The sequence below is a fragment of the Streptomyces sp. WY228 genome, from assembly GCF_019287315.1.
In the GTDB taxonomy this organism is placed as follows: domain Bacteria; phylum Actinomycetota; class Actinomycetes; order Streptomycetales; family Streptomycetaceae; genus Streptomyces; species Streptomyces caviscabies.
Genome location: NZ_CP079114.1, coordinates 5,692,016 through 5,805,985, shown reverse-complemented (window position 1 = coordinate 5,805,985; position 113,970 = coordinate 5,692,016). Strand labels below are relative to the sequence as shown.

Genomic DNA, 113,970 nt, shown 5'->3' with positions numbered 1-113,970 from the left:
CTGGATCGCGGACGAACCGTCCCCGGTGAACGTCATGGTGTCGCCGACCACCTGCCAGGTGCCGGTGGCCTGCCGGTGCTCGTCGCCGTCGTACGCGTAGCAGTGGCTGGCCTCGGTGAGCTGCGGGCGCAGCGCGGTGTACGGCGCCACCGCGTCCGCGTCGAAGCGCGGGGCGGTGGTGGGGCTCACCGTGCCCGTGAGGCCCTGCGCGTGTGCCACGCGGCCGGAGTGCGAGCCCTCCTCGGCGACGAGGCGCTCGCCGTCGGCGATGCTGATGTCCCCGCCGGCCGTCAGATAGTCGGAACCGTCCGGCGGCGGCACCCGTGAACCGACGCCCGCGATACCGACGTTGTAGATCTGCGAGACCCCGTCCCGCTTGTCCATGTCGAACCGGCCGAGGGTGACGACCTTGCCCTCCGCCTCGGCCGCCGCCTCCCGGACCAGGAAGTCCCCGCCGACGAAGACGTTGATGTTGCTGTCGAAGTATTCGACCGGATCATTGCTGGGGTCGTTCCAGCTGGGCGGGCAGGAGCTGCCGAGGCAGGGTCCCAGTCCACCCGGCAGCGGATCGGCACCCGCGGCCGGGGCCAGCACGCCCACCATCGCCGCGGCCGTGGCCACTGTCACTGCTGCCCGGATTGCGTTGCCGCGCCTGCGCGCCTTCTGTTCCATGCCGCGCAATATGCATGGTCATCACTTAGTCATTTTGTATGACACGCCGCTCTTGCTCCCTTGTGTAGGCCTATAGGAGGGTTCTTCGCCGCGACACGCACACGGAAGCGGTGTGTCAGGCGGTGCGTCAGAGGGCCAGCAGCTTCGCCTCCAGATGAGGGTCGAGGCCGACGGCCGGGCGGTCGGGGCGCCGGGGCGCGACGCCGCCCAGCGTGCGCAGCCAGGTCCAGGTGTCCGCGACGGTCTCCCCGACCGGACGGCAGCGCAGCCCCGCGGCGTACGCCTTGGTGTGGTCGCCCCGGTGGAGCGTGTCGTACAGCTCGCCCGGCGGCAGCCAGACCGGCAGGTCGCTCCAGGGCTCGACCCCGGCGGCCAGCAGAACCTCCGGATCGGTCCAGCGCAGCTCGGCGTCGGAACCGGTGGCGCGGACACAGTCCGTCAGCAGCTCGCCCATGGTGGCGTGGCCGGGGCGGCTGACCGTGTTGTACGCGCCGTGCAGCCCGCCCGCCGCCGCGTCCAGGAGCCACTCGGCCAGGTCCCGGGCGTCGATGTACTGGAGCTCCGTTCCGGGCGGGCCGGGGGCGATCACCGGTCCGCCCCGGGCGATCCGCGACAGCCACCAGGGCAGCCGGCCGATGTTCTCCCCGGGCCCGATGATCAGCCCGGCCCGGGCCAGCAGCGCCCGGTCCCCGAAGGCGTCGAGGGCGGCCAGCTCACCGCCGCGCTTGGCCCGGTCGTACGGCACGTCCCCGCCGTCGTCGGGCGAGGCGCCGGCCACCAGCGGGCCTTCCTCGTCGAGCCCGGCGGCGGCCGGGTAGGCGTACACCGAGCGGCTGGAGACGTAACTGAAGTGCCCGGCGCGGCCGCACAGCAGCCGGGCGGCGTCCCGGACGGCGGACGGCGCACCGCTCCAGGTGTCGACGACCAGGTCCCAGTCCGGCCCGCCCTCCGTGAGGGCCGCGAGTCCGGCAGGACCCGCGGTCCGGTCCCCGGTCAGCGCTCTCACGCCGGGCGGCGGCGCGTGACGGCCGCGGTGGAACACCGTGACGTCCCAGCCCCTCGCGAGCGCCGCATCGGTGACGGCCCGCCCGACGAACTCCGTACCACCCAGCATCAGTAGCCTCATGGGACGACCCTGCCCACCGGACGGGGGCGGGGGAACACGACCACGCTGTCAGCGGAACGGGGAACTTCCCGGCCGGGTAGGCGGAGCGGCCAGAAGCCAGAAGCCAGAAGCCAGAGGTCAGGGGGCAGCGGCCAGAAGCCAGAGGTCAGGGCGTGCAGGCCAGCGGGGAGCGGTGGCGCAGCAACCACTCGTGGTAGCCGCTCGCCCGGCGCGCCGCGTCCCGGTAGGCGTCCTCCAACTGCGCGTACACCACCTCGACGTCCGTGCCGGGCCGCGAGACCAGGAGCAGCCGCACCGCGAGCGGGTCGCCCAGCAGCGGGCGGATCACCATGTCGTCGCGCGGGCCCGACGTCGGCTGGCAGGGGGCGACGGCCTCGCCGAGCACGACGAGGGAGGCGGCGGTGAGGTAATCGCCGTGCAGGACCGGCGGGTTCAGTCCGGCGGCGCCGAGCACCCGGCGCACCCCGTCCCACTCGCCGTCCACCGTCGGGTCGACCATCCACGGGTCGCCCGCCAGGTCGCCGAGCTCCACCACCCGGCGGCGGGCGGCGGGATGGTCCCGCGAGAGCGAGATGAACTGCGGTTCCCGGTCCACGAGTACGCGCTGCTCCAGGCCGTCCGGCACGGCGAGCGGGCAGCCCTCCACCTCGTGCACGAAGGCGACGTCCAGACGGCCCGCCTCGACCGAGCGCAGCAGTGCGTGGGCGGAGACGTCGACCCGCAGGGAGATGTCGGCGCCGGGCAGCGCGACCCGCAGTCGGCGCAGCCAGCCGCCGATGACCCGGCTCGCGGTGGAGCCGATGCGCAGCCGGGAGCCGCGGGGCCGGGCGGCCTCGGCCTCCGCCAGCGCCTCGGCGACCAGTTCGCTCATGCCGTCGACGAGGGGCCGGGCCCGGCCGAGGACGGCCCGGCCCAGGGAGGTCGGCCGGCAGCCGGTGCGTTCACGGCGGAAGAGTTCGGCGCCGAGCACGTTCTCGATCCGGCGGAGTTGGGTGGTCAGGGAGGGCTGGCTCACGCCGAGGCGACGGGCCGCCTGATGCAGGCTGCCCGCGTCGGCGATGGCGACCAGCGCCCTGAGGTGCCTCACCTCCAGCTCCATGCAGCGGAGACTATGACCGCCGGCCACCGCGCACCAGACGTCCCAACCCCACCAAACAGCGGCAATTCAGGGAGTGTTGGGCCCGGAGTCCTGTGACGAATCCGTGCGGATGACGTGCCCATGGCATGTTGACGAGCCGCTGACGTGCGTGAAGAGCGGGGCGGGGTGGCGATAGAGCGGCGTTATCGCCGTTCGGCATCATCCCCGGCGACTGTGCGCTGCACCACACTCTTCCCCGTACCGCCCCACGCCTTGTCCGTTCAGCGGACACCCCCACGGCGTGGGTTCGTTCGGACAGGTAGGAGAAATCCCCCCATGAGACACCTCAAGAACGCCGTCGCCACCGCCGCCGCCGGCCTCGGTCTCGTCGCCGCGCTGGGCACCGCACCGGTCGCCGTCGCCGCTCCGGCCCCTGCCGCCCCTTCCGCCTCCTCCACCATCGCCGCGTACAACGGCTCCGGCGAGAACGCCGAGGCGAACCGCGCCTTCCTCGACGCGGTCATGAAGTCCGTCGCCGAGAAGCGCGCCGCCAACCCGGGCATCAAGGCCGTCACGGTGACCTACAGCGCGTCGAGCGCACCCTCCTTCCGCAGCCAGATAGCCAACAGCACGCGGATCTGGAACAGCTCGGTCTCCAACGTCCAGCTCCAGGAAGGCTCCAACGCGGACTTCACGTACCGCGAGGGCAACGACCCGCGCGGCTCCTACGCGAGCACCGACGGGCACGGCCGCGGCTACATCTTCCTGGACTACGCCCAGAACCAGCAGTACGACTCGACCCGCGTCACCACGCACGAGACCGGCCATGTGCTCGGTCTGCCGGACAACTACTCCGGCCCGTGCAGCGAGTTGATGTCCGGTGGCGGCCCCGGCCCGTCCTGCACCAACGCCCAGCCGGACGCCAACGAGCGGGCACGGGTGAACCAGCTCTGGCAGAACGGCCTGGCCGCACTCGCCCGCTCCGCCTCCTGACACCGGGGCGTACGCACCGGCGGCAACGGCAGCAACCAGCGGCTGTGGCCGGCCGGTCCCGTATCCCGGGACCGGCCGGCACCCCACGACAGAGGACCGTTCCGCTCGCGGAACGGTCCTCTGCGCGGCACGCCCCGCCGAACCCCGTCAGGCGTCGAGTTCACCGCGGACGAGGGCCAGCAGCTCGTCCTCGGTCATGCCCAGGTCCCGGGCGTCCGCGACCGCCTCGCGGACCCGCTCCAGCAGCCGGGCCCGCTGCGGCGACGCACCCGCGGTGATCGCCGCGCCCCGGCCGCGCCGCAGCTCGATCAGCCCTTCCTCGCGCAGCCGCTGGTAGCCGCGCAGCACGGTGTGGACGTTCACGCCGAGGGACTCGGCGAGCACCCGGGCGGCGGGCAGCCGCTCGCCCGGGGTCACCGCACCCTCGGCGACAGCGCGCCGGACCGAGGCGGCGATCTGGTCCCCGAGCGGCACGGTGGAGGTCGGGTCGACCCGGAAGAGCATGGTCAGCGCCCCGCCCGCTGCCGGTCGAGCAGCGTGTTGAGGAGCGCCGCGCCGGTGGCCGAGTCGTCGACGGTGACGGCGAACTCACGGCCGCTCGTCAGGCTGACGACGATGGCCTCGCCCGAGCGGGTGATGACCCCGCTGCGCTCGGGGCGGATGCGGTAGCCCCATCCGCCGTACTCCGCGAGGGCGTTGACGCGGCGGCTCTCGGCCCCCGCCATCCGCTCCAGCGACACCCGCACCCGGGGCCGGGGCAGCAGACCGGAGACGGTGATGCCGCGCCGGTCCACGGTGACGTGGGGGCGGCAGAAGGTGGCCATCACCAGGGCCAGAAGGATCAGCGGCACCCCGACGAACCAGTTCAGCTCGCGGCCGACGGTGACACCGGCCGCCAGGAGCAGCAGCACGGCGATCGGCGCCCACCACGCGCCGATCCCGCGCGCCCAGCCGGCCACCTCGCCGTCGGCGAGCGTCAGCCGCTCGCGGACCGCCGGTTCCCCGTCGCGCGGGTCGTCGGGTACGGGGACGAGCCGGGCCAGCAGCAGACCGAGGGCTCCGGCGGCGACGGCCGCCCCGAGGGCCACGGCGATGTGCCACAGAGGGAAGCCGTCGGGAGAGCCGCCTTCCGGGGCGTCCACGTTGACGTACAGGACGGCGATCTGCAGATAGCCGAGGAACGCGGCGACGGCGAAGCCTCCGCCGGCGTACCAGTGGTGGAAGCGGCCGTAGAGCCTGCCGGCGACCGCGATGAGGGCCCACACGGCGCCGAGCACGAGCAGCGACGAGACCGTGTAGAGGAGATACGCGGTGGAGCTCAGGTGCCCGTTGGCGGTGCCGCCGGCGTCGAAGTGGACGGCCAGCCGGTCGGGCAGACGGTCCGCGATGGCGGCGTAGAGGATGAGATCGACGAGAAGAGCGAGGACAAAGGGCAGGGCGGCGAACGTTACGCGGCCAAGGTTCTTGCGTGTCATGGAAAACCTCCGTTGTTCGCATGCTAGTAGAACAATGAGGAAGCGGCAACGGGGTAACGCGTCCGCCCCGTACCGGAGTGCGGTACGGGGCGGAGGCTGATGCGGTACGGGGCAGAGGCTGGTGAGCGGTGGGGCGGCGGGCGGGGCGGATCAGGCGTGTTCCAGCGGGAAGGCTCCCCGGTGGCCGGTGCCCGCGCCGTCGGCCGGGCGCAGCTCGAACTCGCGGCAGCTCCAGATCTCCTGGACGAACCCGGACCGCCGGTCCCACAGCCCCAGGACATCGCCTTCTCCCGCCGAGCCCCGGTAGGCGTCCTTGGCGCCGCGGAAGCAGGCGAGACCTCCGGAGAGGCCGCGGCCGGGGGCCGGGAAGTAGTCGGAGAAGGCGCAGGCGATACAGGTCTGGATCCGGACGCCGTCCGGAAGGATCCGCTGGACGGCCGCCAGGGCCACGGCGAAGTCGCGTTCGGCGCGGGCCGATTCGTACACCGCACCGTCCAGATGGAGGGCGAGATGGAGGTCCGGGTCGGTCCGGCGCAGGGAGAGCAGACAGCTGAGCGTGGCGTGGCGGAGCGTGCCCGCGACGAGGACGGGCAGCGGCAGGTCCCACTCCAGTACGCAGTCGGTGAGCGCGCCGTCCGCGAGGGCGAACGTCCCGCTCTCCGGAGGTGTGCCGGCGACCGGCCCCAGGCCGTCGAAGCTCTCGCCCTCGAAGTCGACGCCTCGGATCCGGATCCGGAGCTGCTGTCCGTCCGTGGTGAGAACGACGGCGTCGGAACCCTTGGCGTCCCGGTACCAGCCGGACCACGACTCATCTGTCATGAGCAGGGACTGTAGCCCCTGCCCGGGGCGGCCTCCGTACCACCCTCCGCGGTGGCTCAACCAGCGTGCGGTTCACGCCACATGGGGTACATCGGCGGGCCGTCCGGCAGCTCGACGGAGCGGCCGAGGAAGCGGAATCCGAGCCGCTCGTAGAGCGTCCGGCTCCGGGCGCTGCTGGCCTCCAGATAGGCAGGCAGCCCTTCCCGGTCGCAGCGCTCCAGCTCCGCCCCGATCAGCTCCGCCCCGATGCCCTCGCCCTGACGGTCGGGGGTGACGCCGATCATCAGCAGGTAGGCGTGCGCACGGTCGTGCGGGTGGATCGCTCCGGTGAGCCTGCCCACCAGTTCGCAGCGCTCGTTGTCGGGGTCGGCCGTCCGCCGCATCAGGGCGGGCGTCGGGTCCTCCTCCTCGGGGGCGCCGGCGGGCACCGGCAGCCACAGGGCCACCGCGGCCCCGTCCTCGGCGATGTCGATACGGCCTTCGGCGAGGGCCACGTCGACGAAGACGCCGAGGAACCTTCCGTGCACCGCGCGCCGGTGCTCCTCGTCGGGGAACACCCAGCTGCTGACCGGGTCGTGGTGGAACGCCTCTTCCATGACCGAGACGACCAGCCCCCGGTCCCGCTGCTCCGCCCGCTGAATCCGTATGCCCATGACCGGCCGCCGCCTCTCTGCTGCTTTCCTGTCAACCAACCTCCGGAATACTAGAGTTGAGAGGTCGGAGCCGGTCACGCGAGGTGGCTCAGCTGGTCCTGCGGGTGACGAACTCGGCCAGCGCCAGCAGGTCGCCCGCCGCGCTCGGGTCGGGAACCGCCCGGGAGAGGTGGTGGACCGCGCGGGCCATCCGGTCGGCCGCGCAGACCTGCGCCCAGTCCCGGCCGCCGGCCCGGTCCACCGCGTCGGCCGCCCGGCTCACCTCGGCGGCGCTGTTCATGGGGCCCCGGTAGAGCGCGGCGAGCTCCGCGGCGGCCGGGGTGCCCGAGGTGAGGGCGGCGACCACGGGCAGCGACTTCTTGTGGGCGGCCAGGTCGGCCCCGACGGGCTTGCCGGTGCGGTCCGGGTCGCCCCAGATGCCGATCAGGTCGTCGATGAGCTGGAAGGAGAGCCCGGCCTCCCGCCCGAACCCGTCCATCGCGCGGACCGCCCGGTCCTCCGCCCCGGCGTAGAGGGCTCCCAGCGCACAGGCGCAGCCGAGCAGGGCGCCGGTCTTGGCGGTCGCCATGGCGAGGCATTCGTCGAGCGTGACCTCGTCGGGGCCGCGTTCCTCGAAGGCGCAGTCCGCCTGCTGGCCCGCGCAGAGCTCGATGACGCAGGAGGAGAGGCGGGCGGCGGCGCGGGCGGCGGCCGGGTGGGCGTCCTCGGCGAGCAGGCGCTGAGCGAGGGCGAGCATGGCGTCGCCGGTGATGATGGCGTCCGGGATGCCGAAGACCGCCCAGGCGGTGGGCCGGTGCCTGCGGGTGGTGTCCTCGTCGATGACATCGTCGTGGAGCAGGGTGAAGTTGTGGGCGAGTTCGACGGCGACGGCGGCCCGGACCGCGCGCTCCGGATCGCCGCCCAGCGCACGGGCGGCGGCCAGCACGAGGGCCGGCCTGATGGCCTTGCCCGCCTGGCCGGCGGCGGGGGTTCCGTCGGCGTTCTCCCAGCCGAAGTGGTACATCGCGATCCGGCGTATGCCGCCGGGCAACGACTCCACGGCCGATCGCAGATGGGGGTCGACGACGGCACGGGTGCGCTCCAGGAGCGCCGCGGCCTCGTGCCCTTCCGTCGCTGCGTCCGTACTGGTCATGGTCACGGTCACTCCCTGGGGCGAGGCGATGGGTGCGGGACCCCCGGGGTGACTCGGGATCAGCGCCAGCGGCTGACCTCGACGTTCTCCAGCACTCCGAGGGCGTCCGGTACCAGGATGGCCGCGGAGTAGTACGCCGTCACCAGGTAGGAGATGATCGCCTGCTCGTCGATCCCCATGAAGCGGACCGAGAGGCTCGGCTCGATCTCGTCGGGGATGCCGGTCTGCTGGAGGCCGATGACGCCCTGCTCGGCCTCTCCGGTCCTCATGCAGATGATGGAGGTGGTGCGGGCGTCGGTGACCGGGATCTTGTTGGACGGGAAGATCGGCACCCCGCGCCAGGCGGGCACATGGTGGCCGCCGATGTCGACGCTCTCCGGGACGAGTCCGCGCCGGTTGCACTCGCGGCCGAAGGCGGCGATGGCCTTCGGGTGGGCGAGGAAGAGCTTCGATCCGCGGCGGCGCGAGAGCAGTTCGTCCATGTCGTCCGGGCCGGGCACCCCGTCGTGCGGCTGGAGCCGCTGCCCGTAGTCGCAGTTGTTGAGCAGTCCGAACTCCCTGTTGTTGATCAGCTCGTGCTCCTGGCGCTCGCGCAGCGCCTCGACCGTGAGCCGCAACTGCTGCTCGGTCTGGTTCATCGGCTGGTTGTAGAGGTCGGCGACCCGGCTGTGCACCTTCAGCACCGTCTGGGCGACGCTCAGTTCGTACTCGCGGGGCGCCGCGTCGTAGTCGACGAAGGTGTGCGGGACGACCGCCTCGCCGACATGGCCGGCGGAGAGGTCGATCGCCGCCTCGCCGTAGTGGTTGGTCCGCTGCTCGGGGATCGAGAGCAGTCCGGCGAGGTGGCCGCGGAGCGAATCGGCGCGCTCCGCGAGGTTGTACACGTCCGCCCGGCTCAGGGTGAGGAGCGTGCACGGGGTGAGCGTGCGGGCGGTGTACTCCCAGACGGCGTCGCCGTCGACCAGGCTCTGGTCACCGAAGTACGCGCCGTCGGCGAGGACCCCGAGCTCCGTCTCGTCCCCGTAGAGGCCGGATCCGACCTTCTCGATCTTGCCGTGCGCCAGCAGATAGACGCGGTCCGCCGCGTCCCCCGAGGCGGCGAGCACCTCCCCCGCGGCCACGTCCCGCTGCTCGCACCTGCGGGCGAGCTCGGCGAGGACCTCCTCGTCCCCAAAATTACGCAGAGCGGGCAGTTCTCCCAGCTCGGCGGGGATCACGGCCACCCGGTCCCCGGTCTGGACGAACGTCACCCGGCCGTCACCGACCGAATAGCTGAGCCGACGGTTCACCCGGTACGTACCGCCCTGTACCTGCACCCACGGCAGCATCTTCAGCAGCCACCGCGAGGTGATCTCCTGCATCTGCGGCGCGGATTTGGTGGTCGTCGCGAGGTTCCGCGCAGCTGCCGTCCCCAGACTCTGCTGCGGCGGCGCCTGCGTGTCGCGAACCTCTTCACCAACGGACATCTGACGTCCTTTCGATCATGGGCTGACCTGCGTACAGAAGCCTTTCAGCAGGAGAGGCGGCCCGCCATTACACAAAAGAGTGCGACTAATCCGCCTTCGGGCGGGGCACGTTGATCCCCGTCGCCGGGCGGGCCGCTTAATTTGCATCTCAGATGCCACTTACCTAATCTGGATCCATGCGGTTGACGAGATTCACCGACGTGGCCCTCCGCGTCCTCATGCGACTGGCGGTCGCCGAGGGCCAGGAGCCGCCGACCACCCGCGAGGTGGCGGCGACCATGCGGGTCCCGTACACGCACACCGCGAAGGTCGTCGCCCGCCTCCAGCACCTCGGCCTCCTCGACGCCCGGCGCGGCCGCGGCGGCGGGCTCACCCTGACCCCCGCCGGCCGCTCCGCGTCGATCGGCCCGCTGGTGCGGGAGCTGGAGGGGCCGGAGGAGGTCGTCGAGTGCGAGGGCGACACCCCGTGCCCGCTCCGCTCCGCCTGCCGGCTGCGCGGGGCCCTGCGGGAAGCCCAGGAAGCGTTCTACGCGGCGCTGGACCCGATCACCGTCACCGACCTCGTCGCCTCGCCCACCGGCCCGCTCCTGCTGGGCATCGGCAGCGGACCCCCGCCCGACTGACACCGGCCCCGACGCCGACCCGACGCCGGCCCCTCAAGCGCTCCCACCCGCCGGGGCGGTTTTCCCTGCCCTTAAATATGCATCCACCATTCCAATAATAAGGAGCCCCATGCTCTCCGACCGGTCCACCGCCACCGTCCGCGCCACGCTTCCCGTCGTCGGCGCGGCCATCGGGGACATCGCCGACCTCTTCTACGAGAAGCTGTTCGCCGCCCACCCCGAGCTGCTGCGGGACCTGTTCAACCGGGGCAACCAGGCCTCCGGCGATCAGCGCAGGGCTCTGGCCGGGTCCATCGCCGCGTTCGCGACCGCGCTGGTCGAGCGGCCCGGCACCCGGCCGGACGTGATGCTGGACCGGATCGCCCACAAGCACGCCTCGCTCGGGGTGACCCCGGAGCAGTACGAGGTGGTGCACACCCATCTGTTCGCGGCCATCGCCGACGTCCTGGGCGACGCGGTCACCCCGGAGGTCGCCGCCGCCTGGGACGAGGTCTACTGGCTGATGGCCAACGCCCTCGTCGCCGTCGAGAAGCGCCTCTACGCCCAGCAGGGCGTCGTGGCGGGAGACGTGTGGCGGGAATGGGAGGTCGCCGCCCGGGTCGAGGAGACCGAGGACGTCGCCACCTTCCTGCTGCGCCCCGCCCAGGACACGCCCCCGCCCGCCTTCCGGCCCGGCCAGTACGTCTCCGTCCAGGTCGAACTCCCGGACGGGGCCCGCCAGATACGCCAGTACAGCCTCTCCTGCGCCCCCGGCTCCCGGCTGCGGTCGATCACCGTGAAACACGTACGCGGCCAGGCCACGCCCGACGGCGAGGTCTCCCGGCATCTGCACGAGCACACCCGCGCGGGCGACCTGCTGCGCGTCTCCGTCCCCTACGGGGACCTGGTGCTCGACCACCTGGACGCGCCTCTGCTGCTGGCCTCCGCCGGCATCGGCTGCACCCCGATGCTGTCGATGCTGGAGCACCTGGCGCAGGAGGGCCACCAGGGGCCGGTCACCGTCGTGCACGGCGACCGCTCACCGGCCGACCACGCCCTGCGCAACGACCACGTCCGGCTGACGGAGAAGCTCCCGGACGCCGAGGCGCACTTCTGGTACGAGACCCCGGAGGCCGGGCACCCCGTGAACCGCACCGGCCTCGTCGACCTGGGCGGCATCACCGTACGGCCGGGCACGCACGCCTACCTCTGCGGCCCGCTCCCGTTCATGCGGGCCGTCCGCGCCCGGCTGCTGGAGGCGGGGGTCCGGCCGGCCGACGTGCACTACGAGGTGTTCGGCCCGGACCTCTGGCTGGCCGCGCCCTGAAACGCCGCCGGCGCGACGGGCGGACGACAATGGGCGGGTGAACAGCCCGCCCGACCGCCCGTCCCGCCTCGAAGCCCTCCTGCGGCCCCGGGTGCCCTCACCGCTGCCGGCCGTTCAGGACGAGCGTTTCGCGCGCCACGGGGTGACCCTGCTCCTCAAGCGGGACGACCTGATCCACCCTGACCTGCCGGGCAACAAGTGGCGCAAACTCGTCCTCAACCTGGAAGCCGCCGCCGGGCGGCCCGTGCTCACGTTCGGCGGCGCGTACTCCAACCATCTCCGGGCCACCGCGGCGGCCGGCCGGCTGCTCGGGTTCCCCACCATCGGCGTCGTCCGCGGCGACGAGCTGGCCCACCGCCCGCTCAACCCGTCGCTCGCCCGATGCGCGGCCGACGGTATGCGGCTGCACTTCGTGGACCGTACGACGTACCGCGCGAAGGCCTCCCCCGAGGTCCTGGCGGGGCTGCTGAGCCGGTACGGGGACGTGGAGGTCATCCCGGAGGGCGGCAGCAACGCCCTGGCCGCACAGGGCTGTACGGCGCTGGGGCGCGAGCTGGCCGGAGAGGCCGACGTGGCGGCCGTGGCCTGCGGTACGGGCGGCACCCTGGCCGGGCTCGCCGCCGGCCTGGCCCCCGGGCAGCGGGCCCTGGGCGTGCCGGTGGTCGGCGGCGGCTTCCTGGCCGGGGAGGTGGAACGGCTCCAGCGCGAGGCGTTCGGCGGCCCGGCCGGCAGCTGGACGCTGGACGAGCGCTTCGCCTTCGGCGGCTACGCCCGCTCCACCCCGGAGCTGGCGGCCTTCGCCGCGGACTTCGAGGACCGGCACGGGCTGCCCGTGGAACGCGTCTACGTCGCCAAGCTGCTGTTCGCGCTGACCGTGCTGGCCGAGGAGGGTGCGTTCGCGCCGGGCTCCCGGGTGGCCGCGGTGATCACCGGCGCCCCCGCGCCGCTTCAGGAGTCGTCCGTCTCCCGGTAGGCGGCCGCCTCCTCCAGATCCAGCCGGCGCAGCAGCGTACGCATCATCTCGTCGTCGATCCGCCGCTCGTCGCGGAGCCGCACGAAGACCTCGCGTTCGGCCTCGATCATCTCCCGCGACAGCCGCCGGTAGGTGTCGTCCGCCGACTCCCCGGTGACCGGGTCGGCCGCGCCCAGGCGCTCCCACACGGCGTTGCGGCGGCGCTCCAGCACACTGCGCAACCGGTCGGCCAGCGGTGGCGGCAGGCTGCTGTGCGGGTCGGCGAGCAGTGCGTCCAGGCGGGCCTCGGCGGCCGCGGACGCCTCGCTCTGGGCCTGCGCCTCGACCAGCGTGACGGTCTGCGGATCGGGGCCGGGCAGCTTCAGTACGCGGACGAGGACGGGCAGCGTCAGCCCCTGGATCACCAGCGTTCCGATGACGGTGGTGAAGGTCAGGAACAGCACCAGGTTGCGGGCCGGGAACGGTTCGCCGTCCTGCATGACCAGCGGGATCGAGAACGCGACGGCGAGCGAAACGACCCCGCGCATCCCGGCCCAGCCCACGATCAGCGGCGCGGTCCAGTCGGTGCCCGGCTCGCGTTCCCGGACGCGGCGCGAGAGCCACCGGGGCAGATAGGTGGCCGGGTAGACCCAGACGAAGCGGACCACGACGACGACCAGGAAGACGATGACCGCGTAACCGAGCGCCTGCCACACCCCGAACGAGCCGAGCCCCTTCAGGACGAACGGCAGCTGGAGCCCGATCAGGGCGAACACCGTCGACTCCAGGATGAACGCCACCATCTTCCAGACGGCCGCCTCCTGAAGACGGGTGGCGAAGTCGACCTGCCAGGAGCGGTGGCCCAGATAGAGGGCGACGACGACCACGGCGAGGACGCCGGAGGCGTGCACCCGTTCGGCCGCCGCGTACGCCACGAAGGGGATCAGGAGGGAGAGTGTGTTCTGGAGGAGCGCTTCCTTGAGATGCGTACGGAGCCAGTGCAGCGGCACCATCAGCAGCAGCCCGACGCCGACCCCGCCGACCGCCGCCAGCAGGAACTCGCCGATCCCGGCGGCCCAGCTCATCCCCTCCCCCACCGCGGCGGCCAGCGCGACCCGGAACGCGGTGATCGCCGTGGCGTCGTTCACCAACGACTCGCCCTGGAGGATCGTGGTCACCCGGGCGGGCAGCCCGACCCGGCGGGCGATGGCGGCGGCCGTCACGGCGTCCGGCGGGGCGACGACGGCCCCCAGGACCAGGGCGGCGGTCAGCGGCAGGTCCGGGATGATCCGGTAGGCGAGCCAGCCGACCGCGACGGTCGCGAAGAGGGTGTAGCCCACCGAGAGCAGGGCGACCGGCCGGATGTTGGCCCGCAGGTCCAGGTAGGAGCTGTCCACGGCCGCTGTGTAGAGCAGGGGCGGCAGCAGCAGCGGGAGCACGACGTGCGCGTCCAGGTGGTACGTGGGGACGCCCGGCAGATAGCCGGCCACCAGCCCCACGGCGACCAGCACGAGCGGGGCGGGCACCGGGGTGCGGCGGGCCGCTCCGGCGACCGCGGCACTCGCCGCGACCAGGGCCACCAGCGGCAGCGCGTCCATCCCACCGTCCTCGGATCCGTCGTAACCTGCCCATCATGAGCGAGTGTGCGCATGTAGCGGAACTGCCACGCCCCGAGCCCGTGCCGCTCGGCGACACCTGCCCCGAGTGCCTGGAGGCGGGCACCCACCCCGTGCAGCTGCGGCTCTGTCTGACCTGTGGGCACGTCGGCTGCTGCGATTCGTCGCCGCTGCGGCACGCCACCGGACACTTCCGGGCGACCGGTCACCCCGTGATGCGGAGCTTCGAGACGGGCGAGAGCTGGCGCTGGTGCTTCGAGGACGGTTCGATCGTCTGACGCCTGGGTACGTCAATGCGGCGCTGGTTCTTCGCAATTGGACGCCGCAGACCCCTAGCCACTGTGCGTACCCATGGGCTTACCATGAGTGACGGTCGGGGTATGGGGTCCGTACGACACGGCATCATGGATCCGATAACGTCGCCGAGCCGAAGAACCGTCGACGGACCGCATGGCTCCGGGCCACCCTTCCCGGAACCTCGAAAGAGTTTGTGCCACCTTGGAGGTGAGGGTGTCCCAGATCGCAGGCGAGCCCGGGAATCAGGACTTCGTGGAAGTCCGGCTGCCCGCTGCGGGTGCCTACCTGTCGGTGCTGCGAACGGCCACGGCCGGTCTCGCAGCGCGTTTGGACTTCACTCTCGACGAGATCGAGGATCTTCGCATCGCGGTCGACGAGGCCTGCGCGATCCTGCTCCAGCAGGCCGTGCCGGGCTCCGTCCTCAGCTGCGTCTTCCGTCTCGTCGACGATTCCCTCGAAGTGACGGTGTCGGCGCCCACCACGGACGGCCGGGCGCCCGAGCGCGACACCTTCGCCTGGACGGTGCTCTCCGCGCTGGCCGGCAAGGTCGACTCCACGGTCGCCGACGACCGTACGGTCAGCATCAGCCTCTACAAACAGCGCGGCGCGGGCCCCGGGCCGGCGTGAGCGACGGGAACGGGGACGGTCCTGTGCGGGACGAGACGATCCGATCCGGGGTGGTGCGCCCAGCAGGCATCCCGGAGCAGCAGGCCCGGCCGCATCCGGTGGACGGAGCGGACGGGTCCGAGGGCTTCGACGTCGCGGTGGAGCAGCAGTCGCAGGCAGAGCGGGCGGGCCAGATGAGCGAGCACGGGCACCACGATCCACACGACCGCAGCGGGGCCCGGGCCCTCTTCTTCGAGCTGCGGGAACTGCCCGACGGTTCGGCGGAGAAGGCCGAGCTGCGCAACCGGCTGGTGCGGATGCACCTGCCGCTGGTGGAGCATCTGGCGCGCCGCTTCCGCAACCGCGGCGAGCCGCTGGACGACCTGACCCAGGTCGCCACGATCGGGCTGATCAAGTCCGTGGACCGGTTCGACCCGGACCGGGGGGTGGAGTTCTCGACGTACGCCACCCCCACGGTGGTCGGCGAGATCAAGCGCCACTTCCGGGACAAGGGCTGGGCGGTGCGGGTGCCGCGCCGCCTCCAGGAGCTGCGGCTTTCGCTGACCACGGCCACCGCGGAGCTCTCCCAGCAGCACGGCCGCTCGCCTACGGTGCACGAGCTGGCCGAGCGGCTGGGCATCTCCGAGGAGGAGGTGCTGGAGGGTCTGGAGTCGGCCAACGCGTACAGCACGCTCTCGCTGGACGTGCCGGACACCGACGACGAGTCGCCGGCGGTCGCGGACACGCTGGGCTCGGAGGACGAGGCGCTGGAGGGCGTGGAGTACCGGGAGTCGCTCAAGCCGCTCCTGGAGGACCTGCCGCCGCGCGAGAAGCGCATCCTGCTGCTGCGCTTCTTCGGGAACATGACCCAGTCGCAGATCGCCCAGGAGGTCGGCATCTCGCAGATGCACGTCTCGCGGCTGCTGGCCCGCACCCTGGCGCAGCTCCGCGAGCGGCTGCTCGTCGAGGAGTGACGAGGAGGGCCGGGAGGCTCAGGCGTCGGGGGTCGTCCTCGGCCCCCGGCGGATGCCCAGGTCCTGGGTGGTCGCCGGGTTCAGGACGAGCACGAGGCCGGTGACGGCGACCACCGCCAGGACGATCCCGGTGGGGATCAGGGCGCCCTGCGAGCGCAGCAGCGTCCAGGCCACCGGCAGCGCCATGATCTGGGTGATCAGCGCGGGCCCCCGGCTCCAGCTGCGCAGCAGCAGCAGTCCGCGGGCGGCGATCAGCGGGATCGCGCCGAGCGCGACCAGCGTGATCCCGGCCGTCTCGGCCTGCTGTGTGCTCTCCAGCTTCCCGAGCAGCCCCATGACGAGCATGTAGACACCGCCGAGGGCGAGCGCCAGGCCTTCGAGGGCGTTGACCCCGGCGAGGACGGTGATCCTGGTCGGGCGCTCCGCCGCGGAGGGCGACGGCGTGGAGGGGGTCGCTTCAGTACTCACGCCCTTCAGGTTGGCATCCCGGCGGCCCGGAAGTGAAGCCGGGGTGCGGGCGAGCCTCACCCGTCCGGGCGCACGGCACGGCGTCCGGTCACGTTCCGTCACCGGTTCCGAGCGCAGCGAACGGGGACTACGGACCCGAACCGCCCGGTAGGTAGGCTGGCCGTCATGCGCGCACTCCTCGTGGTCAACCCAGCTGCTACCACCACCAGTGCCCGCACCCGTGATGTGCTCATCCACGCGCTGGCCAGCGAGATGAAGCTGGAGGCGGTGACCACGGAGTACCGGGGGCACGCGCGCGATCTGGGGCGGCGGGCGGCGGACAGCGACGACATCGATCTGGTGGTCGCCCTCGGCGGCGACGGCACGGTGAACGAGGTCGTGAACGGGCTGCTGCACCGGGGCCCGGACGTGGACGGCCTCCCGAAGCTCGCCGTGGTCCCCGGCGGGTCCACCAATGTCTTCGCGCGCGCCCTCGGGCTGCCGAACGACGCGGTGGAGGCGACCGGCGCGATTCTGGACGCGCTGGAGAACCGGACCGAACGCACGGTTGGTCTGGGCCTGGCCGCCGGCACCCCGGGAACCGAGGACGAGTCCGTTCCCGAACGCTGGTTCACTTTCTGTGCCGGGCTCGGATTCGACGCCGGAGTCGTCGGCCGGGTCGAACAGAAACGCGAGGGCGGCAAGCGTTCGACGCACGCCCTGTACGTACGCCAGGTGATGCGGCAGTTCCTCAACGAGACCCATCGCCGGCACGGGACGATCACGCTCGACGTGCCCGGCCAGGAGCCGGTGACCGACCTCGCGCTCTCCATAATCTGCAACACCGCCCCCTGGACCTACCTGGGCAATCGCCCGGTCTACGCCTCGCCGAAGGCCTCCTTCGACACCGCGCTGGACGTCCTCGGACTGAAGCGTCTGTCCACCCCGGCGGTGGCCCTCTACGGCACCCAGCTGCTCACTTCGAGCCCCGAGAAGGGGCCCCGCGGGAAGCACGCCGTTTCACGGCATGACCTCACGGACTTCACCTTGCATTCAAAGGTCCCACTGCCCTTCCAGATGGACGGTGACCACCTGGGACTGCGTACGAGCGTGACGTTCACAGGCGTACGCCGTGCACTGCGTGTGATTGTGTGAGTGGAAGGGCCGAAAGTCCTTTAACTCGAACGTTTGGACTGGGTCCCACCCCTAAGAAGTGCGCCTGTGACCTAGTCGACACCGAGGAATCAAAAAAAACTTTCCAGAAGGGGTTGTATCCGTCGCCGAGGTTTGGGAATCTCTTCATGGCGATCGGGACGGCCCGCAACACCGGCCTCCACTGAGAGCCAGAACCCCTCCTCACCATCACAGACCACACCCAGTCCATCTGGGGGTCGGCCCGTCATCTGCGGGGGGATTCGTGAAAGCGTTCACATTCACAAGCAACAAGCGTGTAATACCAAGGAGAGGTAGCAGCCATGGACTGGCGTCACAACGCCGTTTGTCGTGAGGAAGACCCCGAGCTGTTCTTCCCCATCGGCAACACCGGTCCTGCGCTGCTGCAGATCGAGGAAGCCAAGGCTGTCTGCCGCCGCTGCCCCGTCATGGAGCAGTGCCTGCAGTGGGCGCTCGAGTCCGGCCAGGACTCCGGCGTCTGGGGTGGCCTCAGCGAGGACGAGCGCCGCGCGATGAAGCGCCGCGCCGCTCGCAACCGGGCGCGCAACGCAAGCGCCTGAGCGAGAACCGCACCAAGCCTCAGCCCGGCGGCGCGTACAGAGCGTACGCACAGCCCCGCCTTCGAGTCGCAGCGCGCAGTACCCCGGAGCGCATCGCAACGTGAGCATCACGGAGCGGGCCCGGACCGTCACCACGGTCCGGGCCCGCTCTGCTGTGTGCTGCCGCTCTTCCTACTTGTCGGCGCGGACCGGGAGGTCCAGCACCACCTGGGTGCCGCGCTCGGGGGCCGGGACCATGCCGAACGTGCCGCCCAGCTCCCCCTCCACCAGGGTCCGTACGATCTGGAGTCCGAGGTTGCCGGCCTGCTTCGGGTCGAACCCCTCGGGCAGCCCGCGTCCGTCGTCGGTGACGGTGATCAGCAGCCGGCCGTCGGCGGGCGATCCGCCGCGCACGGCGGAGACCTCCACCGTCCCGTGGTCGGCGACGGCGAAGGCGTGCTCCAGGGCGTTCTGCAGAACCTCCGTCAGCACCATGGAGAGCGGAGTGGCGACCTCCGCGTCGAGGATGCCGAAGCGTCCGGTGCGCCGGCAGGTCACCTTGCCCGGGGAGATCTCCGAGACCATCGCGATCACCCGGTCGGCGATCTCGTCGAACTCGACCCGCTCATCCAGATTCTGGGACAGCGTCTCATGGACGATGGCGATCGAACCGACGCGCCGGACCGCCTCGTTGAGCGCCTCGCGGCCCTGCTCGGAGTCCATCCGGCGGGACTGGAGGCGCAACAGGGCAGCCACCGTCTGGAGGTTGTTCTTCACCCGGTGGTGGATCTCCCGGATGGTCGCGTCCTTGGTGATCAACTCGCGTTCGCGGCGGCGCAGTTCGGTGACGTCCCGGAGCAGGACGAGCGAGCCGATGCGGACGCCCTTGGGCTTGAGCGGAATGGCCCGCAGCTGGATCACCCCGCCCGCGCACTCGACCTCGAACTCCCGGGGCGCGTAACCGCTGGCCACCTTGACCAGGGCCTCGTCCACCGGACCCCGGGACGGGGCCAGTTCGGCGGTGGTGGTGCCGAGGTGGTGGCCGACCAGGTCGGAGGCGAGGCCGAGGCGGTGGTAGGCGGAGAGGCCGTTGGGGCTGGCGTACTGCACGATCCCGTCGGCGTCGAGCCGGATCAGGCCGTCGCCCACCCGCGGGGAGGCGTCCATGTCGACCTGCTGGCCGGGGAAGGGGAAGGACCCGGCGGCGATCATCTGGGCCAGGTCGGAGGCGGACTGGAGGTAGGTGAGCTCCAGCCGGGAGGGGGTGCGCACGGTGAGCAGGTTGGTGTTGCGGGCGATGACGCCGAGCACCCGGCCGTCACGGCGTACGGGGATGGACTCGACCCGTACGGGCACCTCCTCGCGCCACTCCGGGTCGCCCTCGCGCACGATCCGGCCCTCGTCCAGGGCCGCGTCCAGCAGCGGGCGGCGGCCGCGCGGCACCAGGTGGCCGACCATGTCGTCCTGGTAGGAGGTGGGCCCGGTGTTGGGGCGCATCTGGGCGACGGAGACGTACCGCGTGCCGTCGCGGGTCGGGACCCACAGCACGAGGTCGGCGAAGGACAGGTCGGAGAGCAGCTGCCACTCCGAGACCAGCAGATGGAGCCACTCGAGGTCGGTGTCGCTCAGAGCGGTGTGCTGGCGGACGAGGTCGTTCATGGAGGGCACGTGTGGAGCGTACCTGGGGTTACCGGAAGCGTTCGAACCACTGGGACCGATGAGCCGTGCAGGTGTACGGAGGTACGACGATGGACAGGCGCGGCGGTCGGCCCGAGAATGTCGTGCACGTGGATGGACACAGGTATTGGTCTAGTCCACAATGTTCATCAAGACCTCCGCTCTCCCCGCACAGGAGAGCGGACCGAGGCACCCGGCGCTCTCTGCCCTGACCGCGCCGGTGCCTCCAGTGGCCGGGGGCACCGCACACCGCCGGCCAGGTAGCTCCGGGCTGCGGTGCCGGGCGGGCTGAGGGTCCCGCTCTGGCGCCGCGGCCCGCGGGTGTTTCCGGGGCCCATTACCGCCCCGGCCTCAGCGGGTCTCGGTGACCTTCGCCAGCGCGCGGGGCGCGTCCGGGTCCTGTCCCCGGGCGATCGTCACCTCGTACGCCAGCATCTGCAGCGGCAGGATCTCCAGGATCGGCTGCAACTCCTCCGGGACGCCCGCCGTGGGCAGCGAGAAGCCGGCCGAGGCCGCCTCCACCTGGACCTTGGGGCCGACCACGAAGAGATCCGCGCCGCGTCCGCGCAAGCGGTCCAGCACCGGCTGGAGCGCCTCGCCGCCCCGGCCGTCGGTGACCACGGCGATCACCGGGGAGATGTTGTCGACCATCGCCAGCGGGCCGTGCAGCAGATCGGCGCCGGAGTAGGAGAGAGCCGGGATGTAGCTGGTCTCCATGAGCTTCAGGGCCGCTTCCTTGGCCGTCGGGTAGCCGTAGCCGCGCGAGGTGATCACCATGCGCTCGGCGAAGCGGTAGCGGGAGGCCAGCGCCTTGACCTCGGCCCGGCGGCCCAGGATCGCGCCCGCGAGGTCGGGCAGGCCGGCGGCGGCCTCGGTGCCGTCGCCGCCGCCCAGGCCCACCACGAAGAGGTAGAGGGAGAGCAGGGAGGCGGTGTACGTCTTGGTGGCCGGCAGCGCCTTCTCCGGGCCCGCCAGGATGTCGATGTGGTACTCGGAGACGGCGGCGAGCGCGGAGTCCGGGTTGTTGGTGACGGCGAGCGTGACGGCCCCGGCCTCCCGGGCGGCCCGGGTGGAGGCCACCAGGTCCGGCGAGCCGCCCGACTGGCTGACGGTGATCACCAGGACGTCCCGCAGATCGGGCTTGGCCCCGTAGGCCGTGGTGGTGGACATCGAGGCCAGTCCGCAGGGCAGCCCGAGGCGGATCTCCAGCAGGTACTTCGCGTAGAGCGCCGCGTTGTCCGACGTACCCCGGGCGGTGAGCAGCACGAACCGGGGCTTCCGGGCGGCGATCTCGGCGGCGACCTCGTTGATGCGGGGCGCGCCCTGTTCCAGGATGCGGCGCAGCATCGCGGGCTGCTCGGCCATTTCGCCGGACATGATGCGGCCGGGCTCGTCGCCCTGGCCGCTCCGGTCGGCCGGAGGGGTGGCGGACATGTGGGGGGCCTCCCTGGGCTGTCGGCATCGGCGTACGGGACGGCGCGTGCGCGGGTACGCGATCGGCGCCGTACCGGACAAGTCGACCAGGCAATGCGGTGGCCCGCCAGCGGGCCGGGGCGTGCGGGGCCGGAGGTGCGGACCGGGTGCGGCCGAAGGGCGGACTGTTCACCGTACGGCTGCTCGATTCTGCTAAATTGGGAACTTGATTGGTCTATACCACCGGCTCCCCTAGTCAGATCGGCAGGCACAGCGTGGAAGTTGTCATCGTCCCGGACGCCACGGCAGGCGGCGAACTGATCGCGGAGGCCATCGCCGCACTGCTCGGCCGCAAGCCCGACGCCCTGCTCGGCGTTGCCACCGGCTCGACCCCGCTGCCCATCTACCGCGCGCTGGCGGCCATGGTCGCCTCCGGGGCCGTCGACGCCTCGCGCGCCCGGATCTGCCAGCTCGACGAGTACGTCGGCCTGCCCGCCGATCGTGCGCCGTCGAGGGCTACGCTCGGCCGAGGACTCCAGGCGTACGACCGGGCGCTGGCGGAGGCGGGCGGTGTCGACCTCCAGCTCCTGGGCATCGGCACGGACGGGCACATCGGCTTCAACGAGCCCTGCTCCTCGCTCGCCTCGCGCACCCGGATCAAGACGCTGACGCAGCAGACCCGGGTCGACAACGCGCGCTTCTTCGACGACGACATCGAGCAGGTGCCGCACCACGTGATCACGCAGGGCATCGGGACGATCCTGGACTCCCGCCACCCGATCCTGCTGGCCACCGGCGAGGGCAAGGCGGAGGCCATCGCCCAGACGGTGGAGGGGCCGGTCGCCTCGATCGTGCCGGCCTCGGCGCTCCAGCTGCATCCGCACGCGACCGTGGTGGTGGACGAGGCGGCGGCGTCGAAGCTGAAGCTGGGGGATTACTTCCGGGCCACGTATGCGGCGAAGCCTCAGTGGCAGGGGCTGTAGGGCTCTCCCTCTTCCCTGTACGGCCGAGGGCCGGGACGCCTTGGTGGTGTCCCGGCCCTTTGCCGTGCGGTGGGGTGCTGAGCTGAATGGTGCGGCCCGTCCGGCGGGAGGCTTTGTCCTCAATCGCCGGACGGGCTTGATCAGTCGGCCCGAGCGTTCGTCCTCAGTCGCGGACGGGCGTGAATCAGTCGGCCCGGACGTTCGTCCTCAATCGCCGGACGGGCTTGAATCAGCTGCTCGTCAGCGCTTCCGCCGCCGCTGTGCCGCAGACCCGTGCCGCGCCGTGGGTGGCTATGTACAGCGCGCCCCTCGGGTCCGACTGGGGCAGGCCCATCTCGACCACGATCGTGTCCGGGCGGGCCGCCAGCAGGGCGTCGAGCGCCGCGCCCATCCAGGCGTGCCGGTGCTCGTCGCGGACCACGGCGACGATGCGCCGCTCCCCCGCCGCCGCCAGGATCGCGTCCGCGACGGCCGCGGTCTCCTCGGTGTAGGTGTCCGTGCCGGTGCCGGGCAGGATCCTGTCCAGCTCGGCGGCGATGCCCCACGGGGTCTCGTCGCCGACCGCGATGTTCGCCACCGCGCTGAACGAGGCGACGTACGCCGCCTCCGTCAGCCGGTCGCCGGAGCCGGTCACCCGGACCGCGCGGCGGGCGGCCACCAGGCCGATGTCGGAGCTGACACCGGTGCCGGGCGCGGTCCCCTCCTGCACTGCCGCGCCCGGCTCCGGGACATCCCCCCGGGCCCTCTGCGTCCAGGACGCGAGGGCTCGTACACGGGCGGCCGCGTCGGCGAGCCGCTCCTCGGTCAGTTCCCCGCTGCGCACGGCCGCGACGAGGGCGTCGCGCAGCCGCAGCACCGTCTCCTCGTCGGCCAGGCCGCCGCCCACACAGATGGCGTCGGCGCCCGCCGCGAGGGCGAGGACGGACCCGCGCTCGATGCCGTACGTACCGGCAATGGCGTCCATCTCCACGGCGTCGGTGACGATCAGGCCGTCGTAGCCCAGCTCCTGGCGCAGCAGACCGGTGAGGATCTGCGGGCTCAGGGTCGCCGGGCGGTCCGGGTCGAGTGCGGGAAGAAGGATATGCGCGCTCATCACCGATTTGGAACCCGCGGCGATGGCCGCCCGGAAGGGCACCAGCTCACGGGCGTGCAGGGTGTCGAGGTCCACATCGATGCGCGGCAGCGCGAGGTGCGAGTCGACCGCGGTGTCGCCGTGCCCGGGGAAGTGCTTGGTGCAGGCGGCGACGCCGGCGGCCTGGAGCCCCTCGATGTACGCGGCGGTGTGCCGGGCGGCCAGGCGGGTGTCGGCGCCGAAGGAGCGCACGCCGATGACCGGGTTGCCCGGGTTGGAGTTGACGTCGGCGGACGGCGCCCAGTTGAGGTTGACGCCGCACTCGGCGAGCCGGCGGCCGAGCTCCTGGGCGACGGCCCGGGTGAGGTGGACGTCGTCCACCGAGCCGAGGGCGAAGTTGCCGGGGAAGGAGGAGCCGTGCGTGACCTCCAGGCGGGTCACGTCGCCGCCCTCCTCGTCGATGGCGACGAGGACGTCGTCCCGCTCGGAGCGCAGCCGTCCGGTGAGGGCGGTGAGCTGCTCGGGCGAGGTGATGTTGCGCCCGAACAGACCGACGGAGGCGAGGCCTTCACCGACGCGGCGGAGCAGCCAGTCCGGTGCGGTGGTTCCGGTGAACCCGGGCTGGAGCACAGCGAGCGCGTCGCGCGTCACGGTGTCCGTGGTGGAAACGAGGGTGGTCATGAGCCCGCACTATCCCTTCACGGCGCCGGAAGTGAGGCCTGCGGCCATCTTCTTCTGAATGATCATGAAGAACACGACGACCGGGATGGCGATCATGGTCGATGCCGCCATGAGGGCGCCGTAGTCCGTTCCGCGCTCGGTCGTGAACGTCATCAGCCAGACGTTCAGCGTGTACTTGGAGTTGTCGTTGATCAGGATGTACGCGAAGAGGTACTCGTTCCACGCGTTCACCAGGGCGAAGATCGACGCGGCGGCGAGCCCGGGGGCGAGCAGCGGGAAGATCACCCGCCGGAAGGCCTGGAAGCGGGTGCAGCCGTCCACCATCGCGGACTCCTCCAGCTCCACCGGGATGTTCACGACGAAGCCGCGGATCATGATGGTGGCGAAGGGCAGCGTGGAGACCAGATAGACGACGATCAGGCCCCAGTACTCGTCGATCCCGCCCATGGCGTTGAGCTGGGCGTAGATCGGGATGAGCATCGCCGTGGGCGGCAGCATCTGGACCAGGATCATGATCAGGACCAGGGCCTTGCGGCCGAAGAACCGGAACCGGCCGATGGCCAGGGCCGCCAGGGTCGCGATGATCATGCCGCCGACCACCGCGGTGACCGCGACGATCAGGCTGGACTGGATGGCGGTGCCGAAGTTCGGCTGCTCGGTGGCCCGGACGAAGTTGTCGAAGGTGATCGACGTGGGCCACAGGGTCTGGTCGTAGCTGCGGATCTCCCGGTTGGGCCGCAGGGCGCTGATGACCAGCCAGTAGACCGGGAAGACCATGACCAGGGCGACGCCGAGGCCGATGAGGTCGAAGTGCAGCCGGCTCTTCTTGCGGTCGGGGCGCAGTACCTGCGGCTGGACCTGTGTCTGGGTCGAGCTGCTCATTCGACCTCTCCCGTCTTCATGAGCTGGCGCAGGTAGTACACGGCCACGCCGGACAGCAGCAGCACCGTGATCAGGGCGATCGCGGTGCCCTGGCTGAAGGAGGTGGACTCGAACGCCTTGGAGTAGGAGTAGAGGCCGAGGGTCTCGTACTCCGGCTCGGGCTTGTTGCCGCGCAGCAGCCAGATCTGGCCGAAGACGTTGAAGTCCCAGATCACCGAGAGGGTGGCGACCATGGTGAAGACCGGCTTGATGACCGGCCAGGTGACGAACTTGTAGATGCCGTAGGCGCTGGCGCCGTCGAGGGCGGCGGCCTCCTCCAGTTCCTGGGGAACCTGGGTGAGGGCGGCGTACAGGGTGACGACGACGAACGGGATGGCGCCCCAGACGACCAGCAGGGTGATGATGCCGAAGCCCTGGATCGGGTTGAGGTACCAGTTGTGTCCGAGCCAGTCCTCGCCGACGACCTTGGCGATCAGGGTGTTGATCAGGCCGTAGTCGGAGTCGGCCATGAAGCGGAAGATCGAGGCGGCCACCATCAGCGGCATCGACCAGGCGGCGATGAGGCAGGCGGTGAGCACGAGCCGGACCCAGGTGGTGAGCTTGCGCATCAGCAGGGCGACCAGCAGCCCGATCCCCATGGTCAGCGTCACGCAGATGGCCATGAAGACGACCGTGCGGAAGGTGACCCACCAGAACTCGGAGTCGCCGAGGATGTTGGTGAACTGCTCGAAGCCGACCCATGGCGCCGGTTCTCCGGACCACAGCTCACGCCGGCCCATGTCCTGGAAGGACATGATGACCGTCTTGCCGAGCGGGTAGAGGTAGACGGCGGCGATCGCCACGATCGCCGGGAGAATCAGGAAGTAGGGGAGCAGTTCCCCCTTCTTCCGCTTTCTCTTCTGCACCCGGGGCGCGTCGTCGTCGAAGGACGACTTCCCCGTCGCCTGCGGGTCGGGTGGTACGGGGACCGGCGGCCCGGCGGCCTTGGTATCAGCGGCAGACACGTGGCTGACCTTCCATCGCGGGTCCGGGGCGGGCCCCGGAATTCACGGCATTCACTTGCGGGAAAGGAGCGGGGGCCCGGCGTTGACGCCGGGCCCCGCCTGGCGATCGGAAGGTCAGGATTCCTTGTTGATCAGCGCGTTGATCTTGTCGTCGGCCTTCTTGGTGGCGTCGGCGACGGAGGAGCCCTTGACGATCTCCAGGAGCATGTTCTGGAGGATCTCCTCCTTCTCGATGGAGGCCCAGCCCGGCGCGATCGGCGTGAACCAGGCGTCCGGCACCGCGTTGGCGATGGCGGCGGTCTCCGGCTTGGCCTTCAGCGGCTCAAGCTGCTTCTCGTTGTTGGGGAGGATGTTCTTCGACGCGAGGACCTCCATGGACTTCGCGTTGGTGAAGAGGGAGATCCACTCCTCGCCGAGGTCCTGGACCTTGGACTTGGAGATCGTCGCGAGGTCCGAGCCGCCGATGAAGGACGGGAGGGCCTTGCCCTCGGGGCCGGGCATACCGGCCGTGGCGATCTTGCCCTCGAGCTTCGGGTTGCCGTTCTCGCCCGTGGTGACGCTGCCGGCCTCCCAGGCCTGGCCGTAGATGACCGCGGCCTTCTCGTTGGCCATGACGTTGGCGTGGTCCTGCTCGTCCTTCGTCACGTCGGCCTTGTTGTACTTCTTGACCAGGTCGACGAAGTGCTGGATGCCCTTCTGGGCCTCCGGGGTGGAGAGCGCGGCCTTCCACTCCTTGCCGCCCTCGTCGTACGTGGCTATCTGGCCACCGAAGGCGGCGACGTAGGACATCGCGGCGTACCAGTAGCGGCCCGGGAAGTAGAGGGAGGAGGCGCGCTTGTCCTTCTTGCCCAGCTCGGCGTCGACCTTGTCCATCGCGGCGAGGAACTCGTCCTCGGTCTGCGGGAGGGCGTCACTGCCGGTGCCGGCCTTCAGCATGTCCTTGTTGTACACGGCCAGACGGGCGCTCGCGTAGTAGGGGACGCAGTAGGTCTTGCCCTCGAAGGAGCACGTGTCCTTCAGACCCTTGATCCAGGTGTCCGAGTTCTCGTACTTCTTGGGGTCGATTTCTCCGAGCGCACCATTGAGGATGTACTGCATGGTCTCGGTATTGCCGAGTTCCACGACGTCCGGGAATTTGTCGCCACCGAGGGAGGTGTCCAGCTTCTTGACCTTGTCGGCCCACTGCTGGTACTGAACCTTGACCGTGACGCCCGGGTACTTCTTGTTGAACTCGGCGTTGACGTCCTTGACCAGCTCGGGCCAGGTGGACTGAGCCTCGCCCATGAGCCAGACGGTCAGGGTTTCCTTGCGGTCCTTCGGGTCGGCGGACGAATTCTTGTCATCCGAACCACACGCCGCGACCGAAACCAACATGCCCGCGACACCGATAGCCGCGATGAGCTTGCGCTTCACGTCAAACCCTCCTCAGGGATGCTGCAACCCCACCCACCGCGAAGACATTCGACGAGTTCTGCTGGGGCTGGACCTGGTCTTTAATGGTTTAGACCAGTACCGGGAGCTTGGCCTAGACCTTTAGGGGTGTCAAGGGTGTATAAGAAGTGCACTCGCGTCCGTTATAGGACCGACACCTAAGGGAGGGCGACGACCCGTGACCGGACCGTGCCACCATGTGAGCCGCGACAGACGGAGGAGCCGGTGACGGCAGCAACGCAGCAGTCGGGAAGGCGGGCCATGGGTGCCGACGGGGGCAGTACGGGGAGCGAGACCGGTGCCGGTACGCGCACGGCGCGCGTACCGAAGTACTACCGGCTCAAGCGCCATCTCCTCGACATGACCGACACCTTGCCGCCCGGCACCCCGGTGCCGCCCGAACGCACCCTGGCGGCCGAATTCGACACCTCGCGCACCACCGTGCGCCAGGCGCTCCAGGAGCTGGTCGTCGAGGGCCGCCTCGAACGCATCCAGGGCAAGGGCACCTTCGTCGCCAAGCCGAAGGTCTCCCAGGCCCTCCAGCTCACCTCGTACACCGAGGACATGCGCGCCCAGGGACTGGAGCCGACGTCCCAACTGCTGGACATCGGCTATGTCACGGCGGACGACACGCTCGCCGGCCTGCTGGACATCTCGACGGGCGGCCGGGTGCTGCGCATCGAGCGGCTCCGGCTCGCCAGCGGGGAGCCGATGGCGATCGAGACCACCCACCTTTCGGCCAAACGCTTCCCGGCGCTGCGCCGTTCGCTGGTGAAGTACACCTCGCTCTACACCGCGCTCGCCGAGGTGTACGACGTCCGCCTCGCCGAGGCGGAGGAGACCATCGAGACCTCGCTCGCCACCCCGCGCGAGGCCGGCCTGCTGGGCACCGACGTGGGCCTGCCGATGCTCATGCTGTCCCGTCATTCCGTGGACGGACAGGGCGAACCGGTGGAGTGGGTGCGCTCGGTCTACCGGGGCGACCGCTACAAGTTCGTGGCCCGTCTCAAGCGTCCGACGGACTGAGAACCAGCAGCGCGCGAACAGGCGGTGGCCCGGGGATCCCCTTCCCCGGGCCACCGCCTGTTTTCGGTCATCCCGAGGGAAGCGGGCATCGCGTGAACCGATCCCCTCTCCCGCCCGTGTCATGACTGCGGAGCTTCGGTGGAGACATCGGCGAAACACGACCGGTATGCGGACAGGGGTTCCGGAGAGCGGCCGCACCACCTAGATTTCGCGCACGTTACGACAGTGATCGCGCGAGGGGACGGATCGATATGCCGGAAACGCCCACATCAGCACCACCGGTTCCACCCGCACCCGGACGGCGGGCACCGACCCCGAAGTCCATAGTCGTCTGGAGCCTGGTGGCCCTGGCCGGCGCCATCGGCTGGGCCACCCTCGCGCTCTCGCGGGGTGAAGAGGTCTCCGCCGCCTGGATGCTGGCCGCGGCCCTCGGCTCGTACGCCATCGCGTACCGCTTCTACTCCCGGTTCATCGCCAACCGGGTCCTGAAGGTCGACAAGAACCGCGCGACCCCGGCCGAACGGCTGGACAACGGCGTCGACTTCCATCCCACCGACCGCCGGGTCCTGTTCGGCCACCACTTCGCCGCCATCGCGGGCGCGGGCCCGCTGGTCGGTCCGGTGCTGGCCGCGCAGATGGGCTATCTTCCGGGCACGATCTGGCTCGTCGTCGGCGTCATCTTCGCCGGCGCCGTCCAGGACATGGTGACGCTCTTCTTCTCGACCCGCCGCAACGGCCGTTCGCTCGGCCAGATGGCGCGCGACGAGATAGGGCCGGTCGGCGGGATCGCCGCCCTGGTCGCGGTCTTCATCATCATGATCATCCTGCTCGCGGTCCTCGCGCTGGTCATCGTGAACGCGCTCGCCCACTCACCGTGGGGCGTCTTCTCCATCGGCATGACCATCCCGATCGCCCTCTTCATGGGCGTCTACCTGCGCACCCTGCGGCCCGGCAAGGTCAGCGAGGTCTCCTTCATCGGCGTCGCGCTGCTGCTCCTCGCGATCGTCTCGGGCGGCTGGGTCGCCGAGTCGTCGTGGGCGGACTTCTTCACGCTGGAGCCGGGCACGCTGGTCATCTGGATGATCGTGTACGGGTTCCTCGCCTCCGTACTCCCGGTGTGGCTGCTGCTGGCCCCGCGCGACTACCTCTCCACCTTCATGAAGGTCGGCACGATCGGGCTGCTGGCCCTGGGCGTGGTCGTCGCCCTGCCGACCCTGAAGATGCCCGCGGTCACCGACTTCGCCTCCAGCGGCTCGGGCCCGGTCTTCGCCGGCTCGATGTTCCCGTTCGTCTTCATCACCATCGCCTGCGGCGCGCTCTCCGGCTTCCACGCCCTGGTCTCCTCCGGCACCACGCCGAAGATGGTCCAGAAGGAGACGCAGATCCGGATGGTCGGCTACGGCGCCATGCTGGTCGAGTCGTTCGTGGCGATCATGGCGATGATCGCCGCCTGCATCATCGACCCCGGCCTCTACTTCGCCATCAACGCACCCGTCGGCGTGATCGGCGACAGCGTCCAGTCCGCCTCCCAGGCCGTGGCCAACTTCGGCTTCACCATCACGCCGGACGCCCTGGCCCAGGCCGCCAAGGACGTCGAGGAGGCGAGCCTGCTCTCCCGGACCGGTGGCGCGCCCACGTTCGCGCTCGGCATGTCGGAGATCTTCTCCGCGGTGGTCGGCGGGACCGCGATGAAGGCGTTCTGGTACCACTTCGCCATCATGTTCGAGGCGCTCTTCATCCTCACCACCGTGGACGCCGGCACCCGGGTCGGGCGCTTCATGCTCCAGGACATGCTGGGCAACGTCTACAAGCCGTTCCGCGAGGTCAGCTGGAAGCCGGGCGTCTGGTTCGCCAGCGCCGTCGTCGTCGGCGGCTGGGGCTACTTCCTCTGGGTCGGTGTGCACGACCCGCTGGGCGGCATCAACCAGCTCTTCCCGCTCTTCGGCATCGCCAACCAGTTGCTGGCAGCCGTCGCGCTGGCCGTCTGCACCACCCTGCTCGTCAAGTCCGGCCGTCTGAAGTGGGCGTGGGTGACCGCGGTCCCGCTGGCCTGGGACGTGGCGGTCACGCTCACCGCGAGCTGGCAGAAGATCTTCTCCGAGGACGTGAAGGTCGGCTTCTTCGCCCAGCGCGACAAGTACCAGGCGGGCATCGACGCGGGCGAGGTACTGGCGCCCGCGAAGAGCATGGACGACATGCGGACCGTCGTCACCAACTCCACCGTCGACGGGGTGCTGAGCGCGCTCTTCGCGCTCCTCATCATCGTGGTGCTCGTGGACGCCGGACGGGTCTGCTACCGGGCCATCCGCGACCCGGAGAGCGTGAAGCTCCACGAGGCGCCGTACGTCGAGTCCAAGCTCGTCGCCCCGGCCTCGATCTTCGCGACCCCGGAGGAGAAGGCCGAACTGGCCGCCGCCGGAGTCGGCCCCGAGGGCGGCCTGCGCAAGGAGGCCGCGGGAACGGGGAGTCCGACATGACCGTCGCGGACGTCCGGCGGGTGGCGGGACGGATCCGCTGGTACGTCCGTGAGCTGACCGGCGAGTCCACGTACGACCGCTACGTGGCGCACGCGAGAAGCCACGATCCGGACGCGCCGGTGATGACCCGCCGCGCGTTCGAGCGCAGCCGCACGGACGCCCGCGAGGCCGATCCGCGCGAGGGCTTCCGCTGCTGCTGAGCACCACCGGCCGGTCGGCGGGCCCTGGATCCCGGGCCGTCGCCCGCTCCCTCGATGGAGCGGACGACGGCCCGGAGGTCTGTCCGCCGTCCGTCCACCGTTCGATTTCCCGGTGCACGGATCCCTCACCGTACGAAAAGATGCGCCCATGACATCGCGCTCCCGTTCGCCCCGGCTCCGGCCTCTCCTCCTGACCCTGCCGCTGACGCTGGCACTGGCCCTGGCGACGACCGGCTGCGGCACCGAGCCGCCGCCCGACACGATGGCGGCGGGCCGGAGTTCCTCGGACGGCCCGGCGCCGGACCGGGCGGAGCTGGAGGCGCGGGCGAGCGCCGCGCAGCTCGTCACGGAGCACGTGTGGGTGACCGAGGCCGCGGGCTACGCCCTGGCGCGCCAGTCGGTCGGGGTGCTCGGCGACGACGGGTTCAGCAGCTCCTACACCGCGCCGGACGGCGGAACGCTCCGGCTGTCGGTGGAGCGCCGCCCGCACGCCGAAGCCGACTGTACGGAGGGCTCCGCGGCCGCAAGCGGTCAGGAGCCCCTGGTGACGTGCGAGCGGGACGGCGAACAGTGGTACCGGGCCACGGAGTCGGGCCATGCGTACGCCTGGGAGCAGGGCGAACTCGTGGTCACGGTGAGCGGGCCGCGCGACAAGCCGGACCGGGCGACGCTGCGTTCGGCGGCGCTGGCCGCCCACCGCGCCGACGACCGGGAACTGGACCGGGTGCTGCCGCCGGCCGGGGAGGCCGCAGGACAGCAGCCGGTCGAACGCGGCGATCTGCCGCCGGTGGGCGACGGCGCGCCGAACAACGATGTGGGAGCGAGTGGCTGATGGATCTGACGATCAGAGTGGCGGAACCCGCCGAGTACGCCGTGCTCGGCGGGATCATCGCCGAGGCGTATCTCGGCGACGATCTGCTGGACGGCCCGCAGGACCCGTATCTGCTCAAGCTGCGGGCGGTGGAACAGCGGGCGGCCGAGGCGGAGGTGTTGGTCGCGCTCGACGCGGACGGGACGGTGCTCGGCGGTGTGACGTATGCCGCTCCCGGCACGCCGTGGCGCGACATCGCCGGTCCGGACGAGGCCGAATTCCGGATGCTGGCCGTGGCCCGCGCGGGGCGCGGACGGGGCGTGGGTGAGGCTCTCGTGCGGGCGTGCATCGAGCGGGCCCGGTCCGCCGACGGGGTCCGGGCGCTGGTGCTGTCGACGCAGCCGGGCATGCTCTCGGCCCATAGGATCTACCGTCGGCTCGGCTTTCTGCGGACCCCTGAACGGGACTGGGAGCCGGTGCCGGGCCTGCGGCTCATGACCTTCCGGCTGTGGCTGGAGGCGACGTCCTGAGGGGCTCATGAAATCGATGCGACACAACATGTGGGGGCCGCAGCATCTGGCGGCCCCCACATGTATGCTCGACCTCGCTGTCGTCGCAGGGGAATCCGGTGCGAATCCGGAACTGTCCCGCAACGGTGTGATCAGTGTGTATTTGCACACCTGAAGTCCGATGACCTGCCGACAGCGCGTCCGGATCGACCGAACCGGACGCCAGACGTCCGGGCCTCGCGGATAGGCCGGTGGACGCCGTCAGTTGTGCTGCCCCGCCCCGGGCTTCGCGCTGCCCGGCTTCCCCGCCTGCCGCAGGCCCCCTGCCGAGCGAGGGAAAGCCCAGTGACCATCGCGCCCGCCGATCCGGTTTCAGCCACCGAATCCGCCGAGTCCACCACGGCCGGGAACGCCCCGAACGACGGACCCGGGACCGCTTTGCTGCGGACCCTGACCGACCTCACCGTCGATCTGCCCGACACCGACCCCGGCCGGGTCGCCGCCGCCGCGCTGCGCGGGCGCAACGCCCGTTCCGACGAGGCCGAGTTGCGCTCGCTGGCCACCGAGGCCGCCGCGGGGCTGATCTCCGAGGACCCGGCGTACTCCCGGCTGGCCGCCCGGCTGCTGACCCGCACGATCGCGGACGAGGCCGCGGGACAGGGCGCGACGTCCTTCTCCGCCTCGGTCGCCGTCGGGCACCGCGAGGGCCTGATCGCCGACCGCACCGCCGCTTTCGTGGCGCTGCACGCGGCCGCGCTCGACCAGCTCGTCGAGCAGGCCCTGGCGGACGGCGCCGACGACCGCTTCGGCTACTTCGGCCTGCGGACGCTGCACAGCCGTTACCTCCTGCGCCACCCGATCACCCGCCAGGTCATCGAGACCCCGCAGCACTTCATGCTGCGCGTGGCCGCGGGCCTCGCCGAGGACGAGTCGGTGCGGGCGCTGGACGAGGTCGCCGCGCTCTACGGGCTGATGAGCAAGCTGGACTACCTCCCCTCCTCCCCCACCCTCTTCAACTCCGGCACCCGGCACCCGCAGATGTCCTCCTGCTATCTGCTGGACTCGCCGAAGGACGAGCTGGACTCGATCTACGATCGCTACCACCAGGTGGCGCGGCTCTCCAAGCACGCGGGCGGCATCGGTCTGTCGTACTCCCGCATCCGTGCCCGGGGTTCGCTGATCCGGGGCACCAACGGGCACTCCAACGGCATCGTGCCGTTCCTCAAGACGCTGGACGCCTCCGTCGCGGCGGTGAACCAGGGTGGCCGGCGCAAGGGCGCGGCGGCGGTCTACCTGGAGACCTGGCACGCGGACATCGAGGAGTTCCTGGAGCTCCGCGACAACACCGGCGAGGACCAGCGGCGTACGCACAACCTGAACCTGGCGCACTGGATCCCGGACGAGTTCATGCGCCGGGTCGACGCGGACACCGAGTGGTCGCTGTTCTCCCCTGCGGACGTGCCCGAGCTGGTCGACCTGTGGGGCGACGCGTTCGACGCGGCCTACCGCGCGGCCGAGGCCAAGGGTCTGGCCCGCAGGACGATTCCGGCGCGTGAGCTGTACGGCCGGATGATGCGGACCCTCGCGCAGACCGGTCAGGGCTGGATGACGTTCAAGGACGCCTCCAACCGGACCGCGAACCAGACCGCCGAGCCGGGCCGGGTCGTGCACTCCTCGAACCTGTGCACGGAGATCCTGGAGGTCACCGACGACGGCGAGACGGCCGTCTGCAACCTGGGCTCGGTCAACCTCGGCGCGTTCGTCGCGAACGGCTCGATCGACTGGGAGCGCCTGGACGCCACCGTGCGTACGGCGGTGACCTTCCTGGACCGGGTCGTCGACATCAACTTCTACCCGACCGAGCAGGCCGGGAACTCCAACTCCCGCTGGCGGCCGGTCGGCCTGGGTGCGATGGGCCTCCAGGACGTCTTCTTCCAGCTGCGCCTGCCGTTCGACTCGCCCGAGGCCCGCGCGCTCTCCACGAAGATCTCCGAGCGCATCATGCTGGCCGCGTACGAGGCCTCCTGCGACCTCGCCGAGCGCCCCCAAGAGCCTCCGACAGGCTCCGGTTCAGGGGGGACCCCCCGGGGCCCGCTGCCGGCCTGGTCCGAGACGCGTGCCGCGCGCGGTGTGCTGCACCCGGACCACTACGACACCGAGCTGAACTGGCCGGAGCGCTGGGACGCCCTGCGCGCCCGGGTCGCGAAGACCGGTATGCGCAACTCGCTGCTGCTCGCCATCGCGCCGACCGCGACGATCGCCTCGATCGCCGGGGTGTACGAGTGCATCGAGCCGCAGGTCTCCAACCTGTTCAAGCGCGAGACGCTCAGCGGTGAGTTCCTCCAGGTCAACGCCTACCTGGTGGACGAGCTGAAGAAGCTCGGCGTGTGGGACGCCCGCACCCGTGAGGCGCTGCGCGAGGCCAGCGGCTCCGTGCAGGGCTTCGCGTGGATCCCCGAGGACGTGCGGGCGCTGTACCGCACGGCGTGGGAGATCCCGCAGCGCGGTCTGATCGACATGGCGGCGGCCCGTACGCCGTTCCTCGACCAGAGCCAGTCGCTCAACCTGTTCCTGGAGACGCCGACGATCGGCAAGCTCTCCTCGATGTACGCGTACGCCTGGAAGCAGGGGCTGAAGACGACGTACTACCTGCGTTCGCGCCCGGCGACCCGGATCGCCCGTGCCGCGTCCGGCCAGGCGGCGGCCGCCGCCCCCATTCCCGTACAGCAGGCTTCGGCTCCCGACGCGGACGCCATCGCCTGCTCTCTCGAAAACCCCGAGTCCTGCGAGGCCTGCCAGTAATGAGCACCACCAACGAAGAGAAGAACCTGCTCGACCCGGGATTCGAGCTGACCCTGCGTCCCATGCGCTACCCGGACTTCTACGAGCGCTACCGGGACGCGATCAAGAACACCTGGACCGTCGAGGAGGTCGACCTCCACTCGGACGTCGCCGACCTCGCGAAGCTGTCGCCGGGTGAGCAGCACATGATCGGCCGGCTGGTGGCGTTCTTCGCGACCGGTGACTCGATCGTCTCGAACAACCTCGTGCTGACGCTGTACAAGCACATCAACTCTCCCGAGGCGCGGCTGTATCTGTCGCGGCAGCTCTTCGAGGAGGCCGTGCACGTCCAGTTCTATCTGACGCTGCTGGACACCTATCTGCCCGACCCGGACGACCGGGCGGCGGCGTTCGACGCGGTCGAGGAGATCCCCTCGATCCGGGAGAAGGCCCAGTTCTGCTTCAAGTGGATGGACTCGGTCGAGAAGATCGACCGGCTGGAGACGAAGGCCGACCGCCGTCGCTTCCTGCTGAACCTGATCTGCTTCGCGGCGTGCATCGAGGGGCTGTTCTTCTACGGCGCGTTCGCGTACGTGTACTGGTTCCGCTCGCGCGGTCTGCTGCACGGTCTCGCCACGGGCACCAACTGGGTGTTCCGTGACGAGACGATGCACATGAACTTCGCGTTCGAGGTCGTGGACACCGTCCGCAAGGAGGAGCCGGAGCTCTTCGACGACGCGCTCCAGCAGCAGGTCACCGACATGCTGAAGGAAGCGGTCGAGGCGGAGCTGCAGTTCGGCCGCGACCTGTGCGGCGAGGGCCTGCCGGGCATGAACACCGAGTCGATGCGCCAGTACCTGGAGTGCGTAGCCGACCAGCGGCTCGCCCGCCTCGGCTTCCCGACGGTGTACGGCTCGGAGAACCCGTTCTCCTTCATGGAGCTCCAGGGCGTCCAGGAGCTGACGAACTTCTTCGAGCGCCGCCCGTCCGCCTACCAGGTGGCGGTCGAGGGCTCGGTCGGGTTCGACGACGACTTCTAGACCCTGACCCAGATCCTCGGGTGAGGGCGCCGCGTGGCCGTGACAGGCCGCGCGGCGCTTTTCGTTTCCGGGGGTCCGGCCGCCCGCCGGCCGCGTTCCGCCTCGCGCAGCTGGCGGTCGATCCGGCGTTCGCGGGCGGAGCCGAGGGCGACGGGCGCGAGGACGAGGGCGAAAAGTGCCGCTACGACCAGGTAGTTCAGGAATGTGTTCATGCCTCTACTCTGGCCCGCCCGGACGAAAAACATCAGTGGCAGGACTGCCATGGGGCATCAAATAGCTGCCACACTCGCTCCATGCTGACCAATGTCGCCGCCCTCCTCCTCGACGAGGTCCATCCCTTCGAACTCGGCGTCCTGTGCGAGGTGTTCGGACTGGACCGCAGCGACGAGGGCCTGCCGGTGCACGACTTCGCGGTGGTCTCCGCCGAGGGCCCCGTCCTGAACACCCACGCGGGCTTCACCATCACCACGCCGCACGGTCTGGAGCGGCTGGAGGAGGCCGACCTCATCGCCGTGCCCGCGGGCAGCCACTTCGTGCGGCGGGAGTATCCGGAGGAGGTCCTCGACGCGCTGCGCCGGGCCGTGGAGCGCGGCTCGCGGGTGCTGAGCGTCTGCTCGGGGGCGTACGTCCTCGGCGCGGCCGGTCTGCTGGACGGCCGCCGCTGCACCACCCACTGGCGGCACGCGGCGGAGCTGTCCCGGCGCTACCCGAAGGCGGTCGTCGAGCCGGACGTGCTGTACGTGGACGAGGGCCCGGTGATCAGCTCGGCGGGCACCGCCGCCGGGATCGACGCCTGCCTGCACCTGATCCGGCAGGAGTACGGCCAGGACGCGGCCAACACCCTGGCCCGGCGCATGGTGGTGCCGCCGCACCGGGACGGCGGGCAGGCCCAGTACATCAGCCGCCCGCTGCCCCGGAACGCCTGCGACACCGTCGGCTCCACGCTGGCCTGGATGGAGCAGCACCTCGACCAGGAGATGAGCGTGGAACAGCTGGCGGCGCAGGCGCACATGTCGCCGCGCACCTTCGCCCGGCGGTTCCAGCAGGAGACCGGGACCACGCCCTACCGCTGGCTGCTGCGGCAGCGGGTCCTGCTGGCCCAGCACCTGCTGGAGACCTCCGACCGGACGATCGACACGATCGCGGGCCAGACGGGCTTCGGTACGGCGGCGACGCTGCGACACCAGTTCGTGCGGTCACTGGGCACCACGCCGAACGCCTACCGCCGTACGTTCCGTGGCCCTGCGGCCACGGCCGTGCCCGACGTCGCCTGAGAGCGGCGCGGAAGGGTCAGACGCCGCAACTGGGCGCGGACCAGTGGCGGTTGGGCCCCTGGTTGACGTGCACGTGGTCGTTGTGGCCGACGTAGCCCGGGCCGAGGATCCCGCGGAAGCCGTGGTAACGGGCCTGCTTGGCCAGGGTGCACAGCGAGTGCGGGGAGACCCCGAGGTCGACCGCGTCGCCGTACATGTGGCGGCTGTTGGAGGCCCCGCCGACGGCGGCGTTGCAGGAGACGGAACGGAAGCCGCTGGTGACCCGGATGGACTTGTCGCCGAGCGCGTGGCGCAGCGCCTCCAGCTTCCACATGCTGCTCAGCGCGTTGGCCTTGGCCGTGCCCGCCGCGACCTTCCCGCCGGCCCAGGTGCTGTTGCACTTGTTGAGCTCGGGGTACGTGAAATGGATCGGCGTGCAGTCGTTGTCCTGGAGCGCGTAGAGCTTGGCCTGGGTCGCGGGTCCGGCGACCCCGTCGGCCGCCAGACCGTAGGCCGCCTGGAACCGCTTGACGGCGGCGGTGGTGGCGGGGCCGTACGAGCCGTCGATGGCGAGCACGGAGTTGTAGCCCGGATATCCGGCCACCCTGATCTGGAGCTGGGTGACGTCGTTGCCGGTGGCGCCGGACTTCAGGGTGCGGGTCCAGGTGTAGCAGCCGTCCGCCTGCGCGGTGCCGGCGGTCAGCATCACACCACCCAAAGCGAACGAAATGGTCATGACAAGTCCGAGCAGAACGCGTGCGGTGCGTCTCAGCACAGGGGCCTCCCTCTGAACGTCACGGTCGATACGCGTGCGAGCCTGGCCCAGTCAGCTACGCGCGTCAACTGCCCCTGGGGAAACGGCAGTTATCTGCCAAGAGACCCCGGGAAACGCAAACGGGGGCCCGGCGCCGACCAACCGGCGCCGAGCCCCCGCCACGACGAACTCAGCTGTTCGGGACGGTCTCGTAGCGCGGCGTGCCCTCTTCCATCTGCCGCAACGCGTCCTTGCGCTCCCGCTTGGAGAGCCGGTCGATGTAGAGGTAGCCGTACAGGTGGTCCGTCTCGTGCTGGAGGCAGCGCGCGAAGTAGCCGGTGCCCCTGACCCGGATCGGGTTGCCCTGGGCGTCCTGCCCGCGCACCACCGCGTAGTCGGGGCGGGCGAGCGAGGCGTACGCGGTCGGGACCGAGAGGCAGCCTTCGTTGGAGTCGTCGAGCACCCGCATCTCGGGGGCCAGCTCCTCCAGGACCGGGTTGCAGACGACACCGGTGTGGCGCTTGCCGTCGTCGTCCGGGCAGTCGTAGACGAAGACCTTCAGGTCCACGCCGATCTGGTTGGCCGCGAGCCCGACGCCCTCGGCCGTCTTCTGGCTGGCGAACATGTCGTCGATCAGCTGCGCCAGCTCGTCGTCGAACGCGGTGACGTCCTTGCACTCCTTGTGCAGCACCGGGTTGCCCACGACCGTGATCGGACGGGAGGTGCCGCGTGCGCGGTAGGCCGCCTCGCGCTCCTCGCAGTCCTCCGTGTCGACGATGAACCCCTCGTCGTCCACGCCGATCCGCCCGTCCGTCTCCTGCTGCGACATGTCCGCCGTACGCCTTCCTGCAAAACCTGGGGGAACCGCACCGCGACCGGTGCGCCTACAGCCTACGGGCAGCGGTCAGCAGACTTCTTCGAGATCCCGCCACTCGCGGCTGTCCGGGCTGTCGGCGACCCAGCCGTCCAGCAGCCCGCGCACCAGTCCGGCGGGGGCCGCGAGACCGCACTCGCGCTCCGGCACCCACAGATCGCCGGCGCCCGCGGTGCGGTGGCCGAGCGGTCCGGGGTGGCCCGGCTCGCTGTGGTCGTGCGGGTCCAGGTGCTCGCCGTCGCCCTCGTCGCTGTCCATCCGGCTCTCCGAACAGGCCCGGCACAGCAGCCGTACGGAGGAGGACCAGTCCTCGGCGGCGAACCCGGCGTCCGAGGCCAGCTTCTCCAGCGCGTCCCGGTCGTCCTCGGTGGCCGCCTCGAGGAGTACCACCCAGGTCGGCACCGGCGAGGGCGCCCACAGCTCGATCTCGTCGAACACCGGATACGCGGGCCCGGCCGCGGTGACCCGCTCTCCGTTGGGCACCCCGTCGTGCAGGACGACCTCGCCCCAACGCCGCCCGGAGGACGGCAGCGGGATGGACAGCACCTCGATCCGGGCCGGGTCGAGCCGACGGCCCCAGACCACCTCGGCCTCGCCCTCCGGCGAGAGCCGCACGGCGGCGCTGCCCAGCTCCATGCCGGTCGGCTCGGTGGTGGCCGCGCTGTGCTGGCCGCCGCCGGGGACCTTCAGGCCGTACGCCTGCCAGGCCCGCCGCGCCAGTGGCCAGTCCTGGAGCGCGGTGGCCGCGATGCCCACGTTCCACCAGTCCGGGGCGCCGGACTCGCGGTCCAGCAGCGCGACCGCCCGCAGGCCCGCCGCGCGCGCCTGCTCCCAGTCGTGCCGGAACTTGTGCAGCAACGCCAGATTGAACCAGGACTCCGAGAGCCAGGGCTCCAGATCCGCCGCGCGCGTCAGCAGCGCCCCCGCGTCCTCGTACCGGCCGTCGCCGATCAGCGTGAACGCGCGGTCCGTGGCCTGCCGCCAAGAGGCGGACGGCCGATGCCGTACCTTCCCGAAGATCCTCACGATTCCCGCCTGTCCCGACTGGACACCCTCGTCATCCGCTCTGCTTTCGCATCCAACCATGCCCAGCCGGACGCCCGCTCATTACCCATGGGTTACCCAGCTCCGGCCGGGGTCAGACCGCCCCGCGCGAGGACGCGTCCCAGGGCCTCGGCCGCCTGCGGCCGGTGGCCGCGCCCGGTGCCGGACCCGAGCCGCGCCGGCGTGCCGGGCGGCCCGTCCACGCATGCCCGGCGCGGGCCGTCCTATGCGTCGGCCGTCCTGACGATCCCGGCGGCGAGCGGAACGCGGTGGCGGCCCGGGAAACGACTGCGCGGCTCACCGGGCCCCTGCGGACCCGGTGAGCCGCGCGGACGAGCGGGCGGCCGGACTGACCGGACGGCTATTCGGCGGCGGTCGCCGAGCGGTCCGGGCCCTGCGCCGTCACATCGTGATCGGGCACGGTCTCACCGGCCCGGATCAGGTCGATCCGGCCCATCACCTTGGAGCGCAGGTCGGTCGGGACGTCGTCCTGTCCGCAGCAGCGCTTGACCAGCTTCTTCACGGCCTGTTCGAGGCCGTACTTCTCCAGGCACGGGGAGCACTCCTCGAAGTGCACCTCGAACTTCGTGCAGTCGCCCTCGGGCATCTCCCGGTCGAGAAACTCGTAGAGATGGTCGAGGACCTCCGAGCAATCCGTCTCGTGCGGCTCTCCGCAGCTCATGAGGCCGAGCCCTTCCGATCGTCCGAGTCACCGGCACCGGCCGCGACGAGCCCGCGCTCACGGGCGTAGTCCTCCAGCATGCCGCGCAGCTGGCGACGGCCGCGGTGCAGCCGGGACATCACCGTACCGATGGGAGTCCCCATGATGTCCGCGATCTCCTTGTAGGCAAAACCCTCGACATCGGCGAGATACACGGCGATGCGGAACTCCTCGGGAATCGCCTGGAGCGCCGACTTCACGTCGGAGTCCGGGAGATGGTCGAGTGCCTGGGACTCCGCCGAGCGCAGACCGGTCGACATGTGCGACTCGGCCCGTGCCAGCTGCCAGTCCTCGATCTCCTCCGCGGCGCTGCGCTGGGGTTCCCGCTGCTTCTTGCGGTACGAGTTGATGAAGGTGTTGGTGAGGATGCGGTACATCCACGCCTTGAGGTTGGTGCCCTCACGGAACTGGTGGAAGGAGCCGTACGCCTTGGCGTAGGTCTCCTGCACCAGATCCTCGGCATCGGCCGGATTGCGCGTCATGCGCAGCGCGGCCGAGTACATCTGGTCGAGAAAGCCGAGGGCGTCGCGCTCGAAGCGCGCGTTGCGCTCGGCCGGCGTCTCCGGTGCACGGCCGTCGTCGGTCCCTGTGTCGGTCCCAGTGACCGGACCCACCTCCTCCAACGATGTGGCGGAGCCGAAACCGGACCCGCTCGCCTCGGAGAATAGTCGACCTTGCTTGGAGACGGCCTGTCGATTAGCGGCGCCCTTGGGCCGCTCGGAGGTGGTCTTCGCCGCGGGCAGCACGGTCCACTCCAGGTCAGCGGCGTTCGAGCGGCTGGGGCAGATGGTCGAACCCATGCGACGGACTCCCTCTCCACGTACGACGTTGTTGTACCGACGTCCCGAACAACAGCGCCCCCGCGCGGAGCATTCCCGGGGCCGGTGACACGGGTGCGACGACCGTGCGGAACGGCGGGCGCTGGGTCATCCGAGTGACGAAAGCCACCCGGTGACCGCCTCCGTGAGGATGCCCATCGCCTGTTCCTCGGTGAGACCGGACCTCTTCGGCACCGCGAACCCGTGGTCGCCGTGGGGCACTTCGGCCAGCGTGTACGAGCCGGACGGGAACGCGTCGGGCCTGCCGAACGGGTCGTTGCCGCCCTGCACCACCAGGGTGGGCACGCCGGTGCCGAGCAGTTCGTGGGCGCGGGACTTCTCCGGCTTGCCCGGCGGGTGCAGCGGGAAGCTGAGCGCGAGGACGGCCGCCGCGCCCAGTTCGGTGGCGGTCCGGCAGGCGACCCGGGCCCCGGCGCTGCGGCCTCCGGCGACGACGGGCAGCCCGGGGACGGTCAGGGCGGGCCACAGACCGCGCCAGCCGGTGTCCAGGGTCTTCGGGGCGGGCGCCACCTTCTTGCCGGCCACCCGCCAGGGCTGCTCCACCAGGGCGACGGTGACACCGTGTCCGGGCAGGGCGGCGGCCAGCGCCCGCAGATCGCGGGCCTCGATGCCGCCGCCCGCGCCGTGGCTCACGGCCAGCACGAGGCGGGGTGCGGACGCGGGGACCCAGGTGATCCTGGCCTCACCGGCGTCGGTGGTGACGTTCTGGGTACGTGGTTGACGGCTCACCGCGCCATCCTCCCTCGCGCACGCCCCGGAACGCCGCGTACGCCTCAGAAGAGCGTGGACTCCTCCGGCGCGGCCAGCTCCTCCAGCAGTTCCGGCCCGTTGTTGCGGACGTTGCTGACGGCGGTGGCGACCGGGTAGGCGCGCATCAGCCCGCCGGGCGGCGGCTCCAGCAGGGCCCGCAGCTCGTCCTCGCCGGTGCGCGAGGGGTCCAGCCAGGCGTCCCAGCGGTCCGGGGTGAGCATCAGCGGCATCCGGGGGTGGATGTCGGCGAGCGCGCCGGGGCCCTCGGCGGGGGCGACGGCCAGCGGGGTGGTCTCGGCCTCGGTGGTGATCACCGAGCAGGTCACCCACCAGGCGTTCTCGTGGTCGCCGGGCAGCGTCGTATCGCGCCAGAACTCGTAGAGCCCGGCCATCGCGAAGACCGACCCGTCGGCCGGGGTCACGAAGTACGGCTGCTTCCGGGCCCGCTTCCTGCCCTTCTTTTCCTCCAGCTGCCGCTCCTCGGCGCCGGTGACCCACTCGTAGTAGCCGTCGGCGGGCAGGATGCAGCGGCGCTGGGCGAAGGCCCGGCGGAAGGAGGGCTTCTCGTGCACGGTCTCCGCGCGGGCGTTGATCATCCGGGCGGCGCCCTCGGGGGTCTTCGACCAGGACGGTACGAGTCCCCACTTCAGGGCGCGCAGCTGGCGAACCGGACGCCGGTCGTCGGCGTCCTTAACAGGACGCTCCAGAACCGCGTAGACCTCTTTGGTCGGCGCCACGTTCCAGTCCGGCTCCAGGGTCTCGGTGGGTTCCCACTTCTCGACGCCGAAGAGCCCGGTCAGGTCCTCGGGCGCCCGACTGGCCGCAAACCGTCCGCACATGGATGCCAGACTGCCACGACCGCCCACCCCCACCGCAAGGAGTCGCCCGACGATGAACAGCACCGAACTGGGCGATCTGTGGGATCGCGTCACCGGAACCCAGTCCGCGCCCGAGCAGTGGCTGGTGGTGGTGACGGCCGCCCTGGCGCTCATCGCCGTCGTGCCGAACCCGATATGGCGGCTCGCGCGCAACACGATCACCATCGCGCACGAGGGCGGTCACGGCCTGGTGGCCCTGCTCACCGGGCGGCAGCTCTCCGGCATCCGGCTGCACTCGGACACCAGCGGCCTGACCGTGAGCCGCGGCAAGCCGACCGGGATCGGCATGATCCTCACGGCGGCGGCGGGCTACACAGCCCCCTCGCTGCTGGGGCTGGGCGGCGCCTGGCTGCTGACCAACGGCCGGATCACCCTGCTGCTGTGGGTGGCGACGGCGCTGCTCGCGGTGATGCTGGTGATGATCCGCAATGTGTACGGGGCCCTCACCGTCATCCTGACCGGCACCACGTTCCTGCTGGTGTCCTGGCTGGCGGACTCGGACGTGCAGTCGGCGTTCGCGTACGTGGTGGTGTGGTTCCTGCTGCTGGGCGGGGTGCGGCCGCCGTTCGAGCTCCAGTCGAAGCGGCGGTACGGCGGCGCCCCGGACTCCGACGCGGACCAGCTGGCCCGGCTCACCCACGCCCCGGCGGTGCTGTGGCTGTTCCTCTTCCACGCGGTGTCGCTGTGCTCGCTGATCGGCGGCGGCAGGTGGCTGCTGGGCTGGTGAGGCCGGGCGGGGAGCCGCGGTCCGTACCCCTCCTTCGTTACGGGACGATTCACACCCTTTTGGCCAGGATCCGGGTCGGCGTAAAGCCACTAAAGTGATGGCCATGACCGAGAGTTCCGTGCACCCTGCCCTCTGGCCCGCTCCCCACGCGAGCGGAGCCGTCGACGCGACCGTCACCGTGCCCGGATCCAAATCGGTCACCAACCGCGCGCTCGTGCTGGCCTCGCTGGCCGCCGAGCCGGGCTGGCTGCGCCGGCCGCTGCGCTCCCGCGACACCCTGCTGATGGCCGAGGCGCTGCGCGCGATGGGCGTCGGCATCGAGGAGACCGTCTCCTCCTCCTCCGCGAGCAGCCCGTCCGCCGCCGCCTCCCCGGACAGCTCGGGCGAGGCCTGGCGGGTCATCCCGGCGGGGCTGCACGGCCCGGCCACGGTCGACGTCGGCAACGCGGGCACGGTCATGCGCTTCCTGCCGCCCGTCGCCACGCTCGCCGACGGCCCGATCCGCTTCGACGGCGACCCCCGCTCCTACGAGCGCCCGCTGACCGGGGTGATCGAGGGCCTGCGGGCGCTCGGCGCGCGGATCGACGACGACGGGCGCGGGGCGCTCCCGCTGACCGTGCACGGCGGCGGGGCGCTGGAGGGCGGCCCGGTGTCGATCGACGCCTCGTCCTCCTCGCAGTTCGTCTCGGCGCTGCTGCTGTCGGCGCCGCGCTTCAACCAGGGCGTGGAGGTCCGGCACACCGGTGCCGTGCTCCCCTCGATGCCGCACATCCGGATGACCGTCGACATGCTGCGGGCCGTCGGCGCCCAGGTGGACGAGCCGGAGACGGGCGGCGAGCCGAACGTCTGGCGGGTCTCGCCCTCCGCCCTGCTCGGCCGGGACCTGACGATCGAGCCGGACCTCTCCAACGCCCAGCCGTTCCTGGCCGCGGCCCTGGTGACCGGCGGCCGGGTCACCATCCCCGACTGGCCCGAGCGGACCACCCAGCCGGGTGACGCGCTGCGCGAGATCTTCACCGCGATGGGCGGCAGCTGCGAGCTGACCGAGCACGGTCTGACCTTCACCGGTACGGGCCGGATCCACGGCATCGACGTGGACCTCGGCGAGGTCGGCGAGCTGACCCCGGGCATCGCGGCGGTCGCGGCGCTGGCCGACTCCCCCTCCACCCTGAGCGGCGTCGCCCATCTGCGGCTGCACGAGACGGACCGGCTGGCCGCGCTGACCAAGGAGATCAACGAGCTCGGCGGCGATGTCACCGAGACGGCCGACGGGCTGCACATCCGCCCGCGCCCGCTGCACGGCGGCGTCTTCCACACGTACGACGACCACCGCATGGCCACCGCCGGGGCGATCATCGGCCTGGCGGTGAAGGGCGTGGAGATCGAGAACGTGGGCACGACCGCCAAGACCCTGCCGGACTTCCCGGACATGTGGACCGGAATGCTCGGGGCCTAGGACATGCGCCGCTACGGGAAGAACCCCGACGAGGACGACATCCGCGTCCGCCCCAACCGCAAGGGCAACCGGCCGCGCACGCACATCCGGCCCAAGCACGAGGACGCCGAGGACGGCATGGTCCTCACCGTCGACCGGGGCCGGCTCACCTGCCTCGTCGAGGGCCGGACCGTGGTGGCCATGAAGGCCCGCGAGCTGGGCCGCAAGGCCGCAGTGGTGGGCGACACCGTCTCCATCGTCGGCGATCTCTCCGGCGAGAAGGACACGCTGGCCCGGATCGTGCGCATCGCCCCGCGCCGTACGGTGCTGCGCCGCACGGCGGACGACGACGATCCGTACGAGCGCGTGGTCGTCGCCAACGCGGACCAGCTGGCGATCGTCACCGCGCTGGCCGACCCGGAGCCGCGCCCGCGCATGATCGACCGCTGTCTGGTGGCGGCGTACGACGGCGGGCTGACCCCGCTGCTGGTGCTGACCAAGTCCGACCTGGCCTCGCCGGAGAAGTTGCTGGAGGCGTACACCCCGCTCGGCGTCCCGTACATCGTGACCAGCCGCGAGGAGCTGGAGAACGGGGACGCGGCCGACCAGGTGCGCACCTTCCTCAACGGCCGGGTCACGGCTTTCGTCGGGCACTCCGGGGTCGGCAAGACGACGCTGGTCAACGCCCTGGTGCCGAAGGACCGGCGGCGGACCACGGGCATCGTCAACGCGGTCACCGGCCGGGGCCGGCACACCACCACCTCGGCCCTCGCGCTGCCGCTGCCCGGCGACCGGGGCTGGGTCGTCGACACCCCGGGCGTGCGGTCCTTCGGGCTGCACCACGTCGACCCGTCGCGGGTCATCCACGCCTTCCCGGACCTGGAGCCGGGCACCGAGAACTGCCCGCGCGGCTGCACGCACGACGAGGACCAGCCCGAGTGCGCGCTGGACGCCTGGGTGGCGGAAGGCCACGCCGACCCGGCGCGACTGGACTCGCTGCGCCGGCTCCTCGCGACCCGGGAGAGGCGCGAGGGCGACTGAAACGGCGCGGGTGCGGCCGACGGCCGCACCGTCCGGCCGGATTCCGCTCCGGCCACGCGGACACGTTTGCGGGCTTCAACGACTGGTAAAGGCATAATCGCACCGAGCGGGACGAAGCCGTCACCTATGCGGGAGGCAACTGACGATGGCGTGGCTGCTGGTCGTGGTCGCAGGACTGCTGGAGACCGGCTTCGCCGTGTGTCTGAAGCTCTCCCACGGATTCACCCGGCTCTGGCCGACGATCGCGTTCGCCGCGTTCGCCCTCGGCAGCTTCGGTCTGCTGACCCTGGCGCTGCGGAAGCTGGACGTCGGTCCGGCGTACGCGGTGTGGACCGGGATCGGGGCGGCCGGGACCGCGATCTACGGCATGATCTTCCTCGGCGACGTGGTCTCCACCCTGAAGCTGGTGTCGATCTCGCTGGTGATCATCGGTGTGATCGGCCTCCAGCTGTCGGGCTCCGCGCACTGAGACCCGCGGGCCCCTGGACCACGGGTCCTTGAGTCACCGCTCCCTGAACCACCGGACGCGACGCCTCCCGTACGAGGCGGAGCGCGCGGCTGTCCGCGGCGTCGTCGCCCGGCACCGGGACGATCACACAGGACAGCGCGAGGCGTAACGCGATCTCGCCGCGCCCGTCGGCGGCCCCGGGCGTCGCGGCCGCCATCCGGTCCCGTACCAGCGCGAGCAGTTGCCCGGGGGTAGGCGGCGGTCGCACGGCGGCCGGACGCCCCCGGGAGCCCGGCCGGCGGTCCGGGCGGGGCAGCCCCTCCGCCCAGTGCCCCGTGAGCAGCGCCTTGACCAGCGCGTCCCCGCGGGCGGCCCGTACGGTCCAGAGCGCCACGGCGGCCGGACGGTCGGGCGCGGGGGCGGTCAGGGCACGGTCCACCCCGGCGAGATAGCCGTCGGCGGCCCGTCGCAGCAGGGCCTCGGCCAGTCCGTCCTTGGTGCCGAACTCGTTGTGGAGGGTCTGCCGCGAGACACCCGCCAGGGCGGCCACGTCGACCATGCGCACGGCGCACCAGGGCCCGTCGTCCAGCGCCCGGAGGGCGGCGTCCAGCAGCGCCTGCCGCGCTGTCGGCATCGTCGCCTCCCCGCCCCGGATCCTGCGGTTCAGAGTTGACGCGCTCCCGGGGGCTGTCAAGGGGTCCGGGCGGCGGCGGGGGCGCTGTAGCCCGCGGCCCGCGGCGCTGGATACTGTGACGGTATGCCCGACTACCACGATGATCTGCGCCTGGCCCACGTACTGGCGGACGCCGCCGACGCGGCGACGATGGACCGGTTCAAGGCTCTCGACCTGAAGGTGGAGACCAAGCCGGACATGACGCCGGTGAGCGAGGCCGACAAGGCCGCCGAGGAGCTGATCCGGGGCCATCTGCATCGGGCCCGCCCGAGGGACGCGATCCTGGGCGAGGAGTACGGGATCGAGGGCAGCGGTCCGCGGCGCTGGGTGATCGACCCGATCGACGGCACCAAGAACTATGTGCGCGGGGTGCCGGTGTGGGCCACGCTGATCTCGCTCATGGAGGCGGGTGAGGACGGATTCCAGCCGGTGATGGGCGTGGTCTCCGCGCCCGCGCTGAACCGGCGCTGGTGGGCGGCGAAGGGCGCGGGCGCGTTCACCGGCCGCAGCCTCACCTCCGCGACCCGGATGCAGGTGTCGAAGGTGGCGCGGATCGCCGACGCCTCGTTCGCGTTCTCCTCGCTGTCCGGCTGGGAGGAGCAGGGCCGCCTCGACGGCCTGCTGGACCTCACCCGGGCCTGCTGGCGGACGCGGGGGTACGGCGACTTCTGGCCGTACATGATGGTCGCGGAGGGTTCCGTGGACATCTGCGCGGAGCCGGAGCTGTCGCTGTGGGACATGGCGGCGACCGCGATCATCGTGCAGGAGGCGGGCGGTCGCTTCACCTCGCTGGACGGGGTGGACGGGCCGGGCGGCGGAAACGCGGCGGCCTCGAACGGGCCGCTCCACGACGAACTGCTGGGCTATCTCAACCAGCGCTACTGAGCTTCGCGCACTCCCCCGGCGCGCGCCCGCCCACCCCTTGTCGACCCGCCCCAAGGGTGCAACTCTGAGAGTCCCCCCACTTGTGAACTTGTGAATCGACTCACAGAGTCGGCTCACCGAGGAGGTGGCTCGATTCATGCTCGTCCGTGACGCCATGAGCACGGTGGTCCTCACCATCGGTCCCACCCATACGCTCCGCCAGGCGGCCCGGCTGATGTCGGCCCGCCGTATCGGGGCAGCTGTCGTCCACGACCCGGACACCTGCGGGCTCGGCATCATCACCGAGCGCGACATCCTCGACGCGGTCGGATCGGGGCTGGACCCCGACCGGGAGACCGCGTCCGCCCACACCACCACCGACGTGGTGTTCGCCGCCCCGGCCTGGACCCTGGAGGAGGCCGCGGAAGCCATGACGCACGGCGGGTTCCGGCACCTGATCGTGCTGGACGGCGACGGCCCGGTGGGCATCGTCTCGGTGCGCGACATCATCCGCTGCTGGGCCCCCGCCCGCCGTCGTACGGTCGCGGCCGCCGGCTGACGACCGCCGGGGGGCCGGAACGACCGGTGGGCCGGACCCCCGTCAGAGGATCCGGCCCACCGTCGACGACAGGCGTCCGGTCAGCCGCGAAGGGCCTGGACCGCGGTTTCCAGCCGCTTGCCGAAGTCGCCGTCCGCCTGGCGGAAGTTGTTGATCGCGCGCTCGGCGATGTCGTCGCGCGAGACCTTGGCGATGAACCCGGCGAGGTTCTCGATCAGCCGGACCTTCTCGTCCTCGGAGAAGAGCCGGTAGAGGTCGCCCGCCTGCACGAAGTCGTTGTCCTCGGCGTGGGAGGGGGCCTCGGTGTTGCCGGTGGCACCGGTCACCGGGAGCGGCTGCCAGAGCGGCCGGTCGGTCTGGAACGGGCCGCCGAAGCTGTTCGGCTCGTAGTTCTTGGCGCCCTTGTGACGGCCGTCGTAGAGGAAGCCGTCCCGGCTGTTGGTCCGCGCCTCGGTGGCGTGCGGGCGGTTCACCGGCAGGTGGTCGGCGTTGATGCCGACGCGGTAGCGGTGGGCGTCGCCGTACGCGAAGAGACGGCCCTGGAGCATCTTGTCCGGGGACGGGCCGATGCCCGGCACGAAGTGCGCGGGGCTGAAGATCGACTGCTCGACCTCGGCGAAGATGTTGTCCGGGTTGCGGTTGAGCTCCAGCTTGCCGATCTCGATCGGCGGGTAGTCCGCGTGCGGCCACACCTTGGTGAGGTCGAACGGGTTGAAGCGGTACGTCGCCGCGTCCGCCGCGGGCATGATCTGGACCTGCACCGTCCAGGACGGGAAGTCACCGCGCTCGATCGCCTCGCGCAGATCGCGCTGGTGGCTGTCGGGGTCCTCACCGGCGAGCTTGTTGGCCTCGTCCTGGGTGAGGTTCTTGATGCCCTGGTCGGTCTTGAAGTGGTACTTGACCCAGAAGACCTCGCCGGCCTCGTTGTTCCACTGGTAGGTGTGCGAGCCGTACCCGTTCATGTGGCGCAGCGTGGCCGGAATGCCGCGGTCGCCGAAGAGCCAGGTCACCTGGTGCGTCGACTCGGGCGACAGACCCCAGAAGTCCCAGACGTTGTCCGCCTCCTGCGAGCCGGTGTACGGGTCGCGCTTCTGGGTGTGGATGAAGTCGGGGAACTTGATGGCGTCCTTGATGAAGAACACCGGGGTGTTGTTGCCGACGAGGTCGTAGTTGCCCTCCTCGGTGTAGAACTTCAGCGCGAAGCCGCGGGGGTCGCGCACGGCGTCGGCGGAGCCGAGGTTGCCCGCCACCGTGGAGAAGCGCAGGAAGGTCTCGGTCTGCTTGCCGACCTCGGAGAGGAACTTCGCCCGGGTCCACTGCGAGACGTCGCGGGTCAGCGTGAACGTGCCGTACGCACCGGCGCCGCGGGCGTGCACGATGCGCTCCGGAATGCGCTCACGGTTGAAGTGGGCGAGCTTCTCCAGCAGCGCCTGGTCCTGCACGAGGACCGGACCGCCGGCACCGGCGGTCTCACTGTTCTGGTTGTCGGCGACCGGAGCCCCGGCCTCCGTGGTGAGCGGTCCCTGCGTCACGTGCGCCTCCTGCGTCATGTCCTGCACAGCTGCCTGTCCTCTGTACAGCCCTGTCCCTTGGCGAATGCCGGTTTCGATCCTACAATGGACAATGTCCAAGTCAAGTGAACATCCAAAGTCACACTCGATCGGGACTCGATCCCGCCACTGTTAGGCTGGCCCCATGAGCGACCTGCTGGAACGACTTCGTGGACGCGGCTGGCGCATGACGGCGCAGCGGCGTGTCGTGGCCGAGGTCCTCGACGGGGACCACGTTCACCTGACGGCGGACGAGGTCCACGCGAGGGCCGTTTCCCGCCTGCCCGAGATCTCGCGCGCCACCGTCTACAACACCCTCGGCGAGATGGTGTCCCTCGGTGAGGTGCTGGAGGTCTCCACCGACCGCCGGGCCAAACGCTACGACCCGAACGCGCACCGCCCGCACCACCACCTGGTGTGCGCTCGGTGCGGCGCCATCAGGGACGTGCACCCGGCGGGCAACCCGCTGGCGGACCTGCCGACGGACGAGCGCTACGGCTTCACGGTCTCCGGCGTCGAGGTGACGTACCGCGGCATCTGCCCGAACTGCGCCGCCACCGCCTGAGCCGACGCCCACCGACGAGATCCGGGCCCGCCTGTTCGACAGGCGGGCCCGGATCTCGTGGTCGCCGGACATGACGAAGGCCCGGATCTCGATGAGATCCGGGCCTTCGTCTTCAGTAGCGGGGACAGGATTTGAACCTGCGACCTCTGGGTTATGAGCCCAGCGAGCTACCGAGCTGCTCCACCCCGCGTCGGTGAATGCAACATTACGCCAGCGGGTCGAACGGCGCAAATTCATTCACACCGGCCCCGGAGGCCCGGCCCTCCGGGGCCGGAGTCCGGCGTCCGGTTGGGCTCGCGGTGTTACGCGGTCAGCTCCTGGTGCAGCGCCTCGCGCAGCCGCGCGGCCCGCTCGGCCACCTCGGCCGGGCCCAGCTCCACCGCCCGCGCGCACCAGCGCTGCCCCTCGGTGAGCTCGCCCCGCCGGGCGGCGAGAAGCGCCAGGCGCAGCGCGGCCCGGCCGTGTCCGGCACCGGCCGCACGGGTCCACCACAGGGCGGCCTCGCGCTCGCTGCCCTCCCGGGCCAGCAGCAGCCCGAGGTTGAACGCCCCGTTGCGGCTGCCCGCCTCGGCCGCCTCCCGGTACCAGTGGGCGGCGCTCTCCACGTCCCCGCGCGCCGCCGCGAGCATGCCGACCCGGACCTGGGCACGGCGGTGGCCCTGCTGGGCGGCCCGCTCGTACCACTCCTCGCACTCGGTCTTCTCCGGCATCGGCTCGCCCAGCGCGGGCGGTCCCGGCGGCGGCTGACGCGCGTCCAGCACCCCGGCCAGCCGGAACGCGGCCTCGGCGCTGCCGCCGCCCGCGGCACAGCGCAGATGCCGCTCCGCCTCGCGGTCGTCGCCGTCCCGCAGCAGGGCCATACCGACCTGGAGCGCCGCGTCGGTGTGCCCGGCCGCCGCGGCGCGCTCGTACCAGCCCAGCGCCGTACGGTCCTCGTCGCGACCGGCGTGCAGGATGCCGAGGTTGAAGGCCGCGTCGACGCTGCCCGCCTCGGCCGCCTTGGAGAACCAGGGCTCGGCGCCGGTGTGGTCGCCCGCCTGGAGCAGCAGCACGGCGAGCGCGTTGGCGGCCTCGCGGTGTCCGGCGTACGCGGCACGGCGGTACCACTGCTCGGCCTGCGGGACGCGGTCCTGGGCGGCGCAGAGCAGCCCGAGGTTGTACGCGCCGTTGACGTCACCGGCGTCCATGGCGGCCCGGTACCAGCGCTCGGCGGTCTGCTGCTCACCGCGTGCGGCGTGCAGCGCGCCGAGCGCGTTGGCGGCGTTGCCGTCACCGTCCTGGGCGGCGCGCAGCCACCACACGGCGGCGCTCTCCTCGTCACCGGCGTCGCGCAGCAGGAAGCCGAGCGCGCAGGCGGCGCGCGGCTCGCCGTCCTTGGCGGAGGTGAGATACCAGCGTCCGGCCTCCTTGAGCTCGCCGCGCTGCTCCAGGATCGCGCCGAGGTGCAGGGCGGCCCGCCGATGGCCACGGGCGGCGGCCTGGCGGTACCACTGCTCGGCCTCGCCGACCCGGCCCGCGGCGGGGCCCGCCACGGGACCGTCGCCCTCGGCCGCACCCTTGGCCGTGCCCCTGGCGCCGGCCTCCCGCACGCCGGACTCCCGTGCGTCAGGAGTGGGCACGGGCGGGCCGCCGGGCAGGCCGAGACTCGTTCCGGTTCGTCCGGAACCGGCGCTCCGGCCCAGGCCGAAGGCGTCGTGCGGGTCTTCGACGGCCTTCCGCTCCAGGGTGCGTGCCAGCCGGTAGGCGGCCTCGCGGTGGCCCTGTTCGGCGGCGGCGCGCAGCCAACGCTCGGCGCCGACGTCGCTGCGGTGCTCCAGGAGGTCGGCCAGCGCGTACGCGCCCAGCGCGTGGCCCTGCTCGGCGGACTGGCGCAGCCAGTACTCCGCGCCGGGCTCGTCGCCGCGCTCGCGGAAGTGCCGGCCGAGCGCGTGCGCCGCGGCGGCGGATCCGGCCACGGCGGCGATGCGCCACCAGCCCGCGGCCTCGTCCGGGTAGCCCCGCTGGTGCAGCAGGACGCCCAGGTTGTTCGCGGCGGCCCGGTCCCCGTCGGCGGTGGCGGCGCGCAGATACCGCTCGGCACCGTCCAGCTCGCCCCGGCGCAGCAGCAGCGCGCCCAGGACGCTCATGGACGCGGTGTCGCCCGCGTCGGCGGCGCGCCGGTGACGCGCCTCGCTCTCGGCGCTGTCCGCGGCGTCGACCGCGTCCGTGGTGTCCTCGTCGGAGATGCTCGCGGCAGGGCTCGGGTCGGTGGCGCCGGTCCGCTGGACCGGTGCGCCCGTCCCGGCGATGGCAGCGGCGAAAGCCGCGTCTACCGCGCTTTCCGCATCTTGGCCGCGCTGCTGCACAAACCGCCCTGTCTCCAACAGAGTTGCCCTGTCCCCCATAAATACCATCGTCGCACCACCTGTAACCCGCGTACACCTGGTATATCGCGGCCAGCGAGGTCACTACAGCGCTTTGTCGACATGCCCACAGGGAGACAAGTCAAACACGCCTGGAGGCAACTGCTGCCCAGCGAACCGCACTTCACGCCCACAGCGTGGGATAGACACGGCCTGACCCACGACAGACATGACGAAGGCCCGGATCCCAAGGGATCCGGGCCTTCGTCTTTTCAGTAGCGGGGACAGGATTTGAACCTGCGACCTCTGGGTTATGAGCCCAGCGAGCTACCGAGCTGCTCCACCCCGCGTCGTTGTGTTCAAACCGTACCACGACGCGGGGTGGGCTCTGCTCAGCTGCCCTGGTCGGAGCCCTTCTCGGCTCCGTCGGCCGCATCGGGCTTCCGCGCCGGATCCGCCTTGTCCGCGTCTGCCGGCTTCGCGGCGCTCGCGGGCTCGGCCGAACTCTCCGGCTTGGCGTCGCCCGCCGGCTTCTCGGCGTTGTCGGCCTTGTCCCCCTCGCTGCCCGCCTTGGGCTGCGCGGCGGCGGCACGTTCCAGGGCCTCCTGAAGAGCCTCCTGGGCCTTGCCGTAAGCCGGCCAGTCCTGCTCCTTCAGCGCCTTCTCGCCGTCGGAGTAGGCCTTCTGGGCGTCCGCGATGGCCTTCTTGAGCGCGGCGCTGCCGGTGGCCGGGGGCTCGTCGGTCTCGCCCGGCGGATCATCGGTGTCGGGCGGTGTCGTGGCCCCGTCGTCCTCGACCCCGAAGACGGCGTTGAGCGCGTCCTTGAGGTTGTTCTCGAAGACGATCTTCGAACCGTACGAAGCGGCGACCTTGCGCAGCAGCGGGTAGTTCTGGTTGCCACCGCGCGTGTAGACCGGCTCGATGTAGAGGAACCCGCCCTCCAGCGGAACCGTCAGCAGGTTTCCGTACTCGATGTCCGAGTCGGTGCCCTTGAGGTTCCTCACGAACTCGGCGACGTCGTCGTTGCCGTTGAGCTCACTCTGTACCTGGCCCGGGCCCTTCACCGTGGAGGTGACCCGTAGCAGCCGCATGGTGCCGTAGTCCTTGCTGGCCGCGTCCGCGTTCACCGCCATGAAGGCACCCAGGTTGGGCCGCCCTCGTGGAGTGAACGTGGTGGTCAGGGAGAACTGCTGCGCCTCCTCGCCCGGCATCTTCATGCTCAGGTAGTACGGCGGAACGGAGCCCGGCTCCTTGTTGGTCGGGTCGTCCGGCACCTGCCAGGCGTCACTGCCGCTGTAGAACTGCGCCGGGTCCTCGACGTGGTAGCGGGTGAGCAGCTCGCGCTGGACCTTGAAGAGGTCCTGCGGATACCGCAGGTGGTCCATCAGGTCCTGCGGGATGTCCGTACGGGCCTTGACCGTGCCCGGGAACGCCTTGCGCCAGGTCTTGAGGACCGGGTCCTCGGTGTCCCACTCGTAGAGCCTGACCTTGCCGTCGTACGCGTCGACGGTGGCCTTCACCGAGTTGCGGATGTAGTTGACCTGGTTCTGCTGGGCGACGACCGCACGCTGGTTGGTGGTCAGCGAGTCGGCCGTGGTGTCGCCGAGCGTCGTCCGGGACGCGTACGGATAGCCGTTGCTCGTGGTGTACGCGTCGACGATCCACTGGATCCGGTTACCGACGACCGCCGGGTAGGCGTCGCCGTCGATGGTCAGCCACGGGGCGACCGCCTCGACGCGCTCCTTGGGCGTGCGGTTGTACAGGATCCGCGAGCCGTCACCGATGGCTCCCGAATACATGATCTGCGGCTCACTGAAGGAGACCGCGTACGCGGCACGGTTGAAGGCGTTGGAGAGACTGACCCCGCTGTCACCCTGGTAACTGGTGGTCTTCTCGCCGTCCTCCTCGTAGTCGAGCTCCTTCTGGGGCCCGCCGACGATGGAGTACTGCTCGGTCTTCTCGCCGTAGTAGATCCGCTGCTCGTACTTCCCGAACTCACCGGTGGAGGGCAGACCCGACTCGGTGAAGTCCGGAGACCCCGTCGGGTTGGTGCCGGTGGTGGTGCCGCGGGCCGCGATGGCGCCGTAGCCGTGGGTGTACGTGAAGTGGTCGTTGATCCAGTTCCGCTTGGGCAGGCCCTGGATGTTCAGCTCACGCAGACCGATGACGGTGTCCTGCTCCTTGCCGTCCTTGCCCTTGTAGCGGTCGACGTCCAGCGTCTTGGGGAACTGGTAGTAGTTCCTCCGCTGCTGGAGCTGCTGGAAGGCCGGGGAGACGACATTGGGGTCCATCACCCGGTAGCTGGCGGCGGTGTTGGCCGCGGCCCGCAGCTTGGCGTCGTCGTTCGTGGTCGACTGCCCGTCGTAGTCGTCCACCTTGGCGTCATCGATGTCGTACGCGTCGCGTGTGGCATTGATGTTCTTCTTGATGAACGGCGCTTCCTTGGCCTGCTCGTTCGGCTGGACCTGGAACTTCTGCACGATCGCCGGGTAGAGCCCGCCGATCAGGATCGCCGAGAGCACCATCAGGCCGAAGCCGATGACCGGGAGCTGCCAGGTGCGGCGCCACAGCGTCGCGAAGAACAGCACCGCGCAGATCGCGGCGATGCAGAACAGGATGGTCTTCGCCGGGAGATAGGCGTTGGCGTCGACGTACCGCAGGCCCGTCCAGTTGTCGGTGGCCTTGAAGTCACTGGACTTCACGGCCAGCCCGTACCGGTCGAGCCAGTACGCCACGGCCTTCAGGGAGACGAAGATGCCGAGCAGCACCGAGAGGTGGCCGGTGGCCGCCCCGGTGGCGCGGGCGCCGGGGCTGGTGATGCGCAGCCCGCCGTACAGATAGTGGGTCAGCGCGGCGGCGATCAGCGAGAGCACGGTCGCCGCGAAGCCGAAGCCCAGCAGGAAGCGGTACCACGGCAGGTCGAAGGCGTAGAAGGAGACGTCCAGCTGGAACTGGGGGTCCTTCTGCCCGAACGCCACGCCGTTGACGTACATCAGCCATGTGCGCCACTGGCCGGAGGCGGACGCTCCGGCGATCAGTCCGACGAGCGCCGTGATGGCGAGCAGCACCCACTTCTTGTAGGGGGCGATGCTCATGCGGTAGCGGTCCAGGCTCTGCTGCTCCAGCGACATCGCGCTCAGCGGCGGCCGGAGCCGGTGCGCGAGCCAGATGTTCACACCGATGGCGAGCGCCATCAGCAGTCCGAAGACGAGGAACAGCCCGATCTTGGTCCACAGGGTGGTGGTGAAGACGGATGAATACGCGACCGACCTGTACCAGAGCCAGTCCGTCCAGAACCCGGCGAACATGACGAAGGCCATGGCGAGAACCGCCAGGACACCCAAAGTCATGAGCAGGGTACGGGCGCGCCGGGACGGGCGGCCGACTCTGATCCGTGGCCCGGTCGGGCCTCCGCCGCGGTCCGGCATCTGGAAAGCCAACGTGCGCACCTCGAAGTTCGCGGTCGTGTGGACAGGCCCAGCGATCCTAGAGCCCACCTATGCAACTTACTGAGGCTTTACCTAGTTCCCGCTTCCGGGGCGGAAGGAGGCAGGATATTGCCCATGCCCAACGTTTCCCCCGCAGGACCCCCGATGGCCGCGAGTCCGCTCACCGTCGCCGTCCTCGAAATCGACGCCTATGCCTCCAACCTCGGCTGGGACCAGCCCGCCCGGCTGTTCGCCCTGGTCGACACCGCACAGCTGCGGGTCCAGGAGCCCGGTCTCGCCGCCCAGCTGGGCCTTGAGGACCCCAGCTCGTCCGTCGCCGCGCTCACCCCGATCGAGCAGGACGAACTTCCCCCGGGCACCGCGCTCGACGACTTCCTCGCCACGATCGCCTGGCCGGACGCCGTGGTCGGCTGTGCCATGACGGTGGAGCGCCTGATGCTGCCGCCGTCCGCGGAGGCCTCCGTTCCGGAAGGGCTCAGCGACAAGAAGCTGACCCAGTGGGTGGCCAAGCACCCGGACCGGCAGGAGGTGCGGATGACCGTGGCCGTCCTGCGGGACGGGGCCCGCGAGTCCGCCGTACGGCTGCGCGAGAAGGACTCCCCCACCGAGGTGCTGACCGGCGCCGGCCTGGTGCCCGGTCTCGCCGAGGCGCTCGCCGCGACGTTCGAGTCCTGATCCGGCGGCTGCCCGGGACCGCACCGCGGTTCCCGGGCGGTGCGGCCGTCAGCCGGTCGAGCAGCTCGGCAGACCGGCGGTCTTCCCCGCCTTGATCTGCTCCAGCGACTTCGTGGCGTCCTCGATGGTCTTGACCCGCACCAGGGTGAGTCCGTCCGGTGTGTCGGCGGCGGCCGAGGCGCAGTTGTCGTCGGGGGTGAGGAAGTAGCGTGCTCCGGCGTTGCGGGCGCCGACCAGCTTCATGGTGATGCCGCCGATCGGGCCGACCGTGCCCGCGTCGTCGATGGTGCCGGTGCCCGCGACGAACTTGCCGCCGGTCAGATCGCCCGGGGTGAGCTTGTCGATGATGCCGAGCGAGAACATCAGTCCGGCGCTCGGTCCGCCGACGTCCGCGAGCTTGATGTCGATCTCGAACGGGAACGTGTGGTCGGTCCCGGCCTTGATCCCGACGATCGCCCGGTTCTTCCCGCCCTCCTCGGCGCCGTCCTCGGCGGCGGGAGCCTTCGCCGTCCTGATGGTGATCTTCTCGCCGCCCTCGGGGGCGCGGCCGGCCTTCTCCGCCGCCGCGGCCTCCTTGGCGGGAACGATGGTGAAGACGACGTTCTCGCCCGGCTGGTGCTTGGTGACGAGCTTCGCCACGTCGCCGGGTTCCGTGACCTCCGTGCCGTCGACGGCCTTGATCACGTCGCCCGCGTGCAGCTTGCCCTCGGAGGGGCTGCCCTTGACCACCGTGGAGACCACGACCTGGGTGGAGACCGGGATGTCCAGCTCCTTGAGGGCGGCCACCTTGGCGCTCTCCTGGGACTGGCTGAACTCCTCGGCGTTCTCCTGGGTGGACTGCTCCTCGGTCTTGCCGTCCGGGTAGAGCGTGTCGTGCGGCACCACGACGCTGTCGTGGGCCAGCCAGCCGTAGACGGCCTCGACGATGTTCATCCGGTAGTCCGCTCCGGTGACGCGGACCGTCGTCATGTTGAGGTGGCCGGAGGCCGGGTACGTCTTGCGACCGGAGATCTGCAGGACGGGCTCGCCACGCGCTTCGCCGAGGGTGTTGACCGTCGGTCCGGGAGACATCTCCGCATACGGCACTTTGATCAGCACGCCTGCGCAGAGCAGCGCGATGAGGACGAGGGTGGAGGCGAGCATCGTCGCGGTGCGGCGTGGCATGGAACGACAGTACGGGAAGGGCCTGTCAGTGCACCGCCGGGGCCGGTCCGTACGGGGCGACCGGAACGCGGCGGCAGGTGGTCACGCGGCGTGCGGCGGTCTCAGAGAGCCTCGGAACCGGAGTGCGATTTCTCCATCGCGTCACGGAATCTGGCGTAGTCGGCGAGTTGGGTGACATCGCCGGTCGTGCGATTGCGGGCAGCCCAACTCGCCCATATCGCACCGCCGACAGCAGCGAAAAGTGGAATCAACAGCCAAGCGAGAGCCGCCATCACGACCTCCCTACCCCATGAGCGACCGGATGCCCGATCAGCAGATTAACGATCCGGAAGACCAACGCTCGTGGCGGGGGTGCGGTTACGCAAATCGGGGCCGATGCGCCCCGGGTCGGTTTGCGCTCAGCAGGCTCCGACCCACTCCTCCGTACCGTCCGAGAAGCGCTGGTGCTTCCAGATCGGAACCTCGTGCTTGAGGTCGTCGATGAGCTTGCGGCAGGCCTCGAAGGCCTCGGCGCGGTGCGGGCAGGCGACCGCGACGACGACGGCCAGGTCACCCACTTCCAGTTCACCCACTCGGTGGACGGCCGCCAGGGCGCGGACCGGGAAGTCGGCGACGACCTTCTCCGCCACTCGGCGCATCTCGTCCTCGGCCGAGGGGTGACAGGAATAGCCGAGCGCGCCGACGTCCTGTCCGCCGTCGTGGTTGCGCACGGTGCCGACGAAGAGCGCGATGCCGCCCGCCGCGTCGTCGCCGACGGCGCGGAAGACCTCGTCGACGGAGAGCGCTGTGTCCCGGATCGCCAGCAGCCGGACGGGGTCGGCTGCCGCGTGCTCGCCGGGGTGGTCGTGGGTGCGTGCCATGCTCCCATCGTGCCGTACGGCGCCGACATCCCGGAATTGCCTGTTCTACCGGCGGCCGACCGACCGGTTTGGAGCCTTCTACAGGCCCGCGGGCGCGGCGGGCGGTCAGATCCGGCGGCGGGCCTTGCGGGCGCGGCGGACCACGGCGGCGGCGCCGAGCAGGGCGACCGTGGCTCCGGCGGCTCCGGCGGCGGTGGCGTCCTTGCGGCCGAGACGGCGTCCGGCGAGCGTGTGGCGGCCCTCGACCTCTTCGAGGAGGGCGCCGAGCACTTCCTCGTTCGTCCACTTCGGCCGCCAGCCCACATCGTGCAGCCGGCTGACGCTGACCACCCAGGGGTGCATCGTGTAGGCCAGGTCGCCGGCCGGGGACGGGGTGAGGCCGATCCGGTGCAGCCGGGCCGCGGCCCCGAGCGCGACGGCGGAGGGCAGCTCCATCCGGCGTACGCCGCTGAGCTCCTCGACCTCCTCCTGCTCCAGCCAGCCGTCGCAGCCGACCGCGAACTCGCCGTCGATCTTCTCCAGGGCGGCGTACTCCAGGGCCGTCACCAGGTCCTCGACGTGGCAGAACTGCCAGGTGGGACGCGATCCGGCGACCACCAGGAGACGCGGGGACTCGAAGTAGCGGGTCAGGGCGGTGTCGGTGCCGCCGACCAGGACGGTGGGGCGCACGACGGTGACGTTGAGCCCGGGGTGGGCGCGCGGGGCCCGGCGGCCGAGCCGCTCGATCTCCAGGAGGTCGCCGACGCCGGTCGCCTCGGCGGTGGCGCGCAGCTCGGCGTCCTCGGAGAGCGGTACATCGTTGTCGGCGAGCGCCCCGTAGACCATCGCCGAGGTGCACAGCACGACCCGGTGGACCCCGACGGCGGCCGCGGCGGTGAGCACGGTCTGGGTGCCGCGTACGTTGTACGCGGTGCGGGCCGCGGGGTCGGTCTCCAGGTCGAGATCGAGGGCCAGGTGCACGACGACGTCCGCGCCGCGCAGTTTCTCTGCGATCGCCGGATCCCGTACGTCCAGGATGTGCCAGGTCGCCTCGGAGACCTCGCCGCGCCGCTCGTCGATCGCGATGACCTGCTTGATCGCGTCGGAGGCGGCGAGATGGGCGGTCAGCAGTTCGCCGATGCCGGTGGCGGCGCCGGTGACCGCGACGACGGGGCCCCGGTTTCTGGGGGCCCTGGGGCGTTTCTCTTCAGGCGCGTTCTCGGGCGAGGGGTCGGTCAGGTTTCGCGCTGCGCGAACCTGCGGATCTGGGGAACTCACCGGGCGTCTCCAGCGGTTGTCTTCAGTACGTACCCGAATGACGCGTACGTACCAGGTGGCGTCCATCCTGCCGCAGGCCGGGAGTCGGCGGAGCACTGAGGCCCGAAGCGGGCGTGGTGTCTACGCTGGATGGTGATGTCGGGCAGTCGCCGTCGGTTCGAGCCGGCGGCCCTACGAGCCGAGGAAACCCGTGAGTGACACCCCATTCGGATTCGGCCTTCCGCCGGAGGAGCCGGAGAACGGCGACGAGGGCAAGAAGAAGGACCCCACCGAAGGTGGGCAGAGCGCGGGCGGGCCCGGCGGCCCGTTCGGATTCGGGCCGGGGGCGGGCGGGGACAACCCGTTCGCCGCAATGTTCGGCTCGATGAATCCGAACGATCTCGGCGCGGCCTTCCAGCAGCTCGGCCAGATGCTGAGCTACGAGGGCGGTCCCGTGAACTGGGACATGGCCAAGCAGATCGCCCGCCAGACGGTCTCGCAGGGCACCCCGGACGGCACCAAGGACGCCAGCGTCGGCCCGTCCGAGCGCACGGCGGTCGACGAGGCGCTGCGGCTGGCGGACCTCTGGCTGGACGGCGTCACCTCGCTGCCCTCCGGTTCGGTCTCCACCGTGGCGTGGAGCCGCGCGGAGTGGGTCGAGGCCTCGCTGCCAGCCTGGCAGCAGCTGGTCGACCCGGTGGCCGAGCGGGTGGGCCTGGCGATGGGCGATGTGCTTCCCGAGGAGATGCAGGCCATGGCGGGCCCGCTGATCGGCATGATGCGGTCGATGGGCGGCGCCATGTTCGGCCAGCAGATCGGGCAGGCCGTGGGCACGCTGGCCGGTGAGGTCGTGGGCTCCACCGACATCGGGCTGCCGCTGGGCCCGGCGGGCAAGGCCGCGCTGCTCCCGCTGAACGTGGAGCGGTTCGGCAAGGACCTCAGCGTCCCGCAGGACGAGGTCCGGCTGTATCTGGCCCTGCGCGAGGCCGCTCACCAGCGGCTCTTCGCCCATGTGCCGTGGCTGCGGTCGCATCTGTTCGGCGCGGTCGAGGCGTACGCCCGGGGCATCAAGGTCGACACCAGCAAGCTGGAAGACGTCGTCGGCCAGTTCGACCCCTCGCAGCCGGAGCAGTTGCAGGACGCCCTTCAGCAGGGCATGTTCCAGCCCGAGGACACGCCCGAGCAGAAGGCGTCCCTGGCGCGGCTGGAGACGGCTCTCGCACTGGTGGAGGGCTGGGTGGACGCGGTGGTCCACGAGGCCGCGAAGTCCCGGCTGACCTCGTCCGACGCGCTGCGCGAGACGATGCGCAGGCGCCGGGCGTCCGGCGGACCCGCCGAGCAGACGTTCGCCACGCTCATCGGTCTCCAGCTGCGTCCTCGCCGGCTGCGGGACGCCTCGCGCCTGTGGGCCTCGCTCACGGACGCCCGGGGTCTGGAGGGCCGGGACGCGCTCTGGTCCCACCCGGACATGCTGCCGACCGCCCATGACCTGGACGATCCGGACGGCTTCGTCCATCACGAGCAGGCCGACTTCTCCGAGCTGGACAAGATGCTCGGCGAGGCGGCGAAGGGCTCCGGGAAGCCGAAGGCCCCCGAGGCCGAGGCCGACACCGACACCGACGCCGACGCCGACAAGGACGACGAGGACGGCAAGGGCGGCCCCGACCAGTGAGCCTGCACGACGACGCCACCCTCGTACTGAAGGGGTACGCCCCCGACGGCCCCGAGGACACGCACGGCGACCAGGTGGAGCTGCGTCGGGCCTACCTGGACCATCTGGCACGCCACGACGACGGCATGTGGAAGGCGTGCGGGGCCGGGCACGTGACGGCCAGCGCCCTGGTGATCGATCCGGAGCGCGGCAAGGTGCTGCTGACCCTGCACCGCAAGCTCCGGATGTGGCTCCAGATGGGCGGCCACTGCGAGGAGCAGGACGCCACCCTGGCGGCGGCGGCGCTCCGTGAGGCGACGGAGGAGTCCGGCATCACGGGGCTCACCCTGCTGCCCGGCGGACCGGTCCGGCTGGACCGGCACCCGATTCCGTCCCCGTGCAACTGGCACCTCGACGTGCAGTACGCCGCCCTGGCCCCGGCCGGTGCGGCGGAGCGGATCAGCGAGGAGTCGCTGGAGCTGCGCTGGTTCGACTACGCGGACGTACCCGGGGTCGCCGACACCTCGGTCGTACGGCTGATGGAGGCGACGCGGGCCCGGCTGTAGCAACGGCCGAACGGTCATGTGTAAGGGGCGGCCTCCAGAGAGGCCGCCCCTTACCGCTGTCCACCGCAGTGCTCTGTGGGTGCCGGTCAGTTCCAGGCGTTGTTCTGGTTCTGGCCGTGCGCGCCCTGCTGGCCCATGCCGAACTGGGCGCGGGCGCCCTGGCCGATCTGGGCGTTCTGCGGCGGCATGACCTCGCTCGGCTGGACCAGCGCGAAGCCCTGGCCGAGGAAGCTCAGCTCCCAGCCCTCGCCGGTGTTGCCGCGCCGCCGGAAGACACCGGAGGAGTGCGTCTGGGCCTGCATCTGCACCCGCAGGGAGCTGGACCAGGCGACGATCGCGTCCGCGTCGGCGTTGACGTACTTCTCGGGCGTGACCTGCATCATCAGCGGCTGGCCCGAGGTCATGAGGGCGACCTTGCCCGAGCCGGAGATGTTGAGCTGGTACTTGCCACTGCCGGAGATCCCGTACTGGCTGTCCACCGCGATGACCTCGGTGTGCAGCGAGGAGTCGAGCGCGAGGACGTAGGAGCTGTCCACGGTCATCCCCTCGCGGTCGACGTCCACGACGTGGATGTACTGCGCGAGGTTGGCGAGATAGACGGTGCCCTGTCCGGACACCCGCATCAGGTCCAGGCCCTCGCCGGTGTGCGCGCGGGCGCGCCGCTGGCCCTGGGACTGGTACTCCCCGTCGAAGTCCATCAGGCCCTGGTAGGCGACCATCGCGCCCTTACGGGCGAGGACGTCGTCCTGGCCGGTCAGCGAGACCCGCAGGAGCTGCGGGTTCTGGACCGCGTACCGGTCCTGGGTCTGCTGCTCGGTGTGGCTGAAAAGCGGACTCTGCATGATGTGTTCCCCCTCCCCCTCAGTTCCGGATCCGCAGGCGGTCCGTGCTGTCCTCGCTCGGCTGGACGACGACGATGCCCTGGCCGGAGAAGGCCATCTGGTACGCCTCGCCGCTGCCGCGGCCGATCAGCGAGCCGGCCTTGAAGCTGCGCTTGCCCTTCACCTTGAGGTTCGGGGACCAGGCGACGAGCGCGTCCGGGTCGACGTACGTCTCGTCCTCGCCACGTCCGCAGTCGACGACGATCGGGGTGCCCCGGGAGGTGATGGCCACCCAGCCGGTGCCCTGGATGACGACGTTCCACAGGCCCTGCCCGGCGAACTTGGCCATCCCCTTGACCTTCTCGACGCCCCAGGTGAGGTGGGCGTCGAAGGCGAGGAGGTTGGTGCCGTTGACGGAGAGCGAGTCGTTGTTGAGATTGATGACGACCACGTCGGCGCCGTAGTCGGCGAGATAGAGCAGCCCGTCGCCGGAGCACTTCATGACGGGCGCGCCCTCACCGGTGATCCACTGGGAGGCGATCTGCCGGACGGCGGGCGGGTTGGGCTCGTACTGGATGAAGCCCTCGTACGCCACCATCGAGCCGGTGCGCGCGAAGAGGTCCTGCCCGGAGGCCATGGCGACCTTGAGCATGGTCTTGCCGTGGTTCTCCATCCGGGCCGTGACGGGGGTCGGGGCGTAGCCCGCGAGTTGCTGGTTCATGACGGGCTCCCTCAGACCTCGTAGGGCTGGACGACGATGAAGTTGCCGGGGGCGCCCCGGAACTGGAGGTTCACGGTCTCCCCGCTGTGTCCGGGGTACGCGTTGCGGCGCAGCCGGACCTGGCTGGAGACGATCACCTGGGAGGCGGCCGACCAGGCGACGACGGCGTTGCAGTCGGCGAACGTGGTGGGCGTGACCGGCAGGACGACCGGGGTGCCGTGGGTCTTCACGATCACGGTGCCGGTGCCCTGGAAGAGCATGGTGAACAGGGCGCCGCCCGGGATGCCGTGCCCTTCGACCCGGCGGACCTCGTACTGGAGGGACTCGTCGAAGGCGAGGACGCTCTCGGCGGAGACGCAGATGCCGTCGCCCTGCAGTTCGATCGGGTGCAGGTGCGAGCCCTCCTCGGCGAGGAAGACCTGGCCCCGGCCGGTACAGCGCATCAGCTGCATCTCCTGGCCGGTGGCGTTGCCCACGGCGCGGCCGACGAATCCGGCGCTCTTGTAGCCGAAGTCCACCTTGCCCTGATACATCACCATGCTGCCCTGGCGGGCCAGCACTCCGGATCCGCCCATGGTCAGGTCGACCCGCATGAGCTGCTGGTTCTGCGGGGTCCAGCGCTGCCCGGTCGCGGTCTCCTTGTACGGCTGCAGGGCCGCCTGGAGACCCGCACCCGCGGCCGGCACACCCTGAGGCACGCCCTGCGGGACGCCCTGCGGGACGCCCGGAGGCATACCGCCGGGGGGCTGCTGCCCGTACGGGGCCGGCGCGGGCTGACCGTAGGGAGCGGGGGCCGGCTGGCCGAAGGGAGCGGCGGGCGGGGCGCCCTGACCGGGGACCTGGCCGAACTGCGGCTGCTGGGGTTGCTGCGGCTGGCCGTACGGGGACGGGGCCTGGGGCGCTTGGGGAGCCTGCGGGGCCGCGGGGGCATGCGGCGCCTGGGGGGCCAGCGGGGCCGCGATCGTCGGCGCCGCGTGCATCGGCTGCTGCGGCGCGGGCGGCGGCGTGGGCGCGGCCGGGGCGCCGAAGGACGGTGCGGGCTGCGGGGCCTGGGGTGCGGGCGGGGCGCCGAAGGCCGGGGGCGCGGCGGCCTGGGCCGGCGGGGCGAAGCCCGGGACGGCGGCGGGCGCGGCGGCGGGCGGCGGCTCTTCCTCGGCGACCTCGCCGCCGAAGTTCTTCAGGAGCGCGTCAAGACCACCGTCGAAACCCTGGCCGACGGCGGCGAAACGCCAGACGTCCTTCAGATAGAAGTCGCCGAGCATCACCGCGCGCTCGGTGGTGAACTCCGACCCGGTGAAGGCGTACCTCACCACTTCCTCGCCGCCCGCGACGATCCGGATGTACCCCGGACCGATCTGGGACATCTGCCCGGCACCGTCGAGCGTCGCGGTGAAGGAGAGCTTCTGGATGGCGGCCGGAATGCGGTCGAGCGTGACGCGGAACGACTCGGTGTCGCCGGACTGCGCACCGAGGAGCTGGATGGACTCCTCGGGCGATTTCGGCTGATTGAAGAAGATGAAGTACCGGTCGTCGGAGAGCTGCTCGTTGGCGTCGAGACCGAAACAGCTGATGTCGAAGGTCAGCCCCGGGGCTGCGATCTGTACGCCTACGTACAGATCCGTCCCTGGCGTGAGATCACTGATCTTGGCCTTGTGGCCGCGTTGGAATTCCCTGGCCATGCGTAACGACCGTCCCCCATCCCGAAGGTAAATGCGTCGCGTCAGGCTAACCGCAAACAAGGACATCGGACCAAGCCGGTACACACCCGGTACAGAATCGGCGAACGCGACCGGGCCCGGTCACTCCTCGCGGGCGGCGGGCAGGTGGGGCAGTTGCTCGGCGGCCACCACGCCCTCCAGATATCCGCGGGCACGCTCGGTCCGCGGGTACGCCTCCAGCAGCCGCCAGAACCCCGGACCGTGCCCGGGAACGAGCAGATGCGCCAGCTCGTGGAGGAGCACGTAGTCGACGACGTACTCCGGCATGCCCTGAATTCGGTGCGAGAGCCTGATGCTGCCCTCGGCCGGGGTGCACGAGCCCCAGCGGGTGTTCTGGTTGGTCACCCAGCGCACCGAGGCGGGCCTGGCGCGGCCGTCGAAATACTGGGCGGACAGCCGTACGGCTCGCTCCTCCAGCTCGGTGTCGCCCAGGACCCGCTTGCTCTCCTGGGCGGCGAGCTTGTCGAGCATCACCCCCACCCAGCGCCGCTCCTCCGCCTCCGACATCCGGGCCGGGATGAGCACGATCGTGCGGTCGCCCTCCCGGTACGCGGTGACCGACTTCCTGCGGCGGGTGCTCCTGCGGACCTCGACGGCGCTCGTCGCCGAAGCGCGGGGCGGGCGGGCCTCCGCGCTGCGCTGATGGGTACCGGCACTGCGCGCGGGGATCTCCCCGGCGAGGCCGGACGACGGGTCGGCGGGCACGCCACGACGTTACCCGCTGTCCACGGGAGAAGTCCCGTCCCGGGTGACGGTTCCGCGTCGATCCGCGGGATCGCACGATTCCGGGATTGCACCCATCCCGGGATTGCACGATTAACGGCCCGGACCTGTGGACAACTCGGCGCACGGTTCGGCGCGGGCCCGCATTCTGGCGGAGGTCCTGCGGAAAGAGCGCCGCGGACCGCCGGTCCGCGAGCACGCCCGTGCTCGTGACTCCGCTCGGGGGAAGGTCAGGTATCCGATGTATCCGATGCTGAAGCCCGCACTGCGTCGCGCCTGGCGCGGACGGAACACCGTGCAGTTCGGTGTGACACCCGCGCACGCCGTGACGCTGGGTCCGGTGGACATCGCCACGGGGAGCTTCCTGGAGCTGCTCGACGGCACGCGCGGTCTGCCGCTGCTGCGTGAGGAGGCCCGCGCGCTGGACCTGTCGGAACATCATGTGGACGTTCTGCTGGGCCGGTTGGCGGAAGCGGGGCTCCTCGACGATCCGAGGTCGGCCGGTCCGGGAGCCGACGCACTGCGCCGACGCGCCGAAGTGATGGACCGCCAGCGTCCCGATGTGGCCTCGCTGTCGGTCGTCCGTCCCGAACCGGGCGACGGACTGCGCCGGATGGCGGCCCGCCGGTCGATGCGGGTCCAGGTGCGGGGAGCGGGCCGGGTCGGGGCGGCCATCGCCTCGGTGCTCTCCGGTGCGGGGGTGGGCCAGGTGGAGGTGCTCGACGGGGGCCGGGCCGAGCCCTGGGACGTGGCTCCCGGGGGCCTGCCCCCGGCAGCCGTGGGGGAACGGCGCGATGTGGCGGCCCGTCGGCTCGTCCACCGGTCCGCACCCGGGCCCACGCCCCGGCGGGCGAAGACGGACGGGGCGTGGGCCGGCCGGGCAGAAGCTGACCGGGTGGGGGCCGGCCTGGCGGGAGCCGACCGGCCGGGAACCGACCGGGCGGGGGCCGGCCAGACGGGGAGTGCCGGGCAGCCGCCCGGTCTGTCCCTGATCGTCGTCGCTCCCCGGGACGGCCTCGCGGTGTACGCGCCGGTCGTGGACACGGCCGGTCCCTGGATCGCGTCGGGCACTCCGCATCTCTACGCGGGGGTGATCGAGGCCACGGGGGTGGTCGGGCCGCTGGTCCTGCCCGGGGGCACCGGCTGTGCGGGCTGCCTGGAACTGCACCGTGCGGACCGGGATCCGCAGTGGCCCCGGATGCTGGCGCAGTGGCGTTCCGGGCGGCGGGGAGCGGTGCCCGCCTGCGATCTGGGGCTCGCGACGGCGGTCGCCGGACTCGCCGCGGCGCACGCCCTCGCGTTTCTGGACGGCGACCTCCCGACCAGTACCGGAGCGCGCTGGGAGGCCGCTCTGCCGTTGCTGGACTGGCGTTCCGAGCCGATCGGCCCGCATGCGGACTGTTCCTGCGGGGCGGCCGGGGGCGCTACGGGAGAACGGGCCTCCGGTGGTGTTCCGGCACAGGACACAATGGCGGGGTGACCGCCGTCGCCGGAGTGACACCGGTGGCCCGAGCGGCACGGCAGTCTGGGAACTGGAGGGGCACATGTCTGATCTTCCCCGGAAGGCGGTTACGCGTACGGCCAAGCTGGCCGCGCTTCCGCTCGGCTTCGCCGGCCGTGCCACCTGGGGGCTGGGCAAGCGGATCGGCGGGAAGTCGGCCGAGCTGGTGGCCCGGGAGGTGCAGCAGCGCACGGCGGACCAGCTGTTCAAGACCCTGGGCGAGCTGAAGGGCGGGGCCATGAAGCTGGGCCAGGCCCTCTCCGTCTTCGAGTCGGCCCTGCCCGAGGAGGTCGCCGGCCCCTACCGGGCGGCGTTGACCAAGCTCCAGGAGGCCGCGCCACCGCTGCCCGCGCGGACGGTCCACGAAGTGCTCACGACACGGATCGGGGAGGACTGGCGGGAGTATTTCCTGGAGTTCGACGACACCCCGGCCGCTGCCGCCTCGATCGGTCAGGTGCACCGGGCGGTGTGGCACGACGGCCGCGAGGTCGCCGTGAAGGTGCAGTATCCGGGCGCGGGCGAGGCGTTGCTCTCCGACCTCGCCCAGCTCAGCCGTTTCGCCCGGCTGCTCGGCCCGCTGGTGCCGGGGGTGGACGTCAAGCCGCTGATCAAGGAGCTGCGCGACCGGGTGTCGGAGGAGCTGGACTACGAGCTGGAGGCGCAGGCGCAGCGGGAGCACGCGGAGGAGTTCGCGGGCGACCCGGATGTGGTGATCCCTCAGGTGGTGCACCAGTCCGACCAGGTGCTGGTGACGGAGTGGATCGACGGGATCCCGCTGTCCGAGATCATCTCGGACGGCACACCGGAACAGCGCGACCGTGCGGGACAGTTGCTGGCCCGCTTCCTCTTCTCCGGTCCGGCGCGCACCGGGCTGCTGCACGCCGACCCGCATCCGGGCAACTTCCGGCTGCTGCCCGAGGACGAGAAGGAGCAGGGGGAGGATGGCGGCGCGGCCGAATCGTGGCGGCTGGGGGTGCTGGACTTCGGCACGGTGGACCGGCTTCCGGGCGGGCTGCCGAGGAACATCGGCGACTCCCTGCGGCTGACGCTGGAGGGCGACGCGGCGGGGGTGTACGCGAAGCTGCGCCAGGAGGGATTCGTCAAGGAGTCGATCGACCTGGACCCGGACGAGGTGCTCGACTATCTGCTCCCGATCATCGAGCCCACGCAGGTGGAGGAGTTCACCTTCGGTCGGGGCTGGATCCGTGAGCAGGCGGCCCGGATAGCCGATCCGCGCTCCCCCGCCCATCAGCTCGGCAGGCAGCTGAACCTCCCTCCGTCCTACGTCCTGATACACCGGGTCACGCTCAGCACGATCGGGGTGCTGTGCCAGCTCGGCGCGACGGTCCGGCTGCGCGAGGAGCTCGAAGCGTGGCTGCCGGGGTTCCTCGCGGAGGAGGCGGAGGAGGCGGAGGCACAGGCCCCGGAGGCGGAGTACGCCGGTACGACGGAGCACGCCGAGGAGGAGGGCGAGCCGGAGCCGGAGGGCGAGACCGTCCAGGCGTAGAGCGGGGCGGGTGGGCGGCCGTCGTCAGGTGGTCACCGTTGCGCGGCCGCCGCCAGGCGGTCCCCGGCGCGCGGTCATCGGTGTGCGGCCCCCGGCGCGCGGCCCACGGCGCGTGGTCACCACCAGAGTGAGTCGAGGCGGCTCTCGATCGCGCGGATGTGGAGGCGTGCGCAGCCCTCGCAGAAGTGGAGGCGGCGTCCGTCCTCCACGGAGCAGAGCCAGGTCGGAGGGGCCGTGTCGCCTTCGGTGGCGGTGCCGCAGCGGGCGCACACCACGGGTCCCTCGGCGGGTTGTTCGGGGGGATGGGTCTCCTCGTCCACCTCCTGACGATATCCCCGTGATCGAACGAGTGACGGCACAACGCACCGCGGGGCCGTCCGTGTCCGGACGGCCCCGCGGTGGAGTGATGGCTGCACGATCAGTGCATGACCGCCATGGCCAGCGCGCGGCGGGCGCGCAGCGAGGCACGCTCCGCCCGGCGCTGCATCCGGCGGGCGGTGATCAGGCGGACCGACTGGCGGTCCCCCTGGGCCTCCCGCAGGCGGTCGTGCATATGCGCACGCGCCAGGGCTTCTGGGATGAGTTGCATTTCGCGGGTCCTGTTCTGACGCGAGTCGTTCGCGCCGATGATGGTGACGTCGGGGGTCGCGGAGCCGACGGGCTCCTTCGTGGGGGTGATCATTGGTGCCTGATTCCGGGGGTCATGGGTCTGGGGACGGTCGATCGTTCCGAGGCGGAGTCCGCGCGTGGGGGCGGGGACCCCACAGGTCGCGGTCACGCTGCGACCGGGTTCTTGCGCGGACGGCCACGGGGACGCTTGCGGGCCACGACGACACCCTGGACGAAGAGCTCGCCACCCCAGACGCCCCAGGGCTCGCGGCGGTCCTTCGCGCCGGCGAGGCAGGCCTCGACGAGCGGGCAGGTACGGCAGAGGGACTTGGCGTACTCGACGTCGGCGGGCGACTCGGCGAAGAAGACCTCCGGGTCGTAGGAGCGACACGGGACGGGGACGCCGAGGTTCTCGATGGCGTCGTCGAGCGCGGTGAGCGTGGTGAGCGGGGTCAAGGTGGAGTCCTCCGTGGAGCCGGGCGGCGAGATCGGGGTGGAAAGCGGTACTGACGGGGCGTGCGTTTCGATGTGCACGGTGGGTGGTGTCCTCGTCTGGTCGTGCCGGCCTGTTGGCCGGTTGGCGGCTTCTGGTACCAGGTCCTGCTTGTCCCGAGGCTCCTTCGTTCCGTCTCGTCCGTTCGGACAAAACAAAAGGGCCGCGGATCCCGAGTGGGGTTCCGCGGCCCTGAAGGCGCCGGCCTGATGCTGGATCAGGCTGGATCACTCCAGGGTTCAGGCCCACGGAAGGCCCACATCTCGTGGTGGTGCTGCGTCTGCTTCGTGAATCCGGCACCGGCTGCCGCAAAGGCATAGGCCTGAGCCTGTGCTGCCTTCGCTACTGCTGCCGCCGGTGCCTCGGTCGGTCGCTCATTGCGCTCCCGCGTCACGGGGAGGCTCGCCGGGGACAGCGGACGGGCGGCAGAGATGCCGGACAGACCGGTGGCACGGAGCGAGGCAGCCGAGGAGCGGGTGAGGCCGAGCGAGCAGGCGGAGACGACCGAGAGATCGGTCATTTTCTGGGTTTCGATGATGCTGATCACTTCAATCGCCTCCTCTCGGCGTCTCATGGGACCGGCCGGGACCGGTCCTGCGTATTCGGATAAGTACAGCACGGAATCAGGGCTTCAGAGAAGTCGCTGTTCCCGTGGTTAAGAACCTATGGTGACGACTGGTGCGGGCGCAAACTATTTTCTGGACGAGTTTTCCTCAGGTCTCCCCGACGCCCTGCTCGGACTCGCCATCAACCGTCTCACCTGCGCAGATAGCCAGAACGTCGGTGCCGAAGCGGCTCAACTTCCGGTTGCCGACGCCGGCGATGACGACGAGCTCGCCCTCGGTGGACGGCACGGCCTCGGCGATGGCCATGAGGGTCTTCTCGGTGAACACGCAGAAGTCCGGCTGTCCCAGCAGGGCCGCCTGGGCGGCCCGCCAGTCGTACAGCCGCTCGTACAGCGCCTCGTCCATGTCCGAGGGGCACTCCTCGCAGCGCATCAGCTTCATCTCGCCCGCGTCGGTGAGCGTCCGTCCGCAGACCCGGCAGCGCACCGGGCTCCTGGGCTTGCGCTCGACGGCCGGGGTCCGCCCGGCCGTCGCGGCCCGGCCGGTGCCCCGGTCGATCCCTCCGCCGCCGCCCGCCCCGCCGCGCGCGCCCGAGGCCGCCGAGCCCGGCCGCAGCCCGTTCAGGAAGCGGGTCGGCCGTCGGCTCGCCCGGCCGCCCGGCGACCGGGACAGCGCCCAGGAGAGCGAGAGGTGGACGCGGGCGCGGGTGATCCCCACGTACATCAGGCGCCGCTCCTCCTCGACCTGCTCGTCGGTCTTGGCGTAGGCGATCGGCATCATGCCCTCGGTCAGGCCGACCAGGAACACCGCGTCCCACTCCAGGCCCTTCGCCGAGTGCAGCGACGCCAGGGTCACCCCCTGGACCGTCGGGGCGTGCTGGGCGGCCGCCCGCTCGTCCAGCTCACGGACCAGGTCGGTCAGGGTCGCCCCGGGCTTCGCCGTCTCGAAGTCCTCCGCGAGGCGCACCAGCGCGGCCAGCGACTCCCAGCGGTCGCGCACGGCCCCCGATCCGGCGGGCGGCCGGGTGGTCCAGCCCTTGGTGGAGAGGACCGCCCGCACCTGGGAGGCCAGGTCCTCGGCGCCGTCGAGCAGGGAGTCGTTGCGCCCGGCGCGGGCCGCGCCGCGCAGGGCGGTGCCCGCCTCGCGGACCTCGGCCCGCTCGAAGAACCGCTCGGCACCCCGCAGCTGGTAGGGCACCCCGGCGTCCGCCAGAGCCTGTTCGTAGACCTCGGACTGGGAGTTGACGCGGTAGAGCACGGCGATCTCGCCGGCCGGCACGCCCGCGGCGATGAGGTCGCGGATGCGCCGGGCGGTGGACTCGGCCTCGGTGGGCTCGTCGGAATACTCCGCGTAGACCGGCTCGGGGCCCTTGTCGCGCTGCGAGACCAGCTCCAGGCGGTGGTCGGCGGCCTTTCCGTGGGCGTGGCTCAGCAGGCCGTTGGCGAGGTGGACGACCTGGGGGGTGGAGCGGTAGTCGCGCACCAGCTTGACCACGGTCGCCCCGGGGTGGCGGGTGCGGAAGTTCAGCAGGTGGTCGGGGGTGGCCCCGGTGAAGGAGTAGATCGTCTGGCTGGCGTCGCCGACGACGCAGAGGTCTTCCCGGTCGCCGACCCAGAGGTCGAGCAGCCGCTGCTGGAGCGGGCTCACGTCCTGGTACTCGTCGACGACGAAGTGCTGGTACTGGCCGCGCACGTGCTCGGCGATGTCGCTCCGGTCCTGGAGGATGCCGACGGTGAGCAGCAGCACGTCCTCGAAGTCGATCACCGAGCGGTCGCGCTTGAGCTGTTCGTACGTGGAGTAGATCTGGGAGAGCTCCGCCGGGTCGCGGGGGGCGTCCCGCTGGGTCTTGGCGACGGCGGCCGGATAGTCGGCGGGGACGGTCTGGGTGACCTTGGCCCACTCGATCTCGCTGGTGACGTCCCGCAGCTCGTTGCGGTCGAGCCGGAGCTGGCAGCGGGCGGCGGACTCGGCGACCAGCTGCACCTTCCGCTCCAGCAGCCGGGGCAGCTCGCCACCGACTGCTTTCGGCCAGAAATACTGGAGCTGCCGGAGGGCGGCGGAGTGGAAGGTCCGCGCCTGGACGCCGGTCGCGCCGAGCTGGCGGAGGCGGCCGCGCATCTCTCCGGCGGCCCGGTTGGTGAAGGTGACGGCGAGCACGGTGGCGGGCTGGAGGATGCCCGCCCGCACCCCGTACGCGATGCGGTGGGTGATCGCGCGGGTCTTGCCCGTACCGGCTCCGGCCAGCACGCACACCGGTCCGTGCAGGGCGAGAGCCACCTCGCGCTGCTCGGGGTCGAGCCCGTCGAGCACGGCGTCCGGGGTCTCGGGAACCTGGGGGAAGAGAGTGGAGTGCGTTGCTGCTGTCACCCCGCCATGCTGCCAGGTCCCAGGGGGCGGATGCGGCGGTTGTCCACAGGGGTGAGGTATTCGTCGTACCGGCCGGGCCGTGCGGGGCCGGCCGCCGGGGCCGGTACCGGCGCTGTGGGAATGGTGGCCGCCTCCCGTACGTTCTTTAACCTTGCGGGAGCGCTGCGGTGAGCGGCCGACCGCGACTGACGCTGCCGGCCGCGCAGCGGACGGACGAGACGAAGGAGCGCCAGCGACATGGCGGGCACTGTGACGATGTACAGCACCACCTGGTGCGGCTACTGCCGTCGGCTGAAGAGCCAGATGGACCGCGAGGGCATCGCGTACAACGAGGTCAACATCGAGCACGACCCGGAGTCGGCCGCGTTCGTCGAGAAGGCGAATGGCGGAAACCAGACGGTCCCGACGCTGCTGATCGTGGCCCCCTCGGGCACCGAGTCGGTCATGACGAACCCGTCGCTCGCCCAGGTGAAGCAGGCCCTCGCCGCCTGATCCGGCCGATGGAACGACTGCCTGTCGCGCGTACCACTGCCCCCGGCACCGCCGGGGGCAGTCGTGTGTCCGGGGGCGCGGACCTCAGGCGGTCCGCTTCACCGAGCCCGGCCTCGGGAGCGGCTTGCCGTACCAGAGCTCGATCAGGCGGGCCGCGATCGAGATGCCGAACGGGGGCATGACCTCGCCGGACTCGAAGGCGGCGGTGAGGTCCTCGCGGGAGAACCAGCGGGCCTCCTCGATCTCCTCGCCGTCGACGTCGATGTCGAAGGAGGTCGCCCGGGCCATGAAGCCGAGCATCAGGCTGGAGGGGAAGGGCCACGGCTGGCTGGCGATGTACTCGACCTCGCCGACGGTGATCCCCGCCTCCTCGTAGACCTCACGGGCCACGGAGTGCTCGATCGACTCCCCCGGCTCGACGAACCCGGCGAGCGTGGAGAAGCGGCCCTCCGGCCAGTGCACCTGGCGGCCCAGCAGAGCCCGGTCCTGGTCGTCGGTGACCAGCATGATGACCGCCGGGTCGGTACGCGGGTAGTGCTCGGCCCCGCAGGCCTGGCAGCGGCGGATGTGGCCGGCCGCCGCGATGACGGTGCGCTCGCCGCAGCGGGAGCAGAAGCGGTGCAGGCGCTGCCAGTTCTCCAGGGCGACGGCGTGCACCATCAGGCCCGCGTCGCGGGGGCCGAGGAGCAGGCCCGCCTCGCGGAGTCCGGCGGGCCGGGCCGACTGGTCCATGCGGCCGGGCAGCGAGTCCTTCTGGAGCGCGAAGTAGCTGACGCCGTCCTCGTCGGTGCCGAGAAAATACCGGTGGGTCTCGGTGACCGGGGCCTCGAAGGCCGGGGTCATGACGATCTCGGTGCCCCCGTCGGGGGTGTCGTCGATCAGCACCTGCCCGCCGGAGACGACGAAGACGCGGGTCGTCGGGTGGCTCCACGCCACGGCCAGCCACGCCTCGTCGAGGCGGTGGTGTGCCGCGCGGTCGATGCCGCTCGGCGCGGTGAGGCCGATCGGGCGGTCTGCGGTGGCGTTGTCGAAGGTGCTCACAGGTGCTTCCTACTCCCCCTGGGTGGATCGGGTGTGCGGAGGTACGTGGAGGTGCGGCGGATTCATCGGCCCAGCGCCGAGGCCAGGTCGCCCCACAGGTGGGCGGTCGTCTCCACGCCCTTGAGGAGGAGGTCCAGTTCGACCTTCTCGTCGGGGGCGTGCCAGCCGTCGGAGGGTACGGAGATGCCGAGGAAGAGGACCGGGGCGCCGAGCACGTCCCTGAGGTCGGCGGCGGGGCCCGAGCCTCCTTCGCGGGTGAAGAGGATCTTCTTCCCGAAGGCCCGTCCCATCGCGCGGGCCACGGCCTGCAGGGCGGGGTGGTCCAGCGGGGTCAGGCAGGGGCGGGTGGCGGGCTGGAAGGTGATCCGGTGGCGGATGCCCGCCGGGACACGGGATTCGGCCCAGGCCCGGACGGCCTGCTGTACGCGGTCGGGGTCCTGGCCGTCGACCAGCCGGAAGCTGATCTTCACCAGGGCCGAGGAGGGGATGATCGTCTTGCTGCCGGCGCCCTGGTAGCCGCCGCCGATGCCGTTGACCTCGGCGGTGGGGCGGGCCCAGACGCGCTCCAGCGTGGAGTATCCGGCCTCGCCGGACGCGGCGCCCGACTTCGCGGTGCGCAGCCAGGTCGCCTCGTCGAAGGGCAGCTCGGCGAAGAGGGCCCGCTCGGTGTCGGTCAGGTCGGTGACCCCGTCGTAGAAGCCCGGGATCGCGACCTTGCCGTCCGCGTCGTGCAGGGCGGCGACCAGGCGGGCGATCTCGGTGGCGGGGTTGGGGACGGCGCCGCCGAACGATCCGGAGTGAATGTCCTGGGCGGGTCCGTACAGCTGGATCTCGCACTCGGCGAGGCCGCGCATGCCGGTGCAGACGGTCGGGGTGTCCTCGTCCCACATGCCGGTGTCGGAGACGATCACCGCGTCGGCGGCGAGCCGGTCGGCGTGCCGCTCGGCCAGGGCGCGGAAGTTCGGCGAGCCGGACTCCTCCTCGCCCTCGATCAGCAGCTTGAGGTGCACGGCGGGGGTGGTGCGGCCGGTCGCGGCGAGGTGGGCGCGGACGCCGAGGGTGTGGAAGAACACCTGGCCCTTGTCGTCGGCCGCCCCCCGTCCGTACATCCGGCCGTCCCGGATCACCGGCTCGAACGGGTCGGTCGCCCAGCCGTCCTCGCGGGCGGCGGGCTGCACGTCGTGGTGGCCGTAGACCAGGACGGTCGGGGCGTCCGGGTCCTCGCTGGGCCACTCGGCGAAGACCGCCGGGGCGCCGGGGGTCTCCCAGATCTCGGCGACCGGGAAGCCGGTCTCCTTGAGCTTGGCGCTCAGCCATTCGGCACTGCGCCGTACGTCCCCCGCGTGCTCCGGCTGCGCGGATACGGACGGGATGCGCAGCCACTCGGCGAGGTCGTCGAGGAAGGCTGCACGGTGCTGTTCGGTGTACGTACGGACGGCGCTGTCCGGGGTCTCGCTCATGCTCTTGAGCCTATCCGTCCTCGGGGGCGGGCTCGTCCAGCAGGATCCGCTCCAGCTCGGCCCGGCCGGGCAGTCGTCGCGGTCGGACCGTCTCCCCGCTGCGTACGTAGAGGAAGGTGGCGGTGACCGCGTCGAGCGGCAGATCGTGCAGTTCGGCCCAGGCGAGGCGGTAGACGGCGAGCTGGAGCGGGTCGGCGGTGCGGTGGCGGGTGGTCTTCCAGTCGACGATCTCGTAGGTGTCGCCCGTGCGGTACACCGCGTCGATCCGGCCCCGGATCACCCGGCCCGCCAGGGTGATCTGGAAGGGGGTCTCCACGCGGTACGGCGTGCGCCGGGCGTACGCGGTGCGCTCGAACGCCTCCTTCAGCTCGGCGAGGTCCCGCTCGTCGGCGATCTCCGTGTCGTTGTCGTCGCCCCCGGGCAGCTCGTCGGGGCCGAGCAGGGGCAGCGGCAGTTCCTCGTAGCGCGACTCCACCCAGGCGTGGAAGCGGGTGCCCCGGCGGGCGGCGGCACCGGGCGGACGGGGCATGGGCCGGGCCAGCTCCTGGGCGAAGGCGTCGGGGTCCTCGGCCAGGCGGAGCAGCTGGGTGGCGGAGAGCGAGGCGGGGAGGTGGACCTCGCGCACGGTGGCGCGGGCCCGGCGCAGCTCCCCGGCCAGCGCGTCCAGGTCCCGGTCCCAGGAGGCGAGGGTGCGGGCCTCCTCGGGGGTGAGCCGCCCGGCCGGGTCCTCCTGCGGGTGGCGGGCGGCCGGGATGTGCGGGGCGGGCTCGGGGTGCGGGGCGGCGGATTCCGGTGCGGGCTGCCGTACGGGCTCGTGGGCCGTGTCCGCCGGGTCCGGTCCGGTCTCCGGTGTGCCCGGGGGGCGCTCGGTGGGGAGCGCGTCCCAGTCCCAGTCCTCGTCGGCCGGGGGCTCGTCGAGCGGAGGCTCCTCGTCCCAGGGTTCGTGCGCCGGTACGTCGTCGGGTCCGGGGGCGTACGACGGTGGCTGTTCGTCCCCCTGGACGGCGAGGCGTTCCAGATGGGCCAGCACCGTGTCGCGGGCGGCGCGGCGGCGGGCGAGGGCGTCGGCGTCCAGCGGGAGCGGCCAGGCCAGGTCGGCGTCGCGCTCCGCGAGGGCCGGGTTCTCCTCGTCCTCGGCGGGCTCGTCCGCCCAGGCCTCGATCTCGCCGTGGCCCGCCGCGCAGTGCTCGTACAGCGCGTCCAGGAAGGCGGACGGGCCGCGCGTCCGCTTCTGGGACGGGCCCCACCAGTGGCCGGAGCCGAGGAGCAGGGAGCGGGGGCGGGTGAAGGTGACGTAGCCGAGGCGCAGTTCCTCCGTGTGCTGGTGCTCCTTCATCTCCTCCTTGAACGCCTTCAGCCCCTTGGCGTCGAAGCTGTCGACGGCCGGGAGCGTCGCCGCGTCGCCGCGCAGGGCGTGCGGGAGCACCTTGGCCTGGGCGGTCCAGGCGTCCCGGGACTGGCCGCTGGGGAACTGGCCGGTGACCAGTCCGGGGACGGCGACGACGTCCCACTCCAGGCCCTTGGACTTGTGGGCGGTCAGCACCTTGACGGTGTTCTCGCCGCCGGGCAGCGCGTTGTCGAGGCCCTTCTCGTACTGCGCGGCGGTCCGCAGGAAGCCGAGGAAGGCGAGCAGCGACGCCTCGCCGTCCAGCGAGGCGAACCGGGCCGCTGTGTCCAGGAAGTTGCCCAGCGTCTCGCGGCGGCGGGCGGCGAGCGCCTGCGGGGAGGCGGACAGCTCGACCTCCAGGCCGGTGGTGGCCAGGACCCGGTGCAGCACGTCCATCAGGGGGTCGGCGAGCGAGCGGCGCAGGTCGCGCAGCTCCCGGGCGAGGCGGGCGAAGCGGACCCGGGCCTCGGCGGAGAACGGCAGCCCGTCGTCCCCTTCGTCCGCCGCGACCAGGAAGGTGTCCAGCGCGTCGGCGAGCGATATCACCTCGGCCGGGTCCGTGCCCTCGACGGCGTCCGCGAGCCGCTGGTCCGCGTCGGCCTCGTCCCCGTGGCCCGCCCGGTGCACGAGGAGGCGGGCGCGGCGGCCGAGGAGCGCGAGGTCACGGGGGCCGATGCGCCAGCGCGGTCCGGTGAGCAGGCGGACCAGCGAGGCGTTGGCCCCGGGGTCCTGGAGGACTTCGCAGACGGCGACCAGGTCGGCCACCTCGGGCAGATGCAGCAGCCCGGCGAGGCCGACGACCTCGACCGGGATGTCCCGGGCGACCAGGGCCGCCTGGATCTCGGGGAAGTCCCCGGCGGTGCGGCACAGGACGGCGATCTCGCCGGGCGGGGTGCCGGTGCGCACGAGGTGGGCGAGCGAGTCGGCGAGCCAGTCGATCTCCTCGGTGTGCGTGTTGAGCAGGGCGCAGCGGACCGTGCCGTCCCGCTCGGCGCCCGGGGCGGGGCGCAGCGCCTCGACGCCCTCGTGCATCGCGCGCAGCGGTTCGGCGAGGCCGTTGGCGAGCTGGAGGAGGCGGCCGCCGCTGCGGCGGTTCTCGCTGAGGCTGTAGCGGGTGGCGGGGGTGCCGTCGGCGTGCGGGAAGTGCTCGGGGAAGTCGTCGAGGTTGGCGACGGACGCGCCGCGCCAGCCGTAGATCGCCTGGCAGGGGTCGCCCACGGCGGTCACCGCGTGGCCGGCAGCCCCCGGCTCCGTACCGCTGCCGAACAGCGCCGAGAGCAGCAGCCGCTGGGCCACCGAGGTGTCCTGGTACTCGTCGAGGAGGACGACCCGGAACTCCTCGCGCAGGATCGCCCCCACCTCGGGCCGGGTGAGGGCCAGCTCGGCGGAGAGGGCGATCTGGTCGCCGAAGTCCATGAGGTCGCGGCCGCGCTTGGCGGATCGGTAGCGCTCGGTGAGGCCGAGGAGGGAGCGGCGGGCCTCGGCGGTCTCGGGGATCTTGCGCAGGTCGGCGTTGCTGAGCCTGGCGGTGGCCAGCTCCCGCAGCAGCTCGGTGTCGTACGTCTCCAGCGTCCCCGGCCGTACGAGGTGTTCGGACAGCTCGCCGTCGAGCGCGAGGAGATCGCTGACCAGGGTGGAGAAGGAGCGGGTGAGCGCCGGATAGGGGCCCGGGGCCTCGCGCAGCACCTTGGCCGCGAGCTGGTAGCGGGTGGCGTCGGCGAGGAGACGGGTGGAGGGCTCCAGGCCGATGCGCAGACCGTGCTCGGTGAGGAGGCGGCCGGCGAAGGCGTGGTACGTGGAGATGGTGGGCTCGCCCGGGGGGTTGTCCGGGTCGATGGCCTCGGGGTCGGTGACCCCGGCGGCGATCAGCGCCTTGCGGACGCGCTCGGCCAGCTCGCCCGCCGCCTTGTTGGTGAAGGTGAGGCCGAGGACCTGTTCGGGCGCGACCTGGCCGGTGCCCACCAGCCAGACCACGCGGGCGGCCATCACCGTGGTCTTGCCCGACCCGGCTCCGGCCACGATCACCTGCGGGGCGGGCGGCGCGATGATGCAGGCCGTCTGCTCCGGGGTGAACGGGATTCCGAGGAGCTCCTTGAGCTGCTCGGGATCGGTGATGCGCGGGGACACGTGAGAAACGGTAACCGGAGCCACTGACAACCCGGTACGAACCAGACCCGACGGCTACTCCACCACCTGCCGCCCCTCGGGCTGTGCGCTGCACGAGGCACGGAAGGTGCAGTGGGCGCAGTGGGTGCCGGTGGTGGGCGTGAAGCGTTCGTCCAGGACCTTTCCGGCGGCGGTGGCGAGCAGGTCGGAGACCCACTCCCCCGCCAGCGGTTCCTGGGCCTGGACCTTGGGGAAGGCGTCGCCGCCCTCCTTCTTGGGGGCGGGCTGACGGAGCTGGACCAGTTCGGCCCCGCCCGGCTCGGGGCGCCTTCCGTCGAAGACCTCGTCGACCGCGCCCTCCCGGACGGCGAGCTGGTAGACGGCGAGCTGGGGGTGGGCGGCGACCTCGTCCTTGGTGGGCGCGCTCTTGCCGGTCTTGAAGTCGACGACGTACGCCCGGCCCTCGGCGTCCTGTTCGACCCGGTCCATGGAGCCCCGGATGCGGACGGCGTACTCGCCCGCCTCCAGGGTCACGTCGAAGTCGTGCTCGCTCGCGGTGGGGGTGCGGCCGCCGCGGTCCAGGACGTGCCAGTGCAGGAAGCGTTCCAGGGCGGCGCGGGCCTGGTCCTTCTCCTGCTCGGACTTCCAGGGGGCGTCGAAGGCGAGGCCGTTCCACACGGAGTCCAGGCGTTCCATGAGGACGTCGAGGTCGGCGGGGGTCCGGCTGGAGGCGACCTCGTCGGCGAGGACGTGGACGACGTTGCCGAACCCCTGGGCGGCGGTGGCCGGGGCGTCGGCCTTCACCTCGCGGCCCAGGAACCACTGGAGGGCGCAGGTGTTGGCGAGCTGGTCCAGCGCACTGCCGGAGAGGGTGACGGGCTGGTCGCGGTCGCGCAGCGGGACGGCGGAGCGGGTCGGTTCCTCCAGACCCCACCAGCGGTACGGGTGGGCCGCCGGCACCAGCGGCTGCCCCTCGTCGTCGGTGAGCGCGGCGAGCCGGGCGAGGCGGTGGGCGGCGGCCTCGCGCAGCGCGGCGGATGCGGCCGGGTCGACCGTGGTGGCGCGCAGTTCGGCGACGAGTGCGGCGACCGCGAGCGGGCGGCGCGGGCGGCCGGTGACGTCGCGGGGTTCGACGCCGAGTTCGGTGAGGAAGCGGGAGGGCTGGTCGCCGTCGTCGGCGGGGGCCTTCACGGCGGTGACGATCAGGCGGTCGCGGGCGCGGGTGGCGGCGACGTAGAAGAGCCGGCGCTCCTCGGCGAGGAGGGCCCCGGGCGTGAGGGGTTCGGCGAGTCCGTCGCGGCCGATCCGGTCCGCCTCCAGGAGCGAGCCCCGGCGGCGCAGGTCGGGCCAGACGCCCTCCTGGACCCCGGCGACGACGACGAGCCGCCACTGAAGGCCCTTGGAGCGGTGGGCGGTCATCAGGCGTACGGCGTCGGGGCGGGCGGTCCGCCGGGAGAGGGTGTCGGCGGCGATGTCCTGGGCGTCGACCTCTTCGAGGAAGTTGAGGGCCCCGCGCCCGCCGGTGCGCTCCTCGGCGCGGGCGGCCGTGTCGAACAGGGCGCACACCGCGTCGAGATCGCGGTCGGCGTTGCGCCCGCCCGCCCCGCCGCGCAGCGCGGCCCGCGCCAGCCGGCCCGGCCAGGGGGTGCCGTTCCAGAGGATCCACAGGGCCTCCTCGGCGGTGCCGCCGCCTTGGAGAAGCTCGCGGGCCTTGCGCAGGAGCGCACCGAGGCGCTGCGCGCCGTGGGCGTACGCCGGGTCGTGCGTGACGAGCCGCTCGGGCTCGGCCAGCGCGCGGGCCAGCAGGTCGTCGGAGGGCGCGGGCACCCGGATTCCGGCGGCGCGTTCCTCGTCGCGCAGGGCCCGGCCGAGGCGGCGCAGATCGGCGGCGTCCATGGCGCCGAGCGGGGAGGTGAGGAGGGTGAGGGCGGTCTCGGTGTCGAGCCAGGAGGTGGGACCTGCTTCCGGCTGATCCTCCGCTTCCGTTTCGACCGGGCGGTGGTGCAGCGCCGCCGTCGCCACCGTGCGCAGGGCCGTCAGCAGCGGGGCGACGGCCGGTTCGTGGCGCAGCGGCAGATCGTCGCCGTCGACCTCCAGGGGGACGCCGGCGGAGGTGAGGGCGCGGCGGACGGCGGGCAGCGAGCGGCCTCCGGCCCGTACCAGCACGGCCATCTCCTGCCACGGCACCCCGTCCTCCAGGTGGGCGCGGCGCAGCAGGTCCGCGATGTTCTCCAGCTCCGTGGACGTGGTCGGGTAGGTGTACGTCTCGACACGGCCGCCGTCCCGGACGGCGTGGAGGTCGCGGTGGGCGCGGACCGTGTCGCCGGGCAGCCTGGTCAGCGGCATCCGGCGGGTGAGCAGCCGGGTCGCCGCCAGCAGTCCGGCCCCGGAGCGACGGGAGGTGGTGAGGACGCCCACCGGCGCGGGGCCTCCGTCCGCCCGGCGGAAGGTGTCCGGGAAGTCGAGGATGCCGTTCACGTCGGCGCCCCGGAAGGTGTAGATCGACTGGTCGGGGTCGCCGAAGGCGATCAGCGTCCGCCCGCCGCTCGGGTCCTCGCCGCGCCCCCGGTTCCCGGCCAGCGCGTGCAGCAGGCGCACCTGGGCGGGGTCGGTGTCCTGGTACTCGTCGACGTACACCGCGTCGTACCGGCCGGCCAGCTCCGCCGCCACCTCCGGGCGCTCGGCGAGCAGGACCGCGCGGTGCACCAGCTCCGCGTAGTCCAGGACGCCCTGGGCGTCGAGGATGTCGAGGTACTCGGCGAGGAACTGGGCGGCCGCGCTCCAGTCCGGGCGGCCGGTGCGGGCGGCGAAGGCGGCCAGCGCGTCCGGGCCGAGGCCCAGTTCGCGGCTGCGGGCCAGCACGGCGCGCACCTCGTCGGCGAAGCCGCGGGTGGTCAGGCAGGACCGCAGCTCGTCCGGCCAGCGGACATGGGCCAGGCCCTCCTTCTCCAGGTCGAGCTGGCCCGCGAGCAGTTCGCGGACGGTGACGTCCTGCTCGGGCCCGGAGAGCAGCCGCAGCGGATCGGCGAAGAGGTCGGCGTCCTGGTGGGCCCGGACCAGGGCGTAGCAGTACGAGTGGAACGTGGTGGCCTGCGGACCCCGGGCCGCGCCGAGGCGGGCGGCCATCCGGTCCCGCAGTTCGACGGCGGCCTTGCGGCTGAAGGTGAGGACGAGGATGCGGGCCGGGTCGGCGCCCCGGTTCACCCGTGCGGCGACGGATTCGACGAGGGTGGTGGTCTTGCCGGTGCCAGGCCCGGCGAGGACCAGCAGCGGACCCCCCGGGTGGTCAACCACCGCGCGCTGGCCTGCGTCCAGCAGAGGAGGATCCACCGAACCCGGCGGAGTGCGCACCAGCCGGTACGCACCCGTGGTCCGCGGCCGTGACTCACGGTGCGGACTGTGCCGGGTGGAGGAGGAACTCACGTGGATCGCCGGTCCTGTGGATATGCGTGGATGTGCGTTGATGTGCGTGGGTGTACGTAGGTGTACGGGTGAAGAGGAACAGGGTCGGTGCAGACGGGGAAGAGGAAGGGGCGGAGCGTGCCGCGCGATGACGACGCTACGCCAGCGACGGCGCGGGAGGCGGCGGCCGCGCTGCGTCCCTCGTCACGTGCGCTGCCGCGTCGGGGCGCCGCCCGGGCGGGCCGATGGCGGAAGCTGTCAGGTGTGAGCTTTCTCGCCCGGACCGCCGGCACCGACCGGACCGCCGCGCCCGCCCGGATCACCGGAACCGCCCGGACCATCCGGATCACCGGAACCGACCGGGTCTCCGGAACCGCCCGGACCGCCCCCGTCGCCGCGCGCGTGCCCGTCCCAGCGGGCGCGGCGCATGTCGATCCGCGGGATGTGCCCCTCCGCCTGCCGGGACGCCTCGCGCAGCGGGGTGCCCTCCGCGCGGTAGTGGTCCAGCGCCCGCAGCTCGTGGGAGGGCAGCAGCGTCCCGTCGGCGCGGACGACGCGCCACCACGGCACGGCCGATCCGTACAGCGCCATGACCCGGCCGACCTGGCGGGGCCCGCCCTCGCCCAGCCACTCCGCGATGTCGCCGTAGGTCATCACCCGGCCGGGCGGGATGAGATCGGCCACGTCGAGGACGCGCTCCGCGTACTCCGGCAGCTCCGCGTGTTCCGGCGGACCGCCGCCGGCCGGGGCGGTGCCGGGGCCGCCCCCGTCCGTCTGGTGCTGGCTCATCCGGCCCATCCTGCCGTACGCCACCGACAGCCCGGCCGAAACGGTTTCCGTCCGCGCACACCGCGTGCGCGCGGGTGCAAAGGAGCGTATGTTGCGCTTCCCGCGCCCGTGCGATGCACCCTGATGCCCTCCTCCGTCTACGGGCCGTGCCACCATCATGCGGGCGGTGACCGGTGATACCAGAACACGAAGACGAACCAGAGGCGACGAAGGAGCAGGGCGTGCAGCCACCGAAGGCGGCGGACGCCTCCGATGCCGGGGAGCGCCCGCAGGGCGGTCCCGAGTCCCCCGGAGCCCTCCGCGCCGACGGCCCCACGACGTCCACCACCGGACATCTGGCGGGCTCGACGCTCGCCTCCGCCGAGGCCGCCCTGACCGACCGCGTCTCCGGCGACGAACCGCTGCTCCCCGCCCGGGTGCACCGCCCCTCCGACCTGATGCGGCTGCTCATCGGGGTGCTCGCGATCGCGATCCTGTTCTCGATCGCCGCGTTCGCCCAGGGCACCACCACCGGTCTTGAGGACGACATCTCCAAGGGCACCGAGCAGGCGCCCGATCTGCTGATCAAGATCGCCGGCCTGGTGTCCAGCATCGCCGTGCTGCTGGTGCCGGTCGCCTTCGCCATCGAACGTCTGATCAAACGCGACGGGCTGCGGATCGCGGACGGGGTGCTCGCCGCCGTGCTCGCCCACGGGGTGACGCTCGCCACCGATCTCTGGGTGTCGCGGACCGCTCCCGGCACCATCCAGGACGCGCTGACCCAGCCGCAGACGACCGGCGGGCTGACCGACCCGGTGCACGGCTATCTCGCACCGGTCATCGCGTACATGACGGCGGTCGGCATGGCCCGGCGGCCGCGCTGGCGCGTGGTGCTGTGGGTGGTGCTGCTGCTCGACGCGTTCGCGATGCTCGTCGGCGGGTACACCACCCCGTTCTCGATCATCCTCACCGTGCTGATCGGCTGGACGGTGGCGTACGGAACGCTGTACGCGGTCGGCTCGCCGAACGTCCGCCCCACCGGCCAGCACCTGATGGCCGGTCTGCGGCACGTGGGCTTCCGGCCGGTCGCGGCGATGCGCACCGAGGACACCCCGGACAAGGACGGCACCGACCAGGGCGACCGGGGACGGCGCTATCTGGTCACCCTGGAGGACGGGCCGCCGCTGGACGTCACCGTCGTCGACCGGGAACAGCAGGCCCAGGGGTTCTTCTACCGGGCCTGGCGGCGGCTCACCCTGCGCGGGATCACCCAGCGGCGCTCCATCCAGTCGTTGCGCCAGGCGCTGGAGCAGGAGGCGCTGCTCGCGTACGCGGCCATCGCCGCCGGGGCGAACGCGCCCAAGCTGATCGCCACCTCCGAGCTGGGCCCGGACGCGGTGATGCTCGTCTACGAGCACATCGGCGGCCGGTCGCTGGACTCGATGGAGGACGAGGAGATCACCGACGATCTGGTGCGCAGCGCCTGGCGTCAGGTGAAGGCCCTCCAGTCGCGGCGGATCGCACACCGCAGGCTGACCGGTGACGCCCTCCTGGTGGATCGTTCCGGCAGGGCGTTCGTGACGGATCTGCGCGGCGGCGAGATCGCCGCCGGTGATCTGGTGCTGCGGATGGACGTGGCCCAGCTGCTGACCACGCTGGGGCTGCGGGTGGGCGCGGAGCGGTCGGTGGCCGGGGCGCTCGCCGTGCTCGGCCCGGACGCGGTGGCGGACTGTCTGCCGCTGCTCCAGCCGATCGCGCTCAGCCGTTCCACCCGGGCGACGCTGCGCCGGATCGCCCGCGAGCGTTCGCAGCGCGAGCGGGAGGCGGTGCTGGAGGCCTCCCAGGCGGCCAAGCAGGCGAGGGCCGGGCTCTCCGCCCCCGGGACGGACGGCAAGGCGGCTTCCAAGGCGGAGCGCAAGTCGCTGCGGACCGAGAAGCAGGCCGAGAAGCGCGCCATGGACGATGCGCTGGAGGAGGCCCGCGAAGAGGATCTGCTGGCCCAGATCCGCCGCCAGGTGCTCCTGATCCGCCCGCAGGCCCCGGTCGAACCGGTCCGCCTGGAGCGCATCAAGCCGCGCACCCTGTTCAGCTTCATCGCCGGCGCCATCGCCGCGTACTTCCTGATCTCGCAGGTCACCCAGGCCGACTTCGGCGCGGTCGTGGAGCAGGCGGAGTGGGGCTGGGTGGCGGCCGCCCTCGGCTTCTCGGCGCTGAGTTACGTGGCGGCGGCGATGAGCCTGCTGGGCTTCGTGCCCGAGCGGGTGTCGTTCCTGAAGACCGTGCAGGCGCAGGTGGCCGGTTCGTTCGTGAAGATCGTGGCGCCCGCCGCGGTCGGGGGCGTGGCGCTGAACACCCGCTTCCTCCAGCGGGCCGGGGTGCGCCCCGGTCTGGCGGTGGCGAGCGTCGGGGCCTCGCAGCTGTTCGGTCTCGGCGCCCACATCATGCTGCTGGCGCTGTTCGGCTATCTCACGGGCACGGAGAAGACCCCGGACTCGCTGACCCCGTCCCGGACGGTGATCGCGGGTCTGCTGACGGTCGCGGTGCTGGTGCTGGTGGTGACGGCGATTCCGTTCCTGCGGAAGTTCGTGGTGACCCGGGTGCGCTCGCTGTTCGCCGGGGTCGTGCCGCGCATGCTGGACGTGGTGCAGCGGCCGCAGAAGCTGCTCACCGGCATCGGCGGCATGCTGCTGCTGACCGGTCTGTTCGTGCTCTGTCTGGACGCCTCGATCCGGGCGTTCAGCGGCCCGGACGTGCCGCAGCTGAGTTACGCGAGCATCGCGGTGGTCTTCCTCGCCGGGAACGCGCTCGGCTCGGCCGCCCCGACGCCGGGCGGTATGGGCGCGGTCGAGGGCGCTCTGACGCTGGGCCTGATCGCGGTCGGGCTGCCGAAGGAGGTCGCGGCGCCGGCGGTGCTGCTGTACCGCGTGATGACGCTGTGGCTGCCGGTGCTGCCGGGGTGGATCGCCTTCAACCAGCTGACCCGCAAGGGCGAGCTGTGATCCGTACGCGCATCCGGTGGCCGGGCGGGCGGTAGCCGCCGGGGCCGGGCGGGCGGGCCGGTGGCGGCAGCCCGCCGCACGCCCGTACCGCCGCCGCCCCTCCCGTACCGGCCTCGCCGCCACCCGCATGGACCGCGCCCGGCCGCGCTCCCCGGCGCCCCGCCGCACGATGGGGGCATGAGGACTTCCCCCGCTCTGCGCGCCGCCGCCCTCGCCGCCACCGCCACCGTCCTGCTGCCGCTGGCCGCCTGTTCGGACGACGGCGACGGGGAGGGGTCCTCGACGCCCACCGGGGCCTCGACCGCCTCGCCGACCGCCACCGCCGAGGACCTGGCCTCGCAGAAGCTGGAGTGGTCCCCCTGTCCGCCGCCCAACACGTCCCAGGGCGGCGGCGAGTCGCCGTCGCCGCTGCCCGGCGGTGTGGTGTGGGAGTGCTCCTTCATGGACGTGCCGCTGGACTACGCGAAGCCGGACGGCCGCACGATCGAGCTGGCGCTGGTGCGGGCGAAGGCCAAGGAGCAGCAGCGGCGGATCGGCTCGCTGGTGTTCAACTTCGGCGGGCCCGGCGCGTCCGGGGTGGCGACGCTGCCCGCGTTCGGCACCGAGTACGACAGGCTCCGCACCCGCTACGACCTGGTGAGCTTCGACCCGCGCGGGGTGGGCCGCAGCGAGGGCGTGCAGTGCGCGGACGACGCCCAGCTGGACGCCTTCTACCAGGAGGACGCCACCCCGGACGACGCGGCGGAGGAGAAGCAGTTCGTCCAGGGGCAGAAGGACTTCATCGCGGCCTGCGAGGAGAACTCCGGCGACGAACTCCCCTTCGTCGGCACGACGAACGCCGCCCGCGACATGGACCTGCTGCGCACGGTGCTGGGCGACGAGAAGCTGCACTACTTCGGCATCTCGTACGGCACCGAGCTGGGCGGCGTGTACGCGCACCTCTTCCCGGACAAGGTCGGCCGGGCGGTCTTCGACGCGGTGGTCGACCCCACGAAGGACGCCGAGCAGTCCTCCCTCGGCCAGGCCGAGGGCTTCCAGCTCGCCCTGGACAACTTCACGAAGGACTGCGCGGAGCGCGACGACTGCGCGCTGCCCGGGGCCACCCAGCAGGAGGTCGAGCAGTTCATCGCCGATCTGCTGGCCGAGCTGGAGGAGCAGCCCGTCGACGGTCTCGGCGACCGGGCGCTGACGCAGACGCTGGCGACCACCGGGATCGCCTCCGCGCTGTACTCCAAGGAGACCTGGCCGCTGCTGGAACAGGGCCTGGACGAGGCGGACGGCAAGAACGGCGGGCTGCTGCTGGCGCTGGCCGACTCGCTCAACGGCCGCTCGGAGGACGGGCGTTACGACAACTCCAACGCCGCCAACATCGCCATCAACTGCGCCGACAGCAAGCAGCGGTTCTCGCTGGAGCAGACGAAGGCGGCCCTGCCCGCGTTCCGCAAGGCGTCCCCGCTGTTCGGGGACTATCTGGGCTGGGGGCTGATGAGCTGCACCGGCTGGCCGGTCGCGGGCGCCTGGCAGACCCCGGACGTCAGCGCCCCGGGCGCCGCCCCGATCCTGGTCATCGGCAACACCGGTGACCCGGCGACCCCGTACGCGGGCGCGAAGGCGATGGTGGAGAAGCTGGGCAAGGGCGTCGGCGTCGAACTCACCTACAAGGGCGAGGGGCACGGGGCGTACAACAGCAAGGACGCCTGTGTGCAACGGACGGTGGACGGCTATCTGCTGAACGGGAAGGTGCCCGAGTCCGGAACGGTCTGCGGCTGATCCCGCGCCCCGACTCCCGTACCGCGTACGGCGGTTAGCATGACCGCACACCACAGCCGCCCGACGCGTCACCACCGGCTTCGGGCCTCCGAGGGAGGGAAGCCGGATCATGCGTGCGCACCGTCGCGCCCAGCGGGCCGCCGTCACGACAGGAGCGGTACTGCTCGCGGCGGGACTGCTCGCCGGCTGCGGGCTGTCGGAGCCGGATGCGGACGTGCCGGCCGACGGTCGCCCCGGCCACACCTCCGCCGCGCCCGCGCCGGCCGGTCCCACGGACTCGCCCAGGACACCGGAGCTGCCCTCGGAGCTCACCTCCCAGCGCCTCGACTGGAAGCGCTGCACGGCCCCGCGCGGCGGCAACGCCCCGGGTTCCGCCTGGCGTTGCGCACGGGTGGACGTACCGCTGGACTACGCGGATCCGTCCGGGGAGACGCTCTCGGTCGCCCTGATCCGCAAGGAGGCCCGGGACAAGGGGCGGCGGCTCGGCTCGCTGCTGTTCAACTTCGGCGGCCCCGGCGGGTCCGGCGTCGCGACCCTGCCGCGCGCCGCCGGATCGTACGCGAAGCTCAACACCCGCTACGACCTGGTGAGTTTCGATCCGCGCGGGGTCGCCGCCAGCTCCGGGGTGCGCTGCCGCACCGACAAGGAGCAGGAACAGGCCCACCGCAACGTCGACCTGACCCCGGACACGGCGGCGGAGGAGGCGGCCTTCATCGAGGACGCCGCGGAGTTCGGCGCCGGCTGCGAGCGCCGCTCGGGCACGGTGCTGCCGCACGTCGGCACCGGCAACGCCGCCCGCGACCTGGACCTGATCCGCCAGGTCCTGGGCGACGAGAAGCTGTCCTACTTCGGCTTCTCCTACGGTACGGAGCTGGGCGGAACGTACGCGCACCTCTTCCCGCACTCGGTGGGACGCACCGTGCTGGACGCGGCCGTCGACCCGACGGCCGACGGGATCGGGCACGCCCGCAACCAGACCGTGGGCTTCCAGCGCGCCCTGGAGAACTATCTGAAGGACCGGGGCCAGAGTCCGAAGGAGGGCTCCGAGCGCATCGCCCGGCTGCTGGCCCGGATCGACCGGAGTCCGCTGCCGACCGACTCGGGCCGCGAGCTGAGCGAGTCGCTCGCCATCACCGGCATCGTCACCCCGCTGTACTCCGAGTCGTCCTGGCCCGCCCTGACCGCCGCCCTCGACGAGGCGGAGAACAACGGCACGGGCAACGGTCTGCTCCGGCTCGCCGACTCGTACAACGGCCGGGACGAGCAGGGCCGTTACGACACCCAGAGCCACTCCCAGCGGGCGATCTCCTGCGCCGACTCGACGTCACGTCCCACCGTGGACGAGGCCCGTGCGCTGCTGCCGGAGTTCCGCAAGCTGTCGCCGGTCTTCGGCCCGTTCCTGGCCTGGGACACCGCGGGCTGGTGTGCCGAGTGGCCGGTGGAGGGCGAGCACGAGACACCGGAGACCAGTGCGCCGGGCGCGGGGCCGGTCCTGGTCGTCGGGACGACCGGCGACCCGGCGACCCCGTACGAGGGGGCGCGGCGGATGGCGGACGAGCTGGGCGAGGGCGTCGGCGTCCTGCTGACCAACAAGGGCGAGGGCCACGGGGCCTACGGCTCCAACGACTGTGTGACCTCGACGATCGACGACTACTTCCTGGACGGGAAGGTCCCGGCGGACGGCAGGACCTGCGGGTGACCGGAGGCGCGCACGGGAAAGGGGCCCGGTCCGCGGTGCGCGGACCGGGCCCCTGCCCGTACGGAGTGTTCTAGTACACCGGCTTCTCGGGCTCGATCTGGTTGACCCAGCCGATCACGCCGCCGCCCACGTGCACCGCGTCGGCGAAGCCCGCGGACTTGAGGACCGCGAGGACCTCGGCGCTGCGGACGCCCGTCTTGCAGTGCAGGACGATGCGCTTGTCCTGCGGGAGGTCCTGGAGGGCGGTGCCCATGAGGAACTCGTTCTTCGGGATCAGCGTGGCGCCGGGGATCGAGACGATCTCGTACTCGTTCGGCTCGCGGACGTCGATGATCTCGATCTTCTCGTCGCCGTCGATCCACTCCTTGAGCTGCTTGGGAGTGATCGTCGAGCCGAGCGCCGCCTCCTGGGCCTCGTCGGACACGACGCCGCAGAAGGCCTCGTAGTCGATGAGCTCGGTGACGGTGGGGTTCTCGCCGCAGACCGCGCAGTCGGGGTCCTTGCGGACCTTGACCTGGCGGTACTGCATCTCCAGGGCGTCGTAGATCATCAGGCGGCCGACCAGCGGGTCGCCGACGCCGGCGAGCAGCTTGATGGCCTCGGTGACCTGGATGGAGCCGACGGACGCGCAGAGCACGCCCAGCACGCCGCCCTCGGCGCAGGAGGGGACCATGCCCGGCGGCGGGGGCTCCGGGTAGAGGCAGCGGTAGCAGGGGCCGTGCTCGGACCAGAACACGGAGGCCTGGCCGTCGAAGCGGTAGATCGAGCCCCACACGTACGGCTTGTTCAGCAGCACCGCGGCGTCGTTGACGAGATAGCGGGTGGCGAAGTTGTCCGTGCCGTCCACGATCAGGTCGTACTGCGCGAAGATCTCCAGCACGTTGTCGGCTTCGAGCCGCGTCTCGTGGAGGATGACGTTCACGTACGGGTTGATGCCGAGCACCGAGTCCTTGGCCGACTGCGCCTTGGAGCGGCCGATGTCGGCCTGGCTGTGGATGATCTGGCGCTGCAGGTTCGACTCGTCGACCTCGTCGAACTCGATGATGCCGAGCGTGCCGACACCGGCCGCGGCCAGGTACATCAGGGCCGGCGAGCCGAGGCCGCCGGCGCCGACACACAGCACCTTGGCGTTCTTCAGGCGCTTCTGTCCGTCCATCCCGACGTCCGGGATGATCAGGTGGCGGGAGTACCTGCGGACCTCGTCGACGGTGAGCTCAGCAGCTGGCTCGACCAGGGGTGGCAGCGACACAGGAACCTCAACAATGCAGGTGGTCGGATGTCTACGCAGACCGGCTTCTTACGGTCGGCTACGTACGGTTGTTCTCCCCGTAACACTGCCACGCCCCTCCTCATTCCGAGATACCGGGTCCGATCCGCGAGACGATTTCGTCCCAGTACCTGGGCAGCGTCGCGAATGGGTCGCTTTGTCCGGTTCGGTCGTCCCGGTCGTTCCGGTCGTTCCGGTCGTTCCGGTCGGTGAAGAAGATCGTTCCGGCGCCCTGCCAACGGGCGATCCGCATGGCCTCCTCCAGATGGGTGCGCGGCACCCCGTGGACGAAGTGGGCGAACCGCTCCGGTGGATAGTCGGCCGTCCACTCGGCCACCTGCGACCAGCGGTAGTCGGTCCAGGGCCCCTGGAAGGTGACCAGCTGGTCGGCCGCCTCCGCGTACCCGGGATACGGGTGGGCGCCGTGGCCCAGCACCAGGCGGCCCCCGCCGTCCGCGCTGTCGCTCTCCGCCAGCAGGGCGTGGAGCGTGCCGGTGAGGCGGCGGACGGCGGGCAGTTCGGCCCGCTCGGTGGGGCAGTGGGCGAGGTAGAAGCCGCCGATGCGGTACCAGTCGATGAAGGACCGGGCGTCCGCGATCAGTTCGCCGAAGGGCCGTTCGCCGAAGGCCAGGTCGAGATGGCCGAGCAGCCGGCCGCCGGAGGCCCGGACGGTGTCGTCCGGGGCTTCGCCGTGCAGGGCGCGCTCGCGGGCGTTGCGCAGCCGCCCCGCCGCCTCCAGGCAGTGCGGGTCGGGCCGGGTGCCGGGGCCGTTCGCGATGTTGAGGACGGCCCAGTGCAGCGGGGTGCCCGGGCGGGCCAGCTCGGCCCATTCGGCGGGGGCGAGCAGCGGGTGCGCGTAGCCCGGGACGCCGAAGCCGAGCTGTTCGCCGCCCGCGGTCCGGCGGGCGTCGGCGGGTGCGGTCAGATACGGCACGCCGCCTCCATCCAGATGTCCGCGAGGGACTCCTCCAGATTGATCCGGGGCCGCCAGCCGAGCCGGTCCCGGGCGGTGCGGACATCGGCCTGCTGCCAGGCCCCGCAGCCGTCCGGATACGGGGACGGGGTGGCGGAGAGGTGTTCCATGACGGACTCGGCGGAGGTGCGCGGGGCCCCGATGGGCAGCCGCGGAGGCGGCGAGTCCAGCTCGTGGAGCGCGCCCGCGTACCCGGCGACGCGGGCGAGCACGGCGGCGGCGTCGCGGAGCCGGACGGCCCGCCCGGTGCCGATGTTGACGACGCCCTGGGCGGCGGAGAGCGAGGCGGCGTGGACGGCCCGCGCCACGTCCCGTACGTCGACGAAGTCCCGCTGCACGCCGAGCCCGCTGAGCTTCAGCTCACCGTCGCCCATCTGCATGGCCCGGCGCATCGCCTCGGCGAGCCGGCCGAGCGGCGAGCCGGCCGGGGTGCCGGGGCCGACGGGCGAGAAGACCCGCAGCACGACGGCGTCGAGGCCGGAGCCGAGGACCAGTTCGGTGGCGGCGAGCTTGCTGACGCCGTACGGGCCGCCGGGGCGCGGCACGGCGTCCTCGGCGGTGGAGGAGCCGGGCTGCGAGGGCCCGTACTCCGAGGCGCAGCCGACCTGGACGAGCCGGGCCCCGCAGCCGCTGCGGCGCAGCGCCTCGCAGACGGTGGCGACGGCGACGGTGTTGTGCCGGGTGAGGTCCCGGGCGCCGCCGCGGGTGGCGCCCGCGCAGTTGACGACGACGCCGGGGTGGACGGCGTCCAGGAAGCGGGTGAGGGCCCCGGGGCTGCCGCCCGCGAGGTCGAACCGGACGTCGGCGTCGTCGCCGCGGCCGAGAGCCGTGAGGTGGACGGCGGGGTCGGCCAGCAGACGGTCGGCGACGAAGCGGCCGAGGAATCCGTTGGCTCCGAGCAGCAGCACCCTCATCGCGCACCGCCTCGGTGCCGACGGCGGGCTGCCGGTGCGGGGGATTGGGGGGTCATGGCGGGGTTCTCCTAGGTCAGTCAGTCGGTCGTACGGTGCTGGGGCAGGGCCCGCGGCGTCGGCTCCGCGGGAGTGGTGCGGTGGTACGTCGGTGGGGCGGCGTGGGTTCTCGGATCTCTCAGCTCCGGGTGTGGGCGGAGGCCCGGGAGAGCGCGAGGGCCGCGTGCAGCAGCAGTCCGATGGCGGCCCCGCCGCAGGCCAGCGCGGACACGGCGCCCGTCCCGCCTGCCGAGACGAGGGCGTCCACGGGCCGGGCGAGGGGTTCGAGTCCGGGCAGCCGGGCGGCGAGGACGAGGGCCGGGGCGCCGGCCTCGACGGCACACGCGCCGGCCAGCGCGACGGTGCCCGGCTCGGGCAGTCCGTGGGCGGCGAGCAGCCGGGCCACGAAGAACAGCACTCCGAGGGCGACCGCCGCGACGGGCGTGCCGCTCCCGCCGAGGCCGAGGTCGGCCAGATACAGCAGGGGCAGCAGTGCGGCGAGGAAGAGGGTGACGGCCGCCAGCAGCAGGGGGCGCACGCCCGCGCCGAACTCCTCCAGGGCGCGGCTGCCGGCCAGTTTGCGGTGGGCCCGGACGGTGAAGAGGTGGGCGCACCAGGCGGCCGGGGCGACGGCGGCGGCGAGTCCGAGCAGCGGGCCGGGGGTGCCGACCCAGGGGCCGTCCGGGCCGCCGGTCATCACCTGGGCGAGCAGCCCCTCGCCGTACACCGCGTAGCTGAGCAGCCAGCAGGCGTACATCCCGGCCCGGCCCGCTCCTTCGGGGGCGCGCAGGGGCCCCCGGCCGAGACAGGCCCGGAGCGCCAGGCAGGCCAGGACGGCGCCGACGACGGTGACCAGGGCCCGGGTGCCGTCGCCGAGGACGCCCTCGGTGACCCGGAGCACCCCGGCGGTGGCCAGCGCGGCGGCCCCGGGCAACAGGGCGAGGAGCGTCCAGGCGGCCCGTGCCTCGGTGTCGGGACCGGGGCCGGGCGGCCCGCCGGCGGCGGGCTCCCGCGTACGGGGTGGCATCCGGGCGTACAGCTCCTCGGCGAGGGCGAAGACGTCCCGGTGGCGGTAGCGGGCGGCGGTGCGGTCGGTGAGGCCGTGCGCCTCCAGACCGGCGGCGATCTCCAGCGGGTCCACGGCCCGTTCGCACAGGTCGCGGTGGTCGTGCAGCAGGGACTTCACCGGGTCGGCCGGGCCGCGGCGGGTGGTGCCGGACGGCGCCCGGCGCGCTGTGGAGCGGGGCGGGATCTCGGCGGGCCGATCCGGGACGGAGGCGAAGGGCGCCGGGTCGCCCGGGAGGGTCGCCGGGTCGTCCGGACGGGTCATCGGGTGGTCTCCGTGGTCGTGGCGGGTCGGGTGGTCACGCATCGCCGTCCCCCGCGGGTCCCGCCGCGACCGCGCAGACACCCTCGGGCTCCGGCTCCCGGGTGTGCTGCGGCTCGGGCTCGCCCGGCCGGTCCGGCAGCCGGGCCCCTGGTACGACGGCCCAGCCCGGCGCGCCGACGACGGCGACGCCTGCGACGGCATCGGCACCGGCATCAGCGCCGGGAAGCCCCGGACCGTCCGGGTCCGCCGCCGGCCGCAGGTGCGCCCCGGGCTGGGTCCAGTGGCCGAGGAGGCGGGCCTCCGGCGGGGTGGCGAAGGGCAGCGGGTCGCCGTGGGCGTCCACCGTGTCGGCCTCCCGGCGCACCGGGGTGTGCGACATCAGCTCCAGGTAAATGCCGCGAAATGCCGCGAGGTTCTGTTCGACGGTGAAGAGTTCGAGCGCGCGGGCCCGTGCGGCGGCGCCCAGCCTGGCCCGGCGCTCGGGGTCGCGCAGCAGCGCGACGCAGGCGTCGGCGAGCGCCTTGGGGTTGCGCGGGGGCACCACCAGGCCGGTGCCGCCGATGACCTCGACGACCGCGCCCACGTCGGTGGAGACGGTGGCCCGGCCGCAGAACATGGCTTCGACGAGGCTGACCGGGAAGCCCTCGACGACGCTGGACAGCACGATCACGCCGCCCGCGCCGTAGGCCTCGGCGAGGTCGGGGATCTCGGGGCCGCCGATCTCCTCGAAGGTGACCGGGCTGACGCCCTCGGTGTGCGCGCCGGTGGCCTCGTCCGGGAAGAGCTGGGCGGCCAGGGCCTTGCAGTGGGCGAGGTAGGTGGTGGCCTCCTCGCTCTCGGCCGGGGCGCCGAAGACCCGCAGCCGGGCGGCGGGCTCGGCGCGGCGGACCTCGGCGAAGGCGTGGAGAAGGGCGATCAGGTCCTTGGCGGGCTCGATCCGGCCGACCCAGACCAGGGTGCCGGGGCCGCCCGGCCCGTCGTCCTCGCCCGCCGCGCCGAGCCGTTCGGCGTCCTCGCCGACCGGGCCGAAGCGCTCGGCGGCCATGCCCGGGTAGACCGTGCGCTGCCTGGCGGGGTCGGCTCCGCAGCGCTGCTGCCAGCGGCGGACATGGGTGTTGCCGGGGGTGACGAGGGCGGCCTGGCGGTAGACCTCGGTGGCGAGGCGGCCGTGGAAACCGGCGAGGAGGGCGCGCACGGAGGTGCCGTACGGGGTGTCGGAGGCGGCCAGGAAGTGCGCGCGCAGCGGAACGCCGTGCTCGGTGACCAGCAGCGGAACCCCGAAGAAGCGTTTGGCCAGGAGCCCCGGAAGCGCGGCCGCCCCGCCGGAGGCCGCGTGGCAGAGGTCGACCGCGCCGAGGCTCTCCTGGTCGTACCAGTCCAGCGAGAGCGGGCGCAGCGCGCGCTCCAGCTCGGCGGCGAGGGCGAGGTGGTCGGGGACGGTGGCGCTCTGCACGGTGCGGCCGGTGCCGTGGGCGCGGCAGGCGGCCTCCAGGATCCGCACCGTCGTCTCGGAGCGCAGGGCGAGGTGGAGTCCGCCGCGTTCGCGGGCGAGCTCGGCGAGACCGTAGAGCCCGTCGGCGAAGAGCTCGGCGCCGGGGCCGGCGCCCGCTTCCGTACCGGCCTCGTCGGGGGTGCAGATCGCGGTGGCGAGGGCGGTGAAGTGTTCGGTGAAGCGTCGGCGGTCGCGTCGCCCGTAGGACTGTTCGCCGCCGGTCACCAGCCGGGCCAGCAGGCCGCGTTCGCCGCTGCCGCGCAGGGTGCCGTCCTCGGGGGTCCACAGCGGTGCGGTGCGCACCCGGCTGACCTGGCGCGGCAGCCGGACCCAGCCCTGGTCCTCCTGGTGGGCGGAGCGGCTCAGGGCGAACAGGTCGAACTCGTGCTGCGGCAACCCGCGCACCAGTCGGTCGCACCAGAGTCTGGACTCACCGGTCGCATACGGATAACCACCGTCGGTGAGCAGTCCGATCCGCACGAGTACACCCCCGATCTCCCTTGTGGGCGGCCGCCGTTGAAACGGCGACTCACAGCGGGACGACCGTAAGCGGATACGCCGGTGGCGCGACGGACGGTTGTCCGTCGCGCCACCGAAAGGGGTGAACCGTCGTAACTTTCCCGCCCCCGTCGCGTTCCGTCGCGATACAGCGGTCGGTTGTTACGGAGGGTCAGGCCCGGGCCAGCTCCTTGCGGGCCGTCCTGCGGGCCTCCGCGAGGCCGGGATCGAGGGCGGGAACGGCCGCCAGCAGCTGCCGGGTGTACGGGTCCCGCGGTTGTCCGTAGACCTCGTCGGCGCCGCCCTGCTCCACGATCACGCCCCGGCGCATCACCGCGACCTCGTCGCTGACCTGCCGGACCACGGCGAGGTCATGGGCGATGAAGACCAGGCCGATGCCCAGCTCCCGCTGGAGTTCCGAGAGCAGTTCGATGACCTGGGTCTGGGTGGTGACGTCCAGTGCGGAGACCGGTTCGTCGCAGACGATCAGCTTCGGTTCGGCGGCCAGGGCGCGGGCGATCCCGATGCGCTGGCGCTGTCCGCCGCTGAACTCGTGCGGGTAGCGCTCGAAGTGCGCCGGGTCCAGACCGACGCGTTCCAGGAGCGCGCCCACCCGGTCCCGGATGCGCCCCTCGTCGCTCTCCCCCGCCGCCCGCAGCGGATCGGCGACGGACTCCCCGACCGAGCGACGCGGGTTGAGCGAGGCCACCGGGTCCTGGAAGACCATCTGGAGGTCGCGGCGGAAGGACCGCAGCTCCTTCTCGGGCAGCGAGCCGATCTCCGTACCCCCGTAACGGAGGCGGCCCGCCGTCGGGTCGAGGAGCCGGACCAGCATCCGGCCGAGCGTGGTCTTGCCGCTGCCGCTCTCGCCGACGATGCCGAGCGTGCGCCCGGCGTGCACGGTGAGCGAGACCCCGTCCACGGCGGCGACCCGCCCGCTCCCCCGGCCGAACTCGCGCCGCAGACCGACGGCTTCGAGCAGCGGTACGGAGGTCTCCTCCGCCCGGGGCGAGGGCACCGGCACGACCCTGCGGGTCTCCACCCTCGGCACCGCGGCCAGCAGCTCCTTGGTGTACGGCTCGCGCGGCGCGCCGAGCACCCGGGCGACCGGGCCGCGCTCCACCTCCTTGCCGTGCCGCATCACCAGCACCTCGTCCACGCTCTCCGCCGCGACGCCCACGTCATGGGTGACCAGCAGGAGCCCCATGCCGGTCTCGTGGCGCAGGTCGTGCAGCAGGTCGAGGATCTGGGCCTGCACGGTGACGTCGAGCGCGGTGGTCGGCTCGTCCGCGATCAGCAGGAGCGGTTCGCAGGCGAGCGCCATCGCGATGAGGGCCCGTTGCCGCATGCCGCCGGAGAACTCGTGCGGGCGCAGCCGGGAGCGGCGGGCCGCGTCCGGGATGCCGACCCGGTCCAGCACCTTGACGGCGCGGGCGCGGGCGGCCTTGCGGGAGACGGGGCGGTGGACCCGGTACACCTCGGCGATCTGGTCGCCGACCGGGTAGTACGGGTCGAGCGAGGACAGCGGGTCCTGGAAGACCATGGCGGCCTTCGCGCCCCGCAGCGCCCGCAGGTCACGGTCGTCGGCCGCGTTCACGTCCGTGCCGGCGACGCGGACCAGGCCGCCGACCCGGGCGCCGGTGCCCCGGTGCAGGCCGAGCAGGGCGTAGGCGGAGGCGCTCTTGCCGGAGCCGGACTCCCCCACCACGCCGAGCGCGCCGCCCGCCTCCAGGGTGAAGGAGAGCCCGTCGACGGCCCGGACGGAGCCGAAGTCGACGGTGAGGCCGGTGACCTCGACCAGGGGTTCGTGCGGGGTCATGACAGGACCACCCGTCGGTCGGCCAGCGCGTACAGCAGGTCCGCGACGGCATTGGCGAGGACGACGAAGAAGCCGGTCACCAGCACCATGCCGACCACGACGGGCAGGTCGACGACCTTGACCGCGTGGACCAGCTCGCGGCCGATGCCGGGGATGCCGAAGAGCGACTCGGTGAGCACCGCGCCGCCGAACATCGAGCCGAAGTCGAGGGCGCTGAGCGCGATGACGGGCGCCACCGCGCCCCGGAGCGCGTGCCGGCCGATGATGGCCCGCTCGCCGACCCCGTACGCGCGGAAGGTGCGCACATGGTCCTCGGCGAGGGTCTCCAGCATGGCGCTGCGGGTGAGGCGGGCGTACTTCGCGGACTCGATGAGCGCGAGTGACGTCCAGGGCAGCAGCAGTCCCCAGGCCCACTGTTCGGGGTTCTCGGTGAACGGTACGTAGGAGGGGGCGGGCAGCCACTGGAGGGTGGAGCAGAACACGATGATGAGCAGCAGCCCGATGACGAAGACCGGGGTGGCGGAGCCGGCCAGGGTCAGCCAGGTCAGCACCCGTTCGGTGATCCGGCCGCGCCGCCAGGCGGAGAGCACGCCGGTGCCGACGCCGAGCAGCAGCCAGCCGGCGAACGCGCCGATCACCAGCGAGCCGGTGACCGGGAGCTTGGCCAGGATGAGCTGGGTGACCTGCTGGTCGGACTGGTAGGAGACGCCGAGGCAGGGCATCGCGCAGTGCTCGGTGCCGGTGCCGGTGGAGAAGTCGCGGCCGGCGACGATGCCCTGGAGGAAGTGTCCGTACTGCACGTACACCGGGTCGTCCAGGCGCAGTTGCTCGGTGACCTGGGCGACCTGGGCGGGCGAGCAGCGGGGTCCGCAGGCGATCTGGGCGACGTCGCCGGGGGCCACGTAGAAGATCGCGTAGAGGAGGGCGGTCAGGGCGAGCAGGACGAGGGCGGCCCCGCCGAGCCGCCGGAGCAGGAAGCCGGTCATGCCGCTTCCCCCTTCCTGGTCGTGCCCACCCGGAGCCGGGACGCGGCGCGCGGGTCGAGTGCGGTGCGGATGCCCTCGCCGAGGACGGTGAGCGCGAGCACGGTGATGAACAGCAGCCCGGCGGGGATCAGCAGATACGTGGGGGCCGCCTGGTACCAGGTGTCGGCCTCGGTGAGCATCTGCCCCCAGGACGGGGTGGGCGGTTTGATGCCGACGCCGAGGAAGGACAGCGCCGCCTCGACGATGATGTTGGTGGGGAAGGCGAGCGCCGCGTAGGTGATGACGGGCGCGGCCAGCGAGGGCAGCAGCTCGCGGCGGGCGATGGACCACTTTCCGCGCCCGCTGAGCCGGGCCGCCGAGACGAAGTCGAGGGACTTCAGGGTGAGCGCCTGGGCCCGCACGAGCTTCGACGTACCGGACCAGCCGATGCCCCCGATGACCAGGGCGATCAGAACGGGCCGGGGGAAGGACTCGGGCACGATCGCCAGGAGCGCCAGCGCGATGACCATGACCGGCAGGGCCACGTTGACGTCGGTGATCCGGCCGAGGAGCTGGTCGACCCAGCGGCTGCCGAGGGCGGCGGCGAGCCCGATGACCAGGCCGAGGGCGATCTGGAGGACGGTGGCGACGAGGGCGACGCCGAGCGAGACCCGGGCGCCGTACACGACCCGGGCGAACAGGTCGCGGCCGGTCTGCGGTTCGACGCCGAGCCAGTGCTCGGCGCTGATGCCGCCGAAGGAGCCGATGGGGACGCCGCCGGCCGCCGAGTCGACGAGGTCGGGGTGGTAGGCGTTGGGGTCCTGGCCCGCCAGTGCGGTGAGCAGCGGGGCGGCGAGCGCGACCAGGACGAGCAGGAGGACGACGAGGGCCGCGGCGCAGGCCGCGCGCTGGGCGCGCAGCCTGCGCAGGAACAGCCGGGCCCCGGAGGCGGGGGCGACGGCCGGCGCCGCTCCCGCCTCCTGGACCAACAGTGCTTCGGACATGGTTACTTGACCGCGACCTGGGAGACGTCGAGGACGCCGGTCCAGTCGCTGATGACGATGTTCCTGACGTCCTCGCCGTACAGCCGCTTGTAGACCGGGTGGAACAGCGGGACGGTCAGGGCCTTCTCGCCGATCTTCTGGTCGAGCGCGCCCCAGCGGGTGGCGGCGGCCTTCAGGTCGGTGATCTTGTTGATCTCGTCGATCTCCTTGTTGACCTCGGGGTCGTTCAGGAAACCGGTGTTGAAGTTGGCGCCGTCCTTCACGATCTGCCGGCCGTCGAAGATCGGGGCGAGGAAGGGACCGCCGGAGGGCCAGTCGGCGCCCCAGTGGGCGAGGAAGAAGCCGGGCTCCTTCTTCGCGCTGTGGATGGTGTCGGAGTAGTCGTTGCTCTCCAGGCCCTGGAGCTTGACGGTGATGCCGGCCTTCTTCAGCGCGGCCTGGATCGCGGTGGCGATCTCCGGGCTGGTCTCGAAGTCCTTGTCGTTGGAGTGGGTGAGGGTGATGGTCAGGCCCTGGTCGTGCCCGGCCTCCTTCAGCAGCTCCTTCGCCTTCGCCGCGTCACCGGTCTCGCCCGCCGGGAAGTGGTCGTAGGGCGTGTGGCCGAAGGAGTCCCGCTCGGGCAGGAAGGTGGTGGCGGGCTCGGCGAGCGAGGAGCCGCCGGCCGCGTTGACGATCGAGGAGCGGTCGATGGCGTACGAGATCGCCTGGCGCACCTTCGGGTCGTCGAAGGGCTTCACCTTCGGGTTGAAGGCGAGGTAGTTGGTGTAGCCGAAGTGGCCGGTGCCGACGCGGGCGGCGAGCTTCTTGTCGCTGCCGACCTTGGCGAGTTCGGCCGGGCCGAGGTTGGTGTCGGTGGTGACGGCGGCGGCGTCCGCGCCCTGGGAGGCGGAGAGGCGCTGGTTGATGACGGCGGAGTCGAGGCCGGAGCGGACGTCGATCCGGTCGGGGTAGGCCTTGCGCTCCTCGTCGGTCTTCGCCGACCAGTGCGGGTTGCGCTCCAGGACGAGGCGCTCGCCGTCGTTCTCGTTGGTGACGACCTTGTACGGGCCCGAGGCGAGCGGGTGCTCCTCGTACTTGGTGCCGGTGTCCTTGGCCTGCGGGACCGGGGTGGTCTGGGTCTGGGTGGCGAGGTAGGGGAACTCGCCGACGGGCTTGTTGAGGTGGAAGACGATGGTCTTCTCGTCGGGCACCTCGATGGAGTCGAGGCCCTTCTTGTCCTTGTACGGGCCCTGGTAGTCGGCCCCGCCGATCAGCCAGTCGCGCAGGTAGGGCGCGCCGCCGGAGAGTTCGGCGGCGAAGGAGCGCTCGATGCCGTACTTGATGTCGGCGGAGGTGATCGCGGTGCCGTCCTCGTACGTGAGGCCGTCCTTGAGGGTGTACGTCCACACGGTGGCGCCTCTGCTGGGGGTGCCCAGGTCGGTGGCCAGGTCGGGGACGACCTTCGCGCCCTCGGCCCCGTCCTCGCGGTTGCGGGTGGTGAGGGTGCGGAAGACGAGGGAGGGGACGTTGCCGCCGCCGGAGGTGTAGAGCCGGGCGGGGTCGAAGTCCTGCTGCGCGTTGCTGTTCAGGATGGTGAGGGTGCCGCCCTTCTGCGGCTTGCCATCGGCCCCGGAGGCGCCGGAGGCGTTCTTGCTGTCCTCGGGGCCGCAGGCCGCGACGCCCGCGGCCAGGACGAGTACGGCGGTGGACGCTGCCACGCGGCGGGATATGAGCGACGGTTGACGCATCGGAAGATGACCTCTCGGAATGCTGCGAGCGAAAGAAGCGGAGGAAAGCGAAGGAACGGCAAGGCGGCATCCGCGCAGGCGACGACGAGAAGACGGACCGGACCCCGGCACCGGGGAACGAAAAGGAAAAGGCCGCGCCTGCGGACGGAAATACGTCCGGGCGCGGCAGTCATAAGGGCCCGCCGGAGCCGGAGAAAGGGCTCACGGGGAAAGGTGAAGAAGAAAGGGCCGACGCGCGCTCGGACAGGCGTCAGCGACAGAGAATGTCGGCTACGCAGTGCCCGGTCACGCCGAGAAGCGCCAGCTCAAGGGCGGCGATCTCGGAAGGTGCGGGGCTGCGCGACATGCCGAGAAATATGAACGACCGCCCTGACCGCTGTCAAAGCGGAACAAGACGGCCGTCTCATCATGCGGACGTACGGGGGGTCAGCCGGTGGGGTGCACCCAGGGGTTGGGCTTGCACTTGATGCCTTCCAGCTCAAGGGTCTTGGTCTGCTGCTGCATGACCGGAGCCAGAGCGCCGGGAGTGCGGCAGCTCACATGGTTGTGACCCAGCCGGTGGCCGACCTCGTGATTGATGAGCATCTGACGGTAGGCCAGCAATTGGTCCGGGCCGAAGGTGGCGGCGCCCTGGGCCCAGCGATAGGCGTTGATCATGACGCGGTCGGTCGAGGCGGAATCGCAGGAGACATTGTCGATCGTGGTGTCCAGACCGGATTTGGCACACCAGTCGCCGGTGGTCCCGGGACTGGCGAGCGTGATCACGAAGTCCGGGGTGCCCGACGAGATCCGCTCGAAGGTCATCGCGCCGTTGTGCGCCCAACTCCGGTTGTCGTTGAGCGTCTTCTGCACGGCTTCGGCGAAAAGTCCGGCGTCGAGACCGAGGCCCTTCTCCACATCGATGCGATAGCGGTGTTTCTGCCCCTTTCCGGGGGCCTTCGCCAGACCGGGCACGGCCTCGAACGTGCCGCTCGCCTTCAGATCCGCGGCGAGCGGATACGGCTGCGCCATCTTGGCGGCGTACGAGAGGGGCTTGACCTCGGGCTTGGCCGAGGGCTGCTCCGGGGTCGGGCGGGCGTCGGAGCGGGAGGCCTCCTCGCCCTGGCCCTGCCGCTCCACCTCGGCGGCGCGGGCGGCGGCGGCACGGTCGCCGGAGTCCTCGGCGACCTGTCCGGCCACCACGACCGCGAGCACGGTGGTCACCGCGGCGGCGGCGATCCCGGTGAACGTACGGCCCTTGGAGCCCCGGGCCGCGGGGCGTTCGTCCGGCTCACCGGCCTCGGCGTCGTCCGCGCCGTCGGAGGGCCCGGCGGGCGGCGCGACGGGGGCGGTGTCGGGGGCCCCGGTGTCGAAGGCGTCCAGGAACTCCCGGCGCGGGCCCGGCACCGGGGAGCCGTCGAGCGTCGGCTGCTGGGCCGCCCGGCCGTCCGCGGCGCGCTGGGCCGCGCGCTGGGCGGACACCTGACGGGCCACGGCCTGCCGACGGGCGGCGTCCTGGGGCCCACCGGGTCCGCCCGGTCCGGTGGCGTACGGCCGGGCGTCGGCGGGGTGTCCGCCCGGACCGGCGTACGGGTGGGGCGGATGCTGCTGGGGAGCGCTGTGCGGGGCGGGGGCGTCGTGGCCCTGGCCGTGGCGGGGCACCGGTCCGGTCCCCCAGCCGCCGCCCTGTTCACGCTGTTCGGGGTGGCCGCCGCGCACCTGCGGGGCGTCCGCGGTGAACGGGCCGCGCCCGTCACCGGTCGGCGGAGGCCCGGTCCGCCTGCGTCGGCCGCCGCCGGACGCGGGCCTCGCCGCGGCGCGTTCGCCGGCGGGTTCCGCCGCGTCCGGGCGGATCGCCCCGGAGCCCTTTCGACTGTGTCGTCCCACGCCCCGGATCAGCTCCCGCCGCTATCGTCCAGCAGTTCCCGGAACGCCTGGGCGACCGCCTCCGGGTACTCCATCATCGCCACGTGCCCCGCGTCGGGCAGGGTCAGCAGCCGGGCGTCGCGGAAGGCCGCGGACGCCCTGCGTGCCATCCGGTACGAGACGAGCTGGTCCCGTCCGCCGTACACGAGCTGCGTCGGTGCGAGCACGCGCTCCGCCTGGCGCCACAGTCCGTGCTGGCCGCCCAGGGTGTACGCGTCCACGATGCCCCGGGCCGAACGCGTCATCGCGTCCCAGAAGTACGGCAGCTCCAGCCGCCGCTCCATCTCGGCCACCGCATGGCGGAAGGCTTCGTCGGAGACCCGTGCCGGATCGCCGTAACAGAGTGCCATGACTCCGCGGGTCCGCTGTTCCGCCGTCCAGTCCTTCGTGAGCCGGGCGAACAGGGAGGCGACCCCCGGCACGGCCAGCAGACCGGTCGGGACGGCGGGTCGCTGCACCCGCCACTCGGGCAGGGCGGGCGAGATCAGGGTGAGGGTGCGCACCAGGTCGGGGCGGACGGCGGCGACCCGGGTGGCGACCGCGCCGCCCAGCGAATTGCCGAACAGATGGACGGGGCCCCGCTCCTCCGCGTCCAGCAGCCGGATCACCGCACGGGCGTGTCCGGTCACCGAGTAGTTGCCGTCGTCCGGCGGCGGCGAGTCCCCGAATCCGGGCAGGTCGACCGCCTCGCCGTCGACCAGGTCGGACAGCAGCGGCATCAGCGCGGACCAGTTCTGCGACGATCCGCCGAGCCCGTGCACGTACAGCGCGGGAGGCAGTCCGGTGCGGTCGCCCGGCCGGCAGCGGATGTTCAGACCGATCCCCGGCAGGGACACGGAGCGCAGCCGTTCGCCGTCGGCGACCCGGACGGCACTGACCGTCGGGGCCACCGCGGCGGCGGCGGCCTGGACACCCGGCAGCTCGGTCGAAGACATGCGGCAATGTTACGAGACGATCACGCCCTCATTCATGTGTTCGCCGTCACAAGCCCGCATCGCGGGGTGGACGGGTAACTCCTAGGCTCTAGGGGAAGGAAGGGAGCGCGCCATGACGGTCGACCCGAGCGACCCGGACACGTTCGAGAACGCCGAACCGGCGGACGCGGGGCCCGAGGCCCCCGAGGCGGACACCGCCGAGCAGCGGACGGACGTCCGGCCCGAGGACGACGAACAGCTGGAGAACGCCGACCTGGCCACCGCCAATGAGGCCGATATGGCGGAACAGCGCAGGGTGATCCCCCTCGATGAGGACGATTACCGCTGATACGCCCCGGTTTGCTCACGACCACAGAGAACTGTGGCTTCCACAGCCGTCCGGTCCATGAAATTCTGCGTCCGCGCCGCGCATACCAGGGTTACCCAAAAGTACGATGGCTGTACGGCGCAGCGTGCACGGACCGGCTGTGCTGGAACACATATTTGGGAGGCGGCGTGACAGCCATCGAGCAGACAGAGGCGGCGCGCCCGCGGGGCACACGGCTGCCCCGCCGCGCCCGACGCAATCAGCTGCTGGGCGCCGCACAGGAGGTCTTCGTCGCGCAGGGCTACCACTCCGCCGCGATGGACGACATCGCCGAGCGGGCCGGGGTCAGCAAGCCGGTGCTCTACCAGCACTTCCCCGGAAAGCTGGAGCTCTACCTGGCCCTTCTCGACCAGCACTGCGAGTCGCTGCTCCAGGCCGTGCGCACGGCGCTGGCCTCGACGACGGACAACAAGCTGCGCGTCGAGGCGACGATGGACGCCTACTTCGCGTACGTGGAGGACGAGGGCGGCGCCTTCCGGCTGGTCTTCGAGTCCGACCTGACCAACGAGCCGGCCGTGCGCGAGCGCGTCGACCGGGTCTCGCTCCAGTGCGCCGAGGCCATCTCCGACGTGATCGCCGGGGACACCGGGCTGTCCAAGGACGAGTCCATGCTGCTGGCGGTGGGACTCGGCGGCGTCTCCCAGGTGGTGGCGCGCTACTGGCTCTCCAGCCAGTCGGCCATCCCGCGCGACACCGCCGTACAGCTCCTCACCTCGCTGGCCTGGCGGGGCATCGCGGGCTTCCCGCTGCACGGCGTCGAGCAGCACTGAGCCCTCCGTGACGGGACGCGTGACGCCGTGTTCGCTGCGGGCGTTGCCGGTCGGGCCCTGAGCGCCGCTCCCGCCGGGCTAATGTGGCTGCGTACGGCGCGGTTCGCCGCGCAAGGACTGACCGTCGGAGGGACATAGCCGTGGAGGTCAAGATCGGGGTGCAGCACACGCCCCGCGAGATCGTTCTGGAGAGCGGGCTTTCCGCCGAGGACGTCGAGAGCGCGGTCGCCGCGGCACTGGGCGGCAAGGCGGAGCTGCTCAGCCTCACGGACGACAAGGGCCGCAAGGTTCTGGTGCCGGCCGACCGGATCGCGTATGTGGAGATCGGTGAGCCGACCACCCGGCGGGTGGGGTTCGGGGCGCTGTAGTCCACCGGACGCGTTGATCGCAGGAGCGGCCCGGCGGGGTTTCCCGCCGGGCCGCTCCTGTGTCATGTGCGGGAGAACCGCTCCTCCCGTTCCCGTACGAGTCGGAACGGGCCGCCGGAGGGTTGTTCTCCGCGGGCGGGGGGTAGTACCGCCTACGACCGATTTGCCCGCCCCGCACACCCCCGCGAGGTGATCGTCTGTGATCTGGGAATCCTTCGCCGCCGCCCTGCTCGGGCTCGCCCTGTCCTGGTCGGCCCTGCGATCGCTCCCGGACCGGCTGCCGTCCGGCCGTGCGGTTTATCTCACCGGTGCGCTGGGCGCCCTGTTCGGCGCGTATCTGACGCACGCGGCGCTGGGTCCCGGCCATGTCCTGGCGACGCTGATCGGAGCCGTGTCGGTCGGGGCGGTGACGCTGTCGCTCCTGATCCGCCCACGCGGCCGCCGCCTCGCCCGGTCGGCGGCGGCCCAGTAGCGGGGTGTCACGCGGCGGCGCGGTGTTACGCGGCCAGCCCCAGCGCGGCCATCCGCTTGGTGTGGGCCTCGGTGATCCGGGAGAACATCCGGCCCACCTCGGCCAGGTCGAAGCCGTCCGCGACGCCGCCCACCAGCATCGTCGAGAGGGCGTCGCGGTCGGCGACCACCCGCTGGGCCTGCGACAGCGCCTCGCCCATCAGCCGGCGCGCCCACAGCGCGAGCCGCCCGCCGACCCGCGGGTCCGCCTCGATCGCGGCGCGCACCTTCTCCACGGCGAAGTTCCCGTGGCCCGTGTCGTCCAGCACGGACAGCACCAGGGACCGGGTGTCGGTGTCGAGCCGGGCCGCGACCTCGCGGTAGAAGTCGCTGGCGATCGAGTCGCCGACGTACGCCTTGACCAGGCCCTCCAGCCAGTCGGACGGGGCCGTCTGGCGGTGGAAGTCGTCGAGCGCCTTGGCGAACGGCTCCATCGCGGCGGTCGGCTCCTCGTCCACCTCGGTGAGCCGCCGGTTCAGCTGCTCGAAGTGGTGGAACTCCGCGGCGGCCATCTTCGCCAGCTCCGCCTTGTCGCCGAGCGTCGGCGCGAGCTTCGCGTCCTCGGCCAGCCGCTCGAAGGCCGCCAGCTCTCCGTAGGCGAGGGCGCCGAGCAGGTCGACGACCGCGGCGCGGTACTGCGGGTCGGCGGCCGCGGTGGCCCAGTCCTGGGCGGCGATCCCGGTGGTTCCGGAAGCTTCGGCGGGGTTCTCTGTGGCGTGGTCAGGCGTCTCCATGAACGGAACGATAGCCCGCTCCGCGCAGGGCGGAAGGGCCTGGTCAGCAGGGGACCTCATACCGTTCCGATGAATTCGTCCAACACACATGCGCGAATCCGGGGTACAGTGGTAATGCGCTACTGAGCACTGTGCTGTGCCAGCGGCGCGCCCTTTGAATGAGGATGCCCGGTCGGTGGCCCGATCGGCTCCGACCCGACAGCCCTCCACGCGGTGCGTACGACACGTACGACTGCAGATGAGGGGCCCCCTCAGCGGCACGAGCGCTCGAGCGACGGCAGTGGTCCCGCGCCACCCGGCCCATCCACGGCCGGATGACCAACCCCGGCACGGTACGACCCCCAGCGTTCGCCTCGGGCCGCGTCTCACAGAAGAGGCAGCACCCTGACTACGTTCCGCGACCTCGGCATTCTTTCCGAGACGGCCGAAGCCCTCGAGGCGGTCGGCATCACGTCCCCCTTCCCCATCCAGGAGCTGACGCTCCCCGTAGCCCTCTCCGGCTCGGACGTCATCGGCCAGGCCAAGACCGGCACCGGCAAGACGCTCGGCTTCGGTCTTCCGCTCCTGGAGCGCGTGACCGTCCCCGCCGACGTCGAGGCGGGCCGCGCCACGCCCGAGCAGCTGACCGACGCGCCGCAGGCGCTCGTCGTCGTCCCCACCCGCGAGCTGTGCCAGCAGGTCACCAACGACCTGCTCACGGCCGGCAAGGTCCGTAACGTCCGCGTTCTCGCGATCTACGGCGGCCGGGCGTACGAGCCCCAGGTCGAGGCCCTCAAGAAGGGCGTCGACGTGATCGTCGGCACCCCGGGCCGTCTCCTGGACCTGGCGGGCCAGCGCAAGCTCGACCTCTCCCACATCCGCGGGCTCGTCCTCGACGAGGCCGACGAGATGCTGGACCTGGGCTTCCTGCCCGACGTCGAGCGCATCATCACGATGCTGCCGGCCAAGCGCCAGACGATGCTGTTCTCGGCCACCATGCCCGGTGCCGTCATCAGCCTCGCCCGCCGCTACATGTCGCAGCCGACGCACATCAACGCCACGTCGCCCGACGACGAGGGCACGACCGTGAAGAACACGGTCCAGCACGTCTACCGCGCCCACAACATGGACAAGCCGGAGATGCTCGCCCGCATCCTCCAGGCCGACGGCCGCGGTCTCGCGATGATCTTCTGCCGTACGAAGCGCACGGCCGCCGACATCGCCGAGCAGCTGGAGAAGCGCGGATTCGCCTCCGGCGCGGTCCACGGCGACCTCGGCCAGGGCGCCCGCGAGCAGGCGCTGCGCGCCTTCCGCAACGGCAAGGTCGACGTCCTGGTCTGCACCGACGTCGCCGCGCGCGGTATCGACGTCGAGGGTGTGACCCACGTCGTCAACTACCAGTCGCCGGAGGACGAGAAGACCTACCTCCACCGCATCGGCCGCACCGGCCGCGCGGGCGCCAAGGGCATCGCGATCACGCTGGTCGACTGGGACGACATCCCGCGCTGGCAGCTGATCAACAAGGCGCTCGACCTGAAGTTCCCGGACCCGCCGGAGACGTACTCCACCTCGCCGCACCTCTTCGAGGAGCTCGGCATCCCGGCGGGCACCAAGGGTGTGCTGCCCCGCGCCGACCGGACCCGTGCCGGCCTGCGCGCGGAGGAGGTCGAGGACCTCGGCGAGACCGGCGGCCGCGGCCGCAAGTCCGCCGCCCCGGCCCCCGCCCGCGAGGAGCGCGAGCCGCGCACCCGTACGCCGCGCCAGCGTCGCCGCACCCGTGGCGGAGCCGCTGCGGAGGCGGGCGCCGCGACGGTGCCCGCACCCGCCCAGGAGGCCGCCCCGGTCGCCCCGGCCGGTGACGAGGCTCCCGAGGCCCCGCGTACGCCGCGGCGTCGTCGCCGTACCCGTGCCAGCGCCCCCGAAGCCGTCGTCGAGACGGCCGTGGCGGTCGCCGAGGCGCCGGTGGTTCCCGCCCCGGTGGCCGAGGCCGCTCCGGTGACCGAGGCCGCGCCCGTGGCCGAGCCGGTCGCGGAGACCAAGCCGCGTCGTCGTCGCAGCCGTGCCGTCGCGAAGCCGGTGACCGAGGAGACGGCCGCGCCCGTCGCGGAGGCCCCGGCCACTCCGGCCCCGGCCGAGTTCCAGACCGTGGCGGTCGCCGCGGGCATCGCGGAGCCGGTCGCCGAGCCGAAGGCCGTCAGGCCGCGCCGCCGCGCCCGGATCGTGAAGCCGGCCGACGAGGTCGACTTCCAGATCGCCCCGGCGGCCGAGCCGGAGCCCGAGGTGAAGACCCGTCGTCGTCCGGCCCGCGCCACGGCGAAGAAGTCGGAGCCGAAGGCCGAGGCCGCTTCCGCCGAGCCGAAGGCGAAGGCGCCCCGCGCGACCCGGTCCCGGGCGAAGGCGGAGACCGCGGAGAAGGTCACCGAGAAGTCCGCCGTGAAGGCGGTCGCCGCCGAGCAGCCCGTCGTCGAGGCCCCGGCCGCCGAGGCGGAGGCCAAGCCGCGTCGCCGCCGCGCCACCCGCGCCGTCACCTCGACCAGCGCCCAGGAGGCCGCCGTGGTCTCCGAGGCCGAGGCCGTGGTGAGCGAGGCCGCCGCCGAGACGAAGCCGCGCCGCCGCCGCGCCACCCGCCCGGCGGGCAAGGCGTCGGCGACGACGACCGAGAGCTGACGCTTCCGGCGACACCGCACCCCACGCAGCGCTCCGCCCCGTCGATCCGGTGATCGACGGGGCGGAGTCGTCCCCGGGGCCGACAGGATCCGCGCGGTGCACGCGCCGGCGGTGCCGGATCAGTTGCGGAGGACGCGGCCCTGCTTGTCGGTGCGGTCCTTGCTGGTGAGGAAGAGGATGCCGTCGATCAGCGCCCAGACGCCGAGACCGCCGAAGGTGAGCAGCTGGGCGATGCCCACGCCGATGGACCCGACGTAGAAGCGCCCGATGCCGAGACCACCGAGAAGTATCTGGAGGACGCCGGCGATGACCTTCGACTTGTCGGAGTAGGGGCGGCCCTGCGGGTCGAAGCCGTAAGGGGCGTCCGGGGTGGGGACGGACATGAGGTATCTCCTGGGTGAGCGGAAGAGCAGCCGGATTCGAGAATTCCGGCGCGGAGCCATGAGGGAGCGACGCCGGTGGACAGCGTGCTGAAGACCCCCTGTGTCATGACAGGGTAAAGAAGATCGAGGTTCCATCGGCACGGCGATGATCGAGTTCCCGGAGCACGGCTCCCACGACGGGGCGGTGCGGCAACGAGGCCGGTGACGCCTCCCGGTGGGGCGAGGACGGGTGCGGCGGGGATAGCCTCGCCGTATGAGCCGCCCGTCCACCTTCACCCCGCCGCCCTGCGCCCGTGCCCGTGTCCTGCGTACCGAGCGCGGCGACTTCGCCGTCCTGGACGCCGTACCGCGTACCCCGGCACGGGCCACCGCCCTGCTGCTGCCCGGCTACACCGGCAGCAAGGAGGACTTCGTCGCCCTGCTGGAACCGTTGACCGACGCGGGCTACCGGGTGGTCGCCGTGGACGGCCGGGGGCAGTACGAGTCGCAGGGGACGGACCGTCAGGAATCGTACGCCCAGGGCGAGTTGGCCCGTGACGTGCTGGCCCAGGCGGCGGCTCTGGACGGCGTCGGCGGCGGGGAGCCGCATCTGCTCGGGCACTCGCTCGGCGGTCAGATCGCCCGCGCGGCCGTCCTGCTGGACGCCGCCCCGTTCCGCTCGCTGACGCTGATGTCCTCGGGCCCGGCCGAGGTCGTCGCGGCCCAGCGGGACAAGGTGAAGATGCTGAGCGACGCGCTGGCCGTGCTGTCCATGGACGAGGTGTGGCAGGCGATGCAGGCGCTGGATCCGCCGCAGGACGCGGACACCGGCGACGGCGAGGACCTGCGCCGCCGCTGGCTCGCCCACAATCCGGCGCAGTTGATCGCCACCGGGGCCCAGCTGGCGGCCGAGCCGGACCGGGTGGACGAGCTGGCCGCCGTCGGGCTGCCCGTGCATGTGCTGTCCGGGGAGCGCGACGACGTCTGGCCGGTGGAGCTGTTCGACTCCATGGCGCGGCGTCTCGGCGCCCGCCGCACCACGATCGCCGGCGCCGAGCACTCCCCCAACACCGCCCGCCCGCAGGAGACCGCGAAGGCGCTGGCCGCGTTCTGGGACGGCCTCACGCCCGCCTGACGGATCGTGGTCCCGCCTGACGAGTCGTGGCCCCACTAACGTATGCGCGGCCCCGCCCGACGGGTCAGTACTGCGACTGAAGGTGCTGCCAGAAGCCGTCGCGGAGTGCCCGCCGCAGATGGGCGTGGCCGCGCAGCGAGTGCTGGAGCAGGCGTTCGGCCTCCACCAGGAGGTCCTGGTCGACGGAGCCCGGCAGATAGGGGTGGCCCGGCAGCAGGTCGGCGAGGGACGCACGGCCCCGGGCGGCGAGCCAGGCGGCCGCGATCTGCGCGCCGACGAAGCGGACGTCCTCGCGGGAGGGGGCCGGGGCGTCGTCCTCGTACGTGGTGACGGGCCGCCGCGTGACGTAGGGGCGGCAGAAGTCGAGGTCGAAGGTGCGCTGGCTGTCGACCTCCCACAGCAGCGGTTCGGCCTGGTTGCGGCCTTCGGCCGCCTCGATGCCCCAGAGGTGCACGCGTGCCCCGTAGCCCTGGGCGGCCTCCACCGCCGATACCAGGTCCTCGTCGCCGCCGACGAGCGCCGCGTCGCTGATGGCGCGGTGCCGGGCGAGGGATTCGAGGTCGGTGCGGATGAGCGAGTCGACGCCCTTCTGCTGGTTGTTGGCGTTGAGGTTGCCGAGCCGGACCTTGACGTCGGGGAGTTCGGCGATGGCCTGCTGCTCGGTGGTGTGGATGCGGCGCCGGGCGCCGTCGTACCAGTAGACGCGCAGCAGCCTGCTGTCCGCGAAGATCGTGCGGGCCTTGTCGATGAAGGCCTCGATCAGTCCTTCGGCGTCGAGATCGAAGGAGCGCCGGTCCTCGGTGCCGGTGACGAGCAGCCCGGCCGCCGCGTACACGTATCCGGCGTCCACGAAGATGGCGTGCGTCGACGGAGTCTTGGACACCTCGATGAGCATGCGCTGGAGCAGCTCGTTGGTGCGGTCCAGGCGGGCGCCGAGGTCGGCTCCGCCGATGAGCTGTGGGTCCGCCTCGTTCATGCGAACCTCATGGTCTGTGGTGATGTGGCTACCGACGGGTACTTAGACATCCAAAAAATTTCCTTAGCGTAGGGAATGTTTGTACAGGGCAAGCCGTTGTAACCCACGTGGAACGCGAGGGAAGCCTCGCGTTCCTAGTCTTGCCGGTGGGACGCCCCACCGGCGCCAGTAGTTCTCCAGCAGGAGGATCAGACGAAGGGAAGCACTGTGCGCTTCGAGATCATGCGACTCGACG

At 71.8% G+C, this 113,970-nt stretch carries 102 protein-coding genes, 2 tRNA genes and 1 riboswitch (2 of these 105 only partly in view); of the genes, 41 read left to right on the top strand and 63 right to left on the bottom strand.

Annotated elements, in window-relative coordinates; genetic code table 11:
* The 3 genes from KV381_RS25575 to KV381_RS25565 form a co-directional block, all read right to left on the bottom strand.
* Positions 1 to 672, bottom strand: the beginning of a protein-coding gene (locus KV381_RS25575) for a choice-of-anchor A family protein (protein WP_256995151.1). 840 nt of this gene lie to the left of the window's left edge; only the first 672 of its 1,512 coding nucleotides appear in the window; the start codon lies at positions 670 to 672; its stop codon lies off the left edge, out of view.
* Positions 673 to 799: 127 nt separating this feature from the next.
* Positions 800 to 1,798 (bottom strand): NAD-dependent epimerase/dehydratase family protein, encoded by a 999-nt coding sequence (locus KV381_RS25570; protein WP_256995150.1) that lies wholly within the window; start codon positions 1,796 to 1,798, stop codon positions 800 to 802.
* 145 nt (positions 1,799 to 1,943) lie between these two features.
* Complete coding sequence (locus KV381_RS25565; RefSeq protein WP_030087146.1) at positions 1,944 to 2,897, bottom strand: LysR family transcriptional regulator; 954 nt, start codon at positions 2,895 to 2,897, stop codon at positions 1,944 to 1,946.
* Positions 2,898 to 3,212: 315 nt separating this feature from the next.
* Here KV381_RS25565 and snpA point away from each other — a divergent pair, with 315 nt between their 5' ends.
* Positions 3,213 to 3,869, top strand: coding sequence for a snapalysin (gene snpA / locus KV381_RS25560; protein ID WP_030087148.1), 657 nt, complete (start codon positions 3,213 to 3,215; stop codon positions 3,867 to 3,869).
* Positions 3,870 to 4,016: 147 nt separating this feature from the next.
* Here snpA and KV381_RS25555 read toward each other — a convergent pair whose 3' ends face one another.
* The 6 genes from KV381_RS25555 to KV381_RS25530 form a co-directional block, all read right to left on the bottom strand.
* Positions 4,017 to 4,373, bottom strand: a complete 357-nt coding sequence (locus KV381_RS25555) for a GntR family transcriptional regulator (protein ID WP_030087150.1) — start codon at positions 4,371 to 4,373, stop codon at positions 4,017 to 4,019.
* 2 nt (positions 4,374 to 4,375) lie between these two features.
* A complete protein-coding gene (locus tag KV381_RS25550; protein WP_086780128.1) occupies positions 4,376 to 5,344 on the bottom strand; it encodes a DUF1648 domain-containing protein in 969 nt (322 codons plus the stop codon).
* A 150-nt stretch (positions 5,345 to 5,494) separates the two neighbouring features.
* The gene (locus tag KV381_RS25545) at positions 5,495 to 6,163 is read right to left on the bottom strand and encodes a DUF6304 family protein (RefSeq protein WP_086780129.1); all 669 of its coding nucleotides are present in this window, start codon (positions 6,161 to 6,163) and stop codon (positions 5,495 to 5,497) included.
* 56 nt (positions 6,164 to 6,219) lie between these two features.
* A complete protein-coding gene (locus KV381_RS25540; protein WP_218786424.1) occupies positions 6,220 to 6,816 on the bottom strand; it encodes an N-acetyltransferase in 597 nt (198 codons plus the stop codon).
* A gap of 88 nt (positions 6,817 to 6,904) precedes the next feature.
* Positions 6,905 to 7,948: a family 2 encapsulin nanocompartment cargo protein polyprenyl transferase gene (locus KV381_RS25535; protein WP_218786422.1), complete on the bottom strand. Its 1,044-nt coding sequence runs from the start codon at positions 7,946 to 7,948 to the stop codon at positions 6,905 to 6,907.
* Between the two features lie 59 nt (positions 7,949 to 8,007).
* Positions 8,008 to 9,414, bottom strand: a complete 1,407-nt coding sequence (locus KV381_RS25530; RefSeq protein WP_030087160.1) for a family 2B encapsulin nanocompartment shell protein — start codon at positions 9,412 to 9,414, stop codon at positions 8,008 to 8,010.
* 176 nt (positions 9,415 to 9,590) lie between these two features.
* Between KV381_RS25530 and KV381_RS25525 the strand changes: the two genes are divergently transcribed.
* The 3 genes from KV381_RS25525 (at position 9,591) to KV381_RS25515 (ending at position 12,316) form a co-directional block, all read left to right on the top strand.
* Entirely contained in the window at positions 9,591 to 10,037 is a 447-nt protein-coding gene (locus KV381_RS25525) for an Rrf2 family transcriptional regulator (protein WP_030087162.1), read from the top strand.
* Positions 10,038 to 10,146: 109 nt separating this feature from the next.
* Positions 10,147 to 11,343 (top strand): globin domain-containing protein, encoded by a 1,197-nt coding sequence (locus KV381_RS25520; RefSeq protein ID WP_218786420.1) that lies wholly within the window; start codon positions 10,147 to 10,149, stop codon positions 11,341 to 11,343.
* Positions 11,344 to 11,380: 37 nt separating this feature from the next.
* Positions 11,381 to 12,316 (top strand): 1-aminocyclopropane-1-carboxylate deaminase/D-cysteine desulfhydrase, encoded by a 936-nt coding sequence (locus KV381_RS25515; RefSeq protein ID WP_030087166.1) that lies wholly within the window; start codon positions 11,381 to 11,383, stop codon positions 12,314 to 12,316.
* On the opposite strand, the gene KV381_RS25510 is transcribed toward KV381_RS25515, so the two are convergent.
* Entirely contained in the window at positions 12,292 to 13,893 is a 1,602-nt protein-coding gene (locus tag KV381_RS25510; RefSeq protein WP_218786417.1) for a Na+/H+ antiporter, read from the bottom strand. The two genes, KV381_RS25515 and KV381_RS25510, sit on opposite strands and share 25 nt — an antisense overlap.
* A gap of 35 nt (positions 13,894 to 13,928) precedes the next feature.
* On the opposite strand from KV381_RS25510, the gene KV381_RS25505 reads away from it, so the two are divergent.
* The 3 genes from KV381_RS25505 to KV381_RS25495 all read left to right on the top strand — a co-directional run bounded on the left by KV381_RS25505 (position 13,929) and on the right by KV381_RS25495 (position 15,788).
* Positions 13,929 to 14,189 carry a UBP-type zinc finger domain-containing protein gene (locus KV381_RS25505; protein ID WP_218786414.1) on the top strand — a complete coding sequence of 87 codons (261 nt, stop codon included), beginning with the start codon at positions 13,929 to 13,931 and terminating at the stop codon, positions 14,187 to 14,189.
* Between the two features lie 232 nt (positions 14,190 to 14,421).
* The gene (locus KV381_RS25500) at positions 14,422 to 14,835 is read left to right on the top strand and encodes an anti-sigma regulatory factor (RefSeq protein ID WP_003966375.1); all 414 of its coding nucleotides are present in this window, start codon (positions 14,422 to 14,424) and stop codon (positions 14,833 to 14,835) included.
* Positions 14,836 to 14,858: 23 nt separating this feature from the next.
* Entirely contained in the window at positions 14,859 to 15,788 is a 930-nt protein-coding gene (locus KV381_RS25495) for an RNA polymerase sigma factor SigF (protein ID WP_030087171.1), read from the top strand.
* An 18-nt stretch (positions 15,789 to 15,806) separates the two neighbouring features.
* Here KV381_RS25495 and KV381_RS25490 read toward each other — a convergent pair whose 3' ends face one another.
* A complete protein-coding gene (locus KV381_RS25490; RefSeq protein ID WP_030631226.1) occupies positions 15,807 to 16,256 on the bottom strand; it encodes a hypothetical protein in 450 nt (149 codons plus the stop codon).
* A gap of 165 nt (positions 16,257 to 16,421) precedes the next feature.
* On the opposite strand from KV381_RS25490, the gene KV381_RS25485 reads away from it, so the two are divergent.
* Both KV381_RS25485 and KV381_RS25480 read left to right on the top strand, forming a co-directional pair.
* On the top strand, positions 16,422 to 17,390 hold the full coding sequence (locus KV381_RS25485; RefSeq protein WP_030087175.1) for a diacylglycerol kinase family protein: 969 nt from the start codon (positions 16,422 to 16,424) through the stop codon (positions 17,388 to 17,390).
* Between the two features lie 320 nt (positions 17,391 to 17,710).
* Positions 17,711 to 17,968, top strand: coding sequence for a WhiB family transcriptional regulator (locus KV381_RS25480; protein ID WP_003953983.1), 258 nt, complete (start codon positions 17,711 to 17,713; stop codon positions 17,966 to 17,968).
* A 171-nt stretch (positions 17,969 to 18,139) separates the two neighbouring features.
* Here KV381_RS25480 and KV381_RS25475 read toward each other — a convergent pair whose 3' ends face one another.
* Both KV381_RS25475 and KV381_RS25470 read right to left on the bottom strand, forming a co-directional pair.
* Entirely contained in the window at positions 18,140 to 19,606 is a 1,467-nt protein-coding gene (locus KV381_RS25475; RefSeq protein ID WP_030087178.1) for a sensor histidine kinase, read from the bottom strand.
* Positions 19,607 to 19,975: 369 nt separating this feature from the next.
* Positions 19,976 to 21,058 (bottom strand): SIS domain-containing protein, encoded by a 1,083-nt coding sequence (locus KV381_RS25470; RefSeq protein ID WP_218786411.1) that lies wholly within the window; start codon positions 21,056 to 21,058, stop codon positions 19,976 to 19,978.
* 254 nt (positions 21,059 to 21,312) lie between these two features.
* Between KV381_RS25470 and KV381_RS25465 the strand changes: the two genes are divergently transcribed.
* Entirely contained in the window at positions 21,313 to 22,020 is a 708-nt protein-coding gene (locus KV381_RS25465) for a glucosamine-6-phosphate deaminase (RefSeq protein WP_218786408.1), read from the top strand.
* Positions 22,021 to 22,249: 229 nt separating this feature from the next.
* On the opposite strand, the gene KV381_RS25460 is transcribed toward KV381_RS25465, so the two are convergent.
* The 4 genes from KV381_RS25460 to KV381_RS25445 form a co-directional block, all read right to left on the bottom strand.
* Entirely contained in the window at positions 22,250 to 23,773 is a 1,524-nt protein-coding gene (locus tag KV381_RS25460; protein ID WP_193462521.1) for a glycoside hydrolase family 3 protein, read from the bottom strand.
* A gap of 9 nt (positions 23,774 to 23,782) precedes the next feature.
* Positions 23,783 to 24,655 (bottom strand): carbohydrate ABC transporter permease, encoded by an 873-nt coding sequence (locus KV381_RS25455; protein WP_030631234.1) that lies wholly within the window; start codon positions 24,653 to 24,655, stop codon positions 23,783 to 23,785.
* Positions 24,652 to 25,659, bottom strand: coding sequence for a carbohydrate ABC transporter permease (locus KV381_RS25450; RefSeq protein ID WP_030087188.1), 1,008 nt, complete (start codon positions 25,657 to 25,659; stop codon positions 24,652 to 24,654). The genes KV381_RS25455 and KV381_RS25450 overlap by 4 nt, the downstream gene beginning before the upstream one ends.
* 114 nt (positions 25,660 to 25,773) lie before the next feature.
* Positions 25,774 to 27,072: a sugar ABC transporter substrate-binding protein gene (locus KV381_RS25445; protein WP_030087190.1), complete on the bottom strand. Its 1,299-nt coding sequence runs from the start codon at positions 27,070 to 27,072 to the stop codon at positions 25,774 to 25,776.
* 279 nt (positions 27,073 to 27,351) lie between these two features.
* On the opposite strand from KV381_RS25445, the gene KV381_RS25440 reads away from it, so the two are divergent.
* The 7 genes from KV381_RS25440 (at position 27,352) to KV381_RS25410 (ending at position 35,934) form a co-directional block, all read left to right on the top strand.
* Positions 27,352 to 28,116, top strand: coding sequence for a GntR family transcriptional regulator (locus KV381_RS25440; protein ID WP_007458216.1), 765 nt, complete (start codon positions 27,352 to 27,354; stop codon positions 28,114 to 28,116).
* A 251-nt stretch (positions 28,117 to 28,367) separates the two neighbouring features.
* Positions 28,368 to 30,593: a carbon starvation CstA family protein gene (locus tag KV381_RS25435; RefSeq protein WP_103538087.1), complete on the top strand. Its 2,226-nt coding sequence runs from the start codon at positions 28,368 to 28,370 to the stop codon at positions 30,591 to 30,593.
* On the top strand, positions 30,590 to 30,793 hold the full coding sequence (locus tag KV381_RS25430) for a YbdD/YjiX family protein (RefSeq protein WP_030087195.1): 204 nt from the start codon (positions 30,590 to 30,592) through the stop codon (positions 30,791 to 30,793). The genes KV381_RS25435 and KV381_RS25430 overlap by 4 nt, the downstream gene beginning before the upstream one ends.
* Positions 30,794 to 30,941: 148 nt before the next feature.
* Positions 30,942 to 31,625 carry a hypothetical protein gene (locus KV381_RS25425; protein ID WP_218786405.1) on the top strand — a complete coding sequence of 228 codons (684 nt, stop codon included), beginning with the start codon at positions 30,942 to 30,944 and terminating at the stop codon, positions 31,623 to 31,625.
* Complete coding sequence (locus tag KV381_RS25420) at positions 31,625 to 32,134, top strand: GNAT family N-acetyltransferase (RefSeq protein ID WP_030087197.1); 510 nt, start codon at positions 31,625 to 31,627, stop codon at positions 32,132 to 32,134. The genes KV381_RS25425 and KV381_RS25420 overlap by 1 nt, the downstream gene beginning before the upstream one ends.
* A gap of 47 nt (positions 32,135 to 32,181) precedes the next feature.
* A riboswitch (cobalamin riboswitch) is annotated at positions 32,182 to 32,322 on the top strand.
* Between the two features lie 136 nt (positions 32,323 to 32,458).
* Positions 32,459 to 34,915, top strand: a complete 2,457-nt coding sequence (locus KV381_RS25415) for a ribonucleoside-diphosphate reductase subunit alpha (protein WP_030631245.1) — start codon at positions 32,459 to 32,461, stop codon at positions 34,913 to 34,915.
* Positions 34,915 to 35,934 carry a ribonucleotide-diphosphate reductase subunit beta gene (locus KV381_RS25410; protein ID WP_018510062.1) on the top strand — a complete coding sequence of 340 codons (1,020 nt, stop codon included), beginning with the start codon at positions 34,915 to 34,917 and terminating at the stop codon, positions 35,932 to 35,934. Before KV381_RS25415 ends, KV381_RS25410 begins: the two co-directional genes overlap by 1 nt.
* On the opposite strand, the gene KV381_RS25405 is transcribed toward KV381_RS25410, so the two are convergent.
* Positions 35,931 to 36,146, bottom strand: coding sequence for a hypothetical protein (locus KV381_RS25405; RefSeq protein WP_030087201.1), 216 nt, complete (start codon positions 36,144 to 36,146; stop codon positions 35,931 to 35,933). The genes KV381_RS25410 and KV381_RS25405 overlap by 4 nt on opposite strands.
* Before the next feature lie 81 nt (positions 36,147 to 36,227).
* Between KV381_RS25405 and KV381_RS25400 the strand changes: the two genes are divergently transcribed.
* Positions 36,228 to 37,208 (top strand): GlxA family transcriptional regulator, encoded by a 981-nt coding sequence (locus tag KV381_RS25400; protein WP_030087203.1) that lies wholly within the window; start codon positions 36,228 to 36,230, stop codon positions 37,206 to 37,208.
* Between the two features lie 16 nt (positions 37,209 to 37,224).
* Here the strand turns inward: KV381_RS25400 and KV381_RS25395 are convergent, their stop codons facing one another.
* From KV381_RS25395 to KV381_RS25365, 7 genes are all read right to left on the bottom strand, one after another.
* The gene (locus tag KV381_RS25395) at positions 37,225 to 37,962 is read right to left on the bottom strand and encodes a D-Ala-D-Ala carboxypeptidase family metallohydrolase (protein ID WP_030087205.1); all 738 of its coding nucleotides are present in this window, start codon (positions 37,960 to 37,962) and stop codon (positions 37,225 to 37,227) included.
* Between the two features lie 169 nt (positions 37,963 to 38,131).
* Entirely contained in the window at positions 38,132 to 38,770 is a 639-nt protein-coding gene (gene def / locus KV381_RS25390; protein ID WP_030087207.1) for a peptide deformylase, read from the bottom strand.
* 75 nt (positions 38,771 to 38,845) lie between these two features.
* A complete protein-coding gene (locus KV381_RS25385) occupies positions 38,846 to 39,841 on the bottom strand; it encodes a hypothetical protein (protein WP_030087209.1) in 996 nt (331 codons plus the stop codon).
* A gap of 379 nt (positions 39,842 to 40,220) precedes the next feature.
* Positions 40,221 to 40,541: a mycothiol system anti-sigma-R factor gene (gene rsrA / locus KV381_RS25380; protein ID WP_030087211.1), complete on the bottom strand. Its 321-nt coding sequence runs from the start codon at positions 40,539 to 40,541 to the stop codon at positions 40,221 to 40,223.
* Entirely contained in the window at positions 40,538 to 41,194 is a 657-nt protein-coding gene (locus KV381_RS25375) for a sigma-70 family RNA polymerase sigma factor (protein ID WP_010061546.1), read from the bottom strand. Before KV381_RS25375 ends, rsrA begins: the two co-directional genes overlap by 4 nt.
* Positions 41,195 to 41,506: 312 nt before the next feature.
* Positions 41,507 to 42,148: an alpha/beta family hydrolase gene (locus tag KV381_RS25370; protein WP_218786402.1), complete on the bottom strand. Its 642-nt coding sequence runs from the start codon at positions 42,146 to 42,148 to the stop codon at positions 41,507 to 41,509.
* A 44-nt stretch (positions 42,149 to 42,192) separates the two neighbouring features.
* Positions 42,193 to 43,008 (bottom strand): SOS response-associated peptidase, encoded by an 816-nt coding sequence (locus KV381_RS25365; protein ID WP_030631259.1) that lies wholly within the window; start codon positions 43,006 to 43,008, stop codon positions 42,193 to 42,195.
* 52 nt (positions 43,009 to 43,060) lie between these two features.
* Here KV381_RS25365 and KV381_RS25360 point away from each other — a divergent pair, with 52 nt between their 5' ends.
* The 4 genes from KV381_RS25360 to KV381_RS25345 all read left to right on the top strand — a co-directional run bounded on the left by KV381_RS25360 (position 43,061) and on the right by KV381_RS25345 (position 46,719).
* A complete protein-coding gene (locus tag KV381_RS25360; protein ID WP_030087216.1) occupies positions 43,061 to 43,774 on the top strand; it encodes a M50 family metallopeptidase in 714 nt (237 codons plus the stop codon).
* Between the two features lie 103 nt (positions 43,775 to 43,877).
* Positions 43,878 to 45,230 (top strand): 3-phosphoshikimate 1-carboxyvinyltransferase, encoded by a 1,353-nt coding sequence (gene aroA / locus KV381_RS25355; protein ID WP_218786399.1) that lies wholly within the window; start codon positions 43,878 to 43,880, stop codon positions 45,228 to 45,230.
* 3 nt (positions 45,231 to 45,233) lie between these two features.
* Entirely contained in the window at positions 45,234 to 46,250 is a 1,017-nt protein-coding gene (gene rsgA, locus KV381_RS25350) for a ribosome small subunit-dependent GTPase A (protein ID WP_030631265.1), read from the top strand.
* A 145-nt stretch (positions 46,251 to 46,395) separates the two neighbouring features.
* Positions 46,396 to 46,719, top strand: a complete 324-nt coding sequence (locus KV381_RS25345; protein ID WP_030087230.1) for a multidrug efflux SMR transporter — start codon at positions 46,396 to 46,398, stop codon at positions 46,717 to 46,719.
* Here KV381_RS25345 and KV381_RS25340 read toward each other — a convergent pair.
* The gene (locus KV381_RS25340; protein ID WP_030087231.1) at positions 46,676 to 47,332 is read right to left on the bottom strand and encodes a TetR/AcrR family transcriptional regulator; all 657 of its coding nucleotides are present in this window, start codon (positions 47,330 to 47,332) and stop codon (positions 46,676 to 46,678) included. The genes KV381_RS25345 and KV381_RS25340 overlap by 44 nt on opposite strands.
* Positions 47,333 to 47,455: 123 nt before the next feature.
* Between KV381_RS25340 and hisN the strand changes: the two genes are divergently transcribed.
* The gene (hisN, locus tag KV381_RS25335) at positions 47,456 to 48,256 is read left to right on the top strand and encodes a histidinol-phosphatase (RefSeq protein WP_030087233.1); all 801 of its coding nucleotides are present in this window, start codon (positions 47,456 to 47,458) and stop codon (positions 48,254 to 48,256) included.
* 136 nt (positions 48,257 to 48,392) lie between these two features.
* On the top strand, positions 48,393 to 48,794 hold the full coding sequence (locus tag KV381_RS25330; protein WP_030087235.1) for a cyclic nucleotide-binding/CBS domain-containing protein: 402 nt from the start codon (positions 48,393 to 48,395) through the stop codon (positions 48,792 to 48,794).
* Positions 48,795 to 48,874: 80 nt separating this feature from the next.
* On the opposite strand, the gene KV381_RS25325 is transcribed toward KV381_RS25330, so the two are convergent.
* Positions 48,875 to 50,344 carry a catalase gene (locus KV381_RS25325; RefSeq protein WP_030087238.1) on the bottom strand — a complete coding sequence of 490 codons (1,470 nt, stop codon included), beginning with the start codon at positions 50,342 to 50,344 and terminating at the stop codon, positions 48,875 to 48,877.
* A 145-nt stretch (positions 50,345 to 50,489) separates the two neighbouring features.
* Here KV381_RS25325 and KV381_RS25320 point away from each other — a divergent pair, with 145 nt between their 5' ends.
* The gene (locus tag KV381_RS25320) at positions 50,490 to 50,909 is read left to right on the top strand and encodes a Fur family transcriptional regulator (RefSeq protein ID WP_030631270.1); all 420 of its coding nucleotides are present in this window, start codon (positions 50,490 to 50,492) and stop codon (positions 50,907 to 50,909) included.
* Between the two features lie 116 nt (positions 50,910 to 51,025).
* On the opposite strand, the gene KV381_RS25315 is transcribed toward KV381_RS25320, so the two are convergent.
* The 4 genes from KV381_RS25315 to KV381_RS25300 form a co-directional block, all read right to left on the bottom strand.
* A tRNA-Met gene (locus tag KV381_RS25315) sits at positions 51,026 to 51,099 on the bottom strand.
* 112 nt (positions 51,100 to 51,211) lie between these two features.
* Entirely contained in the window at positions 51,212 to 53,302 is a 2,091-nt protein-coding gene (locus KV381_RS25310; protein WP_218786393.1) for a tetratricopeptide repeat protein, read from the bottom strand.
* 225 nt (positions 53,303 to 53,527) lie between these two features.
* A tRNA-Met gene (locus KV381_RS25305) sits at positions 53,528 to 53,601 on the bottom strand.
* A 42-nt stretch (positions 53,602 to 53,643) separates the two neighbouring features.
* Entirely contained in the window at positions 53,644 to 56,679 is a 3,036-nt protein-coding gene (locus tag KV381_RS25300; protein WP_218787294.1) for a UPF0182 family protein, read from the bottom strand.
* 135 nt (positions 56,680 to 56,814) lie between these two features.
* Between KV381_RS25300 and KV381_RS25295 the strand changes: the two genes are divergently transcribed.
* Positions 56,815 to 57,375 carry a PPA1309 family protein gene (locus KV381_RS25295; protein ID WP_234024681.1) on the top strand — a complete coding sequence of 187 codons (561 nt, stop codon included), beginning with the start codon at positions 56,815 to 56,817 and terminating at the stop codon, positions 57,373 to 57,375.
* A gap of 48 nt (positions 57,376 to 57,423) precedes the next feature.
* Here KV381_RS25295 and KV381_RS25290 read toward each other — a convergent pair whose 3' ends face one another.
* The 3 genes from KV381_RS25290 to KV381_RS25280 all read right to left on the bottom strand — a co-directional run bounded on the left by KV381_RS25290 (position 57,424) and on the right by KV381_RS25280 (position 60,656).
* Complete coding sequence (locus KV381_RS25290) at positions 57,424 to 58,539, bottom strand: PDZ domain-containing protein (RefSeq protein WP_218786388.1); 1,116 nt, start codon at positions 58,537 to 58,539, stop codon at positions 57,424 to 57,426.
* A 398-nt stretch (positions 58,540 to 58,937) separates the two neighbouring features.
* Complete coding sequence (locus KV381_RS25285; protein ID WP_030087249.1) at positions 58,938 to 59,399, bottom strand: molybdenum cofactor biosynthesis protein MoaE; 462 nt, start codon at positions 59,397 to 59,399, stop codon at positions 58,938 to 58,940.
* A gap of 105 nt (positions 59,400 to 59,504) precedes the next feature.
* Positions 59,505 to 60,656, bottom strand: a complete 1,152-nt coding sequence (locus KV381_RS25280; protein WP_098026620.1) for an SDR family oxidoreductase — start codon at positions 60,654 to 60,656, stop codon at positions 59,505 to 59,507.
* A gap of 190 nt (positions 60,657 to 60,846) precedes the next feature.
* Between KV381_RS25280 and KV381_RS25275 the strand changes: the two genes are divergently transcribed.
* Complete coding sequence (locus tag KV381_RS25275) at positions 60,847 to 62,307, top strand: zinc-dependent metalloprotease (protein ID WP_098026621.1); 1,461 nt, start codon at positions 60,847 to 60,849, stop codon at positions 62,305 to 62,307.
* Positions 62,304 to 62,852, top strand: a complete 549-nt coding sequence (locus KV381_RS25270) for an NUDIX hydrolase (protein ID WP_193462529.1) — start codon at positions 62,304 to 62,306, stop codon at positions 62,850 to 62,852. Before KV381_RS25275 ends, KV381_RS25270 begins: the two co-directional genes overlap by 4 nt.
* Positions 62,853 to 62,938: 86 nt before the next feature.
* Here the strand turns inward: KV381_RS25270 and KV381_RS25265 are convergent, their stop codons facing one another.
* From KV381_RS25265 to KV381_RS25250, 4 genes are all read right to left on the bottom strand, one after another.
* Positions 62,939 to 63,694, bottom strand: coding sequence for an AIM24 family protein (locus tag KV381_RS25265; RefSeq protein WP_030087257.1), 756 nt, complete (start codon positions 63,692 to 63,694; stop codon positions 62,939 to 62,941).
* A 19-nt stretch (positions 63,695 to 63,713) separates the two neighbouring features.
* A complete protein-coding gene (locus tag KV381_RS25260) occupies positions 63,714 to 64,394 on the bottom strand; it encodes an AIM24 family protein (RefSeq protein ID WP_030087259.1) in 681 nt (226 codons plus the stop codon).
* Between the two features lie 11 nt (positions 64,395 to 64,405).
* On the bottom strand, positions 64,406 to 66,073 hold the full coding sequence (locus tag KV381_RS25255) for a TerD family protein (RefSeq protein ID WP_030087261.1): 1,668 nt from the start codon (positions 66,071 to 66,073) through the stop codon (positions 64,406 to 64,408).
* A 120-nt stretch (positions 66,074 to 66,193) separates the two neighbouring features.
* A complete protein-coding gene (locus KV381_RS25250) occupies positions 66,194 to 66,817 on the bottom strand; it encodes a M48 family metallopeptidase (protein ID WP_193462530.1) in 624 nt (207 codons plus the stop codon).
* 259 nt (positions 66,818 to 67,076) lie between these two features.
* On the opposite strand from KV381_RS25250, the gene KV381_RS25245 reads away from it, so the two are divergent.
* Both KV381_RS25245 and KV381_RS25240 read left to right on the top strand, forming a co-directional pair.
* Positions 67,077 to 68,315, top strand: coding sequence for a ThiF family adenylyltransferase (locus KV381_RS25245; RefSeq protein ID WP_218786385.1), 1,239 nt, complete (start codon positions 67,077 to 67,079; stop codon positions 68,313 to 68,315).
* A 64-nt stretch (positions 68,316 to 68,379) separates the two neighbouring features.
* A complete protein-coding gene (locus KV381_RS25240; RefSeq protein WP_086777949.1) occupies positions 68,380 to 69,843 on the top strand; it encodes an AarF/ABC1/UbiB kinase family protein in 1,464 nt (487 codons plus the stop codon).
* Positions 69,844 to 69,959: 116 nt separating this feature from the next.
* On the opposite strand, the gene KV381_RS25235 is transcribed toward KV381_RS25240, so the two are convergent.
* From KV381_RS25235 to KV381_RS25215, 5 genes are all read right to left on the bottom strand, one after another.
* Positions 69,960 to 70,163: a hypothetical protein gene (locus tag KV381_RS25235; RefSeq protein ID WP_086777950.1), complete on the bottom strand. Its 204-nt coding sequence runs from the start codon at positions 70,161 to 70,163 to the stop codon at positions 69,960 to 69,962.
* A gap of 98 nt (positions 70,164 to 70,261) precedes the next feature.
* Entirely contained in the window at positions 70,262 to 70,621 is a 360-nt protein-coding gene (locus KV381_RS25230) for a hypothetical protein (RefSeq protein ID WP_030087271.1), read from the bottom strand.
* On the bottom strand, positions 70,618 to 70,986 hold the full coding sequence (locus KV381_RS25225; RefSeq protein WP_006127424.1) for a WhiB family transcriptional regulator: 369 nt from the start codon (positions 70,984 to 70,986) through the stop codon (positions 70,618 to 70,620). The genes KV381_RS25230 and KV381_RS25225 overlap by 4 nt, the downstream gene beginning before the upstream one ends.
* A gap of 176 nt (positions 70,987 to 71,162) precedes the next feature.
* Positions 71,163 to 71,492 (bottom strand): hypothetical protein, encoded by a 330-nt coding sequence (locus KV381_RS25220; RefSeq protein WP_086777951.1) that lies wholly within the window; start codon positions 71,490 to 71,492, stop codon positions 71,163 to 71,165.
* A 166-nt stretch (positions 71,493 to 71,658) separates the two neighbouring features.
* Positions 71,659 to 73,878, bottom strand: coding sequence for an ATP-dependent DNA helicase UvrD2 (locus KV381_RS25215; protein WP_086777952.1), 2,220 nt, complete (start codon positions 73,876 to 73,878; stop codon positions 71,659 to 71,661).
* 237 nt (positions 73,879 to 74,115) lie between these two features.
* Between KV381_RS25215 and KV381_RS25210 the strand changes: the two genes are divergently transcribed.
* Positions 74,116 to 74,370 carry a glutaredoxin domain-containing protein gene (locus tag KV381_RS25210; RefSeq protein ID WP_006127421.1) on the top strand — a complete coding sequence of 85 codons (255 nt, stop codon included), beginning with the start codon at positions 74,116 to 74,118 and terminating at the stop codon, positions 74,368 to 74,370.
* Between the two features lie 84 nt (positions 74,371 to 74,454).
* Here the strand turns inward: KV381_RS25210 and nudC are convergent, their stop codons facing one another.
* From nudC to KV381_RS25185, 5 genes are all read right to left on the bottom strand, one after another.
* Complete coding sequence (nudC, locus tag KV381_RS25205; RefSeq protein ID WP_030087276.1) at positions 74,455 to 75,411, bottom strand: NAD(+) diphosphatase; 957 nt, start codon at positions 75,409 to 75,411, stop codon at positions 74,455 to 74,457.
* A 62-nt stretch (positions 75,412 to 75,473) separates the two neighbouring features.
* Positions 75,474 to 76,871 carry a dipeptidase gene (locus tag KV381_RS25200; protein ID WP_030087279.1) on the bottom strand — a complete coding sequence of 466 codons (1,398 nt, stop codon included), beginning with the start codon at positions 76,869 to 76,871 and terminating at the stop codon, positions 75,474 to 75,476.
* A 10-nt stretch (positions 76,872 to 76,881) separates the two neighbouring features.
* Positions 76,882 to 80,385, bottom strand: a complete 3,504-nt coding sequence (locus tag KV381_RS25195; protein WP_218786383.1) for an ATP-dependent DNA helicase — start codon at positions 80,383 to 80,385, stop codon at positions 76,882 to 76,884.
* A gap of 54 nt (positions 80,386 to 80,439) precedes the next feature.
* Positions 80,440 to 83,787: an ATP-dependent DNA helicase gene (locus KV381_RS25190; protein ID WP_218786380.1), complete on the bottom strand. Its 3,348-nt coding sequence runs from the start codon at positions 83,785 to 83,787 to the stop codon at positions 80,440 to 80,442.
* A gap of 237 nt (positions 83,788 to 84,024) precedes the next feature.
* Positions 84,025 to 84,555: an MGMT family protein gene (locus KV381_RS25185; protein WP_218786377.1), complete on the bottom strand. Its 531-nt coding sequence runs from the start codon at positions 84,553 to 84,555 to the stop codon at positions 84,025 to 84,027.
* A 221-nt stretch (positions 84,556 to 84,776) separates the two neighbouring features.
* On the opposite strand from KV381_RS25185, the gene KV381_RS25180 reads away from it, so the two are divergent.
* The 3 genes from KV381_RS25180 to KV381_RS25170 all read left to right on the top strand — a co-directional run bounded on the left by KV381_RS25180 (position 84,777) and on the right by KV381_RS25170 (position 91,002).
* Entirely contained in the window at positions 84,777 to 87,533 is a 2,757-nt protein-coding gene (locus KV381_RS25180) for a lysylphosphatidylglycerol synthase domain-containing protein (RefSeq protein WP_030087292.1), read from the top strand.
* A 177-nt stretch (positions 87,534 to 87,710) separates the two neighbouring features.
* Complete coding sequence (locus tag KV381_RS25175; RefSeq protein ID WP_030087295.1) at positions 87,711 to 89,303, top strand: alpha/beta hydrolase; 1,593 nt, start codon at positions 87,711 to 87,713, stop codon at positions 89,301 to 89,303.
* 109 nt (positions 89,304 to 89,412) lie between these two features.
* A complete protein-coding gene (locus tag KV381_RS25170) occupies positions 89,413 to 91,002 on the top strand; it encodes an alpha/beta hydrolase (protein ID WP_218786373.1) in 1,590 nt (529 codons plus the stop codon).
* 70 nt (positions 91,003 to 91,072) lie between these two features.
* Here KV381_RS25170 and moeZ read toward each other — a convergent pair whose 3' ends face one another.
* From moeZ to KV381_RS25115, 12 genes are all read right to left on the bottom strand, one after another.
* A complete protein-coding gene (gene moeZ, locus KV381_RS25165; protein WP_030087300.1) occupies positions 91,073 to 92,251 on the bottom strand; it encodes an adenylyltransferase/sulfurtransferase MoeZ in 1,179 nt (392 codons plus the stop codon).
* Positions 92,252 to 92,351: 100 nt separating this feature from the next.
* On the bottom strand, positions 92,352 to 93,203 hold the full coding sequence (locus tag KV381_RS25160) for a spherulation-specific family 4 protein (protein WP_218786371.1): 852 nt from the start codon (positions 93,201 to 93,203) through the stop codon (positions 92,352 to 92,354).
* Complete coding sequence (locus KV381_RS25155) at positions 93,191 to 94,156, bottom strand: NAD(P)-dependent oxidoreductase (protein ID WP_030087305.1); 966 nt, start codon at positions 94,154 to 94,156, stop codon at positions 93,191 to 93,193. The genes KV381_RS25160 and KV381_RS25155 overlap by 13 nt, the downstream gene beginning before the upstream one ends.
* Before the next feature lie 175 nt (positions 94,157 to 94,331).
* Positions 94,332 to 95,522, bottom strand: a complete 1,191-nt coding sequence (locus KV381_RS25150; protein ID WP_256995149.1) for a hypothetical protein — start codon at positions 95,520 to 95,522, stop codon at positions 94,332 to 94,334.
* A 34-nt stretch (positions 95,523 to 95,556) separates the two neighbouring features.
* Positions 95,557 to 97,494 carry a DUF3492 domain-containing protein gene (locus KV381_RS25145; RefSeq protein ID WP_218786368.1) on the bottom strand — a complete coding sequence of 646 codons (1,938 nt, stop codon included), beginning with the start codon at positions 97,492 to 97,494 and terminating at the stop codon, positions 95,557 to 95,559.
* Positions 97,495 to 97,684: 190 nt separating this feature from the next.
* The gene (locus tag KV381_RS25140; RefSeq protein WP_218786367.1) at positions 97,685 to 99,331 is read right to left on the bottom strand and encodes an ABC transporter ATP-binding protein; all 1,647 of its coding nucleotides are present in this window, start codon (positions 99,329 to 99,331) and stop codon (positions 97,685 to 97,687) included.
* Positions 99,328 to 100,317, bottom strand: a complete 990-nt coding sequence (locus tag KV381_RS25135; protein ID WP_030087312.1) for an ABC transporter permease — start codon at positions 100,315 to 100,317, stop codon at positions 99,328 to 99,330. Before KV381_RS25135 ends, KV381_RS25140 begins: the two co-directional genes overlap by 4 nt.
* Entirely contained in the window at positions 100,314 to 101,300 is a 987-nt protein-coding gene (locus KV381_RS25130) for an ABC transporter permease (RefSeq protein WP_030087313.1), read from the bottom strand. Before KV381_RS25130 ends, KV381_RS25135 begins: the two co-directional genes overlap by 4 nt.
* A 2-nt stretch (positions 101,301 to 101,302) precedes the next feature.
* Positions 101,303 to 103,027, bottom strand: a complete 1,725-nt coding sequence (locus KV381_RS25125; protein ID WP_218786364.1) for an ABC transporter substrate-binding protein — start codon at positions 103,025 to 103,027, stop codon at positions 101,303 to 101,305.
* A gap of 250 nt (positions 103,028 to 103,277) precedes the next feature.
* Positions 103,278 to 103,373: an Ms4533A family Cys-rich leader peptide gene (locus tag KV381_RS37120; RefSeq protein ID WP_309544399.1), complete on the bottom strand. Its 96-nt coding sequence runs from the start codon at positions 103,371 to 103,373 to the stop codon at positions 103,278 to 103,280.
* 80 nt (positions 103,374 to 103,453) lie between these two features.
* Positions 103,454 to 104,893, bottom strand: a complete 1,440-nt coding sequence (locus tag KV381_RS25120) for a DUF3152 domain-containing protein (protein ID WP_218786360.1) — start codon at positions 104,891 to 104,893, stop codon at positions 103,454 to 103,456.
* An 8-nt stretch (positions 104,894 to 104,901) separates the two neighbouring features.
* Positions 104,902 to 105,867, bottom strand: coding sequence for an alpha/beta fold hydrolase (locus tag KV381_RS25115; RefSeq protein WP_030087316.1), 966 nt, complete (start codon positions 105,865 to 105,867; stop codon positions 104,902 to 104,904).
* Between the two features lie 112 nt (positions 105,868 to 105,979).
* On the opposite strand from KV381_RS25115, the gene KV381_RS25110 reads away from it, so the two are divergent.
* The 4 genes from KV381_RS25110 to KV381_RS25095 all read left to right on the top strand — a co-directional run bounded on the left by KV381_RS25110 (position 105,980) and on the right by KV381_RS25095 (position 107,844).
* Entirely contained in the window at positions 105,980 to 106,195 is a 216-nt protein-coding gene (locus KV381_RS25110; RefSeq protein WP_030087317.1) for a hypothetical protein, read from the top strand.
* Positions 106,196 to 106,362: 167 nt separating this feature from the next.
* Positions 106,363 to 107,004, top strand: a complete 642-nt coding sequence (locus KV381_RS25105) for a TetR/AcrR family transcriptional regulator (protein ID WP_030087318.1) — start codon at positions 106,363 to 106,365, stop codon at positions 107,002 to 107,004.
* 140 nt (positions 107,005 to 107,144) lie between these two features.
* Positions 107,145 to 107,372, top strand: coding sequence for a DUF3107 domain-containing protein (locus KV381_RS25100; RefSeq protein ID WP_010061602.1), 228 nt, complete (start codon positions 107,145 to 107,147; stop codon positions 107,370 to 107,372).
* 199 nt (positions 107,373 to 107,571) lie between these two features.
* Positions 107,572 to 107,844, top strand: a complete 273-nt coding sequence (locus tag KV381_RS25095) for a hypothetical protein (RefSeq protein WP_030087319.1) — start codon at positions 107,572 to 107,574, stop codon at positions 107,842 to 107,844.
* Positions 107,845 to 107,869: 25 nt separating this feature from the next.
* On the opposite strand, the gene KV381_RS25090 is transcribed toward KV381_RS25095, so the two are convergent.
* Positions 107,870 to 108,616, bottom strand: coding sequence for a ferritin-like fold-containing protein (locus KV381_RS25090; protein ID WP_030087320.1), 747 nt, complete (start codon positions 108,614 to 108,616; stop codon positions 107,870 to 107,872).
* A gap of 474 nt (positions 108,617 to 109,090) precedes the next feature.
* Here KV381_RS25090 and KV381_RS25085 point away from each other — a divergent pair, with 474 nt between their 5' ends.
* On the top strand, positions 109,091 to 111,262 hold the full coding sequence (locus KV381_RS25085) for a DEAD/DEAH box helicase (RefSeq protein ID WP_218787293.1): 2,172 nt from the start codon (positions 109,091 to 109,093) through the stop codon (positions 111,260 to 111,262).
* A gap of 119 nt (positions 111,263 to 111,381) precedes the next feature.
* Here the strand turns inward: KV381_RS25085 and KV381_RS25080 are convergent, their stop codons facing one another.
* Positions 111,382 to 111,645 carry a TM2 domain-containing protein gene (locus KV381_RS25080; RefSeq protein ID WP_030087323.1) on the bottom strand — a complete coding sequence of 88 codons (264 nt, stop codon included), beginning with the start codon at positions 111,643 to 111,645 and terminating at the stop codon, positions 111,382 to 111,384.
* Between the two features lie 253 nt (positions 111,646 to 111,898).
* Here KV381_RS25080 and KV381_RS25075 point away from each other — a divergent pair, with 253 nt between their 5' ends.
* Complete coding sequence (locus tag KV381_RS25075) at positions 111,899 to 112,759, top strand: alpha/beta fold hydrolase (RefSeq protein WP_218786357.1); 861 nt, start codon at positions 111,899 to 111,901, stop codon at positions 112,757 to 112,759.
* Positions 112,760 to 112,823: 64 nt separating this feature from the next.
* On the opposite strand, the gene KV381_RS25070 is transcribed toward KV381_RS25075, so the two are convergent.
* Positions 112,824 to 113,735, bottom strand: a complete 912-nt coding sequence (locus KV381_RS25070; RefSeq protein WP_218786355.1) for an NYN domain-containing protein — start codon at positions 113,733 to 113,735, stop codon at positions 112,824 to 112,826.
* Positions 113,736 to 113,942: 207 nt separating this feature from the next.
* Between KV381_RS25070 and KV381_RS25065 the strand changes: the two genes are divergently transcribed.
* Positions 113,943 to 113,970, top strand: the 5' end (the start) of a protein-coding gene (locus KV381_RS25065) for a hypothetical protein (protein ID WP_007446805.1). The gene runs 125 nt beyond the window's last position; only the first 28 of its 153 coding nucleotides appear in the window; it begins with the start codon at positions 113,943 to 113,945; its stop codon lies off the right edge, out of view.

Coding starts and splice junctions, on each gene's coding strand:
- KV381_RS25570 (WP_256995150.1), bottom strand. CDS start 1,798: ATGAGGCTACTGATGCTGGGTGGTACGGAGTTCGTCGGGCGGGCCGTC.
- KV381_RS25565 (WP_030087146.1), bottom strand. CDS start 2,897: ATGGAGCTGGAGGTGAGGCACCTCAGGGCGCTGGTCGCCATCGCCGAC.
- snpA (WP_030087148.1), top strand. CDS start 3,213: ATGAGACACCTCAAGAACGCCGTCGCCACCGCCGCCGCCGGCCTCGGT.
- KV381_RS25555 (WP_030087150.1), bottom strand. CDS start 4,373: ATGCTCTTCCGGGTCGACCCGACCTCCACCGTGCCGCTCGGGGACCAG.
- KV381_RS25550 (WP_086780128.1), bottom strand. CDS start 5,344: ATGACACGCAAGAACCTTGGCCGCGTAACGTTCGCCGCCCTGCCCTTT.
- KV381_RS25545 (WP_086780129.1), bottom strand. CDS start 6,163: ATGACAGATGAGTCGTGGTCCGGCTGGTACCGGGACGCCAAGGGTTCC.
- KV381_RS25540 (WP_218786424.1), bottom strand. CDS start 6,816: ATGGGCATACGGATTCAGCGGGCGGAGCAGCGGGACCGGGGGCTGGTC.
- KV381_RS25535 (WP_218786422.1), bottom strand. CDS start 7,948: ATGACCAGTACGGACGCAGCGACGGAAGGGCACGAGGCCGCGGCGCTC.
- KV381_RS25530 (WP_030087160.1), bottom strand. CDS start 9,414: ATGTCCGTTGGTGAAGAGGTTCGCGACACGCAGGCGCCGCCGCAGCAG.
- KV381_RS25525 (WP_030087162.1), top strand. CDS start 9,591: ATGCGGTTGACGAGATTCACCGACGTGGCCCTCCGCGTCCTCATGCGA.
- KV381_RS25520 (WP_218786420.1), top strand. CDS start 10,147: ATGCTCTCCGACCGGTCCACCGCCACCGTCCGCGCCACGCTTCCCGTC.
- KV381_RS25510 (WP_218786417.1), bottom strand. CDS start 13,893: ATGGACGCGCTGCCGCTGGTGGCCCTGGTCGCGGCGAGTGCCGCGGTC.
- KV381_RS25505 (WP_218786414.1), top strand. CDS start 13,929: ATGAGCGAGTGTGCGCATGTAGCGGAACTGCCACGCCCCGAGCCCGTG.
- KV381_RS25485 (WP_030087175.1), top strand. CDS start 16,422: ATGCGCGCACTCCTCGTGGTCAACCCAGCTGCTACCACCACCAGTGCC.
- KV381_RS25480 (WP_003953983.1), top strand. CDS start 17,711: ATGGACTGGCGTCACAACGCCGTTTGTCGTGAGGAAGACCCCGAGCTG.
- KV381_RS25475 (WP_030087178.1), bottom strand. CDS start 19,606: ATGAACGACCTCGTCCGCCAGCACACCGCTCTGAGCGACACCGACCTC.
- KV381_RS25470 (WP_218786411.1), bottom strand. CDS start 21,058: ATGTCCGCCACCCCTCCGGCCGACCGGAGCGGCCAGGGCGACGAGCCC.
- KV381_RS25460 (WP_193462521.1), bottom strand. CDS start 23,773: ATGACCACCCTCGTTTCCACCACGGACACCGTGACGCGCGACGCGCTC.
- KV381_RS25455 (WP_030631234.1), bottom strand. CDS start 24,655: ATGAGCAGCTCGACCCAGACACAGGTCCAGCCGCAGGTACTGCGCCCC.
- KV381_RS25440 (WP_007458216.1), top strand. CDS start 27,352: ATGGGTGCCGACGGGGGCAGTACGGGGAGCGAGACCGGTGCCGGTACG.
- KV381_RS25435 (WP_103538087.1), top strand. CDS start 28,368: ATGCCGGAAACGCCCACATCAGCACCACCGGTTCCACCCGCACCCGGA.
- KV381_RS25430 (WP_030087195.1), top strand. CDS start 30,590: ATGACCGTCGCGGACGTCCGGCGGGTGGCGGGACGGATCCGCTGGTAC.
- KV381_RS25425 (WP_218786405.1), top strand. CDS start 30,942: ATGACATCGCGCTCCCGTTCGCCCCGGCTCCGGCCTCTCCTCCTGACC.
- KV381_RS25420 (WP_030087197.1), top strand. CDS start 31,625: ATGGATCTGACGATCAGAGTGGCGGAACCCGCCGAGTACGCCGTGCTC.
- KV381_RS25410 (WP_018510062.1), top strand. CDS start 34,915: ATGAGCACCACCAACGAAGAGAAGAACCTGCTCGACCCGGGATTCGAG.
- KV381_RS25405 (WP_030087201.1), bottom strand. CDS start 36,146: ATGAACACATTCCTGAACTACCTGGTCGTAGCGGCACTTTTCGCCCTC.
- KV381_RS25400 (WP_030087203.1), top strand. CDS start 36,228: ATGCTGACCAATGTCGCCGCCCTCCTCCTCGACGAGGTCCATCCCTTC.
- def (WP_030087207.1), bottom strand. CDS start 38,770: ATGTCGCAGCAGGAGACGGACGGGCGGATCGGCGTGGACGACGAGGGG.
- rsrA (WP_030087211.1), bottom strand. CDS start 40,541: ATGAGCTGCGGAGAGCCGCACGAGACGGATTGCTCGGAGGTCCTCGAC.
- KV381_RS25365 (WP_030631259.1), bottom strand. CDS start 43,008: ATGTGCGGACGGTTTGCGGCCAGTCGGGCGCCCGAGGACCTGACCGGG.
- KV381_RS25360 (WP_030087216.1), top strand. CDS start 43,061: ATGAACAGCACCGAACTGGGCGATCTGTGGGATCGCGTCACCGGAACC.
- aroA (WP_218786399.1), top strand. CDS start 43,878: ATGACCGAGAGTTCCGTGCACCCTGCCCTCTGGCCCGCTCCCCACGCG.
- rsgA (WP_030631265.1), top strand. CDS start 45,234: ATGCGCCGCTACGGGAAGAACCCCGACGAGGACGACATCCGCGTCCGC.
- KV381_RS25345 (WP_030087230.1), top strand. CDS start 46,396: ATGGCGTGGCTGCTGGTCGTGGTCGCAGGACTGCTGGAGACCGGCTTC.
- KV381_RS25340 (WP_030087231.1), bottom strand. CDS start 47,332: ATGCCGACAGCGCGGCAGGCGCTGCTGGACGCCGCCCTCCGGGCGCTG.
- hisN (WP_030087233.1), top strand. CDS start 47,456: ATGCCCGACTACCACGATGATCTGCGCCTGGCCCACGTACTGGCGGAC.
- KV381_RS25330 (WP_030087235.1), top strand. CDS start 48,393: ATGCTCGTCCGTGACGCCATGAGCACGGTGGTCCTCACCATCGGTCCC.
- KV381_RS25325 (WP_030087238.1), bottom strand. CDS start 50,344: ATGACGCAGGAGGCGCACGTGACGCAGGGACCGCTCACCACGGAGGCC.
- KV381_RS25320 (WP_030631270.1), top strand. CDS start 50,490: ATGAGCGACCTGCTGGAACGACTTCGTGGACGCGGCTGGCGCATGACG.
- KV381_RS25310 (WP_218786393.1), bottom strand. CDS start 53,302: ATGGTATTTATGGGGGACAGGGCAACTCTGTTGGAGACAGGGCGGTTT.
- KV381_RS25300 (WP_218787294.1), bottom strand. CDS start 56,679: ATGCCGGACCGCGGCGGAGGCCCGACCGGGCCACGGATCAGAGTCGGC.
- KV381_RS25295 (WP_234024681.1), top strand. CDS start 56,815: ATGCCCAACGTTTCCCCCGCAGGACCCCCGATGGCCGCGAGTCCGCTC.
- KV381_RS25290 (WP_218786388.1), bottom strand. CDS start 58,539: ATGCCACGCCGCACCGCGACGATGCTCGCCTCCACCCTCGTCCTCATC.
- KV381_RS25285 (WP_030087249.1), bottom strand. CDS start 59,399: ATGGCACGCACCCACGACCACCCCGGCGAGCACGCGGCAGCCGACCCC.
- KV381_RS25265 (WP_030087257.1), bottom strand. CDS start 63,694: ATGCAGAGTCCGCTTTTCAGCCACACCGAGCAGCAGACCCAGGACCGG.
- KV381_RS25260 (WP_030087259.1), bottom strand. CDS start 64,394: ATGAACCAGCAACTCGCGGGCTACGCCCCGACCCCCGTCACGGCCCGG.
- KV381_RS25255 (WP_030087261.1), bottom strand. CDS start 66,073: ATGGCCAGGGAATTCCAACGCGGCCACAAGGCCAAGATCAGTGATCTC.
- KV381_RS25245 (WP_218786385.1), top strand. CDS start 67,077: ATGTATCCGATGCTGAAGCCCGCACTGCGTCGCGCCTGGCGCGGACGG.
- KV381_RS25240 (WP_086777949.1), top strand. CDS start 68,380: ATGTCTGATCTTCCCCGGAAGGCGGTTACGCGTACGGCCAAGCTGGCC.
- KV381_RS25210 (WP_006127421.1), top strand. CDS start 74,116: ATGGCGGGCACTGTGACGATGTACAGCACCACCTGGTGCGGCTACTGC.
- KV381_RS25200 (WP_030087279.1), bottom strand. CDS start 76,871: ATGAGCGAGACCCCGGACAGCGCCGTCCGTACGTACACCGAACAGCAC.
- KV381_RS25185 (WP_218786377.1), bottom strand. CDS start 84,555: ATGAGCCAGCACCAGACGGACGGGGGCGGCCCCGGCACCGCCCCGGCC.
- KV381_RS25175 (WP_030087295.1), top strand. CDS start 87,711: ATGAGGACTTCCCCCGCTCTGCGCGCCGCCGCCCTCGCCGCCACCGCC.
- KV381_RS25170 (WP_218786373.1), top strand. CDS start 89,413: ATGCGTGCGCACCGTCGCGCCCAGCGGGCCGCCGTCACGACAGGAGCG.
- KV381_RS25155 (WP_030087305.1), bottom strand. CDS start 94,156: ATGAGGGTGCTGCTGCTCGGAGCCAACGGATTCCTCGGCCGCTTCGTC.
- KV381_RS25150 (WP_256995149.1), bottom strand. CDS start 95,522: ATGACCCGTCCGGACGACCCGGCGACCCTCCCGGGCGACCCGGCGCCC.
- KV381_RS25140 (WP_218786367.1), bottom strand. CDS start 99,331: ATGACCCCGCACGAACCCCTGGTCGAGGTCACCGGCCTCACCGTCGAC.
- KV381_RS25135 (WP_030087312.1), bottom strand. CDS start 100,317: ATGACCGGCTTCCTGCTCCGGCGGCTCGGCGGGGCCGCCCTCGTCCTG.
- KV381_RS25130 (WP_030087313.1), bottom strand. CDS start 101,300: ATGTCCGAAGCACTGTTGGTCCAGGAGGCGGGAGCGGCGCCGGCCGTC.
- KV381_RS25125 (WP_218786364.1), bottom strand. CDS start 103,027: ATGCGTCAACCGTCGCTCATATCCCGCCGCGTGGCAGCGTCCACCGCC.
- KV381_RS37120 (WP_309544399.1), bottom strand. CDS start 103,373: ATGTCGCGCAGCCCCGCACCTTCCGAGATCGCCGCCCTTGAGCTGGCG.
- KV381_RS25115 (WP_030087316.1), bottom strand. CDS start 105,867: ATGTCTTCGACCGAGCTGCCGGGTGTCCAGGCCGCCGCCGCCGCGGTG.
- KV381_RS25110 (WP_030087317.1), top strand. CDS start 105,980: ATGACGGTCGACCCGAGCGACCCGGACACGTTCGAGAACGCCGAACCG.
- KV381_RS25090 (WP_030087320.1), bottom strand. CDS start 108,616: ATGGAGACGCCTGACCACGCCACAGAGAACCCCGCCGAAGCTTCCGGA.
- KV381_RS25080 (WP_030087323.1), bottom strand. CDS start 111,645: ATGTCCGTCCCCACCCCGGACGCCCCTTACGGCTTCGACCCGCAGGGC.
- KV381_RS25075 (WP_218786357.1), top strand. CDS start 111,899: ATGAGCCGCCCGTCCACCTTCACCCCGCCGCCCTGCGCCCGTGCCCGT.
- KV381_RS25070 (WP_218786355.1), bottom strand. CDS start 113,735: ATGAACGAGGCGGACCCACAGCTCATCGGCGGAGCCGACCTCGGCGCC.